Annotated in this window: 94 protein-coding genes, 3 tRNA genes and 6 pseudogenes (1 of these 103 running past the window's edge); 35 read left to right on the top strand and 68 right to left on the bottom strand. The window is 35.8% G+C overall.

Annotated elements, in window-relative coordinates:
* The 3 genes from accC to ACFINU_RS04095 all read right to left on the bottom strand — a co-directional run.
* On the bottom strand, positions 1-1,257 hold the 5' portion of the coding sequence (gene accC / locus ACFINU_RS04105) for an acetyl-CoA carboxylase biotin carboxylase subunit (protein ID WP_375613402.1). 102 nt of this gene lie to the left of the window's left edge; the window shows 1,257 of its 1,359 coding nt (coding positions 1-1,257); it begins with the start codon at positions 1,255-1,257; the stop codon falls past the left edge of the window.
* 14 nt (positions 1,258-1,271) lie between these two features.
* Complete coding sequence (accB, locus tag ACFINU_RS04100) at positions 1,272-1,769, bottom strand: acetyl-CoA carboxylase biotin carboxyl carrier protein (protein WP_375613403.1); 498 nt, start codon at positions 1,767-1,769, stop codon at positions 1,272-1,274.
* A gap of 242 nt (positions 1,770-2,011) precedes the next feature.
* The gene (locus tag ACFINU_RS04095; RefSeq protein ID WP_375618106.1) at positions 2,012-2,884 is read right to left on the bottom strand and encodes a DsbA family protein; all 873 of its coding nucleotides are present in this window, start codon (positions 2,882-2,884) and stop codon (positions 2,012-2,014) included.
* Between the two features lie 342 nt (positions 2,885-3,226).
* Between ACFINU_RS04095 and glpD the strand changes: the two genes are divergently transcribed.
* From glpD to cobT, 3 genes are all read left to right on the top strand, one after another.
* Positions 3,227-4,759: a glycerol-3-phosphate dehydrogenase gene (gene glpD, locus ACFINU_RS04090; RefSeq protein WP_375618182.1), complete on the top strand. Its 1,533-nt coding sequence runs from the start codon at positions 3,227-3,229 to the stop codon at positions 4,757-4,759.
* Positions 4,760-5,450: 691 nt separating this feature from the next.
* Positions 5,451-6,431, top strand: a complete 981-nt coding sequence (dusA, locus tag ACFINU_RS04085) for a tRNA dihydrouridine(20/20a) synthase DusA (protein WP_375618107.1) — start codon at positions 5,451-5,453, stop codon at positions 6,429-6,431.
* 391 nt (positions 6,432-6,822) lie between these two features.
* On the top strand, positions 6,823-7,809 hold the full coding sequence (gene cobT / locus ACFINU_RS04080; RefSeq protein WP_375618108.1) for a nicotinate-nucleotide--dimethylbenzimidazole phosphoribosyltransferase: 987 nt from the start codon (positions 6,823-6,825) through the stop codon (positions 7,807-7,809).
* 48 nt (positions 7,810-7,857) lie between these two features.
* Here the strand turns inward: cobT and ACFINU_RS04075 are convergent, their stop codons facing one another.
* The 7 genes from ACFINU_RS04075 to topA all read right to left on the bottom strand — a co-directional run bounded on the left by ACFINU_RS04075 (position 7,858) and on the right by topA (position 16,493).
* Entirely contained in the window at positions 7,858-8,349 is a 492-nt protein-coding gene (locus ACFINU_RS04075) for an Lrp/AsnC family transcriptional regulator (protein ID WP_375608344.1), read from the bottom strand.
* Positions 8,350-8,370: 21 nt separating this feature from the next.
* A complete protein-coding gene (locus ACFINU_RS04070) occupies positions 8,371-9,000 on the bottom strand; it encodes a uracil-DNA glycosylase family protein (protein ID WP_375618109.1) in 630 nt (209 codons plus the stop codon).
* A gap of 28 nt (positions 9,001-9,028) precedes the next feature.
* A complete protein-coding gene (locus ACFINU_RS04065; RefSeq protein ID WP_375618110.1) occupies positions 9,029-9,592 on the bottom strand; it encodes a thermonuclease family protein in 564 nt (187 codons plus the stop codon).
* A 328-nt stretch (positions 9,593-9,920) separates the two neighbouring features.
* Positions 9,921-10,088, bottom strand: a complete 168-nt coding sequence (gene rpmG, locus ACFINU_RS04060) for a 50S ribosomal protein L33 (RefSeq protein ID WP_004864083.1) — start codon at positions 10,086-10,088, stop codon at positions 9,921-9,923.
* Between the two features lie 102 nt (positions 10,089-10,190).
* Positions 10,191-11,363 (bottom strand): MFS transporter, encoded by a 1,173-nt coding sequence (locus ACFINU_RS04055; protein ID WP_375618111.1) that lies wholly within the window; start codon positions 11,361-11,363, stop codon positions 10,191-10,193.
* 276 nt (positions 11,364-11,639) lie between these two features.
* Positions 11,640-13,916 (bottom strand): ribonuclease R, encoded by a 2,277-nt coding sequence (gene rnr / locus ACFINU_RS04050; protein WP_375618112.1) that lies wholly within the window; start codon positions 13,914-13,916, stop codon positions 11,640-11,642.
* 3 nt (positions 13,917-13,919) lie between these two features.
* Entirely contained in the window at positions 13,920-16,493 is a 2,574-nt protein-coding gene (topA, locus tag ACFINU_RS04045) for a type I DNA topoisomerase (RefSeq protein WP_375618113.1), read from the bottom strand.
* A 264-nt stretch (positions 16,494-16,757) separates the two neighbouring features.
* Between topA and ACFINU_RS04040 the strand changes: the two genes are divergently transcribed.
* Entirely contained in the window at positions 16,758-16,964 is a 207-nt protein-coding gene (locus ACFINU_RS04040; protein ID WP_375618114.1) for a hypothetical protein, read from the top strand.
* Here ACFINU_RS04040 and dprA read toward each other — a convergent pair.
* From dprA to ACFINU_RS04020, 4 genes are read right to left on the bottom strand one after another with little or no spacing between them, the layout of a single operon-like run.
* On the bottom strand, positions 16,894-18,126 hold the full coding sequence (gene dprA / locus ACFINU_RS04035) for a DNA-processing protein DprA (protein WP_375618115.1): 1,233 nt from the start codon (positions 18,124-18,126) through the stop codon (positions 16,894-16,896). The genes ACFINU_RS04040 and dprA overlap by 71 nt on opposite strands.
* Positions 18,083-18,715, bottom strand: coding sequence for a glycerol-3-phosphate 1-O-acyltransferase PlsY (plsY, locus tag ACFINU_RS04030; protein WP_375618116.1), 633 nt, complete (start codon positions 18,713-18,715; stop codon positions 18,083-18,085). Before plsY ends, dprA begins: the two co-directional genes overlap by 44 nt.
* A gap of 11 nt (positions 18,716-18,726) precedes the next feature.
* Positions 18,727-20,028, bottom strand: a complete 1,302-nt coding sequence (locus ACFINU_RS04025; RefSeq protein WP_375618117.1) for a dihydroorotase — start codon at positions 20,026-20,028, stop codon at positions 18,727-18,729.
* Positions 20,025-20,990 carry an aspartate carbamoyltransferase catalytic subunit gene (locus ACFINU_RS04020; RefSeq protein ID WP_375618118.1) on the bottom strand — a complete coding sequence of 322 codons (966 nt, stop codon included), beginning with the start codon at positions 20,988-20,990 and terminating at the stop codon, positions 20,025-20,027. The genes ACFINU_RS04025 and ACFINU_RS04020 overlap by 4 nt, the downstream gene beginning before the upstream one ends.
* A gap of 125 nt (positions 20,991-21,115) precedes the next feature.
* Here ACFINU_RS04020 and ACFINU_RS04015 point away from each other — a divergent pair, with 125 nt between their 5' ends.
* A complete protein-coding gene (locus tag ACFINU_RS04015; protein WP_375618119.1) occupies positions 21,116-22,735 on the top strand; it encodes an acyl-CoA dehydrogenase family protein in 1,620 nt (539 codons plus the stop codon).
* On the opposite strand, the gene ruvX is transcribed toward ACFINU_RS04015, so the two are convergent.
* Positions 22,720-23,199, bottom strand: coding sequence for a Holliday junction resolvase RuvX (gene ruvX / locus ACFINU_RS04010; protein ID WP_375618120.1), 480 nt, complete (start codon positions 23,197-23,199; stop codon positions 22,720-22,722). The two genes, ACFINU_RS04015 and ruvX, sit on opposite strands and share 16 nt — an antisense overlap.
* A gap of 147 nt (positions 23,200-23,346) precedes the next feature.
* On the opposite strand from ruvX, the gene gatC reads away from it, so the two are divergent.
* Both gatC and gatA read left to right on the top strand, forming a co-directional pair.
* Positions 23,347-23,634, top strand: a complete 288-nt coding sequence (gene gatC / locus ACFINU_RS04005; protein WP_375618121.1) for an Asp-tRNA(Asn)/Glu-tRNA(Gln) amidotransferase subunit GatC — start codon at positions 23,347-23,349, stop codon at positions 23,632-23,634.
* Between the two features lie 31 nt (positions 23,635-23,665).
* Entirely contained in the window at positions 23,666-25,150 is a 1,485-nt protein-coding gene (gatA, locus tag ACFINU_RS04000) for an Asp-tRNA(Asn)/Glu-tRNA(Gln) amidotransferase subunit GatA (protein ID WP_375618122.1), read from the top strand.
* 94 nt (positions 25,151-25,244) lie between these two features.
* Here the strand turns inward: gatA and ACFINU_RS03995 are convergent, their stop codons facing one another.
* From ACFINU_RS03995 to ACFINU_RS03975, 5 genes are all read right to left on the bottom strand, one after another.
* Positions 25,245-25,955, bottom strand: a complete 711-nt coding sequence (locus ACFINU_RS03995) for an ABC transporter ATP-binding protein (RefSeq protein WP_273791026.1) — start codon at positions 25,953-25,955, stop codon at positions 25,245-25,247.
* Entirely contained in the window at positions 25,942-26,724 is a 783-nt protein-coding gene (locus ACFINU_RS03990) for an ABC transporter ATP-binding protein (protein WP_375618123.1), read from the bottom strand. Before ACFINU_RS03990 ends, ACFINU_RS03995 begins: the two co-directional genes overlap by 14 nt.
* Positions 26,721-27,779 (bottom strand): branched-chain amino acid ABC transporter permease, encoded by a 1,059-nt coding sequence (locus tag ACFINU_RS03985; protein ID WP_375618124.1) that lies wholly within the window; start codon positions 27,777-27,779, stop codon positions 26,721-26,723. The genes ACFINU_RS03990 and ACFINU_RS03985 overlap by 4 nt, the downstream gene beginning before the upstream one ends.
* On the bottom strand, positions 27,779-28,855 hold the full coding sequence (locus ACFINU_RS03980; RefSeq protein ID WP_375618125.1) for a branched-chain amino acid ABC transporter permease: 1,077 nt from the start codon (positions 28,853-28,855) through the stop codon (positions 27,779-27,781). The genes ACFINU_RS03985 and ACFINU_RS03980 overlap by 1 nt, the downstream gene beginning before the upstream one ends.
* A 114-nt stretch (positions 28,856-28,969) precedes the next feature.
* A complete protein-coding gene (locus tag ACFINU_RS03975; RefSeq protein ID WP_375618126.1) occupies positions 28,970-30,103 on the bottom strand; it encodes an ABC transporter substrate-binding protein in 1,134 nt (377 codons plus the stop codon).
* A gap of 323 nt (positions 30,104-30,426) precedes the next feature.
* On the opposite strand from ACFINU_RS03975, the gene ACFINU_RS03970 reads away from it, so the two are divergent.
* The 4 genes from ACFINU_RS03970 (at position 30,427) to ACFINU_RS03955 (ending at position 33,363) form a co-directional block, all read left to right on the top strand.
* On the top strand, positions 30,427-31,002 hold the full coding sequence (locus ACFINU_RS03970; RefSeq protein WP_375618127.1) for a cold-shock protein: 576 nt from the start codon (positions 30,427-30,429) through the stop codon (positions 31,000-31,002).
* Between the two features lie 249 nt (positions 31,003-31,251).
* Complete coding sequence (locus tag ACFINU_RS03965; protein WP_375618128.1) at positions 31,252-31,764, top strand: DUF192 domain-containing protein; 513 nt, start codon at positions 31,252-31,254, stop codon at positions 31,762-31,764.
* A complete protein-coding gene (locus ACFINU_RS03960; RefSeq protein WP_375618129.1) occupies positions 31,761-32,534 on the top strand; it encodes an alpha/beta fold hydrolase in 774 nt (257 codons plus the stop codon). The genes ACFINU_RS03965 and ACFINU_RS03960 overlap by 4 nt, the downstream gene beginning before the upstream one ends.
* 616 nt (positions 32,535-33,150) lie before the next feature.
* Positions 33,151-33,363 carry a DUF3126 family protein gene (locus ACFINU_RS03955; protein WP_375618130.1) on the top strand — a complete coding sequence of 71 codons (213 nt, stop codon included), beginning with the start codon at positions 33,151-33,153 and terminating at the stop codon, positions 33,361-33,363.
* Positions 33,364-33,407: 44 nt separating this feature from the next.
* On the opposite strand, the gene radC is transcribed toward ACFINU_RS03955, so the two are convergent.
* From radC to sfsA, 3 genes are read right to left on the bottom strand one after another with little or no spacing between them, the layout of a single operon-like run.
* Entirely contained in the window at positions 33,408-34,202 is a 795-nt protein-coding gene (gene radC, locus ACFINU_RS03950; protein WP_375618131.1) for a DNA repair protein RadC, read from the bottom strand.
* Between the two features lie 17 nt (positions 34,203-34,219).
* Complete coding sequence (map, locus tag ACFINU_RS03945; protein ID WP_375618132.1) at positions 34,220-35,050, bottom strand: type I methionyl aminopeptidase; 831 nt, start codon at positions 35,048-35,050, stop codon at positions 34,220-34,222.
* Positions 35,043-35,759 (bottom strand): DNA/RNA nuclease SfsA, encoded by a 717-nt coding sequence (gene sfsA, locus ACFINU_RS03940; protein WP_375611922.1) that lies wholly within the window; start codon positions 35,757-35,759, stop codon positions 35,043-35,045. Before sfsA ends, map begins: the two co-directional genes overlap by 8 nt.
* Positions 35,760-36,061: 302 nt before the next feature.
* On the opposite strand from sfsA, the pseudogene ACFINU_RS03935 reads away from it, so the two are divergent.
* From ACFINU_RS03935 to ttcA, 4 genes and pseudogenes are all read left to right on the top strand, one after another.
* Positions 36,062-36,899, top strand: a pseudogene (locus tag ACFINU_RS03935) (RNA methyltransferase).
* Positions 36,892-37,719: a glutamate racemase gene (gene murI / locus ACFINU_RS03930; RefSeq protein WP_375618133.1), complete on the top strand. Its 828-nt coding sequence runs from the start codon at positions 36,892-36,894 to the stop codon at positions 37,717-37,719. The pseudogene ACFINU_RS03935 and the gene murI overlap by 8 nt, the downstream one beginning before the upstream one ends.
* A 170-nt stretch (positions 37,720-37,889) precedes the next feature.
* Positions 37,890-38,507: a 30S ribosomal protein S4 gene (gene rpsD / locus ACFINU_RS03925; RefSeq protein ID WP_273722651.1), complete on the top strand. Its 618-nt coding sequence runs from the start codon at positions 37,890-37,892 to the stop codon at positions 38,505-38,507.
* Between the two features lie 264 nt (positions 38,508-38,771).
* A complete protein-coding gene (gene ttcA, locus ACFINU_RS03920) occupies positions 38,772-39,647 on the top strand; it encodes a tRNA 2-thiocytidine(32) synthetase TtcA (protein ID WP_375618134.1) in 876 nt (291 codons plus the stop codon).
* A gap of 538 nt (positions 39,648-40,185) precedes the next feature.
* Here the strand turns inward: ttcA and rimO are convergent.
* Complete coding sequence (gene rimO / locus ACFINU_RS03915; RefSeq protein ID WP_375618135.1) at positions 40,186-41,499, bottom strand: 30S ribosomal protein S12 methylthiotransferase RimO; 1,314 nt, start codon at positions 41,497-41,499, stop codon at positions 40,186-40,188.
* A gap of 459 nt (positions 41,500-41,958) precedes the next feature.
* A complete protein-coding gene (lexA, locus tag ACFINU_RS03910; protein WP_375618136.1) occupies positions 41,959-42,663 on the bottom strand; it encodes a transcriptional repressor LexA in 705 nt (234 codons plus the stop codon).
* 1,199 nt (positions 42,664-43,862) lie between these two features.
* On the opposite strand from lexA, the gene ACFINU_RS03905 reads away from it, so the two are divergent.
* Positions 43,863-43,938 (top strand) — tRNA-Lys (locus ACFINU_RS03905).
* 87 nt (positions 43,939-44,025) lie between these two features.
* On the opposite strand, the pseudogene ACFINU_RS03900 reads toward ACFINU_RS03905, so the two are convergent.
* Positions 44,026-44,204: pseudogene (locus ACFINU_RS03900) on the bottom strand (integrase); the annotation flags it as partial.
* Between the two features lie 284 nt (positions 44,205-44,488).
* Here ACFINU_RS03900 and ACFINU_RS03895 point away from each other — a divergent pair.
* From ACFINU_RS03895 to ACFINU_RS03850, 10 genes and pseudogenes are all read left to right on the top strand, one after another.
* Entirely contained in the window at positions 44,489-45,388 is a 900-nt protein-coding gene (locus ACFINU_RS03895) for a septal ring lytic transglycosylase RlpA family protein (protein ID WP_375618137.1), read from the top strand.
* Between the two features lie 1,088 nt (positions 45,389-46,476).
* Positions 46,477-47,640: a D-alanyl-D-alanine carboxypeptidase family protein gene (locus ACFINU_RS03890; protein ID WP_375618138.1), complete on the top strand. Its 1,164-nt coding sequence runs from the start codon at positions 46,477-46,479 to the stop codon at positions 47,638-47,640.
* Positions 47,641-47,668: 28 nt separating this feature from the next.
* A complete protein-coding gene (tmk, locus tag ACFINU_RS03885) occupies positions 47,669-48,313 on the top strand; it encodes a dTMP kinase (protein WP_375618139.1) in 645 nt (214 codons plus the stop codon).
* Positions 48,310-49,353 carry a DNA polymerase III subunit delta' gene (locus ACFINU_RS03880; protein ID WP_375618140.1) on the top strand — a complete coding sequence of 348 codons (1,044 nt, stop codon included), beginning with the start codon at positions 48,310-48,312 and terminating at the stop codon, positions 49,351-49,353. Before tmk ends, ACFINU_RS03880 begins: the two co-directional genes overlap by 4 nt.
* A gap of 76 nt (positions 49,354-49,429) precedes the next feature.
* Positions 49,430-50,989, top strand: a complete 1,560-nt coding sequence (gene metG / locus ACFINU_RS03875) for a methionine--tRNA ligase (protein ID WP_375667370.1) — start codon at positions 49,430-49,432, stop codon at positions 50,987-50,989.
* Complete coding sequence (locus ACFINU_RS03870; protein WP_375618142.1) at positions 50,979-51,752, top strand: TatD family hydrolase; 774 nt, start codon at positions 50,979-50,981, stop codon at positions 51,750-51,752. The genes metG and ACFINU_RS03870 overlap by 11 nt, the downstream gene beginning before the upstream one ends.
* Positions 51,753-51,762: 10 nt before the next feature.
* On the top strand, positions 51,763-52,572 hold the full coding sequence (locus ACFINU_RS03865; protein WP_375618143.1) for an MBL fold metallo-hydrolase: 810 nt from the start codon (positions 51,763-51,765) through the stop codon (positions 52,570-52,572).
* Between the two features lie 109 nt (positions 52,573-52,681).
* A pseudogene (locus ACFINU_RS03860) lies at positions 52,682-52,994 on the top strand (hypothetical protein).
* 74 nt (positions 52,995-53,068) lie between these two features.
* Positions 53,069-53,320: pseudogene (locus ACFINU_RS03855) on the top strand (MBL fold metallo-hydrolase); the annotation flags it as partial.
* A gap of 123 nt (positions 53,321-53,443) precedes the next feature.
* Positions 53,444-53,806: a hypothetical protein gene (locus ACFINU_RS03850; RefSeq protein WP_375618144.1), complete on the top strand. Its 363-nt coding sequence runs from the start codon at positions 53,444-53,446 to the stop codon at positions 53,804-53,806.
* Between the two features lie 319 nt (positions 53,807-54,125).
* Here ACFINU_RS03850 and ACFINU_RS03845 read toward each other — a convergent pair whose 3' ends face one another.
* Genes ACFINU_RS03845 through pcsA form a run of 3 tightly spaced genes read right to left on the bottom strand, consistent with a single transcriptional unit; the run spans position 54,126 to position 56,409 of the window.
* Entirely contained in the window at positions 54,126-54,527 is a 402-nt protein-coding gene (locus tag ACFINU_RS03845) for a DUF6163 family protein (protein ID WP_375618145.1), read from the bottom strand.
* Complete coding sequence (locus ACFINU_RS03840) at positions 54,524-55,570, bottom strand: enoyl-CoA hydratase/isomerase family protein (RefSeq protein WP_375618146.1); 1,047 nt, start codon at positions 55,568-55,570, stop codon at positions 54,524-54,526. Before ACFINU_RS03840 ends, ACFINU_RS03845 begins: the two co-directional genes overlap by 4 nt.
* A 26-nt stretch (positions 55,571-55,596) precedes the next feature.
* Positions 55,597-56,409, bottom strand: coding sequence for a phosphatidylcholine synthase (gene pcsA, locus ACFINU_RS03835; RefSeq protein WP_375618147.1), 813 nt, complete (start codon positions 56,407-56,409; stop codon positions 55,597-55,599).
* 185 nt (positions 56,410-56,594) lie between these two features.
* Between pcsA and ACFINU_RS03830 the strand changes: the two genes are divergently transcribed.
* From ACFINU_RS03830 to sodC, 4 genes are all read left to right on the top strand, one after another.
* Positions 56,595-57,821: a UbiH/UbiF family hydroxylase gene (locus ACFINU_RS03830; protein ID WP_375618148.1), complete on the top strand. Its 1,227-nt coding sequence runs from the start codon at positions 56,595-56,597 to the stop codon at positions 57,819-57,821.
* Positions 57,822-58,253: 432 nt separating this feature from the next.
* Positions 58,254-58,598 (top strand): hypothetical protein, encoded by a 345-nt coding sequence (locus ACFINU_RS03825; RefSeq protein WP_375611907.1) that lies wholly within the window; start codon positions 58,254-58,256, stop codon positions 58,596-58,598.
* Positions 58,576-58,899, top strand: coding sequence for a hypothetical protein (locus ACFINU_RS03820; protein WP_375618149.1), 324 nt, complete (start codon positions 58,576-58,578; stop codon positions 58,897-58,899). Before ACFINU_RS03825 ends, ACFINU_RS03820 begins: the two co-directional genes overlap by 23 nt.
* 453 nt (positions 58,900-59,352) lie before the next feature.
* Complete coding sequence (gene sodC / locus ACFINU_RS03815) at positions 59,353-59,877, top strand: superoxide dismutase [Cu-Zn] SodC (protein WP_375618150.1); 525 nt, start codon at positions 59,353-59,355, stop codon at positions 59,875-59,877.
* Positions 59,878-60,415: 538 nt separating this feature from the next.
* Here sodC and ACFINU_RS03810 read toward each other — a convergent pair.
* From ACFINU_RS03810 to ACFINU_RS03770, 9 genes are all read right to left on the bottom strand, one after another.
* Positions 60,416-61,354, bottom strand: coding sequence for a COG2958 family protein (locus ACFINU_RS03810; RefSeq protein ID WP_375618151.1), 939 nt, complete (start codon positions 61,352-61,354; stop codon positions 60,416-60,418).
* 377 nt (positions 61,355-61,731) lie between these two features.
* Positions 61,732-64,485, bottom strand: coding sequence for a DEAD/DEAH box helicase (locus ACFINU_RS03805; protein WP_375618152.1), 2,754 nt, complete (start codon positions 64,483-64,485; stop codon positions 61,732-61,734).
* A gap of 22 nt (positions 64,486-64,507) precedes the next feature.
* Positions 64,508-66,148 (bottom strand): site-specific DNA-methyltransferase, encoded by a 1,641-nt coding sequence (locus ACFINU_RS03800; RefSeq protein ID WP_375618153.1) that lies wholly within the window; start codon positions 66,146-66,148, stop codon positions 64,508-64,510.
* Between the two features lie 83 nt (positions 66,149-66,231).
* Positions 66,232-66,633 carry an SUF system Fe-S cluster assembly protein gene (locus tag ACFINU_RS03795; RefSeq protein ID WP_273787976.1) on the bottom strand — a complete coding sequence of 134 codons (402 nt, stop codon included), beginning with the start codon at positions 66,631-66,633 and terminating at the stop codon, positions 66,232-66,234.
* Positions 66,626-67,870: a cysteine desulfurase gene (locus ACFINU_RS03790; RefSeq protein WP_375618154.1), complete on the bottom strand. Its 1,245-nt coding sequence runs from the start codon at positions 67,868-67,870 to the stop codon at positions 66,626-66,628. The genes ACFINU_RS03795 and ACFINU_RS03790 overlap by 8 nt, the downstream gene beginning before the upstream one ends.
* A gap of 10 nt (positions 67,871-67,880) precedes the next feature.
* Positions 67,881-69,143 carry a Fe-S cluster assembly protein SufD gene (sufD, locus tag ACFINU_RS03785; protein WP_375618155.1) on the bottom strand — a complete coding sequence of 421 codons (1,263 nt, stop codon included), beginning with the start codon at positions 69,141-69,143 and terminating at the stop codon, positions 67,881-67,883.
* Between the two features lie 11 nt (positions 69,144-69,154).
* Positions 69,155-69,910: a Fe-S cluster assembly ATPase SufC gene (sufC, locus tag ACFINU_RS03780; RefSeq protein WP_375618156.1), complete on the bottom strand. Its 756-nt coding sequence runs from the start codon at positions 69,908-69,910 to the stop codon at positions 69,155-69,157.
* Between the two features lie 159 nt (positions 69,911-70,069).
* The gene (gene sufB, locus ACFINU_RS03775; RefSeq protein ID WP_375613439.1) at positions 70,070-71,581 is read right to left on the bottom strand and encodes a Fe-S cluster assembly protein SufB; all 1,512 of its coding nucleotides are present in this window, start codon (positions 71,579-71,581) and stop codon (positions 70,070-70,072) included.
* A 139-nt stretch (positions 71,582-71,720) separates the two neighbouring features.
* Positions 71,721-72,896: a cysteine desulfurase family protein gene (locus ACFINU_RS03770; protein ID WP_375618157.1), complete on the bottom strand. Its 1,176-nt coding sequence runs from the start codon at positions 72,894-72,896 to the stop codon at positions 71,721-71,723.
* 160 nt (positions 72,897-73,056) lie between these two features.
* Between ACFINU_RS03770 and ACFINU_RS03765 the strand changes: the two genes are divergently transcribed.
* From ACFINU_RS03765 to ACFINU_RS03755, 3 genes are all read left to right on the top strand, one after another.
* Entirely contained in the window at positions 73,057-73,737 is a 681-nt protein-coding gene (locus ACFINU_RS03765; RefSeq protein WP_375613441.1) for an alpha/beta hydrolase, read from the top strand.
* Positions 73,738-74,057: 320 nt separating this feature from the next.
* Positions 74,058-75,311, top strand: a complete 1,254-nt coding sequence (tyrS, locus tag ACFINU_RS03760) for a tyrosine--tRNA ligase (protein WP_375618158.1) — start codon at positions 74,058-74,060, stop codon at positions 75,309-75,311.
* Positions 75,312-75,502: 191 nt separating this feature from the next.
* The gene (locus tag ACFINU_RS03755; protein WP_375618159.1) at positions 75,503-75,988 is read left to right on the top strand and encodes a peroxiredoxin; all 486 of its coding nucleotides are present in this window, start codon (positions 75,503-75,505) and stop codon (positions 75,986-75,988) included.
* Positions 75,989-76,326: 338 nt separating this feature from the next.
* Here the strand turns inward: ACFINU_RS03755 and prfB are convergent.
* From prfB to ACFINU_RS03740, 3 genes are all read right to left on the bottom strand, one after another.
* Positions 76,327-77,455 (bottom strand): peptide chain release factor 2 gene (gene prfB / locus ACFINU_RS03750; RefSeq protein ID WP_375618160.1). Its coding sequence is split into 2 segments (ribosomal slippage): positions 76,327-77,385 and positions 77,387-77,455, totalling 1,128 coding nucleotides; the frame shifts between segments, so codons are not numbered across the junction.
* Between the two features lie 169 nt (positions 77,456-77,624).
* Complete coding sequence (locus tag ACFINU_RS03745; protein WP_375618161.1) at positions 77,625-80,090, bottom strand: penicillin-binding protein 1A; 2,466 nt, start codon at positions 80,088-80,090, stop codon at positions 77,625-77,627.
* Positions 80,091-80,259: 169 nt separating this feature from the next.
* Complete coding sequence (locus ACFINU_RS03740) at positions 80,260-81,489, bottom strand: N-acetylmuramoyl-L-alanine amidase (RefSeq protein ID WP_375618162.1); 1,230 nt, start codon at positions 81,487-81,489, stop codon at positions 80,260-80,262.
* A 586-nt stretch (positions 81,490-82,075) separates the two neighbouring features.
* Here ACFINU_RS03740 and ACFINU_RS03735 point away from each other — a divergent pair.
* Positions 82,076-84,706, top strand: coding sequence for an Rne/Rng family ribonuclease (locus ACFINU_RS03735; RefSeq protein WP_375618163.1), 2,631 nt, complete (start codon positions 82,076-82,078; stop codon positions 84,704-84,706).
* 88 nt (positions 84,707-84,794) lie between these two features.
* Here the strand turns inward: ACFINU_RS03735 and ACFINU_RS03730 are convergent, their stop codons facing one another.
* The 24 genes from ACFINU_RS03730 to ACFINU_RS03615 form a co-directional block, all read right to left on the bottom strand.
* Entirely contained in the window at positions 84,795-85,406 is a 612-nt protein-coding gene (locus tag ACFINU_RS03730) for an invasion associated locus B family protein (RefSeq protein WP_375618164.1), read from the bottom strand.
* Between the two features lie 1,517 nt (positions 85,407-86,923).
* Positions 86,924-87,586, bottom strand: coding sequence for a hypothetical protein (locus tag ACFINU_RS03725; RefSeq protein ID WP_375618165.1), 663 nt, complete (start codon positions 87,584-87,586; stop codon positions 86,924-86,926).
* A gap of 429 nt (positions 87,587-88,015) precedes the next feature.
* Positions 88,016-91,516, bottom strand: coding sequence for a transcription-repair coupling factor (gene mfd, locus ACFINU_RS03720; protein ID WP_375618166.1), 3,501 nt, complete (start codon positions 91,514-91,516; stop codon positions 88,016-88,018).
* 5 nt (positions 91,517-91,521) lie between these two features.
* Complete coding sequence (locus tag ACFINU_RS03715) at positions 91,522-91,809, bottom strand: succinate dehydrogenase assembly factor 2 (protein WP_375618167.1); 288 nt, start codon at positions 91,807-91,809, stop codon at positions 91,522-91,524.
* Positions 91,810-91,874: 65 nt separating this feature from the next.
* Positions 91,875-92,555 (bottom strand): ABC transporter ATP-binding protein, encoded by a 681-nt coding sequence (locus ACFINU_RS03710; RefSeq protein WP_273791269.1) that lies wholly within the window; start codon positions 92,553-92,555, stop codon positions 91,875-91,877.
* Entirely contained in the window at positions 92,555-93,823 is a 1,269-nt protein-coding gene (locus ACFINU_RS03705) for a lipoprotein-releasing ABC transporter permease subunit (protein WP_375618168.1), read from the bottom strand. The genes ACFINU_RS03710 and ACFINU_RS03705 overlap by 1 nt, the downstream gene beginning before the upstream one ends.
* Positions 93,824-93,834: 11 nt before the next feature.
* Entirely contained in the window at positions 93,835-95,160 is a 1,326-nt protein-coding gene (gene proS, locus ACFINU_RS03700) for a proline--tRNA ligase (protein WP_375618169.1), read from the bottom strand.
* A gap of 202 nt (positions 95,161-95,362) precedes the next feature.
* Complete coding sequence (locus ACFINU_RS03695) at positions 95,363-97,039, bottom strand: ribonuclease J (protein WP_375618170.1); 1,677 nt, start codon at positions 97,037-97,039, stop codon at positions 95,363-95,365.
* A gap of 45 nt (positions 97,040-97,084) precedes the next feature.
* Positions 97,085-97,894 carry a biotin--[acetyl-CoA-carboxylase] ligase gene (locus ACFINU_RS03690; RefSeq protein WP_375618171.1) on the bottom strand — a complete coding sequence of 270 codons (810 nt, stop codon included), beginning with the start codon at positions 97,892-97,894 and terminating at the stop codon, positions 97,085-97,087.
* Positions 97,894-99,348 carry an NADH-quinone oxidoreductase subunit NuoN gene (gene nuoN / locus ACFINU_RS03685; protein ID WP_375618172.1) on the bottom strand — a complete coding sequence of 485 codons (1,455 nt, stop codon included), beginning with the start codon at positions 99,346-99,348 and terminating at the stop codon, positions 97,894-97,896. The genes ACFINU_RS03690 and nuoN overlap by 1 nt, the downstream gene beginning before the upstream one ends.
* A 17-nt stretch (positions 99,349-99,365) precedes the next feature.
* A complete protein-coding gene (locus ACFINU_RS03680; RefSeq protein WP_375618183.1) occupies positions 99,366-100,835 on the bottom strand; it encodes an NADH-quinone oxidoreductase subunit M in 1,470 nt (489 codons plus the stop codon).
* Positions 100,835-102,799, bottom strand: a complete 1,965-nt coding sequence (gene nuoL, locus ACFINU_RS03675; RefSeq protein ID WP_375618173.1) for an NADH-quinone oxidoreductase subunit L — start codon at positions 102,797-102,799, stop codon at positions 100,835-100,837. Before nuoL ends, ACFINU_RS03680 begins: the two co-directional genes overlap by 1 nt.
* Positions 102,800-102,805: 6 nt before the next feature.
* Positions 102,806-103,114, bottom strand: a complete 309-nt coding sequence (gene nuoK / locus ACFINU_RS03670) for an NADH-quinone oxidoreductase subunit NuoK (RefSeq protein ID WP_273791275.1) — start codon at positions 103,112-103,114, stop codon at positions 102,806-102,808.
* 14 nt (positions 103,115-103,128) lie between these two features.
* Positions 103,129-103,749, bottom strand: a complete 621-nt coding sequence (locus tag ACFINU_RS03665) for an NADH-quinone oxidoreductase subunit J (RefSeq protein ID WP_375618174.1) — start codon at positions 103,747-103,749, stop codon at positions 103,129-103,131.
* A gap of 94 nt (positions 103,750-103,843) precedes the next feature.
* Positions 103,844-104,335, bottom strand: a complete 492-nt coding sequence (gene nuoI / locus ACFINU_RS03660; protein WP_375618175.1) for an NADH-quinone oxidoreductase subunit NuoI — start codon at positions 104,333-104,335, stop codon at positions 103,844-103,846.
* Positions 104,336-104,349: 14 nt separating this feature from the next.
* Positions 104,350-105,396 carry an NADH-quinone oxidoreductase subunit NuoH gene (gene nuoH, locus ACFINU_RS03655; protein WP_375618184.1) on the bottom strand — a complete coding sequence of 349 codons (1,047 nt, stop codon included), beginning with the start codon at positions 105,394-105,396 and terminating at the stop codon, positions 104,350-104,352.
* A gap of 22 nt (positions 105,397-105,418) precedes the next feature.
* Positions 105,419-107,488 (bottom strand): NADH-quinone oxidoreductase subunit NuoG, encoded by a 2,070-nt coding sequence (gene nuoG, locus ACFINU_RS03650; protein ID WP_375618176.1) that lies wholly within the window; start codon positions 107,486-107,488, stop codon positions 105,419-105,421.
* Between the two features lie 68 nt (positions 107,489-107,556).
* Positions 107,557-108,861 carry an NADH-quinone oxidoreductase subunit NuoF gene (gene nuoF, locus ACFINU_RS03645; protein WP_375618177.1) on the bottom strand — a complete coding sequence of 435 codons (1,305 nt, stop codon included), beginning with the start codon at positions 108,859-108,861 and terminating at the stop codon, positions 107,557-107,559.
* A gap of 166 nt (positions 108,862-109,027) precedes the next feature.
* The gene (gene nuoE, locus ACFINU_RS03640; protein WP_375618178.1) at positions 109,028-109,681 is read right to left on the bottom strand and encodes an NADH-quinone oxidoreductase subunit NuoE; all 654 of its coding nucleotides are present in this window, start codon (positions 109,679-109,681) and stop codon (positions 109,028-109,030) included.
* Positions 109,681-110,871: an NADH-quinone oxidoreductase subunit D gene (locus ACFINU_RS03635; RefSeq protein WP_375613457.1), complete on the bottom strand. Its 1,191-nt coding sequence runs from the start codon at positions 110,869-110,871 to the stop codon at positions 109,681-109,683. Before ACFINU_RS03635 ends, nuoE begins: the two co-directional genes overlap by 1 nt.
* Before the next feature lie 120 nt (positions 110,872-110,991).
* On the bottom strand, positions 110,992-111,603 hold the full coding sequence (locus ACFINU_RS03630) for an NADH-quinone oxidoreductase subunit C (protein ID WP_375618179.1): 612 nt from the start codon (positions 111,601-111,603) through the stop codon (positions 110,992-110,994).
* Between the two features lie 14 nt (positions 111,604-111,617).
* A complete protein-coding gene (locus tag ACFINU_RS03625; RefSeq protein WP_375606831.1) occupies positions 111,618-112,199 on the bottom strand; it encodes a NuoB/complex I 20 kDa subunit family protein in 582 nt (193 codons plus the stop codon).
* Entirely contained in the window at positions 112,190-112,555 is a 366-nt protein-coding gene (locus ACFINU_RS03620; protein WP_005773599.1) for an NADH-quinone oxidoreductase subunit A, read from the bottom strand. The genes ACFINU_RS03625 and ACFINU_RS03620 overlap by 10 nt, the downstream gene beginning before the upstream one ends.
* Positions 112,556-112,853: 298 nt before the next feature.
* Positions 112,854-112,930, bottom strand: a tRNA-Asp gene (locus tag ACFINU_RS03615).
* Positions 112,931-113,103: 173 nt separating this feature from the next.
* Here ACFINU_RS03615 and ACFINU_RS03610 point away from each other — a divergent pair.
* Positions 113,104-113,176: transfer RNA gene (locus tag ACFINU_RS03610), tRNA-Val, on the top strand.
* A 29-nt stretch (positions 113,177-113,205) separates the two neighbouring features.
* Here the strand turns inward: ACFINU_RS03610 and ACFINU_RS03605 are convergent.
* From ACFINU_RS03605 to ACFINU_RS03595, 3 genes and pseudogenes are all read right to left on the bottom strand, one after another.
* A pseudogene (locus ACFINU_RS03605) lies at positions 113,206-113,648 on the bottom strand (XRE family transcriptional regulator).
* A gap of 49 nt (positions 113,649-113,697) precedes the next feature.
* Positions 113,698-114,087: a hypothetical protein gene (locus ACFINU_RS03600; RefSeq protein ID WP_375618180.1), complete on the bottom strand. Its 390-nt coding sequence runs from the start codon at positions 114,085-114,087 to the stop codon at positions 113,698-113,700.
* Between the two features lie 251 nt (positions 114,088-114,338).
* A pseudogene (locus tag ACFINU_RS03595) lies at positions 114,339-115,343 on the bottom strand (filamentous hemagglutinin); the annotation flags it as partial.

Below are 115,343 nucleotides of genomic sequence, written 5' to 3'. Positions count from 1 at the left end.
AAGAGGTAGTGTAGTTTTTATCCCATCGACGACAAATTCATCTAAAGCACGCCGTAAACGCATCATACATTCTAAACGGGTACGTCCATGAACAATCAGCTTTCCAATCATGCTATCATAGTAAGGAGGAATACGGTAACCTGAATAAGCGCCTGAATCAACACGAATCCCTAAACCTCCAGGTGTATGAAAATGTGTAATGGTTCCAGGTGATGGCGTAAAGTTAATAGGATCTTCTGCATTAATACGGCATTCAATGGCATGACCAGAAAAACAGACTTCATCTTGTGTCACTGAAAGTTTACAGCCTGATGCAATATGGATTTGTTCGTGAACTAAATCTATACCTGTAATTGCTTCAGTTACAGGATGCTCGACTTGTAAACGTGTATTCATTTCAATAAAATAAAATTCGCCATTTTCATAAAGAAATTCAATAGTACCAGCTCCACGATATCCAAGTTGGGCACAAGCATTTGCAACAATATTTCCAATTTTTTTCCGTTCAGTTTCATTAAGTGCAGGTGACGTAGCTTCTTCCCATACTTTTTGATGCCGTCGTTGAAGTGAACAATCGCGTTCTCCTAAATGAATAGCATTTCCCGCACCATCACCTATGACTTGAATTTCAATATGACGGGGTTTTTCTAAATATTTTTCTATGTAAACAGCGTCATCACCAAAAGCAGCTTTCGCTTCTGAACGCGTTGTTTTGAGAGCTATAGAAAATTCTTGTTCAGAATGAACGACTTTCATACCACGTCCACCACCACCGGCAGAAGCTTTTATAATAACTGGATAACCAATTTCACGAGCAGTGCGTAAAGCATCTGATTCTTCAGTGACTGCTCCATCTGAACCTGGAACTACAGGAATACCAAGTTTTTTGGCGGTTTTCTTTGCTTCGATTTTATCGCCCATGATTCGGATATGAGTAGCTGTTGGACCGATGAATGTAATATCATGGGCTTCTAAAACATCTGCAAATTTTGCATTTTCAGAAAGAAAGCCATAACCTGGATGAACAGCATCCGCTCCTGTAATTTCACAAGCAGCAATAATTTGCTGAATACTCAAATAAGAATCACGAGCGGGAGGAGGGCCAATACAAACACTTTCGTCAGCAAGACGAACATGCATTGCATCTGCATCAGCGGTAGAGTGAACAGCCACGGTTTTTATGCCAAGTTCTTTACATGCACGTAAAACGCGAAGAGCAATTTCTCCTCGATTAGCAATGAGGATTTTTCGAATCATGGTTGCCCCTCGCTTTATTCAACAATAATAAGTGGTTCACCAAATTCAACAGGTTGACCATCTTTGACAAGAACAGTGGTTACCGTGCCTGAGCGTGGTGATGAAATTTGATTCATTGTTTTCATGGCTTCAATAATAAGTAATGTCTCCCCTTCAGAAACATTTTGTCCTACTTCTACAAAAGGTTGTGCGCCTGGTGAAGGTGCAAGATAGGCTGTTCCAACCATTGGAGAGGTTATTGTGTTTTTTGATTTATCTTCTTGGATAGATTGTATAGGAGATTCAGCTGTTGGAACTGGAGAAGATGTTACAGAAAAAGTAGGAGTAGAAACAGGAGCATAGATTGCTTGCTCAGAAGAAGTTAAGGTATTCTGGCGTGAGACACAAATACGAAGCTCCCCTTGTTCAACTTCAATGTTCGTTAAATTTGTATCATTCAAAATTTCAGCAAGATCACGAATAATTTTCGTATCAATTGCGGTTTTTGCCGAATCCATTTTTTTTGTTGCCATTTTATTTCTAACTCCTTGATCAATGAAGATCGTCATTATCTCATTTTATGACCGAATATCTCTAGATTAGGGATGACATCTTTTGAGGCTTTAAAGATTTTTATTTCCTTTAAATCATTATACTTTGCAATTTAAAACTTGTATCTGCTTTACGTAAAATTGCACTTATAAGCCTGTTATCAAAAAAGAGAAAGCATAAAATTACCTCATTTACAGTATTCTTCCTAAAACGGATCAGGTATTCACTGTGCATTATCTATCGCTTGTTTTAGAATATCTTGTCTGGCTGCGCCGATGAATATTTTATCACCAATGATGTAAGAAGGTGTTCCCGTAATATGAAGTGCAGAGGCAATTTGAATGTTTTCTTTAAAAGCGTTTTGCAGAGTGGGATCTTTTATTGCATTATGTAGTTTTTTTTCATCTGCTCCTAATGAAACAGCTACTTTAATAGCTTTAGCTTCATTTGCACGACCCTGATACATTAAAAGCGTTTTGTGAAACTGAGGATATTTCTCTGGAAATTGTTTTCGAAATGCGTAGGCAACAGTATGGGCTGCCATAGAATCAGAGCTTAAAATTGGTAAGTCCTTGATAATAACCTTTAAATCTGGATATTCTTTTATTAAGTCTTCTATATTTGAATAGGAAATTTTACAATATCCACAGTTGTAATCAAAAAAATTGACAAGCACTCTTTTACCATTTGGGTTTCCCAAAACAGCGTCATGAGGAGAATGAAAAATCTCTTTTTCTAATGAATGAATGACAGAAGTTTGTTTTTGGTTTTCGTATTCATTCTGTTTTTCCAGCTTATCTTGAAGAATAAGCTGCATTTCAATCATAATTTCTGGATGAGTAAGAAGATACTCTTTGACGATTTGTTGAATATGATGAGAATCAGTATGTGGTATCATTTTTTCTTTAAGCTTAGATAAAAAGCTAGAATCTTCTAAAAGTTGTGATTTAAGCTTTTCTAAGCTTAAATCATTTGCTGTTTTTGAGTGTGATGTTGCGTTTGATAAAGAAGGTAAAAAGATTAAAATACTCGACATAACTATGACTAAAATTTTTGAAAAAAGTGTTATTTTTGAGTTTTGAGAGTGATAATTCATTTGTATACCTTCACATTTTTTAGGGTGTCATTGAGTGAACTATATGAAAAGCGCTATCTATGTTCAATGAAGCATTTAGTTATAGTGTATCTTTAAGAATGAGAAAAAACATCAATTTTTCTCTAAAAAGATTTCATATGATAAAACTTGGCTTGGTAAGGATTATGTTTTGTAAAGGATAAAAAAAATCTCTTTAATTTGTCAAATGTTGTTTTGATGTATAAGGGTATCAAAAGCTTTTTGTGCGTGTTTATTTTAGGAAAAAGTACGTTGATAATACAAAGAAGAACACTTGTATTATTTTTTCCTGTTGCTTTATTGAGTACTGAGAAACAAAATTAAATAATAAAAAGTGAAATTATGAAAACCATAACACATTATGAACTGTTTATTATTGGAGGAGGGATAAACGGCTGTGGATTGGCAAGAGATGCAGCAGGACGCGGTTTTAAAGTGGGATTGGCTGAAATGAACGATCTTGCATCTGGGACCTCAAGTGCGTCAACAAAGCTTATTCATGGTGGGCTTCGTTATCTTGAACACTATGAGTTCAAACTTGTTCGTGAAGCATTGAAAGAACGCGAGATCATTTTACGTATGGCTCCACATATTGTGCGTCCTTTGCGTTTTCTCCTTCCTTATCATAAAGAATTGCGCCCTGCTTGGATGTTGCGTTTTGGACTTTTTATTTATGATTATTTAGGGAATTGGAATCAGAAGTTGTGGCGCAGTAAAACGATTAATTTTTCACAAAAATTTTGCTCTACACTGAAGAAAGAATATCAGAGAGGTTTTGAATATTCTGATGCAAGAGTAGATGATGCGCGTTTAGTTATTGGCAATGCTCGTGATGCAGAAAAGTGGGGAGCTGATATAAAAGTACGAACAGAAGTTCTCTCTTTAAAAAAAGAAGACAATAAATGGCGTATATTTCTTCAAGACAAGTTAAGTAGCAAAGAATATAGTGTCACAGCTTCTTATGTCGCGAATATGACAGGACCTTGGATTGATCATGTTTTGGCAAGCATATTAGATTGTAAAAAACATCCACCAGTACGGCTTGTTAGAGGTTCTCATATTTTGGTTCCCAAGCTTTATACTCATGATCGTGCTTATATTTTTCAAAATGGTGATGGGCGTATTATATTTGCTATTCCGTATCAAGAAGAGTTTACCTTACTTGGAACAACAGATTGTAATTATCAAGGAGATCCGGCTGACGTTCATATTACTGATACAGAAATTGATTATATTTGTGCAGCAGCCAGTGAATATTTCATACAACCAGTGTTGCCTGAAACGATTGTCTGGTCTTACTCTGGAGTTCGTCCACTCTATGATGATGGAGCTTCAAAAGCACAAGAAATTACGCGCGATTATGTTTTAAAAGAAATGGGAACAGGAACGACACCAAAGATACTTAATCTTTATGGTGGAAAGATTACAACTTATCGTAAGTTGGCTGAAGATGCGATGAAATTTGTTGAAAAAGAGCTTGGTAAAAAGGGAGCATCATGGACGGCTAAGGCAGTACTTCCAGGGGGTGATTTTCCCTATAACAAATTAGATACAATCGAAAATAGGATTGCTCTTTTAATGCCAGATTTAGATGCTTTTACACATCGCAGGCTTGCACGCTCCTACGGTACGGAAGCGTTGGTGATCTTTGCACATGGTAAGGCAAATAAAGGAAAAAATTTTGGACATGGGCTTTATGAAGTAGAAGTAAAATGGTTGATGGAAAAAGAATGGGCTAAAGTATGTGAAGATGTGTTATGGCGTCGTTCAAAACTGGGACTCCTATTTAATGAACAAGAGGTTGATACTCTTTCTTCCTATATGCAAAGCCAACAAGAGATTGAACAACGTTTATGATCATTTCATTTTACAGATTGTATCTGCAATATTGTAAAATATTTTCCTTCGAGAGATACCGATATTAGTTATAGATATTAAAAAGGCAATGGTTGTCTATACCCTGATTTTAGTTTTTTTTTGCAAGAATCATAAAATGGCAAAATTAGATAGAATATTTAAGATGAAATTTGTCTATCTTATAAAGTGAAATCTAAGAATATCACCAAAAAGAACTCATTGATAAAAAGTAATTTATAATTAGATTCGTGTGAAATAAGGTTTTTTTCTTCTTTAGGAGAAGATAAAGCTACTTTCTGTATCGTTTATTTGTACAATGAGTTAAAAAAATCTAAAGAAAATTAAATCGATCATGAAAAATTGTATAATGTGTTAGTTTAGCATTTATTATCTTAAACGCTGTACTAAATCATGTAAGGGGAGAGGCTTGAAGAGCGTAAGAAGAACTTATAAATGAGTTTTTTATATTATAGTAAAAATCTTCTTTTTTCATGTTTATATACCTGAACACTAATCTATGAGAAATGCGATATTGTGTTTTGGCATGATTGATTGTAGTAAACCTTGATATCAATAATGAGCTGTTATTATACTCATGATAGTATAAGAGAATAAAATTTTCCGTAAACTAAAAGTAAGTATTTTTTTATGTATAAAGAGAGAGCTATAGAGACTTGAGAGTAATACCCTCATGATATTTTACAACCTTCCATCCCCTATAAAATTTGCAGTAGCACCAATGTTGGACTGGACAGACCGACATTGCAGGTTTTTTTATCGTCTTTTAACGAAAAAAGCTCTCCTTTATACGGAAATGATGGTAGCAGATGCTGTCATTCATGGTGTTCGTGAACAATTGTTGGCTTTTAGCGACAAAGAACGTCCAGTTGCATTACAATTAGGGGGGGCAGATCCGAAAAAGTTAGCAGAAGCTGCACGAATTGCTGAGGATTTTGGCTACAACGAAATAAATCTCAATGTTGGTTGCCCATCAAATCGTGTTCAAGCAGGGGTCTTTGGAGCTTGTTTGATGCTACATCCAGACATTGTAGCAAATGCCGTAGAAGCAATGAAACGAGAGGTTACTATACCTGTAACTGTCAAATGTCGGATTGGAGTGGACGAACAAGATGAAGAGTTAGCGTTAGATCTTTTGGCTAATCAGGTTTGGAATGCTGGATGTGATGCGCTCTGGATACATGCACGCAAGGCATGGCTACAAGGATTGAGTCCGAAAGAAAATCGCAATATTCCGCCCCTTAATTATGAAAGGGTTTACAAATTAAAACGTCAATATCCTCATAAATTCATTGGGATAAATGGTGGAATTAAATCGATTGATGAGATCAAAGAACACTTAACTTTCTGTGATGCTGTCATGGTTGGTCGCCAAGTTTATCATGATCCAACTTTGTTAAAACATATTGATTTTGAACTCTATGGTGAGTCGCAGAATAGTCTAAGTGAGAGTGATCTTATTGAGGTTATGTGTGATTATGCGGCTCGACATATTGCATCGGGGGGACGGCTTTCTCATGTGACGCGTCACATGATTGGTTTATTTCATGGGCGGGGTGGGGCACGTCGATGGCGGCAAATACTATCAAATGATGCGACAAAACCAAACGCAGATATATGTACTTTAAAAGAAGCTTTTTATGCTCTCATTTAATAACAGTCAGACAATTAACATATATTAAAGTTGAGATCCTTTGCGTTTTGATTTCTTTGCGATAATTTTGATCTCTTCAATTTTATAAGTTTTTGAAAGTTTATAACTTTTATTATGAATAAGAATGTTAGAATTTATATATTAAACGGCATGCTGATTATGCCTATTAAATAAAAAATAGCTTAAGGGTATCACTGTAAAGGTAGTCATAAGATATTAATAACATTTTGAATCTTGCACGTTTGTTATTGGGTAGAAAATAGAATGTAGAAATTATTGCTTTCATAGTATTTAACATTTTTAAAGCACTGTTAAAAAAACAATAAATTATTCATATCCTGTATATATGACGTGATTTTCATAAACATTGTAGATTTTAAAAGGTATCCTTATGATCGCTAGTCCATTTGATGATTTTCGTGCTTTGCTTACAAATTTACCTGTTGCTGATGAGTTTTCTATAATTTTGGCAAAAAAACGGCAAAAAAACTTAACAAAAGAGCAAGGAACATTGGGAAAACTAGGAGATATTGCTGTTTGGTATGCGGGGTGGAGGGGTACAGAAAAACCTATCGTAACCCGACCTTTGGTTGCTATTTTTTCTGGAAACCATGGTATTGTAGAGGAGAATATTACACCATTTCCACAATCTATGACACAAAAAATGGTAGAAAATTTTGCCTCTGGTGGAGCTGCTATCAATCAAATTTGTATTGCTTATGATCTTGGATTAAAAATTTTTGATTTAGCATTGGAATATCCAACAATGAATATTACGAAGAATGCCGCAATGGATGAGCGGAGTGCGGCTGCTACAATGGCATTTGGAATGGAATCCATTGCGGGTGGTACAGATCTTTTATGTATTGGAGAAATGGGAATTGGAAACACAACAATAGCTTCAGCTTTATGCTTAGCATTGTTTGGAGGGGAAGTGGAAGAATGGACAGGAAATGGTATGGAATCAGAAGGTGATTTTTATCAGCGTAAAATTGCAGCGGTTAAGACAGCCATTTCTTTGCATAAGGATTATTTTAATGATCCTTTTGAGATAATGCGTCGCTTAGGAGGACGTGAGATTGCTGCTATGGTTGGTGCTATTTTAGCAGCAAGAATAGAAAAAATACCCGTTATTTTAGATGGTTTTGTGGCAACAGCAGCTGCAGCGGTTCTTTATAAAATGCATCCAAAAGCTCTTGATCATACCCTTGTTGGACATGTTTCTTCTGAGACAGCTCATCGTAAACTTTTAAAAAAAATTGGCAAAGAACCACTTCTAGATTTGGGGATGCGTCTTGGTGAAGGGACAGGAGCAGCTATGGCAGCTGGTATTGTCAAAGCTGCTGTTTTAACACATGCACAAATGGTGGTTTTTTAACAAGAAAGTTTGAATGCCTAAAAGATCATAAGACGGATATAAAAAATCTTAAGAGCTTTGTTCATGCGTCTTGTCGTGTAATTTAATATAATTAAGTGGAAGTTCTGTTGTATATTTAATCTGTTCCATTGCGAAAGAAGAAGAGACATCACGGATGTCAATTTTAGAAATTAATTTTTTATAAAAAAGATCATAAGCTTCAATGTTGGGCACAACAACACGCAATAAATAGTCAATATCTCCACTCATTCGATAAAATTCAATGACTTCACGGAATTCTTGCACAATTTTTGAAAAACGCTTAAACCATTCATGACTATGTGTATTTGTGCGAATAGACACAAAAACAGTGACGTGTGCGTTTACTTTTTCTGGAGAAAGAACAGCAACACGACGCTGAATGACGCCATCTTCTTCAAGTTTTTGAATTCTACGCCAGCAAGGAGTGGTCGAAAGCCCCACTTTTTTAGCAATATCAGCAACAGAAAGTGTCGCATTTTCTTGCAAAAGATGTAAAATTTTTCGGTCAAGACGATCCATATTTTTTCTCAATATTTTAATTTATAAAAATTTACGCACTAAACGACGCAGATATACAATAAGCTCATCGTTAAACCATGGGTTTTTCTGTAACCAAGAAGTATTTCGCCATGACGGATGAGGCAAAGGCATAACATTATAGCCTCGAGGTTGAGGAATGGAAAGAATATTTCTCCAATCACCAACAGTTGCAGAAACGGTTTTATGTTTTAATTCTGTAATGTGCCACTTTTGCGCATAACTGCCAATAGCAAGAACAAGCTTTATTTGAGGCATTGCCTGAAATATCTTTTCATGCCATATTTCTCGACATTCACGTCTTGGTGGTAAATCAGCTTTATTTTTGTCATAACCTGGAAAACAAAATCCCATAGGAACAATAGCAAAAAGAGATTTATTATAAAATTCTTCTTTCGTGACACCCAACCAATTACGCAATTTTTCACCAGAGCGATCATTAAAAGGGATAGAAGTTTTATGGACACGCAACCCTGGTGCTTGGCCTGCAATTGCAATCGAAGCAGTATCGGATAAATAAACGACAGGGTTTGGTTGATGAGGAAGAGGAGGAAAATAATGGGGTTGTTGGACGCAAAAACGACAGGAATAGATCTCTTTTTCAAGTTTGATAATTGGGCTACATTGTTTCATTAGTAAATAAAATTAAAAAATATTTTTCTTATTCTGTGCGAGGATTTGCTTTGCGCCATTCTTTTGGTCGTTGAAAACTTGATGCCCATATTCCTTTCTTTTTCTTTCTAGCTTCTTGCTCTTCTTTGGGGTATTCATAATAATTTACAGCCCAACCATTATGTACAAGTGTTGCGTTGATATTGCTAACTTGTTTTGTTTTACATGTTGCAAGAATACGGCGATATTTATCTGTTTTTTGCCAGTGACATGTAACAATTTTATTTTTTAATAATTGTTCTAAATATTTCTTTGCTTCAAGCCCACAAGGGTAGCGTGCTTTCTTTTTTCCACAAAATTGGTGGAGTTCAGGAGCATCAATTCCAGCTAGTCGAATCTTAATTGAAGAAATCATAATGGTATCACCATCAATGATTAATGCATTTCCTTCAACAGAGTTTTGAGAAGAAAATTTTTCTTTTTGAGGCAACCGCTGAATTTTCTTAAAATAAGTTGACATAATGATAAGAATGCTAGCAGCGACAAAAATACTGAAACCGATTACTTTTAGATTAAAGCCTCTTAGATTAAAATGAGAAAAAGATTTTTTCATGAAATAAAGAAACTGCTAACATTATTATAACTCTATTTTAGTATTGTTTATAATTCACCCGAGAAACTTTATTCATATGACGAAACAATGTCTCGTTTTAATGACAAAGTTTTCGTTAGATATCACAATAATCAAATACTCATGCAGAATATATGTAAGCAACTTAAATAATAATTCAACTTATCTAAATCCGTACAAAAACAAATTTTAAAGTAAACTTTTTAAACTTAAGGAAATAAAAAAAACACCCCTCAAAAATAACGTTGAAGAGCAATACTCCCACATTTCTTTTGGAGTATAAAATCTATCAATTCAATGATAATTCTATTTATTTAATTTTTGTTTCTTTAAATTCAACGTGTTTTTTTACAACTGGATCATATTTACGCTTGCTCATTTTATCTGTCATTGTACGGCTGTTTTTCTTTGTTACATAGAAAAAACCAGTATCTGCAGTTGATAAAAGCTTGATCTTAATGGTTGCTGCTTTAGCCATAATGTAAACACCCTATTTATACTGAAAAAATATTATTGCTGTCAAAACTTATTTCCAACATCATCAGATTTTCCGGCAACACTACGGATGTTCTCAAAAAAGTCAAGAGCTGATTAATTTTCTCATAAGTTGGACAAACACCAAAATGACATATAAACCGAAAAAAACAGCCATGGCTATTGAAAAACCGAAAGGTTTAAAGATATCCATGGATTTTCCGATAAAGATCGGTCCGATGAGCATACCAATTCCATAACAAAAAATAAAAGCAGAATTAGCAGCAGCAAGTTCTTGCCCCTTGAGACGGGCTCCTAAATGTGCAAGACTAATTGTATAAAGGCTCGCTGATACACCACCCAGAAAAAACAAATCAAGCATCAGAATCCATGGATATTGAAGAATCCATGGTACTATAAAAGTTCCTATAAAACCTAGAATAGCGCAACTCATCAGTGGGTAGCGTCGATCTTTGGCGTAGTCGCTTATAATGCTGATAGGAATTAAGAGAAAAATATTCCCAAGTGCAAGGGTTGCCATAAAATGTGCTGCTTCATTCTCATTATAACCAATGGATAAACTAAAGGGTATTATAAGAGTTAATACGCCCATTTGAATGGCCCCGTAAACAAGGACCGCCATCATTGCACTTGGAACGTGAAAAAGATAACGAAACAATGGCATATATTGATTTTTTTGAAATTCTGGACTTAATTTCCAAGCGGTAAAAATTGGTATAGTAGCAAGCATAATAAGGCTATATCCAACAGCAAAAGGAATAAATCCTTGTGTTCCCACTTTTGCTAGCAGCGTTAGACCTATTATAAACCCTAATCCTAAGACAATAGCATAAATAGAAAGGATCAAACCGCGTTTTTTGGGGGGAGCATAACTGTTGATCCAAAACTCTGACAGGATAAACATAACTGTCATGCTGAAATGTAATATAAACTTTAAAATAAACCAAACCCATATGGGATCAAAAAAATAGAATCCTAAAAAACTTAAAGATCCTATCGCCATCATAAGCAATATTGTTTGAGCGATTCCTAAGCATAAGGCGATTCGAGACGTAAAAATAGCTGCAATAATTGTGGCGATTCCACCAACTGTTCCACTATAGCCGATTGTACTGTTGGAAAGTCCTTTCTCTGCCATAAGAAGAGAAACAAGTTGTGTTCCCATTGCCAAAGCTGTTCCAACAGTGCCAATGGTTGCAATAGCGGCAATAATTGCACGCAAAGAATTATTTTGAGAGTCAAAAGGTTTTTTTTTCATGAGAATGGCTTAAGGTACTCTTGTTTATTTAAACAATGAAAAGATGAGCTGAAATGAAAGGAAGCCAAAACTATCCTTTGCAGTTTCTCTCATTTTCTAAGTATAAAAAACTGCAAGATTTCTATATGGTTATTATAGAATTAATAATAAAATTTATCCTCTTGTATACTAGAGAAAGAAGATTGTATATATAAAATAATATAAATATTATATAATATAAGTCATTTCTTAAATTGAATTTATTATTCATATTCTATTTAATTGAGGGAAAGAAGCTTAATTTTTTCTTTTCCCATAAAGAGTATAATTTTGTTTTTTTAATTTGTTTTTATGGTAGGATGTCGGTAAAAATTTTATTGGACGAGGTTTTGTTAACAGTTCAAAGCATAAAGCGCCAGCAAAAGGTTGTACCGTTATAAGTTTTACTTCTACAACATCACTGAGCTGATAGCCTTTATGGCTACGCTGTCCTACAAGAACATGTTGTGCTTCATCAAAATGATAATAATCATTTTTAAGTGTAGAAATATGGACAAAACCATCTGTATTGAGTTTATCAAGTGAGATAAAAAGACCTGCTTTTGTAACTCCGGAAATGCGGCCTGTAAAAATACGACCGATTTTATTCGTTAAATAGTGAGCAACAAGCCGATCTATCGTTTCTTTTTCAGCCATCATTGCACGGCGTTCGTATAAAGAAACTTGCGTAGCAATTTCTGCAAGATTTTGTTCTTGTGTATCTGTTAATTGATCATTTCCTAATTTGAGAGCTTTAATGAGTGCTCGATGAATAATGAGATCAGCATAACGACGGATTGGTGATGTAAAATGTGTATAGTTCTGCAAATTCAAACCAAAATGGCCACTATTTTTAGGGTTGTACTCTGCTTGTGATTGTGAACGCAAAATAACTTGATTGACTAGTTCTTGTTGTTGAGTATGAGCGACCTTTTCTAAAATTCTATTAAGGCGCGCTGAGGTAAGTTCGCTTCCGCGGGAGAGTGGTATCCCCAAACTTTGAAGAAAGCTCCGAAGTATTTCTTGCTTAGCAAGAGAAGGTTTTTCATGAATACGATAAATGAGCGGCTGGTGATGTTGTTTTAATGTTTCAGAAGCTGCAATATTGGCTTGTATCATAAACTCTTCAATTAAACGATGCGCTTCTAATTGTGTTTCACTCACAACATCTTTTATGCATCCATTTTGATCAAGAATAATCTTTTTTTCTGCAATTTCTAATTCTAGTGGTTGGCGACGATTTCGCGCAGCTTTAAGGCATGCATAGGCTTCCCATAAGGGGTGCAAAATGCTCTCAAAAAGAGGGGCTATTTTTTCATTTATATTACCTTCAATTGCCAATTGTACTTCTTGATAAGAAAGTTTGGCTCTTACACGAATCATAGTACGATGAAAACTATGTTTTCGTTTATTACCGTTTGCATCAAAAATCATGCGAACGGCTAAAGCTGGTCTTTCTTTTCCTTCACGCAGAGAACATAAATCATGAGAAAGGCGTTCAGGTAACATTGGCACAACGGTATCGGGAAAATAAACAGAATTTCCACGTTTCAATGCTTCTTTATCTAAGGCGCTTCCTGTTTTGATATAATAAGAAACATCTGCAATGGCTACAATAATAATCCAACCATCATTATTTGCTGGATCCTTATCCTTGGTTGCATAAACTGCATCATCATGGTCTTTTGCATCTGGTGGATCAATTGTAATAAAGGGTAATTGTTGCCAATCTTCACGATTATCCATATTGGCAGCTTTGATATGTTTGGCTTGCTCAAGAACACTTTCAGGAAAAATATAAGGAATTCCTTTCGAAAGAAGCGCTATCATTGAGAGTGTTTTCTCACTCTTAATGTGCCCTAAAACATTCTTTATTTTTGCGCTCTTTAATCCGTAACCAGTATTTTTTTTTATTTCGACTTCAACGAGATCACCAATTTGAATCTTCATTTCTGGAGACATTTCAACAATGAGTTCATTGGTTTTGCGGTCTATAGGATCAAGGCGCCATTGATTATTTTCCAATTTTCGTACAATAGCAAATGCGCTTTTGGGAGATACGTCAATTTTACGAATAATTCGTCCCGTATAAGGATGGCTTGAGCTTTCAGAATTTTTATTTCGAAAAACTTTTACAAGAATATGATCTCCAACACCAATATTACTTCCTTTTATGTGATGAAAAGAGTGTATTTCAATATTGGGCTTTGGAGAATCTTCCCATTCAAGAGGTTGTGCAATAAAACTTCCATCTTTATCACGTCCGCTAATTTTTACTAAAGAAACAGGGGGTAATTTTCCTTTGCTTATTGCTCTTTTGTGGTGTTTAGATATGAGATTTTGATCCTTTAACTCACGTAACATATCTCTAAGCCAGATACGAGAATCGCCTTTTAAGTTAAAAGCTTTAGCGATTTCTCGTTTACTTGAGTGGTTAGGATTCTCAATTATAAAGGAAAGGATTGCTTCCTTATTGGGAAAAGTTTTCCCCTTGAATGAAGAGAGATATTTTATGTTTTTTTCACCTTTAGCCAAAATTTATGTCTCTTTTATTTTTGCTTTTGTTTTAGAAGAAGCTCTTTTTGAAGTTGTTTTTTTACTCGATGCTTTAGCCGATATAAGTTCTAGTGCCTCTGGAAGAGTTACACTAATGGGATCTTTATCTTTTGGCAATGTTGCATTAATTTTACCCCAATTGACATAAGGACCATAACGCCCGTTGCGCACAGTAATGGTTCCTCCTTCGGGATGCTCTCCTAATGTTGCCAATGCTTCAGGTGTTGTTCTGCTTTGCCTGGTTTTGTTTTCTTGTTGTTCTGCTAATACTGTAACAGCGCGATTGATACCAATATCAAAAACTTCATCTGCATGAAGAAGGCGCGCAGATTTTCCGTTATGGCTAAGATAGGGACCATATCGTCCAATCGTAGCCGTGATTGTTTTTCCAGTTTCAGGATGAATGCCAATTTCACGGGGAAGGGATAGTAAAGCCAAGGCTTTATCAAGGGTTACATTTTCTGCCTGCCATTCTTTTGGTAATCCTGCACGCTTAACTTCTTTGCTTTCACCAAGTTGAATATAGGGACCAAACCGGCCATTACGAAGAGAGATCTCTTTTCCTGTTTCAGGTTCAATACCAAGTATAACAGGTTCATCATTGCGTACAGCTTCATTCTCTTCTCCAGTATCTGTACCAAGTTGGCGTGTGTATTTACATTCGGGATAATTGGAACAGCCAACAAAAGCACCATAACGCCCAAGTTTTAATGATAATTGACCATTTTTACAAAGAGGACAGGAACGTACATCACTTCCATCTTCGCGTTCAGGAAAGGCGAGAGGTGCTAATGTTACATTTAAAGCATCAAGAACATTAGTTATACGGAGTTCTTGGATATTGATAATAGATGCATTAAATCCATCCCAAAAATCTCGCAATACGTCTTTCCAAGAAAGTTTGCCATCAGAGATAAGATCCAGCTTTTCTTCAAGATCTGCTGTGAAACCATATTCTACATAGCGATTAAAAAAATTTTCAAGAAAGGCTGTAACAATACGTCCCTTGGCATCGGGAATAAGCTTTCGTTTATCAATGACAATATATCCACGGTCACACAATGTCGCCAATGTGGATGCATAAGTTGAAGGACGACCAATTCCTAACTCCTCAAGCTTTTTAATTAATGAAGCTTCAGAATAACGAGCAGGGGGCTCTGTGGTATGTTGTACAGATTCAACTTTTTCTTTTGTAAGTGCTTCACCAGTGTTTATTTGTGGTAAACGTGTTGTTTCATTTTCTTCATTATTTTCTTCGTCTCGTTGATCCGTGTAGACGGAAATAAAGCCATCAAAGCGAGTAACAGATCCTGTTGCCCGTAGATTTGCACAGTTTTCTCCTGTCTGTGCTTCAATTTCAACAGTTGTACGTTCAATTTCAGCAGAGCGCATTTGGCTGGCAATAGCACGCTTCCATATCAGCTCATAGAGCTTTGCTTGATCGCTATCGAGAAAATTACGGACTTGACTAGGATTGCGTTGAAAATCTGTTGGACGGATCGCTTCGTGTGCTTCCTGTGCATTTTTTGCCTTTGTTGAATAAAAACGTGGCTTTTCAGGAATATAGTCTTTTCCGAAAGTTTCATGAATAACTTTTCTTGCTGAATCAATAGCCTCAGGTGCTATCTGCACACCATCGGTACGCATATAAGTAATAAGCCCTGCCGTTTCACCATTAATTTCAATGCCTTCATAAAGTTTTTGGGCAATTTGCATAGTGCGAGAAGCTGAAAATCCTAATTTTGAAGAAGCTGCTTGTTGTAGTGTGGAGGTTGTAAATGGAGGAAAAGGATTTCTCTTTGTAGGTTTTGCTTCAACACTGAGTGTATGGTATTGGGCTTGCTCCAACATAAAGCGAATTTGGTCTGCTTGTTCTTGAGATTGAATATCAAGCTTGCCTATTTTTCTTTGATTAAACATTGTCAATCTTGCTTGGAAACTATCATTTCGGATGGTTTTTAACTGTGTTGTAATGGACCAATAATCTTCTTTGATAAAATGTTCTATTTCTGATTCACGATCACAAATAATACGCAAAGCAACCGATTGAACGCGTCCTGCTGAACGCGCACCAGGGAGTTTACGCCATAAAACAGGTGAAAGTGTAAAACCAACGAGATAATCAAGAGCGCGACGTGCAAGATAAGCATCTACAAGTGATGTATCAATATCACGTGGATTGTTCATAGCATCAAGCACAGACTTTTTGGTGATGGCATTGAAGACAACTCTTTTAATAGGTTTATCTTTTAAAACTTTTTTTTGACGGAGAACATCCAGAATATGCCATGAAATAGCTTCCCCTTCACGATCAGGGTCTGTTGCTAATATAAGACTATCGGCTTCTTTAACGGCTTTTGCTATTTCATTTAAACGTTTAGCGGCACCAGAATCTATATCCCATTTCATAGAAAAATCTTGATCCGGTAAAACAGAACCATCTTTTGCAGGCAAATCACGAACATGTCCAAATGATGCGACAACTTTGTATTGAGACCCAAGATATTTATTAATTGTTTTTGCTTTTGCTGGAGATTCAACGATAACGATATTCATAATTTTACCCAAATATTGAAATAAAAATTTTTTTATAAACGCCTTTTACGCGAATAGCTAATGCCAATTGCTTAAGAGCACATAAAAAAATATTAGCCATATAAAAAACATGAATATTGTACAACTTATGATTGTCATTATTAGAGTACACCCTATATAGAATTACACAATTTATTTTCCACTGTTATTACAAAAACATACGGCGAAATACTAAGATAACGTCTATTGAGAGGTAGGAGGGGAAATGCTCAAGGATAGAGGATTATGTTTATAAATCATTTAAAAGTTATCCAATATATTACAGACATGTCAAAGCAAATGAATCAAATGGCGCGTCAGGCGCACAGTCCGCTTTTAGCATTGCTTTTGGATATGGTTGCCAAAGAAGGGCAAAGCATTATTAATAGTGCTGAGGCTCTTGGGGAAGATCAAGATTCGACAATGACACACAACCACCAGAGTGCCGAATAAGCTTTCCAGCAAGGTCGAGTTCTACCAACAAGAGGTAGAGAGCTGGGAGTGAAACACCTGAGTGGATACTGAGTGTGTCTAAATCGATTGGCGTTGTTGAAAGAGCGGAGAGAACTGCTGCACGTGCTGCATCATCATCTGCTAAAGAGAGATCACTGTTTTTTTCATCTGCTAAATTAAAATTCTCCTTTTCAAGTTGTAAAGAGGATGGTTCCTCAAAAAAATTGAGTTGCGAATTTGGAAGCGGTGAAATTAATGGCGTAAGTGTTTCTATAATGTCAGAAGGATGTGTGGTGAGTAGAGCACCATCTTTGATAAGATTGTTTGTACCAACAGATCTTGGATCAAGTGGAGAACCGGGAATGGCAAAAATCAACCGTCCCATTTCAGCTGCTTGACGTGCGGTAATTAAGGACCCTGAGCGCAGGGCTGCCTCTACAACCAAGAGACCAAGTGATAGAGCTGCAATAATACGGTTTCTTCTTGGAAAATCGATAGCACGCGGCTTCCAAGAAATGGGCATTTCGCTGATGATGGCTCCACCGTTGGCAATAATATCTTCATGCAACTTTTTATTTTCAGGAGGATAGATATGATCAATTCCTCCCGCCATGACTGCAACAGTTCCTGTTTTTAAACTTGCTTGATGCGCAACGCTATCAATTCCACGAGCGAGCCCAGAAATTGTTACAAAGTCTGCTTCTCCGAGAAAACGCGCAAATTGAGCCGTAAGCTTTTTTCCCGCAGCTGAAGCATTTCGAGAACCTATAATTCCAATAGAAGTTTTTTGAAAAATTGAAACATTACCTTTGATAGCAATAAGCGGCGGAGGGGCTTCTGTAACCTTAAGAAAAGCTGGATAATCTGGTTCTCCCATACCGATAAACCGGACACCTAATCTTTCAGCTTCTTGCATTTCTTTTTCTGCATCTTTTAAGCTTGCTATTTTAATAGATGCAGAACCACCACCTTTTCTACTAAGCTCTGGCAGTGCTGCCAGAGCATTTTCTGCTGTTTTATAATGATCAATGAGATTGCAAAAACTAACAGCTCCAATATTTTCACTGCGCAATAACCGTAACCAGCTTAGACGTTGACGATCAGTAAGCAGGATTCCTTTATTTATCTCCGTGTTGCGTACCAATCTTACTTTCTTCCCCAATTAATAATCTACCGATATTTGCAGAATGTTTTATAAACACAAATACGCTCATCACAATCAGCATACAATAGAAATAAGAAGCGGAAAAATAAAAAACAAATATCGGTGTGATCGTAACAGCAATAAGCGCAGATAATGAGGAATAACGCATGAGGAGAAAAATCGTTATCCATACAATAATAAAAATAATTGCTGCAGGCCAATAGATTCCTAAGCAGACTCCTAGATAGGTAGCAACACCTTTGCCACCTTTAAATTTAAGCCATACGGGGAAAAGATGTCCTAAGAAAACAAAAAATCCTGCTAGAGAAACAAGGATACTATTGTTTAGCGGATCACTAAAAAACTTTATAACGAAAACAACGATAGTTCCTTTCAACATATCACAAAGAAGTGTTAGAGCAGCAAGCTTTTTATTTCCTGTTCGTAAAACATTTGTTGCTCCAATATTGCCGGAACCGATTGTTCTTATATCACCAATTTTGAACAATTTCGTTAAAAGAAGACCAAATGGAATCGAGCCAATGAGATAAGATATGAGGAAAATAAACCATGGAGTGGATTGAAAAAATATTTCTGCTTCATTCATTAAGAATCTCATTAAATTTGTTGATCAAGTTTAAAAACGTTTTTCCCTTTCACAAAGGTCTGGAGCACGCGTCCTTGAAAACGCGCATTCTCAAAAGGGGTATTTTTTGAACGTGAATAGAGCTTCTCTTTCGAAACAACCCATGGTTCTTCAAGATTAACCACAATAAGGTCTGCATGAGCCCCTTTTTTGAGTGTTCCTGCATTGAGTCCAAAGAGCTTTGCAGGCGCCGTTGACAAAAGTTCCGTTATCCGTAGAAGAGATAGGCTCTCATTATGATAAAGGCGTAAGGCTGCGCTCAATAAGGTCTCCATACCAATAGCGCCAACTGCCGCGTCATTAAATGGTAAATGTTTTGTGTCGATACTCTGAGGATCATGAGAAGAGACAATAACATCTATAATCCCATCCTTTATTGCTTCAATCATTGCTACACGGTCTTCTTCTGTACGCAATGGGGGCATTAAGCGAAAAGAAGTGCGATATTCACCAATGTCATTTTCATTGAAAGATAAATGATTAATAGATACACCCGCTGAAATTTTCTCACTGCGTTTTTTACCTAAACGAAGTGCATCAGCAGAGAGTGCTGTCGATATTTGAGCGGCATGATAGCGTGTTTGCGTTAATGCTGCTAAACGTAGATCTCTTTCAAGTGGGATAACTTCTGCTTCGCGAGGGATGCCAGAAAGACCAAGCCAACTGGCAAGCAGTCCTTCATTCATCACACCTTGCCCTGTAAGATCTTTATCTTGCGTTTCATGCATCAATGGAACATCAAAATCGCGTGCATAAGTCATTGCACGCCGCATAACAGATGAATTTTGAAGTGTTGTTTTTCCTTCACTAAAGGCAACGGCTCCTGCATCTTTGAGCAAACCAAATTCGGTTATTTCTTGTCCGTTGAAACCTTGTGTGATTGAAGCAACGGGATAAATATTGACCAATGACATTTCCTGTGCTGTATGCGTAATAAATTTAACGAGTGCTACATTATCGATAACTGGATGCGTGTTTGGCATCATAAGAAAGGAAGTAATACCACCTGCTGCGGCCGCGTAACTTGCTGATGTAATTGTTTCACAATGTTCGTTCTCTAATTCTTCAACAAAAACGCGCGCATCAACAAGTCCAGGGAGAATTGCTTTGTTTTGTGCGTTAATAACTTCTGCTTCTTCAGGAAACCCCTGATTCAGAGCTTCTTTTCCAGCGGCTATAATTCGTCCATTTTCAACAATAACTGTACCAATTTCATCGATTGCGCGCGAAGGATCAATAATACGAGCATTTTGAAAAACAACTGGTTTTATCATTTTTTTTCTCCACTGATCTTTGCTCGTGAATCTAATAGAGCCTCCATGACAGCCATACGCACTGCAATTCCCATTTCTACTTGTGTATGAATCATACTTTGTGGTCCATCTGCTATGTCGGATGCAATCTCTACACCACGGTTTAATGGGCCAGGGTGCAGAATAATAGAATCATTTTTGGCATAGGCTAAATTTTCTTTATGTAAGCCAAAATAATGGAAATATTCACGCGTAGAGGGAATAAAAGAGCCTGTCATTCGTTCATGCTGTAAGCGCAACATCATGATAACGTCAGCATTTTTAAGACCGTCTTTCATCGTGTTAAAAACCTCAACACTCATATGAGCAATTTCTGCGGGTAAGAGTGTTGAAGGAGCAACAGCACGAACACGAGCACCCAAAGCATTGAGACACAAGATATTAGAACGGGCAACACGTGAGTGTAAGATATCTCCGCAAATCGCAACAGTTAATCCTTCAATACGACCTTTTGCCTTTTTAATGGTTAGAGCATCTAATAAAGCTTGGGTTGGATGTTCGTGGGCACCATCACCTGCATTAATAACACAACAATCAACTTTTTGCGCTAATAAAGCTGCCGCTCCTGCACTGTTATGGCGAAAAACCAGTATATCTGGCTTCATCGCATTGAGAGTTGTAGCTGTATCAAGTAATGTTTCTCCCTTTTTTACAGATGAGTTGCCGATCGCAAGATTCATCACGTGTGCACCTAGCCTTTTACCCGCTAATTCAAAAGAAGATTGTGTTCGCGTAGAGGCTTCAAAAAAGAGATTAATTTGAGTCCGTCCATGCAAAGTAGATTTTATTTTATCAATTTTGTTAGAAAGGATAACATTTGCTTCTGCACGATCAAGCAATGTATTAAGATCTTGTACACTCAGATCTTTAATAGCTAAAAGATGTTGATGAGGGAAAAGTGGAAAAAAATTATCTTGCATCATAGCATTCTTCTTTATCTCTCTCTAAACAGGTTAAACAAGCATTTGTTTGAATATGATAAATGTTTTTTAACTCTAAAAAGACAAATAGTCTATGATATGAATGATTTGAATGTAGGAATATACCTATGAGTGCTGTATCTGCGCAAAATACTCGTCGAAAAAATACATTTCTTAGCGATACGCTTATGTTTCGTATTGCTTCTACTTTGCCTAAGTTTTTGTTAACAAGTTTTGAAGAAATAGGGGATTTTGCCGCGAGTCGAGAAGCATGGAAACTTTCTTGCTTAGCGAATCATTATAAGCCTTTACTATGCTATAATGATGAATGGGGGCAACCAACAGAAAGATTAGAGATCCATTCTTCCTATCAAGCTCTTCAACAATATTCTAGACAAGCAGGTTTGGTTACCTCGCTTTGGGAAAATACGAGCTCAGAAAATGGAGTACGCTATCAAGCGCGTGCGATTCGTTTAGCTTTATCTGCTGGTTTAGAAACAGGACACTTGAATGAAGTTATCATAACGAGTGCAGCTATTGCTGTTTTAATTAGTGATATTGAGCTCTTCAAAAAATGGCAAAATGTACTTTTATCACGCCAATATGATTCCTCATCAAAGCCTATTCATCATAAAAAGGCGGCTTCTCTAACTTGTGCATTTGACGATATTGAAAAATACGCTTTCAATTTTCCAAGTGTTAAGAAAATTTCTTTCGATGAAAGTATGGAACGTGATCTATATCGTTTAAATGTTGTAAAAACCAACGTTATTAATCCTACCGCTGACGGATATCTTGTTAGTGCAGATTTAGATGGTCATTTAAGTTGTTTTTTTATTCCACGCATACAAGAAAATGGCGCATTAAATGGATCTATATCGATTCGTCATTTAATTCAGCGTTCTGGAGAACTTCTAACACCAGAGGGGGTTGTCGACTTCCAAGGCAGTTATGGCTGGCTTTTGGGAAATGCTGGAGAAGGGCTTAAAGTTATTAAAGATATCGAGACGATGATGCGTTTCGATCAATCTGTCATATCGGCAGGTGTTTTACGAGCGGCTCTTCAATTTGGTATGGATTTTTTCCGGAAAAAAATGCCCAATCAGCCTTTACCACCACTGACAGAACGTATTTTTGCAGATATTGCATTAGATATAGCTGCCTCACAAGCATTGGTTTTGCGTTTAGCAAGAGCATTTGACAATGCAGCAAATGACCGTTCTGAAGCAGCTTTTGCCCGCATTATGACACCTATTATTGCTTATCATGTAAGTCAATTGGTTGTACCTATTATTGGTGAAATTATTGCACAACTTGGTATTGAAAGTTTTATAGAGAATAATCCATTATCACAAATGTTGCATAATGGGCCTGCGCGAATTGTGAGAAATAGTTCTGCTAATCAATTGGTAAAGGATGCCATTCTTATTGCTGAAAAAGCACCGGGATTGTTTCAGAAATTGTTGGAAAAAATTGCTCTTGATATTGGAGCAGCGGGACCCCGAGCAATTGAAATTATTAAGTCAGCAGGTGATATGGCATTAGCAAATGAAGGTGCAGGAAGATTTTTTGTTGAACAGGTGGCCTATGCAGCAGCAGCAGCAGCATTACGTTCTACAGACATAGAACATGTTGCGAATGCCTATATGGAAAGCCGCCTTGGGGGACAATGGAGATCTTCTTACGGGATGCTCATTGCACGATATAATGCAGGGCATTTGCTCAATGTCCTCTATCCTTCCATATGATGAAAGTTTTGAATTCTATTGAGAGCACCTTGCAATATAAAAGCGGCGGCTGCCGAATCAATACGGCTTGCTCGTTTAGCGCGCGATACATTCATTTCTAAAAGAGACCGTTCCGCAGCAATTGTTGATAAACGTTCGTCCCAAAAAACAAATGGAATTTTTGTATAAGCTTTCATATTGCTCACAAAAGCTCTGGTTGCTTGAACACGAGAGCCACTGCTTCCATTCATGTTAAGAGGTAAGCCAATGATAATAACGCCTACATTTTCACGGTCAAAAATTTTAATAAGTGTGTAAGCATCTTCTGTAAATTTTTTTCGCTGTAGTACAGGACGCGGATTTGAGACAATCAGCCCCCTATCAGAAATCGCAATTCCGATAGTTTTTGTCCCTAAATCTAAGCCTGCTATTGTTTGTCTAGGCAAAAGATGTGTTATAACTTCATCTATATTAATAACAGTCATAAAAGTATAATACGTTTTTTAATGTTTCAGATCTATAGTTATATTCTTTATTCATGTTATCTAATATTCTTGCACTTACAAGTGCAGCCTTGTATAGCCAGAATAAAGATCAATAAATAAACAAAAAAGCAGAAAGGCGTAAAGAGTATGTCTGTTGATCAAGAGACAGTCAAGCGGATAGCACATTTAGCAAGGATTGCCCTCCACGATGATGAGATAGAACCTGTGACAAAAAAATTCAATGCTATTTTAGGTTTTGTAGAGCAATTGAATGAAGTTGATGTCAGTGGAGTTGAGCCATTAACATCTGTGATGCCGATGACACTACGAATGCGTGAAGATAGTGTTACAGATGGCGATAAAGCAGCAGATATTGTAGCCAATGCCCCTGTTACAGAAGAAAAATTTTTTCTTGTCTCAAAAATTGTTGAGTAACTTTTTATATTTTTGAAATTTGAGAACCAATATGACTGATTTAACAACTCTCACAATTGCGCAAGCTCGTGATGCTCTAACAAAGAAAAATCTCAAAGCAATAGAATTAACGGAAGCTTATTTACAAGCAATAGAGTTGGCAAATCCAACTTTAAATGCTTATGTAACAATAACAGCAGAACAGGCAATGAAAATGGCTGCTGAATCAGACAGTCGCTTAGCGAAAGGGCAGGAAGGGCTTTTGGAAGGAATTCCCTTAGGGATTAAAGATCTTTTTGCAACCTATGGTATTCATACTCAAGCCTGTTCAAATATCCTTGATGGTTTTAAACCGCACTATGAATCAACTGTCACGGCTAATTTATGGCAAGATGGTGCTGTGATGTTAGGAAAACTTAATATGGATGAGTTTGCTATGGGCTCATCCAACGAAACATCATATTATGGTCCCGTTATTAGTCCATGGAGAAAAAAAGGCTCAAATGAAAAACTCGTACCCGGTGGTTCTTCGGGGGGATCCGCAGCCGCTGTTGCTGCACAAATTTGTGCTGGTGCAACTGCAACCGATACAGGTGGCTCAATACGTCAACCCGCAGCTTTTACTGGAACTGTAGGAATAAAGCCAACTTATGGACGTTGTTCGCGATGGGGCGTTGTCGCGTTTGCTTCATCTCTTGATCAAGCTGGACCTGTTGCTAGAGATGTTCGTGATTGTGCTATCTTACTCAGATCAATGGCCTCTTTTGATGAAAAAGATTCTACTTCCGTCAATTTACCAGTTCCTGATTATGAAAGTTATCTTGGTCAATCAATCAAAGGAATGAAAATCGGTATTCCAAAAGAATATCATGTGGATGGAATGTCTCCAGAAATTATTGAGCTTTGGCAAAAAGGAATAAATTGGTTAAAAGAAGCAGGTGCTGAGATTAAAGATATTTCTTTACCCCATACAAAATATGCTCTACCTTCTTATTACATTATAGCTCCTGCAGAAGCCTCTTCTAATTTAGCGCGTTATGATGGTGTGCGTTTTGGTTTGCGTATGCCTGGAAAAGACATCATTGAGATGTATGAAAATACGCGTTCTGTTGGTTTTGGTGATGAAGTCAAACGGCGCATTCTGGTTGGAACTTATGTTCTTTCATCAGGTTATTATGATGCCTGTTATTTAAGAGCTCAAAAAGTAAGAACACTCGTAAAACGTGATTTTGACCAATGTTTTGCTTCAGGCATTGATGCTATTTTGACACCAACAACACCAACACCTGCTTTTGGTATTGCTGATGAAAAAATAAAAAATGATGCTGTAGCAATGTATCTTAATGATATTTTTACGGTACCAGTTAATATGGCTGGTTTACCAGGAATTTCTGTTCCTGCTGGTCTGTCATCAAATGGTTTACCTCTAGGATTGCAATTGATTGGTAAACCTTTTTCTGAAGAAGTCATTTTTCAGATAGCGCACATTATTGAACAAGAAGCAGGAATATTCAGTGCAGAAAAATGGTGGATGTAATAGTCAAAATTCACAAAGGAGCATTTCTCATCCTTAATGAGAAATGCTTTTTTAAATGGTGGAGGGATGAGCTCTATTTCCTTAATTCGTAGTCTTACCCACCAAGATAGGCTTCTTTAACACGCGAATCAGATAGCATAGTTTTTCCTTCACCGTGAAATAAAATATGTCCTACCTCTAAAATATAAGCATAGTCAGCTATGGAAAGTGCAGCAAATGCATTTTGTTCAATAAGAAGAACAGTTTTTCCCATATCATTAATTTTTCGAATAATCGAAAAAATTTCTCGAACGAGAAGTGGTGCTAACCCCAAGGAGGGTTCATCTAATATGACCATATCAGGATTGCTCATGAGTGCACGGCCCACAGCAACCATCTGTTGTTCACCCCCTGACATTGTTCCTCCCAACTGTTTTGCTCTTTCACGTAGGCGCGGAAAAAGGTCAAATATCCATTCAATATCACGGGAAATTCCCTGCTTATCGTGACGAATATAAGCGCCTAGATGAAGATTCTCTAAAACAGTAAGATGGGGCATGATACGTCGTCCTTCAGGGCTTAGAGCAATCCCTAATCGCAAAATCTCTTCTGGTGATTTTTTAATAATAGATTTGCCATTATAGGTAATTTCTCCATAAACAGAGCGATTAAGCCCTGTAATAGAACGTACAATACTGCTTTTTCCTGCACCATTGGCTCCAATTAAAGTGACAATACTGCCCCGCTTTATGGACATAGAAAGATTTTGGACAGCTTTAATGGCGCCATAATGAACGTAAAGATTTTTTATTTTAAGAATATCCATAAACATCTCCGCCAAGATAAGCTTCAATAACTTTAGGGTTATTACGAATTTCATCTGGTGTACCACTGGCAATGCAACAACCATATTCCATAACCAAAATATGTTGGCAAAGCCCCATAACCACTTTCATATCGTGCTCAATAAGAAGAATTGTAAGATCAAAGTCTTTTTGCACTTTTGCTATGAATTTTCTAAGATCTTCACTTTCTTGTGGATTCATGCCAGCAACAGGTTCATCAAGAAGAAGCAATTTGGGCTTTGTGGCTAACGCACGTGCAATTTCTAGACGTCGTTGCACACCATAAGGTAAAGCTGTTGCCGATTGATTGGCAAGGTGATCAAGTTGTAGCTGTTCAAGGAGCTCCAAGGAATTTTTATAAATTTCCTTCTTTTCTTTTATTGCTTTTGAAAAAAATAGAGCTGAAGAAAACCAAGGATATTTTTGTCGAACATGCGCTCCTACCATAACATTCTGCAAAACCGTTAACCCTGAGAAAAGACGAATATTTTGAAATGTTCTGGCAATATGGCTTCTACAGATAATATAAGGAGAGGCTCCAGAAATTTTTTTCTCATCAAAAAGAATGATGCCGCTTGTAGGAGCATAAAATCCAGAAATCATATTGAAAACTGTTGTTTTTCCAGCACCATTGGGACCAATTAATCCAGTAATACTTCCTCGTTTAATTGCCATATTAACATTATTTACAGCAACTAATCCGCCAAAACGCATTACAATATTATTGAGTGAAAGGATATTGTCGTTCATAGCTTTCCCTCAGTATTAGAAAGCTTTTTGCGTATCAAAAAGCTATAAATTCCATTCCATGAAAATTCTCGTTGTCCCATTAACCCTTTTCTCCAAAACAAGATAATTACCAGCAATAAAAGAGAAAAAACAACCATACGAAGCCCTGGGGTTTCTGGAATATGTATAAAACCTAAGTCAAATGGACTTTCAATAATACGAAGCCATTCAAGCATAACTGTAATAATAATGCTGCCAATAATGCTCCCTGTAATTGAACCGAGACCACCAGCAACAACAATCATTAAAATATTAAAAGTCAGAAGAAAATTAAACATTTTTGGATCAATGGTTGAAATAAGAGCCGCCATTAATGCGCCACCTATACCTGCAAAAAACGCTCCAACAGTAAAGGAAAAACTACGGTAGAAAAAAGCATTAATTCCCATAGTTTTTGCAGCTATTTCATCATCACGAATGGCACGTAATACGTTACCAGTATTACTTTGCAGTAAGAGAACAATAAAGAGAACTGTAAATGCTAGCCAACCATAGTTCCACCATAATGTTGCATTTTGAGGTATTCCTTTGATTCCCAAAGAGCCATTTGTGAGCGATGTTGCGTTCGTAATGACAATGCGAATAATTTCCGCAAAACCTAATGTTGCAATTCCAAGATAATCGCCACCAAGACGCAATATTGGTAAAGCAATTAATAAACCTACAACAGCAGCACACAAACCACTTATAACAACAGCGATAAAAAAAGGTAACTGCAAATGATATAATGGTTCAGCAATAGGCTCAAGAATCCACATCATTTCTTTTTGTTCAGGGGAAAGAAGTAAAATTGCGCAAACATAAGCACCAATAGCCATAAATCCAGCATGTCCAAGAGAAAACATACCTGTGAAACCGTAAATCAAATTAAGCGAAATTGCCAATATCGCATTAATAGCAATCAGATTGATGATACGAAGCGTATAGTCATTAAAATGGCTATCAGCATAAAATAAAAAAACTATGAGAACTAAAACACTTATACACGATAAAACAGTTGTCGCTGACTTTGCCATTAGATTTTCTCCTGATTTCTTTTACCCATTAATCCTGTGGGCAATATCAATAGAATCAGAATCAATAAAATGAAAGCGAAGGCATCTCGATATCCAGATAGCGCAGGGAAAAATGCGATAATCATAATTTCAATAAACCCTAATAATAATCCTCCCAACATTGCTCCTGGTATCGAACCAATACCTCCGATAACAGCAGCAATAAATGCTTTGAGACCAGGAAGAACACCCATATAAGGCTGAATTTGAGGATAACGTAAAGACCACATAATGCCTGCTATGGCGGCAAGAGCTGAGCCTATTCCAAATGTAAACGCAATAACTTTATTGACAGACACACCCATCAAACGTGTTGTTTCAATATCATGGGAGATTGCGCGCATAGCAAGACCCGGTTTTGTTTTATGGATAATCCATAACAGTAATAAAATAAGAATTAATGACACAACGGGAACGATCAGAGACATGGGAGCAATTCTGATGATACCATCTGCTCCTGATCCTAGATGCCATAAAAATGGTGTTACAAGAAAATCTGGCTGTTGTACACCTTTCGGAACACCACTAAAGAGTACAGTAGCAAGATTTTCAATAAAAAAAGAAACACCAATTGCACCGATAAGTGCCGAAATACGCGGAGCATGGCGTAGAGGTTTATAAGCAAATTGATCAACAGCAACACCCACAGCACTTGTAATAAAAATGGAAAAACAAAGAGCTAAAACCCAAATCGGTGTAAAGTCTTGTGGGGAAATTTTAAAATAATAAACAAATCCTAGCACAAGAATTAAAAAAGCAGCAATCCAATAAATTGGAGGACGCCTTTTAAAGCCTATAAAGACCGAATAATAAACAAGAGCAGCAAGAAACAAAAGAAGAAAAGCTGCCCAAGCAGGCATAAAGCCAATTGTGGAAAAGAAAACAAAATATGCTCCCAGCATAAAGATATCACCGTGAGCAAAATTAATGAGTCTCAGTATACCGTAGACCATGGTGTAACCAATAGCAATAAGCCCATAAAGAGATCCCAATGCCAGTGCATTAAAAAAGTACTGGATGAACATTTCAGTGCTCATCTCTCATCCTTCCACATTTGTTAATTTACATAGGACAATAAGAAATTTCTAAACTTTTGGTTGAGAAAAAAATCCTCAACCAATTCTTGCATTTTAATAAGTAAAACTTTTTAATTAAAAAGCAGGTTTAACTTCTTCTAAATAAACACGTTTTCCATCCTGTATTTTAATGATACCAATAGGAATTTTAGGGTTATGATTTTCATCCATTGACATATCCCCAAAGGGGGTAGGAAAATCTTTTAATTTGCTAAGTGCGATAGTAATTTTTTCACGATCAGTGCTACCAGCATTTTCAATAGCCTTCATGAACATCATATAACTCGTGTATCCCAAAACAGAATTGATATTTGGCTCTTTGTCCGGGTAAGATTTTTTCCATTCTTTTGTGAATTCTTGCGCAGCTACTGACATATTTGGCATATCCTCACTATAGGGAAGTGTCGTATGTAAGAAACCTTCTGCAGCTTTTCCTGCAATCGTAATGGTTTCTGGATTATCCATAGCATCTCCACCCATAATTTGAAACTTCGCCCCTAATTCTCGTGCTTGTTTCATGATGATAGCACCTTCAGAAAAGTAAGATGGAATGAATAAGATATCAGGTTTCTGGGCGATAATTTGCGTGAGAACAGCTGAAAAGTCCTGATCTCCAGAATTATAATTTAAATTTGAGATAACTTCACCACCTAATTTTTTGAAAGCACGCGTAAAATAACTTGCAAGACCAATAGCATAATCGCTTGAAATATCTTTAAGGATAGCAGCCTTTTTTGCGTGTAAAGTTTGGCTTACATAAGTTGCGATTCCTACTCCTTGATAGGAATCAATAAAGCAAGCACGAAAGTAATATTTTTTACCCTGTGTAACAAGGGGACTTGTTGAGGACGTTGCAATGGTTGGAGTCTTTGCCTTTTCAGATATTTCACCACCTGCTAACGAGAGTGAAGAACCATAGCTACCAATGATTCCACTCACTTTTTCACTTGCTGTTAAACGCATAACAGCATTAGCCGCTTCTACTTTATCAGATTTGTTATCAATAATAACAAGTTCCACTTTACGTCCTAAAATTTCTGGAACTTTTTTATGGGCTAATTCTATACCTCTAATTTCAAGCTGACCTCCAAATGCATTTTGACCACTTAATGGAAGATAAACACCAATCTTAATAGGTTCACTCGCATAAACATTTGTTGTAAATGCTATAAATGCTGCGATTATCGTAAGGATTTTCTTCAATTGCATTGCGCATTTTCCTTAATTGAATTGTCGTTTTTTCACCTTATATTGAACTTCTTCATCATGCAAGTTACACATTAATCAAAATATCATTATGTAAAAAAACTTTTATATGACCTCTTTTGTAGGGCACCCCTTGTAAGGTATGTAAAGTGTACAATCAAATAGTTTTATAAATATTCATGTTGATATTCTCTGACACTAACATAGAAGATACGACAATGTGGGGAAATCTTATCTTGGGGCTTGCGTGTTGATACAAGAGCAATGTTTACTTAAACTTAGAGAATCAATATCGTACAATTTATAAGCTACAGGATCACGTTATTATGACGAGTAAGGATGCATTAAAGGATTGTTCCCCATCTAAGGATAGTATAGGTACTTGTGGGGAGATTATCGAAATCAGTGGTGTCATTAAGTGGTTTGATGGTAGTAAGGGGTATGGATTTATTGTACCTGATTTACCTCATTTTCCCGATATATTATTGCATGTTACGGTAATGCGAAGGGATGGTTTTCAAACAGCTTTAGAAGGAGCTAAAGTCATTTGTGCTGTGGAAAAAACTGAACGAGGGTTAAAGTGCGTTCAGGTGAAATCCATAGATTGTTCTTCAGCAATTCATCCATCAGAAGTTCCTGCCCGTACCCATGTTGTTGTTACTCCAGAAAGTGGACTAGAACGAGCAATTGTTAAATGGTTTAATCGTGACAAAGGATACGGTTTTCTTAGCCGTGGGCAAGGAACAGAAGATATTTTTATTCATATGGAAACATTGCGCCGTTTTGGTTTAGCAGAGCTTCGTTCCGGCCAAGTTGTTCTTGTACGTTTTGGTAAAGGAGAAAAAGGTTTAATGACAGCAGAGATTTATCCGGACATAGGCATTCCTTTAGCTACGCATTGAATTTCACGAGTGAAATCAGTATGTTTTCTATATTTTTAAAGATGATTATTCCGTAAATTGCTATAGAGGTAGATTTTTAAAGAAAATATGGCTCTAGTGAATCCATAAACCAAATGAAGAAAATTTCGCATATTACGTTGAAAGAAACTAGAAAATAACAAGGAAGCAATCCTCTTTTTTTTGACTTTTAAACTCTGGTACTTTTATTTTAGAAACAAAATTTAAAATTTTTCTGTGGTGGAGACAAGAATGTTAAAGCCTTTTAAAAAGGAGCATATTGTTTTATTGGTGATATTTTTTATGTTAGATATGCGTGTTGTTGTAGCAAAGGAGCCCATAGAGATTCCTGTGCATCCAATTCCTTTAGAAATACATACAAAGCAAGGTCCGGTTTTTTATAAGGTAGAGATTGCTTTTACGCCATCTCAAGCAGCAGCTGGTTTAATGTATCGAACTGATTTTCCACGCGATCGTGCAATGCTCTTTAAGCAGCTAAAAAGTTCTCGATCGGGAGATGAGCAGAAAATTTTTATGTGGATGGCAAATACGCCTTTACCTTTAGATATGATTTTCTTAAACTCTGAGGGAATTATTGTATCGATTATTGAAAATACTTCTCCACTTTCAACAAATACCATTTCATCAGAAGTTCCTGCAGCTTTTGCACTTGAAATTAACGCTGGTGAAGTTTCTAAAAAAAAGATACAAAAAGGACAACGTGTTATTCATCCTGTACTTTGTGGAAAGTGCAATAAAAAATGACCGCTGAAGATATTCGTTTTTTTGAATATAATGGTTTGCGATTTGCTTATCGAGAAGAAGGGCAGGGCGCGCCTATTTTGTTGATCCATGGTTTTGGATCTTCTGCACGGGTGAATTGGTATGCAACGGGTTGGTTTCGTATTCTCACTGAAGCAGGATATCGTGTTATTGCTCTTGATAATCGCGGTCACGGAGATTCAGTTAAAAGTTATGATCCTGTCTTTTATACACCTCAAGCTATGGCTGGCGACGCAGTAAAGTTACTGCAGCATTTAGAGTTATCTAAAGCCCATGTTATGGGATATTCTATGGGGGCTCGTATTAGTGCTTTCATGGCTCTTTTGCATCCAACATATGTACACAGTGTTATTTTTGGTGGTTTAGGTATTGGTATGGTGACGGGAGCAGGAAATTGGGAGCCTGTTGCTGAGGCCCTTTTAGCAGAAGATATTTCCACTATTACCAATACGCGCGGTTTAATGTTCCGTAAATTTGCAGATCAAACGAAAAGCGATAGGCGTGCTCTTGCTGCTTGTATCATTACATCAAAACAGGAGTTAACGGTATCTGAAGTTTACAAAATCAAACAACCAGCACTTGTTGCCGTTGGTTCATTAGATGAAATTGGCGGTGATGCAGAGCCATTGGCAGCCTTGTTGCCTTGTGGTGAAGCTTTATCAATTCCTGATCGAGATCATATGCTTGCTGTAGGCGATAAAGTTTATAAAAAAGGCGTTATCGATTTTCTTTCTCGTTATCCTATAAAATAAGAACTTTTCATAGCTTTTAGAATTTACAGAAATACTCAATATTTTTATTTCGTATAAATTGAAAAAAGCTTATTAAAAAATCTTTCTGTTGTGACATAAGTTTTTATAAAAAATGAAAAGAAAAATAAACTCTTATTAGCTTATTTTGTATATTTTTTAGAGACGTAATTCTTCTAAGATTAGATAATTATACTTTAAAGGTTATTAAAAAGAATTATTTTCGAATGATGTAATAAATATTTTTTGCTAAAAAATGTAGTTTTAAATAAAAAAATATTTTTATTTATTTTTTATAAAATAAACAAAATTATAAATTATTGATCAATTTATTCTTACGAATATGCATTTTAAATATAGATGCTAAAATTGGAGATAAAGTAAAATTATTAAAAATATACAGTTTTTTTGCCATTTTTTAATCTATACGGGTATATTTAATAATGATAGACTCCTTTTGTAACCGTTCTTTATGAATGTATAAAGAACGTTGTGAATATATGTAATATTAAGTAAATATTCAGATTATGCTTTTTTACTGACTTTACAGAATCATAAGAGTGTCTTATTTGCACGACACGCAATTATTTTAATCGTTTCAAAAAAACAGGAGAGCATAGTGAATGCTGATGAAATAAAAAAACTTGATAATTATTTTAAAAATATATTCCAAAACTCAGCATTGCAAGTCAGAGCACGTCCTAAAAAGAGTGATTCTTATGAGGTTTATATGGGAGATGAGTTTTTAGGCATTATCTATCGAGATGAAGATGAAGATGAGCTCTCCTATAATTTCTCAATGGCTATATTAGATATTGATTTAGAAAATTGATTCGTTATTCATAGTTGAATGAAGTCTTTTTTATCCCATAAGATTTATATAAGTTTTAACGCTTTAAAACTCGTATGGTTATTTCGTGCAATAATAAGATGGTCATGGATAATAATGCCTAATGCATTTGCTGCATCTTTTAATCTATATGTCATTGTTATATCTGCATTAGAGGGTGTGGAATCGCCAGAAGGGTGATTGTGGACTAAGATAAGTCCTGATGCGGATAACTCTAAAGCTCGAGAAATAACTTCACGAGGATAAACAGGGGTATGATCAATGGTTCCAGTTTGTTGCACCTCATCAGCAAGTAAGCCGTTTTTCTTATCAAGAAACAAAATACGAAATTGTTCACGTGTTTCATGAGCCATAACAGCTTTACAATACGCTAACACTTTATCCCATGATGAAAAAATATCGCGCTTAAACAATTGCGCACGAGCAAGACGTCCAGCAACATCTGAAATAATTTTTAAATCAACTGCAGTAGCGGGACCACATCCTGGAATTTCTTGAAGTCGGTGAATATCCGCTCCCAACACATCAGCTAATGAACCAAAACGTGCTATCAAATTTTTAGCTATGGGTTTTGTGTTTGCACGGGGTATTGTGCGAAAAAGCAATAATTCAAGATATTCATAATCTTCAATTGCATTTCCTTTTGACTTTAAATAACGCTTCCGAAGACGTTCACGATGTCCTTGATAATGTTTATGAAACTGTGCGTTTTTCTGAGGCTCTTCACTTTTTCTTTCTGATACTGGGGTGAGTGGAGAACTCAATGTTAATGCAAAGTGATTACTTTGAGTATCTTCCTTTTGATTTAATTTTTTAGCCATAACATCTCTACATTGCGTTAGGTATGCGAATTTGGAATATAAAAAATATTTTTAGGAGATTGTGTAAATATTTCATACCCTTCATTTGTAACACCAATTGTATGTTCATATTGTGCTGTCAGAGAGCGGTCACGGGTAACAACAGTCCAACCGTCAGATAAAATCTTAACTTGTGGTTTACCAAAGTTAATCATAGGCTCAATTGTAAACATCATACCTTGTTTTAATTCAGCTCCTTCTCCAGGATTTCCATAATGGAGGATATTGGGAGCATCATGAAAAAGCTGGCCGATACCATGTCCGCAAAAATCTCTCACAATTGAACAGCGTTCAGATTCTGCATACTGTTGAATAGCTGCCCCAATATCACCTGTCGTTGCTCCAGGCTTAACGACAGCGATTCCTTGCATAAGACTTTCATAGGTTATTTTTAGCAAGCGTTCTGCTGCACGCCTAATTTTTCCAACAGGATACATTCGGCTTGAATCCCCATGCCAACCATCAAGGATAAAGGTTACATCAACATTTACAATATCACCTTCTTGCAAAGGTCTTTTATTGGGAATGCCATGGCAGACAACGTGATTGATAGATGTACAGCATGAATGGCTGTATCCATGATAATTTAGATCAGCAGGAAGTGCTCCTCGCTTAGCTCCAAAAATAAATACAAAATCATCTATTTCTTGCGTAGTAACGCCTGGCTTAATGATATCTGTAAGCGCATCAAGGCATTCTGCAGCAATACGACCAACTTCACGCATTTTAGCAAAAGCATAATCATCGAAAATGCGGATTTTTCCATTAAATTTTAAAGGGATTTTATTATATTCGATATACTCAGTCATTGTTTCTTCTATTTTCTATTTTTACTCTCTGAATCGGAAAAATGCCTTCTACACTTACATGACACTTTACAGCATAACATTCTACTCCTGATTTTAATGCTAAATCAAACTTACGTCCATAGAGTGGATCAAGATCATGACAAATTGTAAAAGCTGAGCAATCTTCTCGTTGAATAATATAAAGCATAGCAGCTCGTTTTCCTTGTTGTACAACTCCTATGAGCTCATCAAGGTGACGTGCACCACGTTTTGTTTCGCTATCAGGAAATTCTGCTAATCCTTTCTGACGAATAAAATGAACATTTTTGACTTCTAGGTAACAATCAGGAAGAATGTCATCACGTAAAAGAAAGTCAATTCGTGATTGTGTCCCATAGCGTTGTTCTTTTAAAATTGTTTTATATCCATTTAATTCTGGTAGTAATCCGTTTTGAATTGCTTCTAACGCAAGTTTATTGGGTAAAGAAGTATTAATGCCAACCAAAGTATTATCGGCTTCAATAATTTCTAATTGATAGGCATATTTTCGTTTGATGTTGTTATGATAAGAAAGCCAAATATTGGTGTTGAAAGCTGTTAATCCAAGCATTGATCCTGTATTAGGTACAGACACGGTGAGGACATGCTGATCATCTTGTTGAACATCCGCAAGAAAACGTTTATAACGACGGATAAGCTTTGCAGGAAAAAGTTTGGGAATAAAGTGCATATCCCTTTTTTAGGATTTATGATTTCATAATTCAACTGAGATTATGATTTATAGGGGCTGTTCCCTATTAAAAAAGATAAAATTGATGTAAAAAACGCTACGATATCTTATATAAATTGTTATAAATTCCATCGTTCACTTTAATGGCTTTTAAAATTTATTATTAGGTTTAGAAACTATTATCTTTGAATGAAAAGATAGATTATCTATAATTTATTATTAAACAGCATTAGAGTATTGTGAAAAAGGTTTCGTAAAAATAGTGGAGAGGGAGATAGTTTAAGTGAAACTAGGTAAAATTGATGGCAGGAACGAATAGGAATCGTGAAAATTTAACAAATGGTCCCATTATTATTTTAGTTGAACCGCAGCTTCCTGAAAACATTGGTATGGTCGCAAGGGCAATGGCAAATTTTGGGCTTTCTAAGCTTCGATTAGTCAAACCTCGAGAAATGTTTCCAAATGAAAAAGCTAGAGCTGCTGCAAGTAAAGCTGATCATGTCATTAACAATGCTGTAATTTTTAACACATTGCGTGATTCAATTGCAGATTTACACTATGTTTTTGCCACAACAGCACGTGAAAGATGTGGATTTAAAACTGTAAAAAGTGCTGTCGAAGCAGCAAGCGTATTACGTCAGCGTGAAAGTATCGGACATAAGACCGGGATTGTCTTTGGAAGAGAGAGATGGGGACTAGAAAATAATGAAATCAGCCTTGTTGATGAAATTATTACTTTTCCAGTTAATCCTGCTTTTGCGTCACTTAATATTGCGCAAGCGGTTCTTTTAATGTCTTACGAATGGATGAAAACTGGTTTAGAGAATGTCAGCGATACGGCATTTCGTGCAGCAGAGATGGAACCTGCAAATAAAACAATATTCCATGGTTTTTTATCTCAGTTAGAAGAGGCTTTGAATATCCGTGGGTATTTTAGACCACCAGAACGTAAAGAAGTAATGCTTGCAAATTTGCGCTCTGTTTTTACGCGCGCTAACTTTAGTGAACCTGAGGTTCGTTTATTGCGAGGCATTATATCTTCTTTGGATCATTTTTCGCCACAATATCCACGGGGGAGTAGAGCACCGGAAGAGCGTGATCGTAAAAAAATTAAAAATAAGTGTGAAAACTAATGGATGAACGAGCTGTTCTTTTTTTTGATAGCGGTATTGGTGGTTTAACAGTGTTCAGGGAAGCGCGTATTCTTATCCCTGACATGCAATTTATCTATGTTGCTGATGATGCAGGATTTCCTTATGGAAATTGGAAAGAAAATATTTTAAAAGAGCGTATTTTGAAGATTTTTACAAATCTTTTAACACGTTACAATCCAGCTTTATGTGTGATTGCTTGCAACACTGTTTCTACACTGATGATAGCAGATTTACGACAGAATTTTCCTCATGTCCCTTTTGTAGGAACGGTTCCTGCAATTAAATCAGCTGCTGAACAAACAAAATCTGGTTTTATTTCCGTATTAGCGACTCCTGGAACAGTTAAACGTGCTTATACAAATGAATTAATTAACTCTTTTGCTGGACAGTGTCATGTTCAGCTTGTGGGAAGTAAAAAGCTGGCTGGACTTGCTGAAGATTATTTACGGGGAAAATCTATCGATTCAGAAGAGTTAAGAAAAGAAATCCTGCCATGTTTTGTGGAAAAAAATGGACAATATACGGATGTTATTGTTTTAGCCTGCACACATTATCCTTTTTTGATTAATTTCTTTCGTGAACATGCTTTATGGTCCGTTGAGTGGATTGATCCGGCGAAAGCGATCGCCAAACATATCAGATCTTTATTACCATTGTCGGAAAAGATACACCATCAATATATAAAAAAATATCAAGATTTTGCGTTGTTGACATCGAAAAATATCACTTCTTTAACGGAAAATTTGTTTAAAGGATTTGACTTAAAACTCATGAAAGGAGTTGACTTTGGGTTACGAGACCAATAATGATGATCTAGTTATTTTTTCAAGAAAATAGCATTAATTGACGTGTCCCGTGAATAACTTTGCATATTGATATGTTAAGGTATTCTGTCAGTCTTTAGTATTTAAAGGCAGAGGAGGGCGCGTTTCCTTGGGATCTTAAGATCTCGTATTTTATTTTATAAGGAAATGCGATGAGTAAACGCGAAACAACAAAGTATAAAATTGACCGTCGTATGGGAGAAAATATTTGGGGGCGTCCAAAATCTCCTGTCAATCGTCGTGATTATGGTCCAGGTCAGCATGGACAGCGTCGTAAAGGAAAACTTTCTGACTATGGGGTGCAGTTACGTGCTAAACAGAAATTGAAAGGGTTTTATGGAGATATTTCAGAAAAACAATTTCATAAAACCTATGAAGAGGCTGCTCGTCGACGGGGAGATACTGGTGAAAACCTTATCGGTCTGTTAGAATCACGTTTGGATGCTGTTGTTTATCGTGCAAAATTCGTACCTACGATTTTTGCTTCTCGCCAATTTATCAATCACGGTCATGTTAATGTCAATGGGCGGCGCACAAATATTCAATCTTATCGTTGTAAACCAGGTGATGTTATTGAGGTTCGGGAAAAATCGAAACAACTTGTTTTAGTGTTAGAATCAGTGCAATTGGCAGAACGTGATGTCCCTGATTATATTGAAGCAGATCATAAACAGATGAAAGCAACCTTTACACGTATTCCTGCTTTTGCAGATGTTCCTTATGCTGTGCAAATGGAACCTAATCTGGTTGTTGAATTTTATTCTCGATAATTTTCTGTAAGAGAAATTGTTTCTCTCTTCTATTATGATAATTTCAAAGTATTGTGTTATTTTTACAATATTTGAAATTAATAAGTTATTTTTGTAAATGGTTCTATATTAAGTTTATCACTATGTTTTATAGTCATAAATTTGTATAGTTCCATTTCTTTTTTTGTGTATCTAATTTATAAATTCAAAAAACATAAATGTAAGCTTGCTTTAATATTTTTTTATCTTTGCAAAATGAGCGTTACTTATGCAGGATATGATATTATGAATGATGTTTCAGTTGAATATCAGGCAATAGAAGAAAACCAAGGGAGAGATGATCCTTTAATAAGCGAAGCAGATAATTGTCATCCAATGTTTCGTGTTGCTCCTTCAAGCGTAGAATTTAATAAATTACGCAAACGACTTTTACGTCATATGCGACAAGCTTTGGATGATTTTTCTATGCTCTCTACAGGAAAAAAATGGCTTGTTGCTTTATCGGGTGGAAAAGACTCTTATGGTTTATTAGCGCTTCTTTTAGACTTAAAGTGGCGAGGTCTTTTATCCGTTGAAATTCTTGCCTGTAATCTTGATCAAGGGCAACCAGGATTTCCTAAACATATTCTTCCAGATTTTTTAAGTTCTTATAAAATTCCATATCGTATTGAATATCAGGATACTTATTCCATTGTTACAGATAAATTGGCAGAGTCGCAGACATATTGTTCACTTTGTTCTCGATTACGACGCGGTAATCTCTATCGTATTGCACGTGAAGAGGGATGTTCGGCATTAGTTTTAGGTCATCATCGTGATGATGTTTTAGAAACATTTTTTATGAATTTGTTTCACGGTGGACGATTAGCTGCCATGCCTGGAAAACTTAAAAATGATGAAGGAGATCTTTTTGTATTACGTCCTCTTGTTTATGCTGCTGAGGAAGATATGGAAAAGTTTTCTCAAGAAATGCAATTTCCAATTATTCCTTGTAATCTTTGCGGTAGTCAAGATGGATTACAACGTAATGCAATGAAAGAAATGCTGAAAAATATAGAAAGACAAATGCCAGGACGTAAAGATACGATGATTCGTTCTTTAACAAATGTACGCCCAAGTCATTTGCTTGATAAGAAATTCTTTGATTTTAAAACGTGTTAATAAAAATTAGATATTTAAAAAAATAAGTTCAAATAATTTACGATAAGATACTTATTTATAATGATAATTTATTGTTTTTAATTTAAATACCGTCAGATTGTTTTGTTTCAAATTCTCTTATATTGCATCTATAAAAAACATCTGCCTGCATATCACAAAGGAAATTCTTGTGTGCATAAAACACTCTTGAAAAAAGTTTCCTTTCACTAACCAATGACTGTCGTAATATGAAAAATGGGAAAATAGTACGGTTGTCGATTTGCTCTTTTGTTAATTAAAAATGGTGAACCTTGTGGATTTTATTCTTTTGCGCCGCCGTCACCGCCATTTAAAGCTCATTTAAGGCATTAAATTAAGAGAATATATAACTGCTTGGTATTTTGGGAGTGTATAGCAAACATTCAGAGCAAGGATTGCTCGTAAATTCTCATGAAGTAAGCTATATAAGTGATCAAGTTCGATTGTGAGTAGCTGATCTTTTTATAAACCGATGCTAATAGAAATCTTCATCATTGAGGACAGGGAAGGAGTTAAATTTTTAAACTGCTATACCATAAAGGTCATAGGCATCCGATTGTTCGATTTTAACGGTGACAAATTCACCAACACGCAGTGGGCGTCGTGATGATATATGGACAACACCATCTATTTCTGGAGCATCGTACTGACTACGTCCTTTGGCAACTTTTCCTTGACTTTCATCGATAAGCACTCGGAGTCTTTTTCCAATTTTTTTCTTTAAAAGATGTGTAGAAATTTGTTGTTGTCTTGCCATAAAACGATGCCAGCGGTTTTCTTTCACCTCTTCAGGAATATTTTCTAATCCCAAATCATTTGCGGCAGCTCCTTTTACTTCTTCATATTTAAAGCACCCCGCGCGTTCAATTTTTGCTTCTTCTAGCCATTCTAGAAGTATATTAAAATCTTCATTCGTTTCACCAGGAAAACCAACGATAAATGTTGATCGCAAAGTAAGATCTGGACATATTTTCCGCCATTTTTCAATTCTACGGTTTGTTTTTTCCATAAGTGCGGGACGCTTCATGTGATGCAAAACAGTCGGTGATGCATGCTGAAAAGGTATATCCAGATAAGGAAGAATTTTTTTTGCAGCCATAAGTTCGATAACTTCATCAACATGGGGATAAGGATAAACGTAATGCATACGTACCCAAATACCCATATCGCCTAGTTCACGACAAAGATCAAAGAATTTCGTTTTGATTGTACGATCTTTCCAAGAATTTTCGAGATATTTAAGATCAACACCATAAGCACTCGTATCTTGTGAAATAACCAAAAGTTCTTTTACACCCGCTTGCACGAGTTTTTCAGCTTCACGAAGAACATCGCTGATGGGACGTGAAGTGAGATCACCACGCAAAGTAGGGATGATACAAAAACTACACCGATTAGAGCATCCTTCAGAAATCTTTAAGTAGGCGTAATGGCGAGGTGTTAAACGAATACCTTGGGGAGGAACTAAATCAAGAAAAGGATCATGAACAGGAGGAATTGCTGTATGAACAGCTTCTATAACGCTTTCATAAGCTTGCGGTTTTGTAATAGCCAATACATTAGGATATGTTTGGCGAATAGCATCAGGATCAGCACCAAGACACCCTGTTACAATAACTTTTCCATTTTTTTTAAGAGCTTCATCAATATTGGCTAATGATTCTCTTCTTGCCGAATCAAGAAAACCACAGGTATTCACAATAACGACATCAGCTCCTTGATGTTGACGTGAAATATCATACCCTTCAGAGCGAAGGCGTGTAATAATTCGCTCAGAATCTACGAGTGCTTTTGGGCATCCGAGGGAGACAAAACTAATACGAGGTGCTACCATGATGATCCTACAATTACTATGAATGATTGAGTTACGCTTTTATTAACTTAAAAATAATGTTCTTTATTTTTATACCTATGCAATACAATCTGTTACAAAGTTATTTGATTTTTTTCTACAAAATTTTATATGTTTTTATGCATGCATACAATTTTGTCTTATTATATCGTAAAATTCCGTCATTGAGGATGATGATATAAGGCTGCTTCCTTCAAAGCATTTAAGTTCTTTTCAAAGTACGTGGTGAAATTTTAAAACTTACTTGTCAAGCCTTGCGTAAGAGAAGGGCATGAGGGGAAGGTGAAAGTGAAACCCGCTCGATAAGGATCTGGATTGTTTATAAACCTAATTGGGGGCATCCTTTGGCTGTGGAGAAGAAGTCAATTGCGTGTGGCACAATAAAAAAATACTCAACAGCTTCTTACTGCGATATCTATCGCGTACTATAAGGTTTATTTTTTAATATTTGCGAATAAGACCGGTAAGTTTGCCTTGTATTTCTACACGCTCGGATTCGTATGTCCGTACTTCATAATGAGGATTTGCGGCTTCTAATGCAATAGAAGCTCCTTTGCGTCGATAACGTTTTAATGTGGCTTCTTTTTTATCAATAAACGCAACAATAATTTCACCTGTTATTGCTGTATTTTGACGTTTCACAATGATCGTATCTTTATCAAGGATACCAGCCTCCATCATAGAATCATCTTTAACTTCTAATGCGTAGTGCTCACCTGTATTAACCATATCGAGTGGAAGAGAAAGGCTGTTTATTTGTTGCAGTATAGCAGAGGCGGGTACGCTTGCAGAAATACGTCCCATAATAGGAATGGTGATATTTTTTTCTTCTTCTTCATCAAAGGCACTCAAGCTTTTTGATATTTCTCTTTTCTTTCTTTCTATCATACTGGGAGAAATTTTACGTGCTAAAGAAAGGTTAAATGTTATTTTTTCAGGGAGTCGAATCACCTCCACAGCACGAGCACGATTGGGCAAGCGACGTATAAAACCTCGTTGTTCTAAGGCTATAATGAGCTTATGAATACCAGACTTTGAAGAAAGTTCTAATGCATTTTTCATTTCTTCAAAAGAAGGAGGAATACCAGTTTCTTTTATATGGTTATGAATAAACAAGAGTAGCTCATATTGTTTACATGTTAACATTCAATATTCCAATCAAAATAATAAAAATTAGTAAATTAAAAATACATGTATATATAGCACTTTTACAATTTCTATCGCCAAATCAAATTTATTTTCTTTGTTTTTGATCTTATCATTTAATAAATCAATATTTTTATTTATAGATATATTTAAATTATTATTTATATACTGTATATATACATTAATATTAAATAATGTATAAATATACTTTATAGTTCTGACTGAATTATACAACACTAAATTTTGTGACTAGTATTATCCTTTTCTTCTAAAAATATATCTACGTATTTTGTAAATTTTGATATAAAAAAGTTAACTAGAGGGCATTCTATATATTCAGAACACTTAAAATCATTTTGCATACTGCATATTATTTCTGCTTTTTTATTCTTAGTAAAATTATCTACAGCTCTAATAGTGAGCATAATTTGTAGTCATTCGGGATATTTTCAATGAGACTAAATTTTGCTTCATATCTACTTTATTCTATAGGATAAATTGGCTTTTGTTATTATTCATTATACATGAACAAAAATCATACTCTCAAAGCCATTGTTGCTCATTGTTCCATTTTCAAGTCTAACGTGTCAACCGCTATATACTATTTTCATGCCCCCTAATATTGCAATAATTTTTGGTTATTGAAAGGAGGCATAAAAGGTATTTTCATTTCTTTTTTATAGTTTTATTCTCTCACTTATATCGGTCAAGAAAATGCTTTTTATTGTTTCAATATAAAAAAGATTTGAAATGAAAAAAACTTACAATATTTGAGACTTTTCACTCAAGTGAAAAATGATAAATTATTATATTATCTTATAAAGCTGTATTCATATTTGAAAATTGAACATTAAAATATAAAGATATAAAAATAATATTATAATAAAAGGTATTTTTTCTTCTCTACCCATTATGCTCAACAACCCATGTGAGGGGAAGGGGGGGCTTTCTCATAATTTTAACGCTTCGAATCTATGCAATATTTTGCAGTAAAATTTTTCCTTTATTGAAACTTCAAAAAGAAGATTAAAGAGTACTTATACAATGATGAAGTAAAGGGGCGAAAACGGAAAATTATTGATAACTGAAGAAAATAATAATATTTTTTTCCAAAAGGTGTTGACCAAATGGAAAGTCAACCGTATGTTCCCTTCACTTTCTGCAAACTAGATAGTATGCAAACTAGATAGCTTGTGAGAGAGCGCGTAGCTCAGCTGGTAGAGCAACTGACTTTTAATCAGTAGGTCCAGGGTTCGAATCCCTGCGCGCTCACCAAATTTAAGTAATATCAATAGGCTATAAAAAATTTAAGAATCTTTTTGTTTTGATTCTTTTTGAAGTTTTTATTGATTCTATAGTCTGTCATTTTCTATCAGCTGTTTTGGAATAGAGCGATGCTATACTGTCTCCTTTCCAACAAAAAAGAGCTTTAAGCTTACGGATAGGGTTGTACCTGCGTTGGCAGCACATGTGGTTTCTAATTTTCTCAATCCATAGGTGTTTTTTTTAATACCCACTGCATTACATGATTCGCAAAACAGTTGCTAAAATCACCACTTATTCACACTTATATTATGAAATGAATTTTCTATAAGATATTGATTTGTTTAACTTTTAATCTTTTTAATATCTACTAGACTACATTTATTTCGTATGAAAACCATAAAAAGGTTAACAATACGTTAATTTCTTGGTAAAAGGGGCCAATTCAAGAGTGGTATATACGCGAGGGGAATCATTTAAAAACGTAAATTCTTCCGTTGCGTACAAAAAGCGTGACGTGGTTTTTACAGTAGTACTTAACAGAAATAAGTGGACTGAATAGATGCCTTCAAATAGAAAAAAGAAAATTATTTTTATGATTAAACCAACATTTCAATTGTTTTCTATGATTATCATTTCTCAGTCACTGGTATCTTGTTGCGCAAGCCAAACTATGAATTTTTCAATAAAAGATTCCTATCACAATAAACCAATTAACGTAAACACTTCTGTACTACCTCAACAAGTCTCCAATAAGAGGAATCAATCGGAAGAAAAAAAGCGTGGACGAGTGATTGTTGGTAAACCTTATCAAATAAAAGGAAAGTGGTATTATCCTCAAAGTGATCCAACTTATAAACGTGTTGGCGAAGCATCTTGGTATGGTTCAGATTTTCATGGACGTTTAACTGCCAATGGTGAAATTTATGACATGAATCTTTTGACTGCTGCTCATCCTACAATGCCTTTACCTAGCTATGCTCGTGTTACTAATTTGAAAAATGGATCTTCAATCGTTGTTAGAGTGAATGATCGCGGACCTTTTATGAAAGACAGAATCATTGATTTATCAAGGCAAGCTGCGACAATACTGGGGTATGTAGATAGGGGGGTCGCAGATGTTAAAGTAGAATATATTGCTGAAGCACCTGTTGGCTATTATGATGGTGCATATTTAATGTCCTCTTATACTCCTGGAAATGCTGCCCCATATTCATTAGCGTCGGAAAATGTTGCGAAAAAAAGAGAAACTGTTTTGTTAAAAGAGCAGCGCAATACAGGGAACAAAAAAGAATTAGCTAAAGCAGCTGCTGTTAAACAAGAACAACGTAATAAAACTGTTGCAGTTAAATTGCCAGAAATTGGTCCTATCATGGTTGATAAGCCGATACCATTCGATCAAGTTGCTTCTATAAATAAGCTAAACAAAAAAACAAAGGTTAATTGGCTACAACTGTTTTAAGAAAAAATGCATTGATTTTTTATCTATATAATTTTCTAGTAAAAAAGGTAAGAAATTACGGATTTAGTGTAGGATTTTTATCTTAAAGCGCGTTGTCCTTTTCAAAAAGCGTGGTTGGGTGCTATTATTATAAATTCAGTACGGACTTTCCACCCCATTGCTGGTCTATTCGTCGTTTTATGATATTGCTTGCTTAATAAAGCGTGTACTTTTCTTGCTGTAATAGCTTTTGCTAGACGAAGGTAAATTATTGTGTCAAGTCTGTTTGTGTAATCTCTAAAACAACTGTACAATCGATTTTAGAGGAATAAAAATCTTAACAAGTAAAAAATATTTTCTTTTGATTCGTCCTTGCATCTTTCTAAAGTATCTACGGTAATATCTTATGAAAAGATTATGCATTATCTCATGCTTTTGTTTATCATGTTCTTTAATGGAGTAAGTTCCCTCACGAAAAACAGAGCGTCTCAAACAAAATACACTTACATTGCCAATTCATGGACTTATTTAAAAGAGACATACTTTAACACGCTACAAGTCTATTTTACGACAGCGCCTGTGAATGGTATAACTGTTAACGCCTTTAGACATCAGCATCTTTACACTTATGAAGATATAAATCGACACCATCATACACTTTGCAAGTCCCCAATGTTTTGTGCGATAATTCTTAACACTTGAGAGGTTGATAAGAAGTATTTTTACTCTCTTTTTTAATAATTTTTATCCATATACGAACCCTACTTATGACCCGTAAGTAAGCGATTTTTAATGAATTCAATATGAGAAGAGGGGATGAGAGAATCTTGTAGTATTTTGAGTTAGCTTCAATTTTAAAATGATAATTTATCATAACAAATCAAAATACTATCAATAAAAATAGGAAAAAATCTTTTGTCTCTCATACATTTAAAATATTAAACTGAACCTACATAGAAGATAAAAAACGTGTCATATTATTTTTTCTAAAGTTAAATGAAAATAAAATCTTTTTATGAGTTGTAAATAATTCCTCAATTTTCAGAAATCAAAAAGTTTTTTCCTATATAAGATTCTTTATGTTGATCTTTGGGATGGGAGGAGCAGCTATGTATACAGCATTAAGGATCTTATTGATATTATGGGGAGTATTGGCATTTGATACGTGGGGGAGAGCACAAGATTTTCAAATTCCCGCATCCCAATTATTATTACTCGATGATGATACAGAGACAGTACTCTATGAAAAACAAAGTGCTATTCCTTTTTTTCCTGCTTCATTAGTAAAATTGATGACAGCAGAAGTTGTATTTCATCAATTAAAAAAAGGATTATTAAAAAGTACGCAGAAATTTAAGGTCAGTGAAAATGCTTGGCGCAAGGGTGGAGCACCTTCTGGTACAACCACTATGTTTGCAAAGATAAAAACAGAAATCAGTGTTTCTGATCTGTTGCGTGGTTTAATTATTGTCAATGGAAATGATGCTGCTATTATTCTTGCTGAAGGAATATCAGGACATGAAGATCATTTTGTAAAACTGATGAATCAGCGCGCAAAAATGATTGGATTATCTCAGAGTCATTTTGTTAATGCAACAGGGCTACCCGAAGAGGGACAATTTGTAACTGTGCGTGATATGATTATATTAGCACGTCATATTGTTCAGGAATATCCGGATTATTATGCACTTTATTGTGAGTCTCATTTTACATGGAATAATATTTTTCAACGTAACAAAAACCCTCTTATTTCTAAGGAAATTGGTGTAGAAGGATTTGGTTTTGGTTACAGTGAAAAAGAAGGTTTTTCAATGGTTGCCACTATTTCTAAAAATCATCGACGTCTTTTTTTAGCAATCAATGGTTTGCAAGATGGTAAAAAATATACAAAAGAAATAGAACGCATTCTTCAATGGGGAATGACGGCTTTTGATCTCAAAACGATTTTCACAAAAGAAGAAATAGTTGGTCGTGCTGCTGTTTATGGTGGTAAGAAAAATTTTGTTCCACTCATTGTTAAAACACCAATAAGTTTTATGCTTTCGAATGAAAAAAAAGTAAATGTTAAAGCAAAAATTAAATATCATGGTCCATTGAAAGCTCCCATCGTTTCTGGGCAATCAGTTGGCGTTATTCAAATTTTAGAAGATAAAAAGGTTCTTCTGGAAAAACCAGTTTTTGCCGGAATGAATATTCAGGAAGGAAGTTTCTTTGCAAAAGTAAAAAATGCATTCTATGAAATAACAATTGGATGGTTACGGAAATATTTATAGTTACGCGCTAATAAGGTTAAGGTCATACGTGTCAGGTTATTTTATTACATTCGAAGGAGGGGACGGGGTAGGGAAAACGGTGCAGATTTCTTTACTTGCTGAGTCTCTCTCTCACCAAGGTTATGATGTTGTCACAACACGAGAACCAGGAGGAACGCCAGGAGCAGAAGCAATCCGGCATATTTTGTTGTCGGGGCAGGCGCGACAGTATGGACCGTTGATTGAAGCTGTTTTGTTTACAGCTGCACGTATCGACCATGTTACTGAGGTTATCGCACCTTCTTTGCAAAAAGGTAAAATCGTTTTATGTGACCGCTTTATTGATTCTACACGCGTTTATCAAGGACTCAATAATAGAGTCAGTTCTTCTTTTCTTTCTGTTTTAGAGTGTATTGCGCTCAATGGTATTTTGCCTCATTTAACATTTTTATTAGATATGCCAGCAATGTGTGGTATGAAGCGTGCAAATTTGCGAAGAAAAAAAACAGAAGAAATTGATTATTTTGAAAAAGATCAGTTGGAAATTCAAGAACAAAGGCGTCAGGCTTTTCTTCAATTGGCCAAACAAGAACCCCATAGATTTCGAGTCATTGATGCTACTAGCTCAGTAGAAGCTATTGCTCATCAAATAAAAAATATTTGTCATCAGGTATTGTTGGATCAGCTTTCATGAGTAATTTCAATACCTTATGCCAATATGATGATATTGATACAATTTTATCACCATCTCAGAACAATGTTATCTTTGGTCATGAGGATGTGCGTCATTTTTTGACACAAATGCTTAAAGAAGAGCGTTTGCATCATGCATTATTATTTGAAGGAGAATATGGGATTGGAAAGGCTACATTAGCCTTTCATCTTGCTTGGAACATTTTAAGTTTTCAACAGAGTGCTTTCTTGAAACCTGATCCTTATTCCACCCCATGGCGCCAAATTACACAAGGAAGTCACCCTGGTCTTTTGTATATTTCACGTCGATTTGATGTGAAAACGCAAAAGTTTAAAACAAGAATACTCGTTGATGATATCCGTGATATTATGCATTTTTTAAGCCGAACATCACAAGATAATGGATGGCGTATTGTTATTATTGATTCTGCAGATGATATGAATAGAAATGCAGCGAATGCAATTCTCAAAATACTTGAAGAACCACCTACAAAAACGTTATTTGTTATTATCGCACATTCTTCAGGAAAATTACTTCCAACAATCCATTCACGGTGTCAAAAAATTTCTTTTCGTCCGTTGAATAACGATGAAATGAAAAAAGTTATTACACATATTTTCGCCCATCAGGATTTACCTGATGAAAAAACAATTGAAATGATTATTAAAAAATCTAAAGGAAGCCCTCGAAAAGCCGCTTTACTTATTTCCCATGGCGGTCTTGAAATTATTAAAACAATTGATGTTCTCCTAGAGAAACCTGTTTGTAACGCAACAATTGTACATACTCTTGCACAAACATTTTCATCTGCTTCCTCTACATTTCAATTTCAACAATTTTGTGATGAAATTCTTAATAAAATTCAAAAAAAAGCTATCATGCTCGTTGAAAAGGGAGACTTATTTCTCTCAAAAAAATATGCGGAAAAATGGCAGGAGATTCATCAAGAAATAGAGGAAATACAACTGTTTAATCTCGATAAAAAGCAGTTTGTTATTAACTTACTTTTTAAAGTTCATAAGATCATTCATGAGAATTAGTTTTTCCGTGACAATGCGATGAACAAACGTTATGTCATAATATCTTCTATTTATAGCGTTTTACAACGAGTATGACATGCGTGACACATATTACATAACAACTCCCATTTTTTATCCTAATGGTGCTCCACATATTGGACATGCTTATAGTGCCATTGCAAGCGATGTTTTAGCCCGCTTTCAACGGTTAAACGGAAAAAATGTATTTTTTCTTTCTGGTACAGATGAGCATGGTCTCAAGATGCAACAAACCGCAGCAGCATTAGGCATATCACCTCAGCAACTTGCAGATCGTAATAGTGCGGTATTTCAAAAAATGCTTGCGGTATTAAATTGTTCTAACGATGATTTTATCCGTACGACAGAAGAACGCCATTATCAAGCTTGTCAAGAAATTTGGAAAAAGATGGAAGCAAATGGCGATATTTATCTCGGTCGTTATACGGGGTGGTATTCGATTCGCCAAGAAGCCTATTATGAAGAAAAAGATACGGAAATTGGAACAGACAACATCCGTCGTGAAAAAGAATTAGGCTCTCCAGTTGAATGGAATGAAGAAGAAAGTTATTTTTTTAGACTTTCTCATTATGAAAAGGCTCTTCTTGAATATTATGAAAAACATCCTGATTTTATTGCTCCATTTGAGCGGCGTAATGAAATTATAAGTTTTATCAAATCAGGTTTAAAAGATATCTCTATTTCACGCGCAAGTTTTAACTGGGGAATTGCTGTTCCTGAGAATCCAAAGCACGTGATGTATGTCTGGGTTGATGCGCTTACAAATTATCTATCAGCAATAGGTTTTTTCAATGAAAATTCAAAAAAACGTGATTTTTGGCCTGCAAATACGCATATTATTGGTAAGGATATTATTCGTTTTCATGCAGTCTATTGGCCGGCATTTTTAATGTCTGCTGGAATTGAATTGCCTAAAAATATTTTTGCACATGGTTTTTTACTTAATCGTGGCGCAAAAATGTCAAAATCTATTGGAAATGTCGTTGATCCTTTTGAAATGGTTGATCACTATGGTCTTGATCAGGTCCGTTATTTCCTTCTCCGTGAAGTGCCATTCGGACAAGATGGTAGTTATAGTCATGAAAGCCTTGTGAACCGTATTAATGCTGATCTTGCTAACGATCTTGGTAATTTAGCACAGCGCTGTTTGTCTATGATTGCCAAAAATTGTAATGCACAAGTCCCGAAACCAGCTTCATTTTTAGCTCAAGATAAACAGCTTTTAGAACAATCTCTTCAAGTACTTGAAACTGTACACCAAGCTATGTCTTCTTATAGTATGCATTTAGCACTTTCAGCTATTTTTTCAATTGTAGCAGATGCCAATCGCTATTTTGCCAACGAACAACCTTGGAGTTTACGTAAAAACGATCGAGAGCGATTTTCTACAGTTCTTTATATAACTGTAGAAATCTTGCGGAGAATAGGAATTATGCTTTTGCCTTTCATCCCCCAATCAGCAGCGAAACTTCTTGATAGCCTTGCGGTTGCTGAAGATAATCGGTTATTGTATCATATAAGTCATTCAAAAATTCAAGAAGGGCTTGATCTTCCACCACCAGAACCAATTTTTCCTCGTTATATCTTGAAGAAAGAAGATACTCATCATGTTGATTGATACACATTGTCATCTTGATTTTGAAGACTTTTCACAAGATTTGGATAATGTTATCCAACGGGCTTTAGATGCTGACGTTAAACGTATGATAACAATTTCAACCCATGTTCATAAGTTAGATAAACTGTTAGCCATTGCGCAAAGCTATGATCAAGTCTTTTGTTCCGTTGGAACACACCCCAATCACGCGCATGAAGAACAAAATATTACAGCGGAAGAGCTTATACAGCTCTCGAATCACCCTAAAATTGTTGCGTTTGGGGAAGGAGGCCTTGATTATCATTATGATTACTCTACACCAGAAGAGCAAAAGAAAGTTTTTCAAGAACATATCATTGCTTCTCGAGAAACACAGATTCCTCTTGTTATACATTCACGCAATGCCGATATCGATATGGAGAAAATATTACGTGAACAGATAAAAGAAGGAGCTTTTCCCTTTATCCTTCATTGTTATTCGTCTGGAATGCAACTTGCTCGTGCTGGAATTGAACTTGGTGGTTATATTTCTTTTTCGGGTATTCTTACTTTTAAAAACGCACTTGAAATCCGTGAAATAGCAAAAATTGTGCCCCATGAGCATTTGTTAGTGGAAACAGATGCTCCATTCTTAGCACCTAGTCCCCATCGGGGCAAAACAAATGAACCATCTTTTGTATGTTATACAGCAGCTGTTTTGGCTGAAACAATTGGCTTAAGCATTGAAGAAATAGCTCAAATAACAACGCGTAATGCTTTTCGTTTATTTAGCAAAATGAAATAAGGCAAAAGATATGTGTGATCAATACCGATTTACAATATTAGGTTGTGGTCCTTCTCCAGGAGTGCCAAGACCTAATGGTGATTGGGGAACATGTGATCCGAATAACCCTAAAAATAAACGCTACAGAAGTTCTTTATTAGTTGAACGTATTAAACCTTCTGGAGACAAAACAACGATCGTTATTGATACAGGTCCAGATTTTCGCTCACAAATGATCGATGCGCGTGTAAGCCATCTTGATGCTGCTCTTTACACGCATTCTCATGCAGACCATATCCACGGTATTGATGATTTACGCAGCTATGCACTTGCACAAAAATGTTTAATAGATATCTATGCCGACAGATTTACACTAGAGCATCTCAAAAGTGCTTTTGGATATTGTTTTCAAACTCTAAAAGATTCATCTTATTCTCCCATTTTAAAAGAACATCTTATCAATGAAGATAGCCAATTTATTATTCAGGGGAAGGGCGGAGAAATAAGTGTCAATACACATTTACAACACCACGGAAACATTAATTCCTTAGGTTTTCGGATTGGGAATGTTGCCTATTGTACGGATGTTAGTAAATTTCCTGAAAAAACTTTATCCAAATTAATGGATTTAGATGTTCTCATCATTGAAGCTCTTCAATTTAAATCCCATCCGAGTCATTTTTCTGTTGATCAAGCATTACAGTGGATAGAATATTTAAAGCCAAAACAAGCAATACTCACACATATGGACAGATCGCTGGATTACAATAAGGTAATAAATTACGTTCCATCTTATGTAAAACCTGCATATCAAGGTCTTACTTTTGAAACAGATGCGTAAGCTTATTATGCGCAATATTTTAAGTTAAATAAAACACTTTTAAATTTATCCTTTATTTTACTTCATTTTTGACATATTTAGTGTTTTTTATGTTAAAAATGAGGCTTTTATGTATAAGAATTTTAAGCGGGGTGTATGTATTGTGGCTTTAGCGGTTTCCTTGACAGCATGTGGGGGCGTTTAGAAAAAAATATTGCAACGACAACATTACATGACGGATCAATGAGTTGTGCCGATATTCAACGGGAGTTTTTTGCTAATAAACGTCAGATTAATGATACAATTGCAGAGCGTTCTAAAGCAAGAAATAAAAACGTAGCTTTAGCAGCGGCAAGTGTTGTATTTGTACCTGCTTTGTTTTTTATGGATACTAAATTTTAAGTGATCTTGCACGTATGAAACGTTGTAAAATAATGCAATAATTTTCCTTATTTTATTATACGTAATTTCACTATCACTATTTTTGGTCTTTAAGGAATGTACTTTAAAGACCAATTGCACAGATGTTAGTGAGTTTCCTGAAAAAACGTTATCCAAATTAATGGGTTTGGATGTTCTCATCATTGAAGCTCTTCAATTTAAATCTCACCCAAGTCATTTTTCTGTTGATCAAGCATTACAATGGATAGAATATTTAAAGCCAAAACAAGCAATACTCACACATATGGATAGATCGCTGGATTACAATGTGGTCGCAAATTACGTCCCATCCTATGTAAAACCTGCATATCAAGGTCTTACTTTTTAAACAGATGCGTGAACTTATTAACGAAATATATTTTTGTTGATAGTATATTTGTTAAAATTTTAATCTTACTTTTGCTCTATTTAAATCTCATTAAAAACATTTTGTGTTAAAAGTGAGGTTTTTATGTATAAAGAAAATTTTAAATGGGGTGTATGTATTGTCGTTTTAGCGTTTTTTTTGACAGCATGTGGGGGGCGTTTAGAAAAAAATATTCCAGTTACCACATTACATGATGGAACAATGAGTTGTTCTGATATTCAACGGGAATTTTTTGCTAATAAGCGCCAAATCGATGCTACAATTAGAGAGCGTTATAAAGCAAGAAATAAAAATGCGGCTTTAGCAGCAACAAGTCTTGTATTTCTTCCTGCTTTGTTTTTTATAGATCCTAAATCCAGTGAAAGTAATGAAATTTCAGCTTTAAATAACCGTAATGCTGTTTTGAGTGATCTTGCACGTACGAAACGTTGTCAAATAGCACAATAATTTTTCTTAGTTTTATTATACGTAATTTCATTATCACTATCACTATTTTTGGTCTTTAAGGAATGTACCTTAAAGACCAAATTTTATTTTAAAAGTAAATTGTATGATATAAATATGATGATGTTTTAAAGGAGGGTTTTCTTTTGGGATAAAGGATTTATCTTCTGTATCATGTTATCGCATAATATATATTATGGAACTTTATAGAAAAGTGAAGTATAGCTAGCATCAGCGTTTTGAGGAACGAAGCTTTAAAATGAGCTACTTAAGTTAACTAAGATCGAAAATCGAGCCTGTTATTCTGGCTCGAAAATTTTAATCACAATGTTTTTTTATTTTTTACTCTTTTAAAAAAAATAATTACAATTTGTAGTACTATAAAAGCTAAAAACAATATTCCATGAAATAATGGTACAAATGGCTGATAAATAAAAATTGTTATTGCTTCAATCAACGCTGCAATACACCACACAATGATACCCCATAGTGAATACATCCAAAGTCCAACTAAGGCAATAGGATAGAGAATAGCCAATATAGCTGATGCAAATTGCCACTGCCAAGGCATAAGATCAAAACGCCATAGAATACCTGGAAAAACCCCAATAAGGCGTATCCAATAACAAATACCTAGAACTAAGCAAATAAGTGCCAAAAACCGTAAGTAACAGTTATAGATTAAATTGATTTTTGAAATCTCTTTGTGAGAATTATTTTTCACAATAATAACTCTTGTTCAACAGATTGGAAGTAAGAATCTACCATTTCATCTGTCACATTTGAAAGTTTATCTGGTTGCCATTGAGGTCTTTTATCCTTATCGATTAACATAGCACGTATACCTTCATAAAAATCATGTGAATGAATCATATGATACGCTATGCGGTTTTCAATTTTCATACAATCTTCCAACGTTTGAGATGAATTTTGTTTCATTTGTTTCCAGATAACTTTTAAACTTGTCGGAGAACGTGACTGCAAAATATCATAACATTCTTTAGCAAATAAAACATCTTCATTGCTTTTTTTATGTAGCAACTCAAGACATTCTTCTAAGGTATGGGCACTAAAACAAGTGTTAATAATACAACGTATTTCATGACTTGTTTCATAATCTTTTGTAATTGCTCGCTCGTTTAAAGCTAAAGTAGGATCTCCTTGCTCAATAACAGCTTTTCTAATCATATCGAATTCAGTTTCAGCAACGGCGTGTGTTGCTAATCCTAAATTTAAGCAATCTCCCCACTTTATACGTGCGCCCGTTAATGCAAGATAGATACCAAAATGATTGGGAAGAGATGGTAAGAAAAAACTTGCACCTACATCTGGAAAAAATCCAATCGCACCTTCTGGCATAGCAAAAACTGTATTTTCTGTAACAATTCGATGCGAGCCATAGAGAGAAATACCTACCCCTCCTCCCATCCAAATACCGTTTAAGAAAGAAATGTAGGGCTTTGAAAAATGTTTGATATAAGCATTTAAACTATATTCATTCCTAAAGTATTGACAAGAAGCAGCACTTTTCCCCATATGATAGATTTCTACAACATCTCCACCAGCACAAAAAGCACGCCCCTCCCCTTCAATTAAGACACAAAAAACATTATCATCTATTTCCCATGTTCTGAGAGCTTTTTTTAAAGCTGAAACCATTCGTTGATTAAGAGCGTTTAATGCTGAAGGACGTGTGAGCTTTATAATACCAGCACGCCCTTCTTTCGTAAAAGAAATATCATCATCTGCTCCAAAATTAATTTGCATCTCACACCCTTCTTAAAACAATTATTTCATTGTTTTTTTATACTTTTTGCCCCAAGTTTAGGAAATGTTTGCATGATTGCGCCAATAGAATATATATAAATTCCTGTTACCGAAATTCCTATTTTAACCCAATAGGGAGCCTCTAGTTGATAAAAGAAGGCAGAAACACCAAAAAAACACCACAAGAGAAAAATGGGAAAATTAATTCTACGTAAACGAAGGACTCTTACTGGATGAATAAAATAAATTGGCAAAAAAGATATAATCGCCGATAAAACAATAATGATAAAAGTAATCCACTCTCCTGGTCTGACGACAAAAAGCGTAAAAATCATCATATTCCAAACAACAGGAAATCCTTTAAAAAAGTTTTCTTTGGTTTTCATACTAGTATCTGCATAATAAATAGCAGATGAAATAACAATAATTGCACTCAATGAAAATGATAACCCTACACCCATGAAACCACTTTGATAGAGTGCAAAGGCAGGAATTAAGACATAAGTCACGTAATCAATAATATTATCTAACAGCTCTCCAGACCATGTTGGAAGAACGTACTTAACATCAAGTTTGCGTGCAATTGGTCCATCTATACCATCAACGAGAAGAGCAAGCCCAAGCCAACAGAACATAGCTGTCCATTCTTTTTGAGAGGCTGATATAAGAGAAAGAAACGCTAAAAATGATCCCGAAGCTGTTAGTAAATGAACGGAAAAGGCCTTTGCTTGTGGCATTGTTACTTTTTTATGGCGTAATAATTTAGCATTTGTTTTGATTTTCTTTGTTAATTTACGTTTCAAGGTTTTCTTATCCTCGTTTTTAAAGTCTTCAACCATCTATCAATACGCCATTTTTTAACGATGATATAACTCAGCATTTAAAAAAATCATAAAAAGGTTACTTTTTTATATCGCATTATTTATTACATACTATAATAATAGAAGAGCTTCATATAATAAAAAGAGAGAGATCATTTGGAAATGTTAAAATATTTTCTCAATGAATAAAGGTTCAAATCGTTGTGATATTTGAAAAGGAAGAGCATAAAGATATTGCTGTTATTGGTGCAGGTCCTGTCGGAATGTTAGCCGCGCTGAGTCTTGCACAGAAGGGGCTTTCTGTTTTTCTTGTTGGGCCCCCTGCTCATACAGATGAGTTACGGACAACGGCTCTTATGATGCCTGCAATACGCATGCTTCAAAAACTCAATATTTGGGATAATCTTCAAAAACATGCAGCTGCTTTATCGTCCATGAGAATTATAGATATAACTTCTAGAATTGTGCATGCTCCTACGGTGCATTTTTTTTCTACTGAAATTGGCGAAAAAGCTTTTGGCTATAATATACCTAATGTAAAATTGAACAGTGCTTTAGTCGACGCTGTTACACATACGCCCAATATTACAAGATTTGTTTCTGCAGCCAAATCTGTTCATCACACAAAAAACCATGTATGCATTACTCTTGCTGATCATAGAATCATTCAAGCACCACTTGTTGTTGCAGCTGATGGACGTCACTCTCTTACACGTGCCGCAGCAGGGATAAGTGTCAAACAGTGGAATTATCCACAAAAAGCACTTGTTCTCAACTTTTCTCATGAATTTTCTCATCAAAATACATCAACTGAATTTCATACAGAACACGGTCCATTTACACAGGTTCCACTACCAGGACGAAGATCTAGTCTTGTATGGGTTGTTCATCCTTCCCGCGCTGAGGAATTATTAAATATAGAACCAAAAACAATTGCAAAAATGATCGAAAACCAAATGCAATCAATGCTTGGAAAGCTAAACTTAGAAACATCAATTCAAGCATGGCCGCTTTTCGGACTTCTTTCTCATCATTTTGCTGCTAATCGAACAATTTTAGTGGGTGAAGCCGCTCATGTTTTTCCCCCTATTGGGGCACAGGGATTGAATTTAGGATTCCGTGATGTCCAAACTTTAATTGATATTTTACCCAATAAAATATCCAATTCTAACTCTGAAATGATTGTTGCACATTATAACAAATGCCGCAAACCAGATATATTAATCCGAAGTGGAGCTGTTCATACACTGAACTCTGCTCTACTTTCTCATATGTTGCCTGTTCATATCATACGAAGCATTGGGCTTGGTTTGTTGCATAGTTTCCCACCATTACGTAATTTATTTATGCGCGAAGGAATCTATCCCGGTTATGGATTTAAGGAAATTATGCAAATATTTCCAACAAAATCATCAAAACAGCTCTACTAAGCAATAATGGATAATAACGTAAAATAAAAAATAATAAATTGCATTTTGAATCATATCTATTACTGATATGAAAAAATATTCTTGTTCTTTCTAATAGTAACAAATTATATTAAAATAATTAATTATATTTATTAGTATATTGATATGAAATAAGAGAAAAGTGAATTATAGAATGCAAATTAAATAATAAAGATATCTTGATAAATCATAGCTGTTAAATTTAGCACTATAAAAAAAATAATACCGTTTTGAAAAAGTTATTTTATAATAATTAATTTTAATAAGAAGATAAATAATAAAAAACAGTTTTATTTAATCAATATATTTTCAAAAATTTTTATTGTTAAGTATAATATTAAAAATAAAATCATCTTTGGAACCTGTTAGTAACACAAAGGTTAATGAAGTGTTGTTTCAACAAATGGTAATAAGATGACACTAAATAATTTTTTGAAATTAAGTACTTTTTTTATAATGATTGCATGTGTCTCGTTGATAGTCACGACTTCAATAAGTGAAGTTTTTCACCTTCCTTATTGTCAAACCTTTACCTATAGCTCTACTCAAAAGGTCACTAAAATAGGTCAGAACTCATTTACTGCTTCACAAGTTAAAAATTGTCTTATGCAAAATGGTTTTGAGAATATTAAACGATTGCGCTTAGATGACAATGGTATCTGGCGTGCTTTAGTAAAATTTAAAAAGTCCCATTTTTTCGTATCCGTTGACTATTCAGGAACAGTTAGCATTCAAAATGAAAGAAAAGAATATGATTGATTTAAAAACTTACAGCAACGTTTCTTTTCACAGCTGTAAGAAAAAAAAAATAAAAAAGTACTGCCATTCTATTAAAGAATTTGCTTTCATTGGCGGTTTAAATGGTAGCATATCAGGAGCTATCGCGGCAACTCTTGCAGCTTATGGTTATATTGCTCTTCCAGGATTTGGTCCAGTTATCGCAATGGGTATAGGAGTAGCACTTTCTTCCGGAATAATAATAGGAGCACTGATAGGATCAGGAATGGGAGGGAGTGTCGGTATATGCTGTATTTTATTGGAAAATTTATATGAATCATAATAATTTTTTCTCTTATAAATTACATAATGAATAGAAATTTCTCGTCATTTTTTCTATGAAAAACAATTAAATCATCAACAAATTATATGTTCTTTTTTTGATGAAACGATTATCATATTATAAATGAAATAACATCTAACTTACTAAAATTCCTTATTTAATTTCTTATTATACCTCAAAAAGTAGATTTTTAAAAAACATCTCTTGAAGAAATGTAAGTGAGATATAATTATCCATTCATAAAAGCTGTATTTTTTATAGATCAAAAAATAAAAGTTATGTTCAGAAATATATATAAACATACTTTAATTTATTTGCTCTTTCTAAAAACTAATATTTCTATGTAAATTATTTTTCTTAAAGTTAAATTTAAGACACTTATATAACATATAATTAGTATAGATTATTATCTATAGATAATAATCTATTTAAAGATAAGTATAAAGGTATTTCATGAAAAAAATATTATTATTATTGTTTTTTATGGCATTTTTAATTCATAAAAATTCTGCATTAGCACTATCAAAACAAGTAAATATTTATAAATTAGAATATAACAATTCCAAAAAGGCTATTGGTAGCATTAAAATTGAAGAAACCACATACGGTTTGATTTTCATCCCTAATTTATCTACTTTATCAGAAGGAATGCATGGTTTTCATGTACATGTAAATCCTTCATGTGATACAAAAGATGGTATAATTGGTGGAAGCGCAGGTGGACATTATGATCCGGAACATACCGGAAAACATTTAGGACCTTATAATGTCAATGGTCATCTTGGTGATTTACCAGCACTTTATGTTGATAAGCAGGGATATGCCATAATGAGCGTTCTTGCTCCACGATTAAAAAAAATCTCTGAAATTAAAGGGCGCTCTTTAGTCATTCATTTAGGGGCTGATAATCAATCAGATAAACCATTACCGCTTGGCGGAGGTGGAGCACGTTTAGCGTGCGGTATTATTGAAAAATAAAGAGAGTATTGTGGCAGACTCCGACAGTACACACTCCCTTTACCATAAGGTGTGAGAGAAATTTATTTTTTAAATCTATTTCAAGAAATTGAGTAAACTATGTGAATATTTTATAAAATTAATGTTTTTTTGAATGTTTACTTCGGATAACAAAAAGCTTAATAATCATCAAAATGAACAGTAATAGAAATTAAAGAAATAGTAGTGTAAATTCTCCGTAAGAAGACTTCAATATGAGGAAGTAATATTTTTCATGCTTGATGTAAACAAAGCAAAAAAGTCGAATTTAACCCTCTATAATAGCAAATTTATAATAAATTATAATCATTAAGTCTAGTATCTAATGGAATCACGCTCAATGCACAAAATAGAACAGGCATAAAACAGAATTTTTACTCTTCCCCTACTCATGAGGTACGTGAGAAAAATTTTAATTGATACAATATCAATATAATAAGTCAAACAAAATAGTTAGAGTAATTTTTCATCACTCTGAAAAAAAGTCTTTTAAACAATAGAGTCTTTTTAAAAATACCCCTCATAGATACATATGATCCCAATCTAGTGGACGCATCTCACCAGTTTGATAAAATTGACGAATGAGCTTAATATAATCAAGAAAATCTTTGTTTTCCTCCACTAATCTATTAGCAGTATCCCAATCAATATCACTACGTTCTTTGGCAGGAATTAAGATCTCACTCTCGGAAGAGTTTTCCTTATTAAGTCTTATAAACCCAATTCCATGCAAACTTGAAAGCATCCGAAGCTCTTTTAATGTATCAACTCCTTCAATTTCACTAGCAACTAAATAACTCAAATTAGCCCATGAAGAATTACTAACTGTTTGAAAAAATGCTTTTCGTAAATTTGAACGATTGATGAGAATTTTTACTTCAAAAGACCAAAGCTTTGTCTTTTTATCAAAATATTGCAAAACACAGTCTTTGATTTCACGATTCCATTCCTTGCTTAAATCTTGCATCCCTACGAGATCTGGATAAAGCCATTTATTTCCGCCTGCACCATGTTTATTACGAGAACATTTCTCATTAATGCGTTTGCTATAAACTGCAAGTTCTGACCATAAAAATTTAGATAATAACCGATAAAGATCATGCTCTTTAACAGAGCCATCTTCTGTTCTACTCTTTGCTTTGTCCTCTATTGCATCAATTTCAGCACTATCTGTTTGTTTAGTAAAATAATATTGTCGCGGTCGTCCTTCAGTGGTTTTAATTTCTGGATAACGCTTTTGTAATTGAGGGCGCTGCGATCCTACTTCAGCAACAATTTGCTGAATAAGAGCTGCATCACTATTAAGGGGATTGATTATCGCCGTTGAATGCTTTTGTTTTTGACGGCATTTTTCTGGGTAATTTTCAAATATCCATTGAGCAATTTCTCGAGCTGTAAACTTTTTTGTCGGGTTTTTCTTTAAAAAATTAAAAACAGTGTTTGTTAAATTTAAAGTCATATGAAAAACTCCCCCTTTTATCCTCTGGGTATTTCATTATATTCAGGCGTTTTAAATGAAAGAACAATAAACTGTTTAAGTTTTTTAAAAAAAGAACATTTATCAAATTACTCAATAAAATTAAAATATTTTTTTAATTTATGACTATAACTCAAAGATCTTTTCACATAACGAAAATAAGATTGTACTTTTATAAAAAATTGTAAATGTACTACAAATCACCATAAAAAAGCATAATCTTGTATAACTTTTCTATACATTTTTCCTTTTATTTTAACGTCGTTAGAAAAAAGTTAAAAATAATTATTCAAACATTTGATTAAACCTCACACCCGTCAATTAAAAAAACTTATGTGTTTTATTTTTGAAGCAAAAAGTTATAAGCTCTCAAGTATAGATTCTGAAATGGTAAACTCTGCACACAAACCTTCAAAACTACTATTTGCTTTAATAGCATCATGGGGAATAAGAACATAATACCATTTTTTACCGCCATAAGCCGCCGCATAGCGCGTTGCATGACAACACCATTGAACTGCAGCTTCTCTCTTTTTTAAAACAATAGGATTTTGCATTTCAGAGGCTTTTTTAGGCTCACAAAGATATTTGGCATCCTTTGTTTCTGCAACAAAGTCTGGTTCATAGATTGATCCTTTATCATATTCTATCTTGAAAAAACCTCGAGCAGGTTTCATCCATTTCAAGACTTGTTCATCATCCTCTAATATTTGAGCAAATCGTAATTCCCCTTCTACTGAATCAAACTTTTGTAAAGGATAACAGCATTTTCTAAAGCCGCTGAATACAAGTTTTTTAATATCGCTTTTAATGGCAGGAATATTACGAAAATCAAGAGGAGACGTCCCTTGCGGCAACACATAATGGATAGGTTGTAAAGTTGTAAAACCTCGTGTAACTTTAACCGCATAATCTTTTTGCGTTTCCCATTGATGTTCTCTTAATTGCGCAACAATAAAACTAGTAAGCTTGTGCTGATAGTGAATTAATACGTTCTCAACAGCTGTATCATTGGGTAAATAAGATCGGAAATGTTCTACTATCTGACTAGCTAATTTTCGTAATAAGAGCGTATGATTATCATAATCGACAAAGTCATTATCAATCAAACCACGAATGATGTAGTTTTCAAGATAAGGCTCTTTGACATATTCATTCTTAGATGTGAGAAAAATGCTTTTATGGGTACGCAATTCTCGAATTAAAAGTTCTTTACTAACAGGTTGAAAATTTAAGCTTTCTAGATTTTTTAAATCAAAGTCATAAAAACCATAAGTAACATCACGCGAAGGTATGAGTATAATATTTGGAATATCTATTATCAGTTTTGTTAATTGTTTTGTCAGAATTGTCACCACTTTTGATACAAGAGACTTTTGTGATGAAGGCTTAATATTCATAACTTTATTAGCAATTTTTTCTTGTATCTGTGCAGAACAAAGCATTTGAGAACTTGGCAATTTATCATTCTCTTTGATAAGATCCCACGCGATCGCTGCAATATCTTGCTCTTCAGGTGTTAATGTAGGGGAATCTGTATGACGTAATATGATACCTTGTAAATCAGAAGATGCTCCATTTATATCGGAATTACGTATTACCATCGTTTGCATCAATAAAGCTTCTACTTGACTTGGAACTGTCACTATATCGGTCTTTTCAAAGGGGATATTCCCTCCTGTTCCAATCTCAATATGCTTTTTTATAATTGAGTTTGGATCGTTTGCACGATCAATAATATCTTGAAAACGATCATGCGCAATAATTGTTAAACGATCAATAGCTTCCACGCCTGTTCTATACCCATAAGGCAAACGCAATCCACGCCCAATTGTTTGCTCTGTTAAAATTTCTGAAGCCGATGCACGCAACGGTACAATAGTATAGAGATTCGTAACATCCCACCCCTCCTTTAATTTATTAACGTGAATAACAATTTCTGTTGGGTCATGAGAATCTTCAATTGCAATCAGCTTTTGAATATTTTGATCTTCTTCTATATTCGACTGTTTTGTATGAATCTCTATAACTTTTCTCTTATAAGCTCCTGCAAAAAAATCATCTGATTCCAATAAATCACGCAATTTCTGTGCATGATTTGTATCTTGAGCGACAACTAAAATAAAAGGCTTAACGAACTTTTTGTTATAATCTTTTGCATAGACAATTAAATCTGCTTTCACGTTTTCATGGGCATGAATTGCATCTTGTAATTTGATATGTTCTAATTGTTCAGATGTATAATTTTGAGGTTGAAAATCTTTACGTGTAGCAACAGCAGGCTCTTTTACAAAACCATCTCTCATAGCCTCTGCAAGTGAATAACTATAGATAACATTTTTAAAATCTACGGGTTTTGCACCTATTGTTTTTGGTGTCGCAGTAAGCTCTATTCCTAAAACAGGTTTTAACTCATTAATTGCTGCCGCACCAGCAGAAGCTCGATAACGATGTGCTTCATCCATTAACAAAACTAAATCAGGAAGATTTGCGAGATAATCAAAATAACTTTCACCAATCGTTTCTTGTAAGCGTTTAATTCGCGGAATACTAGATTTTAGTGCGCCTTTTTTATTATCCGTTGTATTAATTTTAGAAATATTAAAAATATTGATAAAGGCCGTATCTCTATTCTCAAACAAACGCTTTTGTCCTTGAATATGGTGTTCATCAACGCGAATACCTTTACCACTTTCATAATCTTCACCTGTAATAATAACGGGTCTATTGGCAATAAATTCACTCATTCCACTGAAAACATACTTCGGACTTTGGGGACTAAAATCCTGTTTTAACTTTTCATAAATAGTCAAATTTGGCGCTAAAACAAAAAAATGGCGACTACGACCTGTTAAATAAAGATAGCTGATAAAAGCCCCCATAAGTCGCGTTTTCCCAACACCCGTTGCTAAGGCAAAACAAAAAGAGGGAAAGTTTCGTTCAAAATCTTGTACAGAAGGATAAAGATTTTTTATCACTTCTAACTCTGCAACCAAATCAGCATTTTTAGAAAGCTCTATATTTTCTAAGATTTTTACCAAAATATTTAAAGATTCACGTTGAGGATCACGCAACGATAAGCGAGCAGAAATCCTTTTTTCAACAGTGTTCATGAAAAACTCCGCTTTTTATATATTATTCAAATAGATCTAATTCTGCTTGCGCAATATCTTTATTTTTGCTGTTTTCTTTTACCACAATCACTGGTTCAAGATTGGCTACATTTAAACTGTAATCGTCCCTTCCCCATTCGCATTTTTCTAATATTGCACGGGGGATTTTAGTGAGTGTCAGATTTTCAAAGGATGCTGATTTTGTATCAAAGGCTGTACCACAAATCAGCAACGTGCGATGAGAGCCTACCTCTTCACTCATTATACAGAGTTGTTCATGGGTCATAGCGCTCGTTGTGACATAAATATAATCTGTTTCGGTTGAATACCCTTGCATCCAATAATGATTTTCATCCGGTGCATAGGTAAATCCCATATGTTTGCACATGGCTTCTGATAGCATGGCAGCATTATATTCGCGACGAATAATCCATTGTCCCCATGGATCTTTTTGCAACAGAGAAGGTGCAAGGCGATAATAACGGAATCCACCGCCACCTTGCCAATTGACACTTTTGGAAATTCCCCCTTGATCAGTTCCATCAATGACTTGTTTTAAACGAGGGATAATGTGGGTGTGACAATGCTCACCAAGTTCAATCATAATCCACTTCCTTCCCATTTTATGGGCAACAGCACCGGTTGTGCCAGAACCAGCAAAAGAATCCAGTACAAGATCACCGGGATTAGTGGCAAGTTGAATAATGCGTTCCATTAAACGTTCCGGTTTAGGAGTTGTAAAGACACTATCAGAATTGAAGACTTTGGCTTCTTTTTTTGCATCTTGATTATGGCCAACTTCCTGATAAGGCCAAATGGTCATTGAAACCATACCATTTTTTACCTCTGATAAAAAACGTTTCATAGAAGGAACATTACTTCCTGTTGGACCAAACCAAACACGATTATCTTCTAATAGCTTAGCAAATTTTTGTTTACTAACGCGCCAACTCGTTCCAGCAGGAGGCATCACACTGCGCCCAGAAGGCGTAATAATTTCATAAACATCTTTTAAATTCATAGTCTTAACTGAAAGATTATCTGATTTCCAAGGACCGCGAGGATCATTATCAGGATTTTTATAGCGCGCATCCATATCGCTTGAACGAGGAAGCAATTGAGGGCGCCAAATCGTTTTATCTTTAGCATAAACCATTATAAAATCATGATTATCAGAAAGCCATTTTGTATCATTTTGTGGAGCATATTTCTTTTGCCAAATAATATTGTTGATGAAATTTTGGCGACCAAAAATTTCATCCATCATCACTTTAAGATAGGCTTGTTCATCATCATCAATTGATATCCAGATACTTCCATCATCCGCCAGTAAATGATGTAACAATTCTAGCCTGTCTCTCATAAGGCTGAGCCATATGGAATGCTCTAAACCATCTTCATAATGTTCAAAGGCATTGCCTGTATTATAAGGCGGATCGATATAGATACATTTTACCTTCCCCATATATTCTTGTTCAAGCGCTTTGAGTGCGAGCAAATTGTCACCAAAAATAAGTTTATTATCAAAAATATCTTGGGATGATATTCGATGCGAAGCGTGATAAGATTTTTCAAGATCTTCTAATAAGATACGAGGCTCTAGTTTTGGGCGTTTTTCTTTTCCAATCCAAGTGAGTTCTAGTTTTTGTTTATTATAACTCATGCGATCGTCCTTAAATTCAAATGCTTGTGAAAAGTAAACAGCTTATTCATGAATGGCTGAATTAGAGTCTCTTAACAATACTTTTAGTACCATCCGACAGCAATTTGAGCTTCTTCTGACATACAATCAGGTGTCCATGGTGGATCAAAAGTCATAGTGACTTCAACATACGAAACCCCTTCAACTGCACTGACTGCATTTTCTACCCACCCTGGCATTTCACCCGCAACAGGACATCCCGGTGCTGTAAGAGTCATTTCAATTTTTACTGAACGATCATCTTCAATATCAATACGATAAATCAGTCCTAGCTCATAAATATCAGCAGGAATCTCTGGGTCATAAACTGTTTTGAGAGCAGCAATAATATCATTTGTCATACGATCAATTTCGTCTGCTGGAATTGCTGATATGTAAGATTTTTTATTTTCGCTTACAGTTTCAACGGATTCTGTAGAATGACGCTCTTCAATTGATTCAGCCATTAAAAAATGTCCTTGTTTCTTGCAATGCTTCTACTAATTGATCTATATCCTCTTGAGTGTTATACATGGCTAACGATGCGCGGCAAATAGATGTTAGACCAAAGCGCTGTAATAAAGGCTGTGCACAATGAGTTCCCGCACGTATCGCAACCCCTTTTCTATCAATAAACATAGCGATATCATGGGCGTGAATCCCTTCAATTGTAAATGATATAATAGCTCCTTTATTGGGAGAATGACCATAAATACGCAATGACTCAACCATTTTAAGTTTTTCCTGCGCATAAGCTAAAAGGGACCTCTCATGGGCATGAATCGTGCTACGACCTTTCTCTTGTATATAATCAATAGCCGCAGTTAATCCAATAGCTTCAACGATAGGAGGAGTGCCTGCTTCAAAACGGTAAGGAGGAGCATTATAAAAAACCTTATCGGTTGTTACCTCCTCGATCATTTCCCCTCCCCCTTGAAAAGGACGCATTTCTTCTAATCTATCTTCTTTACCATACAAAACACCAATACCAGTGGGACCATAAAGCTTATGACCTGTAAAGACATACCAATCACAATCGAGATCTTGTACATCAACGGTTAAATGTACTGCTCCTTGAGAACCATCAACAAGAACAGGAATAGAATTTTGATGTGCTAGCTTAATAATCTCTTTAACAGGAGGCACAGTTCCTAATATATTGGACATATGCGTTATAGCAACAAGCCGCGTTTTTTCGCTTAAAGCCTTTTGGAAATCTTCAATGTGCAGAACACCATTTTCATCGACAGGAACAAAAATAAGTTTAACCCCTTTTTGTTCACGGAGAAAATGCCAAGGAATAATATTTGAATGATGTTCCATGATCGTTAGAACAATCTCATCACCTTCTTTGAGTTTTGGCATCGCCCAACCATAAGCAACAGTATTAATAGCTTCTGTTGCATTTTTCGTAAAAACAATTTCTTCAGCTTTTTGAGCATTTAGAAAAACACGAACGGTTTCACGAGAATTTTCATATGATTGTGTTGCTATATTGGCTAAAAAATACATTCCCCTATGCACATTAGCATAACTATAGTGATAATAATTATTCATTGCATTGAGTACTGACATTGGTTTTTGGGCAGAAGCACTACTATCAAGATATGCTAATCGCTTTCCATAAACTTGATGGTGCAAAATAGGAAAATCACGCCGAATTTCTTCGACATTATAAGTAAATGTTTGTACGTTATTTTCCATTTTTTCTACCTTAAACATTTTTTTCAAGCCATTTACTAATGATATTCTCCAAAACGATTTGAATATTATCTTGCTTGATGTCATCAATGAGCTCAGAGATAAATCCTTTAATCAAAAGCGCACGAGCCGTTTTAAAAGGGATACCACGTGTCATAAGATAAAAAAGATAATCATGATTAATATTAGCAACTGTTGCACCATGACCACATGCAACATCATCAGCAAAAATCTCCAGTTCAGGCTTTGCATTAAATTCTGCATCATCTGAAAGAATAAGGCTATTACAAGCCATGCGTGCATCTGTTTTTTGCGCTTTTTGAGAAACACGTATTATTCCTTGGAAAACACCAACAGCCTTATCTGTAACCACATTGCGTATAATTTCGGTTGATGTTGATTTTTCTTCCACGTGACGAACAGTCATTGTAAGATCACTATGTGTTTGTCCTGATAATAAATTTATGACGCGTAATTGAAAATCAGATTCTTCTCCCTGTAATTCAATATCGATTTCTTGGCGATTTAATTGACTCCCTATATTAATGACATAAAGCGATAACTTCGCTCTTTGAGCAAGAACAGCACAAAATCGACCAAATTGTGTAGAATTAAAATCACGATTGCGAATGAGAATCCACGTAACATCACTATCAGCAGCAACATTTAATGAAAATATTGAACTGACAAAGGTATCTTTATCATTGCCAACCTGATGTTCAATAAACATAACTTGACTATTTTTATCAACTTTTATATCCGAAAAAATATGAGATTGTCCCCCCATTTGTATATTTTGTAATTCAATGGGGATATTTAACTTTGTATTTTCAGGGATGTGAAAAAGCCAACCATCTGTAACAAAAGCTGTATTTAACTGTCCAATAAAATCTTCATCAGAAATGTTTTGATTTATCTGTACAGAATTATCTTCTAATGCGTCTGAAAGGCGTTTTACTGCAATGTTGTCTACCTTTGACTCTATCGATGTTTTTCCATTGTTTATGGAGAAAACAGCACTTTCTGAAAGCAATGCATCAACCAATTGATTGTCTTGAACTTTTGAAAAATTGCTAATAGACTTCAGTAAGGTACGCAGATTGGTATAATGCCAACTTTCGATTTTACGGGAAGGAAGCCGTGTCGTTTGAAACTGCTCAATAGTTTTCTTGCGGATTTCCTGTACAGCTTTATCACCAGGTAAGTGGTTTACATACTGATTAAAATTACTGAGTATATTTTCTTCAACCGTTAACAAGTTTTGCTGTGCATTCATATTTAATAACCTCAAACCGCTTCTCTAATAAGATCAGCATACCCATTTTGCTCTAAATAAAGCGCTAAGGATTTATCACCGCTTTTGATAATTTGTCCTTTATAAAGAACATGTACCGTATCAGGAATAATATAATTAAGCAGCCGTTGATAATGGGTAATCACCAAAAATGAACGTTTTGAATCCCGAAGTTTATTAACACCATCTGCAACAATTTTTAGTGCATCAATATCTAAACCAGAATCCGTTTCATCTAAAATGCAAAGTGTAGGTTCAAGAAGTGCCATTTGTAAAATTTCAGCGCGTTTTTTTTCTCCACCTGAAAAACCTACATTTAATGGACGCTTTAGCATATCCATATCTATTTCAAGTTTGGCTGAAACTTCTTTAACACATTTTATAAATTCAGGAATTTTAAGTTCTTCGTCACCTCGCGCTTTGCGTTGAGAATTCATCGCAACTTTTAAAAATTCCATTGTTGCTACCCCTGGTATTTCCATTGGATATTGAAATGCAAGAAAAACACCATATGCAGCACGTTCTGCTGGATCCATTTCTAAAAGTGATTGTCCATTATAGAGAATATCTCCTTCTGTTATTTCATAATCATCACGACCAGCAAGCAAATAAGATAAAGTTGATTTTCCGGCTCCATTTTGTCCCATGATAGCGGCAACTTCTCCATCTTGAACTGTCAAGTTTAAACCACGAATAATTTCTGTATCGGTTTCAGCAATACGGGCGTGCAAATTTTTGATCTCTAACATAATTTAATCCTGTTTTGGCTGTTTTTCAGATATCAATGCGTATTATTTTACCTTAGCATCCATCTACTTTTGTAATTACCATAGAGGTTATTTTTAGCATTATGTGCTACCGTTACAGCCTTTTTACATAAAGTCTTCTATTTATCTAATTAAATAAAATTATCCAACACTACCTTCAAGGCTAATACTAATAAGCTTTTGTGCTTCGACAGCAAATTCCATGGGAAGTTTTTGAATGACTTCTTTTACAAAACCATTTACAATTAATGCGATAGCTTCTTCTTCAGGAATTCCTCTTTGCATAACATAAAAAAGTTGGTCATCAGAAATTTTTGATGTTGTGGCTTCATGTTCAAACTGAGCTGTTGCATTTTTTGCTTCAATATAAGGAACTGTATGCGCACCACAATCATTTCCGATTAACAAACTATCACATTGCGTAAAGTTACGCGCATTTTGTGCTTTTCGATGAGCTGTGACTTGTCCCCGATAAGTGTTATTTGAAAAACCTGCAGAAATACCTTTGGAAATAATGCGACTGGATGTATTCTTTCCCAAATGAATCATTTTTGTACCAGAATCAATTTGTTGATAACCGTTTGCAACAGCAATAGAATAAAATTCTCCACGCGCATTATTACCACGGAGTAAGCAGGATGGATATTTCCAAGTAATCGCAGAACCGGTCTCAACTTGTGTCCATGAAATTTTAGAGCTATCACCTCGACAATCTCCACGCTTCGTCACAAAATTATAAATACCGCCCTTTCCATCTTTATCGCCAGGATACCAGTTTTGTACTGTAGAATATTTAATCTCTGCATTTTCAAGGGCAATAAGCTCAACAACAGCAGCATGAAGTTGGTTTTCATCACGTTGGGGTGCTGTACACCCTTCAAGATAAGAAACATAGGAATCTTCAGCGGCGATAATCAATGTTCGTTCAAATTGGCCAGTGTTGCGTTCATTAATCCTAAAATAAGTTGAAAGCTCCATAGGACAACGAACCCCTTTGGGAATATAAACAAATGAACCATCTGTAAAGACAGCTGCATTTAAGGCCGCATAATAATTATCACTTATAGGTACAACTGTTCCTAAATATTCTTTAATAAGCTCAGAATGTTCAATAATCGCCTCTGAAATAGAACAAAAAATCACACCAGCACGTGCCAGCTCTTTTTTGAATGTTGTTACAACAGAAACAGAATCAAAGACTGCATCAACAGCCACCTGCCCCGATACAGACATACTGTCATCAAAAGTGGAGGGATCAGACTGTTTTCTTACTCCTGCCAAAATCTCTTGTTCTTTAAGAGGAATGCCAAGTTTTTCGTACGTTGCTAATAACTCAGGATCCACTTCATCCAAAGATTTTGGTCCTGTATGATTTTTTGGAGCAGCATAATAATAAAGCTCCTGAAAATCAATTTTAGGATATTCAAGACGCGCCCAATGAGGCTCTTGCATTGTCAGCCAACGGCGGTAAGCTTTTAAGCGCCATGTTAGCATCCATTCAGGCTCATTTTTTTTAGCGGAAATAAATTTGATAATATCCTCATTTAAGCCTTTTGGAGCTTTATCGGTTTCAATATTGGTTTCAAAACCATATTTATATTGGTCAACATCTATTTCACGTACTTGACGTATCGTTTCTTGTACTGCCGGCATAAATTTTCTCCATTTTTTGGCGTCAAAAACCGGTAACTAAAGTCTTGTTTTTTACAAGATTAAAGTAAGCAAGTTATCTCCTAGGCTATAGGTAAAGCGCAAAAATTTCAATCAAACTTATTTTATTTTTAAAATAATTCTAATTTTTATAACTTTCTGATGATAAATCTTCCCCTTTTTTCCTGCTTATAATTTGAGAAAAAAACGACAGAAAATCATCAATATCTTCAGAAGTTGTGCCACGCCCTAGCGAAATGCGAATGGCACCATTTGGAACATGATACCCCATTGCCTCCAACACTTTGCTTTGTTTTACTTTTCCCGAAGAACAGGCAGAGCCGGATGATAAAGAAAACCCTTCTAAATCAAAAGCAATTTGCATCGTTTCAGCTTTTATATTTTTCACGGTAAAGTAAGTTGTATTTGGCAAACGTTGAACTCTTTTGCCAAAAATCTCAACATTTTTACTTATTTTTTGTAGTCCAGCTTCTAATTTATTGCGTAAATATATTAACTGTTTTATTTCCTCCTGTGTGAAGCAATCAGTCATTGCTGCCCCAAAAGCAGCAATAAGGGGCAATGCTTCTGTTCCTCCACGGAGACCTTTTTCTTGTCCTCCTCCAATAATAAGAGGGTGTGGCATGAGAAGATTACCACATGAAACAAAAGCACCGATTCCTTTAGGACCGCCAACTTTATGTGCAGACAGTATAAAAAAGTCTCCTCCTAACTGATGAATATCCACAAAATTTTTATCTACATATTGTGTCAAATCAACTATAAGAGTGCCTCCTAAATCCCGAACAATAGCGGCGATTTCTGTTAACGGTTGAATAACACCCGTTTCACTATTTGCAGCTTGAATAGCAACAAGAGGTAAACCTTTTGTTTTATCGTGAACCGTTAAGAGTGATGTTAATTTATCTTGTTGTATGAGCCCATCTTGATCAACATCAATGACGCTTATCAATTCTTTAGAAAAACGTCCTCCCTCTGCAACAGAGGGATGTTCAGTCGCTCCAAGGTAAAGATGAGAAAATTTAACTTTTGCTTTCCCCATATTGTAAAAAGGTGTTAACAAAGTCATTGCGGCTTCACTCGCACCAGAGGTAAATACCACGTGATCTGGATCTGTTTTAAGATTTTCAGCGATTTGCCGACGGGACTTTTGCAACAAAGTTTTAGCGGCACGCCCTTCCTTATGAACCGATGATGGATTACCAAATATCTCTAAAGATTCCAGTAACGCTATCCGTGCCACTTTTTTGAGCGGTGTTGTTGCGTTATGATCAAAATATCGGCGTTTTATAACCATTTTACATCGCAATCATTAATCTTATAAATTGATTGAAAAAATAGCGCATTTTTCTTGAAAAGTGCACTAAAAAAAGAATATCTAGTAATTATTTAAGAGATTCTATGGTAAAAGTCGACCAGGGTCAAAGAGAGCCTTTTATTGCATTAAGGAGCATTTTATGCCAGAAATTATTTTTAACGGTCCCGCGGGTCGGCTCGAAGGGCGTTATCAACCTTCACAACAAAAAAATGCACCCATTGCGATCATTTTGCATCCTCATCCCCAATTTGGTGGAACTATGAATCATAAAATTGTCTATGACCTCTTTTATATGTTCCAACAACGTGGCTTTACAACTTTACGTTTTAACTTTCGTGGTATTGGTCGTAGTCAGGGTGAATTTGATTATGGAATAGGAGAACTTTCAGATGCTGCTGCTGCTCTCGATTGGGTGCAAACACAACATCCAGACTCTAAAAATTGTTGGGTAGCAGGATACTCATTTGGAGCATGGATTGGTATGCAGCTTTTAATGCGCCGACCGGAAATTGAGGGATTTATCTCAGTTGCCCCTCAGCCTAATGTTTATGACTTTTCATTTCTTGCACCTTGTCCCTCTTCTGGACTTATCATTCATGGCGGTATCGATAAAGTTGCCCCTCCAAAAGATGTTCAAATACTTGTCGATAAATTAAAAACACAAAAAGGTATCATTATTACACAAGAAATATTGGAAGAGGCTAATCACTTTTTCAGTGGATGTCATGAAAAACTTATTGAACGATGTGCCCACTATTTGGATAACCATATCTCCAATGAACTTCTCGCTCCTCCTCCTGAAATACTTTCACTAACTTAGGAAAATACGATAGATTTATAAAAAATTAGCAAAAATCGTCTCTGATCATAACAAAGTAATTTTTTTAGTCTGCATTTAAAACTTTTCTAAATTTTATTCAGGATAGAAATGAGAATAACAGAACACCTTTTTTCTATTACTAAGAAGTTTCTTTTTTAGCGTAAAAAGGAAATAATATCTGTATTATTATCTTTATACTACCAATATGTCTCTTTCTCTTGTGAGGTGTGCGTCAGTTATGATAGATAACACATTAATAATTCATTATATAATCGCCTATTATATAAAATAATGCACTCTTAAATTAGGAAATTAAATCTGTGTTTGCCTTTAAATCTGATTTTTTACACATTATGAGCGAACGTGGTTTTATCCACCAAATTTCAGATGAAAAAGGCTTAGATGATCTTTTTTCCAAAGAAACTGTAAGCGCTTATACTGGATTTGACCCAACAGCATCGAGTTTACATGCTGGAAGTCTTCTTCAGATTATGATGCTTTATTGGTTACAAAAAACGGGTCATCGCCCCATTGCTTTAATGGGCGGAGGGACCGGATTGATTGGTGATCCTTCCTTCAAAGACGAAGCGCGACGCCTTCTGACACAAGATGATATTGCTGCAAATATTGATGGTATTAAAAAGGTATTTGCTAACTATTTGACATTCGGTGTCCGAGAAACCGATGCTTGTATTGTGAATAATGCTGAATGGTTATGCAATTTAAACTACTTAGAATTTTTGCGTGATGTAGGAAAGCATTTTTCTGTCAACCGTATGTTGTCATTTGATTCTGTCAGACTCAGACTTGAGCGTGAGCACTCTTTGTCATTCTTAGAGTTTAATTATATGATTCTGCAAGCTTATGACTTTGTTGAACTTTATAAACGTTATGGTTTGCGTATGCAAATGGGGGGCTCTGATCAGTGGGGCAACATTATTAACGGAATCGAATTAGGACATCGTTTAGGAACACCGCAATTATATGCGTTAACATCACCATTACTGACAACCTCTTCCGGTGCCAAAATGGGTAAATCATTGAATGGGGCTGTATGGCTGAATGCGGATAAGCTTTCACCTTATCAATTTTGGCAATATTGGCGCAATACAGAAGATGCTGATGTAACACGATTTCTAAAGCTCTATACTCCATTGCCGATGGATGAGATTCTTAAACTTTCTCTATTACAAGGAACTGAAATTAACGAAGCAAAAAAAATTCTTGCAACAGAAATTACAGCAATGTTGCATGGACGTGTTCTTGCTGATGCAGCAGCAGAAACGGCTCGCAAGACGTTTGAAGAAAAAACTCTGGGAGAAAATCTTCCAACTGTTGAAATTAATGCCTCAGAATTAAAAAAAGGTGTTGGATTGCTCACTCTTTTAGTACAAGCAGGACTCGCTAGATCTAATAGTGAGGCACGCCGACACGTTCAAGGTGGAGGTGTCCGTGTAAATGATCAAATTATTGAGGATGAAACACATCTTATTATTGAAGGGGATGTCAGTGCAGAAGGAACCATTAAACTTTCTTTTGGTAAGAAAAAACATGTTGTGATGAAACCAGTATAATCTTTTGCTGTTTTGTTTATGTTGTTCACGTCGAGCTTGTTCTTTCAATTCAATCGTTGTGATAGGGCGAGTTTTGTTAGGAAAATAAAGGTCTCTTCAAAACAATAATATTTCTAGAGAGTTGAATAGTTCTTTTCTTCTGTGTACTCTGATATCTTATACCTGTTACACAAAAAAGAAAGATGAAAACAATGACAAGACCAATGAAAGGTGCTTTTGCTCCTGATTTTACTTTGCCGCGCGATGGAGGAGAGACAGTGTGTCTTTCTGACTTTAAAGGAAAGCCTGTTGTTTTATATTTTTATCCAAAAGATGACACCAGTGGTTGCACAAGTGAAGCACTTGATTTCACAAAATTAAAGATGAAATTTGATGAAATCGGTGTTGCTGTTATTGGAATCTCTCCAGATAATGTAAAAAAACATGATAAATTTAAAATAAAACATGAACTTGATGTCATCTTGGTTTCTGATGAAGAAAAAACGACCCTCGAAGCTTATGGTGTTTGGGTTGAGAAAAGCATGTATGGACGCAAATATATGGGAGTTGAACGGAGCACTTTTTTAATTGATGCAAATGGAATAATAGTAGAAGAATGGCGCAAAGTAAGCGTATCTGGGCATGCTGAAAATGTTTTAGCTACTGCAACACTTTTATATCATAATGGTAACTTGTAAATTGAGTGTTTGATTTACCTTCAAAAGCAAAAGTTATTTCCCCTAATTGATTTTAGTTTTTCAATGGATTCAATTTTTACAATATATTGATTTATAAGGATAATGAATTGTTTTACATTTATATTAGTCCCCTGAATATCGCAAATTTTTCTTATTTCAGATTCTTCCTATCACTTGCAATATCATAAGCAGAATTAGCGTGTGAGAAAAAATTGAAGAAAGAAACAAGAAAATCCTCCTTTAAACCTTTAAAGTATCAAAGGCTATATAACATCACAGCATCAATAAAACGAACAGCTTAAGAAAAAATCTATATGGCTTGAAGGAAGGATATATAATTAACGAATATCCTCAATTTTTTTGTCTTGTCCATAAATGCGCCGTGCGAGTGCTGCCTCTATAAATGCATCTAAATTACCATTAAGTACGGATTGTGGATCCGTATTTTCAATTCCTGTACGCAAATCTTTGACAAGCTGATAGGGTTGAAGAACATAAGATCTAATTTGATGTCCCCATCCGATTTCTGTTTTAGAAGATTCAGCAGCATTGGTTTCTTCTTCTCTTTTTTTAAGCTCTTCTTCATAAAGCCGTGCACGCAACATCGACCAAGCCGTAGCGCGATTTTTATGTTGAGAACGTTCTGTTTGACATTGAACAACAATACCCGTTTTTATATGTGTGATGCGAACAGCAGAATCTGTCGTGTTAACATGTTGTCCTCCTGCTCCAGATGCACGATATGTATCAATACGCACATCTGCCTCTGAAACATCAACTTCAATATTGTCATCAATAACTGGATAAACCCAAATGCTCGCAAAAGAAGTATGGCGCTTTGCATTCGAATCAAATGGAGAAATCCGCACTAAGCGATGAACGCCTGATTCTGTTTTTAACATTCCATAAGCATTATGCCCTTTTACAAGAATAGTCGCTGACTTTATTCCTGCTTCTTCTCCATCATGAATTTCTAAAATTTCAACCTTCATTTCATGCTGTTCAGCCCATCGCATATACATACGTAAGAGCATAGAAGCCCAATCTTGGCTTTCTGTTCCCCCTGCTCCAGCATGAACTTCTAAATAGGTATCATTCGGATCTGCCTCTCCTGAAAGAAGTACGTCAATTTGCCTTTTATCTATCTCATTTTTAAGATTACGTATTGATCTTTCTGCATCAGCGATAATTTCAATATCACTTTCTTCTTCGCCCATCGCAATAAGCTCAATGCATTCTTCAAGTATTTTTGTAAATGATAAAAGACCATTGATTGAATCATCGAGACGTTGACGCTCACGCATCATATCCTGTGCTCGTTGTGCATCATCCCATAATGATGGATCTTCCGCTTTTTGATTAAGATATTCAAGACGCTTTAGTGATTGATCCCAGTCAAAGATGCCCCCTTAGCAATTGTATTGCTTTCTGGATTTCATCAACTAATGTTTCTATTTCTGCTCGCATAATTTAACACCGTATTTTAAAAAACTCTTTTGGTTGTGTCTCTTAGCATTTTATACAAATTTAATAGCTGCTATCAGAAAATGGTACAATTCTATCACTCTATTTACAGAACCGACATTGTAAAAAAGAGATAAAAACCATGACTCATGGCAAAAGGAGATTTTGTCGATTAATACAGCCCACCTGTCCCACTTTCAAGTGCTTTGTTGACTTGTGGAGAAGTCGTTACTGCAGGAACACCTTCTTGAAAAGAATTTGTACTCCCAATAACTTGATATATATCAGCAGGACCAGTCCCTGGTTTAAATGCTTCTATAATGACATCTTGATCTCCTCTTTCAGCAAGCATTCCTGTTTTTCGATTAATTGGCATTAAAATCATACCCTTTGGCATCTTAAAGGGAACATCTGGCTTCCCTTTAAGAGCATCTGCCATAAAATCACCAAAAATAGGTGCAGCTAATGAACTTCCTGTTCCATTATATCCTAACGGAGCTGGTTGATCATAACCGACAAAAATACCAACGACAATGTCAGGAGTAAATCCCATAAACCAGACATCCTTAGAGTCATTGGTTGTTCCTGTTTTAGCGGCAATATGTCGATTAAGATAACGTAAACGTGCCGCAGTACCACGCTGAACAACCCCTTCCATCATCGAGGTAATTTGATAAGCCGTCATAGGGTCAAGAACTTGATCTCGCTCATCAATCAATGTGGGTTCACTTTGATTATTCCATGAATTCGTATTGCAATTTTCGCAAATACGATCATCATGACGATAAATTGTCTTCCCATAACGATCTTGAATTCTGTCTATCAGAGAAGGTTTAATAGAGCGTCCGCCATTGGCAATAACGGAATAAGCTGTAACCATTCGTAATACTGTTGTTTCGCCAGCCCCTAAAGCCATGGGAAGATAAGGCTGCAATTTATCTACGATCCCAAAGCGTTCTGCATATTCAGCGACAAGAGGCATTCCCATATCATTGGCAAGCCGTATTGTCATAAGATTACGAGAACGCTCAATACCATAACGCAACGTTGAAGGTCCTGCAAAGGTACCTCCATAATTTTTGGGTTGCCAAACTTCACCATTATATTGACGAACTTCAATGGGGCCATCTAAAACAACGGATGCTGGTGTATATCCGTTATCAAGAGCTGCTGCATAAACAAAAGGCTTAAAAGCAGACCCCGGTTGGCGATAAGCTTGGGTTGCACGATTGAATTCAGATGCGGCAAAAGAAAATCCTCCCACCATAGCAAGAACGCGCCCTGTATGAGGTTCCATAGCAACAATTGCACCTTCAACCTTTGGAATTTGTTGTAAACGATAAGTGTTGTTTGTATTGGATAGTTTTTCAACAAAAATAACATCCCCAACTTGCAGAACATGAGATAAGCTCTGAACAGTTTTTCGATAACCATTTTCTTTTACAACATGGAGTGCCCATTTTGAATCAGATTCAGATAAAACAGCAATTTCCCGTTTTTTTGATAATATACCTGAAGCTTCGCGCTGTGGCTGTAAACCAATCTCTACTTTGTTGGGATTAGTAGAAAGAACAACAGCTAAACGCCATTCAGGAACATCACTTAGCCCTGTGATATCTGCAAGTTCTGTCCCCCAATCACCTTTCTCATCAATATGCGCATAAGCTCCACGCCATCCTTGCGCATGATCAAATCTAATTAATCCATCGTGTAAAGCACGTCGCGCAATAAGTTGTAAATGCGGATCAAGCGTTGTACGAATGGAAAGCCCACCTTCATAAAGTGTTTTAGCCCCATAGCGATGTATTAAACGACGCCGCACTTCTTCAGTAAAATAATCAGCTGCAAAAACATAGCTATCACTCCCACGCATTGTCGCTCCTAAAGGTTTAGCTTTCGCTTTTTCACCTTGTTCACGCGTTACATATCCATTTGCAATCATCCGGTCTATAACCCAATTACGCCGATCAATAGCACGTTGTGTATTCTTAAATGGATCATAATTTGCTGGCCCTTTTGGAAGAGCAGCCAAATAAGCACATTGTTCTAGCGTCAGATCATTGACGGATTTATTGAAATAGGTCAAAGAAGCAGCTGCTATACCATAAGTGCCACGACCCAGATAAATTTCATTGAGATAAAGCTCGAGAATATGATCTTTTGAATAAGTTTTCTCAATACGCATTGCTAAAATAGCTTCCTTAAATTTACGTTCTAACGTTGTTTCTGAACTTAAAAGGAAGTTTTTAGCGACTTGTTGCGTTATAGTTGATGCACCCTCTGGACGTCTTCCAGAACCAATATTACGAATATTATTGATCAAAGCTCGAGAAAGTCCTTCAGGATCTAAACCAAAATGATGATAAAAGTTTTTGTCTTCAGCCGAAATGAAAGCATTTATAACAAGCTTTGGTATTGATTGAATCGGTAAATAGAGGCGATGTTTTGTTGCAAACTCTGCCATAAGACGGCCATCAGAAGCATGGACACGGGTCATTACCGGCGGCTCATAAAGTGAAAGAACTTCATAATCAGGGAGTGCATTTGCTTGACCACTGGTCATAACACCCCACGTTATTGCACCATAAAGTCCAATAACAATAAAAAAACGAAGAAGATATCTTAAAAAAATCATCATAAAAACAGCTATCGCTTTCTTAAGAATTAATTAAAGAAAAAAATACGTTACTTCAAACACACCACGCGGATATCACCACAAGATTGAGATCAAGAGAAATTGTTTTCTATCTTTTATTTATACCAGAGTACACTAGAAGCCCATATTGATACTCTATTTTCTCATAAATTTAAAGAGGCTGTACCATTTTCTGCCTATAATCAGCAAATTGACGAATAGAATGAGCAATAGAGGCTGCCATTTGTTTTCTCCAATGAGGATCCTTTAATAACTTTTCATCCTCTTTATTGGATAAATAACCTATCTCTATCAAGACTGAGGGTATATCTGAAGCTCTTAAAACTTGAAAATTAGCATACCGATGTGGGTTATTAATCAAGTTAATATGATTCTTTGATAAACTTGAAATAACACTATTTGCAAAATTAACCGAAAATGTATGTGTCTCACGTCGTGTAAGATCCATCAAAATATCTGTAACTTCGAGCGTTTCATCTGCAGGCAAACCATCAAGCAAATCAACTTTATTTTCATTTTCAGCTAAAGATTTTGCAATGGCATCAGAGGCTTTATCTGATATGGTATACACTGTGGCACCGCGAAGAGAATGTAGATCAATCGTATCCGCGTGAATAGATATAAAAAGATCAGCATCAAACTCTTGCGCTTTTTTAACTCTTTCACTTAGTCTTAAAAAAATATTGGAATCTCGTGTTAAAGCAACGGTAATATGAGAATCCTTTTGTAATTCGTCTCGCAATGCACGCGCAAAGTCTAAAGTCACATCTTTTTCTAAAATTCCAGTACCCCCCCGCGCACCACCATCAATACCACCATGACCAGGATCAAGAACAACACGGAAATTATATGCTGGCATTAACTGTGTTTTTGTATCAAAATTGATCCTTTGCTGTTTTTTTAATATCTCATCAAATTTTTCTTGTGTACTTTTACGAATATCAATCAGCAACTGCCATAAACCATTATTTAATTTTTTTACGACATTTTTTTCAACTACAAAAGCCGTTTTACTTGTCAAAACAATGCGTGAAGTCTGTATGTCAGAGAAAGCATAACGCACATCTGAAAGCATAACGGATAATGTATTCCTTTTCTTTAAAGGCGTATTTTGCATCGAAAAGTCAATTGTAGGTAAATTGATAACCAAACGTGCTGGCCTGTCCAAAATCTGTAAACGAACATTTGGTTTTGAATTAAAAACCGCAATAATACGCGTATGAACACTATCACCAATGGTTCGAAAATTAATAAGTCTCAGAGGATCTGCGGCTTGAAGACTGGTTTGGAGTAGCAAAAAAGATAATAAAAAGTATGTGACGAGCACAATAACATCCCCATAAGCTGTTTTCAGCTTTTTGGTAAAAAAAACTCTTATCATAAGCAAAATACTCTACATTACCTTTGTAATAATTTATCTTGGTTACATAAAACGATACACCAATTTATTATCTATTTTTCAATAAAAGCTAAATAAACACCTCAAAACGAAATTAAGGTCATAAAGATATTATAATTATACATGATTTACATTGTTACTTGCCAAACGCATGATATCAACATAAAAGAATATTTATGCTTCCTAACTGATAATAGTCATCTAAATTATCTGTAACTCATATTAAGTTGTCTTTAGAGGTTTTTTGTCTATTATGCGTTGAGACTTTTTTATGGATGAAAAATTTCTATGTTATAACATTAGGATTGCATTACTTAAGATTCGCTGGTTCGGATATCCGAACTGTTTTAAAGATTATTTTACCGGAGACTTTTAAGAAATATGAGTCATAAAAAACAGATGGAAATAATGATGAGAAATGGTGTAAATGCAGTCATGCCTTTGCACGTGGTGTTCCGTCCTGTTTTTCTGGTACCTCCCTTTTATGGCAGACAGCCTTTTATGTTTACGAATAGTTATGGCATTCGTTTGAATAAAATTGTGCATGTCGCCTTCAGGATATTAACTTATGTCAAACAAAATGCTTATAGATGCCTCCCATCCGGAGGAAACACGTGTTGTTGTTGTTCACGGCAACAAAATTGAAGAACTTGATTTTGAATCAGAACATAGAAAACAGCTCAAGGGGAATATTTATCTCGCACGTATTACGCGTGTAGAACCGTCTCTCCAAGCGGCTTTTGTTGAATATGGTGGAAACCGACATGGTTTTTTAACATTTTCTGAAATTCATCCTGATTATTATCAAATTCCTATTGCTGATCGCCTTGCTCTTCTTGAAGAAGAAGAAAAAGAAGCTGTAGGAGAAAATTCTGTAGATACCTTTACGGAAGAAGCAACTAAAAATAAAAAACGCTCCAGAAGAACAAAAAAAAGTGAAAAAAACAATGTTATAGCAGCCGATATTGAAAATGATATCACATCTGAAGCGATAATAATTGATAATACAGAAGAAGCATTAAATGCCAATATCTCTTATGATGAGATTGAAATGGTCGGTGCTGAGGACATCCGTGAAGAGCTCCCGATTTATCAAAGAAAACAAGGGCGCCAGTATAAAATTCAAGAAGTCATTAAACGACGTCAAATTTTGTTGGTACAAGTTATCAAAGAAGAGCGTGGTAATAAAGGTGCTGCCCTTACAACATATCTATCTCTAGCTGGTCGTTACTCTGTTCTAATGCCCAACACAGCACGTGGTGGTGGTATTTCACGAAAAATTACGAACGTACAAGACCGTAAGCGTCTTAAAGAAATCGTAAAAGAATTAGCCGTTCCAAAAGGTATGGGCGTTATCTTACGAACCGCTGGTGCCAATAGAACAAAAGCTGAAATTAAACGTGATTATGAATATCTTATGCGGTTATGGGATACTATTCGCACTTTGACACTCGAGTCAACGGCGCCATGCCTTGTCCATGAAGAAAGCAATCTGATCAAGCGTTCTATACGAGATCTTTATAATAAGAACATTAGTGAAATTCTTGTCTCTGGAGACCAAGGATATCGTGAAGCGAAAGACTTTATGCGTATGCTCATGCCAAGTCATGCAAAAGTTGTGCAACCTTACCGTGATCCTACGCCCATTTTCGCAAGAAATAATATTGAAATTCAACTTGATAAAATGTTGCAACCACAGGTTTCTTTAAAATCTGGTGGTTATCTTGTTATTAATCAAACAGAAGCACTTGTTGCTATTGACGTAAATTCTGGCCGCTCTACGAAAGAATTCTCTGTCGAAAAGACAGCCTTACAAACCAACCTTGAAGCTGCTGAAGAAGTAGCGCGTCAATTACGCTTGCGTGACCTTGCTGGTTTAATTGTGATTGATTTTATTGATATGCTTGAAGAACGCAATGTGAAGCTGGTCGAAAAAAAATTAAAAGATTGTTTAAAAAATGATCGTGCTCGTATTCAAGTAGGTCATATTTCACACTTCGGCCTTTTAGAAATGAGTCGTCAACGTATTCGCATATCGGTTTTAGAAAGTACGACACAGCCCTGCCCACATTGCGCAGGAACAGGAAATATACGTTCTGAATCATCAATTGCGTTACATGTCATGCGCTCAATTGAAGAATATCTTCTTCATAATTCGCAACATAATATTATCGTGCGCACCCCCGTAGCAACAGCGCTTTATGTATTAAATCATAAACGCAATATTCTTGTTAATTTAGAAGCTCGCTTTAAACTTAATATTAGTATTGAAGCAGATGATAGTATTGGAACACAACATCTTGTTATTTCTAAAGGCTCAATAGCAGAGAGAATTTCTCAATCTTCATTGGAAGATGACAATAAGCAAGAAATTGAAGATTCTGTTTTCATAAAAAGTGAATCTATTGAAAATCCTTCTCCCATTGAAACAAACCAAAAGCGTCGGCGTAAAAATCGTCACGTTGAAATTACTGATCATTCTCTCTCCAACGTTCATAAAAAAGAAGATACCTTGAATGATGATTCTTATCGTCGAGGACGTCGTCGAGGACGTCGTGGTGGTCGACGCAATCAAGATAATAGTTTTCATCAGATTCGCGTTCCTTATGCAGAACCAGTGGGAGATTTTGCTAAGCAAGCTTTAGCAGAAATTAAAGCAGCGCATCGCAAGCGTCGTGTTTCACCTGCTAAATCTTTTGAACTTGAAGAAACAAAGAATAATATACAAGCTCTAGATATACAACAACAGAGTGAATCTGAAAAAAATGATACAAATATTAAACCTAAAAAACGTAAAACACGTTCTTCAAAAGTAGTAGAAAATAAACTTTCTTTAGAAAATGATCAAAATATTGCAGAACAAAAATCTCTTGAAGAAAAATCTATAACCAGTTCGATGCGTAAAACTAAAACAAAAAAAGCAGACAAATCTATTCATGAGGTAGAAGATAAAGCTCTTGAAAAGAGTAAAAAATCAACACGTGGAACACGTAAAAAATCATCTTCTAAAGAGACAACGCAAATACAAAAAATATTAGAGCAAGAAACTGTAATCGAGATGGAGAAAGTTATCGAAACCTCTCCTTCCCAAATTGAAGAAACAATTAATCAACCCGTTGTTATTTCATCAACGCCTAATGATTCTTCCAAAACTGAACGTATTGGTTGGTGGAAACGCAGAATTCTTTCGAAAAATTAAGGATTAAAAAAACCGCCACAGAAAATTGTGGCGGTTCAAATAAACAATTATAGAAGACGTTTTGACCAACTTCTATGGTGTGGGTTTATTACTTTTGTTTTGCTTTTTCTTGCTCAGCCCGCATGCGCTCTTCAATTTCTTTTTGCTTTGATTGAATGGCTTGCTGCAGCTTTATTTGTTCTTGTTGGAAATCTTTTTCTTCCATACCAGGACCGGTATAGGCTGCTGTAAACCCATTAAGAGAAAATTCAATAGGATTAGCTGAACCACGGAAATTAACTGTGGTTACAACCATTTTTGTACCACTTTTCATAGCTGCTATAAGCTTATCATCTAAGACATCATTAGCAATACAACTTGGTCCATTACAAATAATATAAGGAATTTTTTTAGAGAACTCTTCACCAATTTTAATGTGAACACCTTCTGGCAAAAAACGACCTGTAGGTACTTGAATACCTATACGTTTCTCATTTTGCTTCCCTTTTATTTCAACAAGATTAAAAGCCGTTAAAGGTTGTCCCGTATTCGATAATACAGTATTCATTGTATTACAAATATCAACATCATGCTGCTTACTGCAAACTTTGTACCAACCTTGTGATAAAGTTTGCGCATTTGCAGAAATACCAGCTATAAGAAAAAGGGCAGCGGCTCCAACTAATACTGAAACAGCAGAATAAACATTTTTATGCGACATGATTAAGTTAATCCTTTCAACGCGCTCTTAAGTAACTTCAAAAAAATATTAAATATAATTCCAACTTAACTTATTAAATTATAATGAAATAACAATTAATTTTACTATTTTTAATTCAATATAAAAAAAAAAGTCAAATTTAGAGAAAAAATACGACGAGCCATTCTAATTTTTATACACTCATATCATTTCCCCTCTTCATCACATTGGTATTTGATGCAATCTATCCATAAAACACCTCTGTGCATTTAAACTAAGATTACACAAACGAATCAATATTGCAATGTTAATTAAAATAAACTCTGATACTACTCTAAAAAACTTACTAATTAAAATTTTTACATTTATTACTCTTCATGTTAAGCTTATAGAACATTAGCAACAAGTGTTGCAATGCATTAAGCTCCAAAATATCAGATAAGTTTTACAGTTTTCCTTATGTGCCTCGTGTGATACACAAAAACAAAATCATCTACGGTATTATTGAAACATTTGATGAATTAAAACCACTGATTGTCTAAAATTTCTGCCCTTGTTTATAAAACAATGGTGATACGCTTTGTAATAAAAATTTTATTTCTATAGCGTTTAACTAAATAGTTTAGTTTAAAAATACGCTACTAAAGAAGTGCTTTTTTCTTAATTAAACAACACATTTTCTTAGAGCAAAAATCTATAACTGCTAAAAATATTTTATTTATAATAAACTTTCTTAAAATATAATAACATATTAATTTATAATAATAATTTATCTTTTTTCTATTTCTATATTGTATGAAAGATCCTAATAGCGCAAACCTCTCTTATATTGAATCAATAAAATTTATCCACTTGTACATCACAAGCAGAGTTAGTTTTATAGATAAAACTACTGAACAAAGGGTTTCCCCCTATGAATCATCTCACGTGCCTAAAGCCATAATAAATTTATGCTTATATATTATACATCTATTATTGCACTTCTGTACAAATATCATCTCTCAGCTTTATAACGTGAATAAAAAATATAGCTTTTATCAATTTATTTTAAGTTATTTCTCAAATAAAATAATTTACTAAAATGATAAATTCTTTTCATCTTTTACAACATCAAAGATATAAATCGTTAATGATTTAAGTTTTGAGAAAAAATGAATTTAAAATATCATTTTGTTTTCCTATATAACACAACTTAGAGCTATAAAACATCTCTCTTATCGTATTAATAAAACAAGATTTAAGATATGAAATGTATCGTCATTAAAATAATTAAACAGATAAAAATAAAAAACTACAAGCACAAACAATCATGCATAAAAAGAAAACATAAAAAAGATATATGAGTTTATTATTTAATATATATATTAAAGCTTATATGATAAGAATAATAGATAATATCTTATGTGTATAAATTACTTTATTATAAATAATGATAAAAACAAAAAATTAAAATATATTTTACTAACATATTTAAACTATTATTTAGTATATTATCTTAATTTCTCTGTATTTGTATAATTAATTTTTTAATTGAATAATTATTCAACATGAGAACGCATACGATCTATAATATTCTTTTTCTTGTTTGGCAGCATTATATTATGTACTTCTTTAATGGTTCTACAAAGCTCAGGTGCATTTTTAACAAACCAATTATCTCCTGTAAGACTATTTTTTATATCGTCAAATATTTGTTTTTCATAACTATAAGAGCCATCTGTTAGTAATTCTTTAATATCCCTGACTAAACTAGGACTTATTGAATTATTTGCGCCTTTAGCCCAACTAAAATCTTTATCTTTCCAATCAAAATCTTTGCGCAAAATAGCACCTATATCACTCTGCAATATATCCGCTAACGTGTTGCAAGCAATAATAAACATGAGATAATTTTTCATTATCTCATTATCACCTCCACTTTTCTCATTCATTCCCCATTCATTAAACATTTGAGTTTTTTTTAAATAATCTTTTGTTTTAATCAACTTTTCTTCATACTCCCCTACTTCGTACTCTCTCGCTATATGTATTCTAAAGATAATTTTTTGTTTTTTTTCAGCTAGATCCTGTAATTTCGAACCAAGATTATAATATTCATTCTTCAGAGTTTTCAGTTTTTTGTATAGCTTATTCCGTTCCTGCAAACGCTCATAGTACTCTGCTTTAGAAATATTTTTTTCCCAAATGTTCAAATGAGACATACTTTCTTCAATAAATTGTATGCTCTCTTTAATATTCTTTCTTTTGTTTTTTTAATGTTGGTATTGTTCATCAGAAGATAACTCAGCGTGAGCGTTTTTTACGCCATATATCAAAGTGAGTAATAAAAAAACGATAATTAGACACTTTTGTAATGAAGAAAGCATGCTATCTTTACCTAAATTTTTTCTTTCTAAAAAATTTACAGGAGCTTATTAGCTTATTATATGCAAGTGCTATTTAATGCGGTTAAACCATCTAATCTATTTTCTTCATTATATCAATACGTATATAATAAAAACCAAATAAATATATAAAGGGTTCTTTATTATAAACTTAAATTTTATTCTTATACAAAATCAATAACTTTTTGTTTTTATAGAATAATTTTATAAAAATAAGTAATAGTTCTGAAATAATAAAGATATTTTTTAAACAGAATGTTGTCCTGCCATTTCGACAAGCTGTGTCATAATATTCGCTGCTCCAACAAGCCTTTCATCCGCTGTGGACCAATTACGAATAAGAGCGATACTTTGATCTGGACGAATTTTTGCCATCGAACCTTGTTTTCCAACCCACTGAACAAGAGCAAGACTATTTGCGAAATAGTTATTACGAAACTGTATAACAATCCCCTTTGGTCCTGTATCTAATTTCTCTACATGCGCTTTTCGACATAATGTTTTGATATAAAAGACTTTAAGAAGGTGTTGAACCTCAAGGGGTAAAGGACCAAAGCGATCAATTAACTCCGCTGCAAATTCATCAATTTGTTCTAAATCATCAAGTTCTGTTAAACGATGATAAAGTCCCATACGTAATGATAAGTCAGGCACGAAACTTTCTGGTATCATCACTGTTGTACCAAGTGAAATTTGAGGAGACCATTGATTATCTTCATTTAGCTCTCCATCTTTTAATTCAGCAACAGCTTCTTCAAGCATTTTTTGATAGAGTTCAAATCCAACTTCTTTGATATGCCCCGATTGCTGTTCACCTAAAAAATTGCCTGAACCGCGGATATCCATGTCATGGCTTGCCAATTGAAACCCGGCCCCTAAGGTATCAAGAGATTGTAAAACTTTAAGACGACGATCGGCAGCAGCTGTTAAGACTTTACCAGCAGGAAATGTAAAGAGAGCATAAGCACGTTGTTTTGAACGCCCTACCCTACCACGTAACTGATAAAGGGCAGAAAGGCCAAACATATCAGCACGATGCACAATTAGGGTATTGGCTGTTGGAATATCAAGCCCCGATTCAATAATGGTTGTTGAGAGCAGCACATCATATTGTCCATCATAAAATGCATTCATGATATCATCAAGTTGTCCAGCCGGCATTTGTCCATGAGCCACAACGAATTTCAGTTCTGGCACATGTGTTTTGAGATATTCTTCTACAAAAGCCAGATCAGAAATACGAGGACAAACATAGAAACTTTGTCCACCACGATAATATTCTCGAAGCAGGGTCTCTCGTATAACAAGTGCATCAAAGGGTGAAATAAAAGTACGAACCGCCATTCTATCAATGGGGGGTGTTGTTATCAATGAAAGTTCACGTACACCCGATAAAGCTAACCCTAAAGTGCGTGGTATGGGAGTTGCTGAAAGTGTGAGAACATGAATATCACTTTTAAGCTCTTTTAAACGCTCTTTATGTTTGACACCAAAATGTTGTTCCTCATCAATGATAAGAAGGCCTAATCGTAAAAAATTAACTGCACCACTTAATAATGCATGGGTTCCAATGACAATATCGATTGTACCATCTGAAACACCTTTTTTTACTCGTGCAAGTTCTTTCGCTTTTACAAGCCTTGAAGCATGTCCAATTTTAACCGGTAATCCTTGAAAACGCGAAATAAATGTTTTGTAATGTTGACGTGAAAGCAAAGTTGTTGGTACAACAACCGCAACCTGATATCCATTTAATGCTGCAACAAAAGCACTTCGAATGGCTACTTCAGTTTTTCCAAAACCAACATCACCGCATATCAAGCGATCCATCGGCTTGCCTGAGGCTAGATCATCCAAAACAGCATCAATTGCATTCATTTGATCTTCCGTTTCTTCATAGGGAAAGCAAGCAACGAACTCATCAAATGGTCCAATTGGTGGAAGTAAAGCAGGCGCAGCACGAGTCATACGCTCTGCAGCTATACGGATTAATTGCCCTGCCATTTCCAATAAATGTTTTTTAAGCCGAGCTTTACGTGCTTGCCAAGCAACACCTCCTAATTTATCTAACGTTACCTCTGTTCCTTCTGAGCCATAACGTGAGAGAAGCTCAATATTTTCAACAGGTAAAAAGAGGAGATCACCTCCAGCATATTTAATTTCAAGGCAATCTCGTAAAATTCCAGTGGTTGTGATGGTTTTAAGACCAACAAATTGGCCAATACCGTGGTCGATATGCACAACAATATCACCAGAATTTAAAGCAGAAACTTCAGAAATAAAATTTGTATTATTCTTACGCCGCTTTGGTGATCTGATGAAGCGATCACCTAGGATATCCTGCTCTGCTATAATAGCTAAATCTTCAGCCTCAAAACCATGTTCTATCATGATAACGGCTGCTAATATATGATCTCGTGGTGTTGCTTTGACAGTTTGCAAAGATTTTACAACATCTATTTTTTTTAATCCATGCTCGTCGAGAACTTGTACTAAACGATTCAGAGATCCTTCACTCCAACACGCTAAAAGCACTTTTTTGCCCGCAGAGCGTAAAGATGCGATGTGATCAATAACACTTGAAAAAACGTTTTTTTCCTGCGCATTACGCTCTTTTACAAAATCATATCCTTGTTGAACATTGGTGTGAATAACAGTTTGTTCCAAACTTTGTGGAATATTAAAAGGCGAAAAATCAATACGCTGTGAAGATTGTTGCACACATTCCAAAACACGCTCTGGCGTTAAATAGAGAAGACTAGGGTCTATTGGATGATAAGAAGTAGAATTTTCTTTATCATTTTCGCACTCTTTGCGCGCATTATAATAGTCTTCAATAAGACGATAGCGCTCAATGAAGACTTCTTCTATGAGATACTCAAAAACTATCGGTAAGTTGCCACAATGGTCAAAAAAGCTATCAAGGTTTTCATAAAAAAATGGAAGCCAATGTTCCATACCAACAAAACGCCGACCTTGAGAAATTGCTTCATAAAGCATGTTATTTTTTTGTGATACACCAAATGTACGGGTATAATTGCTTTTAAAACGGCTGATGCGTTCTGGTGTAAGAACAATCTCACTCATTGCCTGTAATAAAAGTTCAGTTTTTTGGCCTGTTGTCCTTTGACTTTCTGGATCAAATACGCGGATACTTTCTAGGGTATCTCCAAAAAAATCAAGGCGTAAAGGTTCAACATCCATCGGAGAAAAGATATCAAGTATTCCTCCTCTTACAGCAAACTCACCAACATCTCGGACAACCGTAACGCGTTCAAAACCATTAGTTTCTAGAAATTGAATAAGATTTCCCATGTTATTGCGCTGGCCAACACGTGCGTGAATAAGCTGAGCTTCTATCATTTCACGAGGAGGCAACTTTTGCATAATTGCATTTGCTGTTGTTAATATAATTGCAGAATATGGATCTTTCCGTAAATTTGCTATATGTGCCAATGTTGATAGTCGACGTGCCATAACAGCAATTCCTGGTGATACGCGATCATAAGGCAAACAATCCCATGCAGGAAATTGAAGTACGGGTAAATTGGGTTCAATAAAATTTAAAACTTGTTGTAAATGCGCAATTTTTGTTCCGTCACGGACAACATAGATGAGCGGTTTATCTTGTGCAATTTCTGAACTTAATTTAGCAAGCGCAAAGGCTTCAAATCCATCAGTAACGCCATCTAAAATCATACGAACAGAATTATTTTTGGGAATAACAATTTTTTTAAATATAGGCATCGGGATTAATAACTTAAGCAAGTACGATAATTGGCAATATCACGGAAAAGTGGACTATCAACTTCAGAGGGGGGCAAAATTTCTCCAGTAATCCATGTGAGTAAATCACGATCATCAAAAGACATAATATACTCAAGCTCAGAGAGCGTTTTATCATTCATCTTAGTGATATGAGCATCAACATAATGTCCAAAAATGAGATCCATTTCACGAATACCGCGATGCCATGCACGAAAAATCAATCGACGACGACGAGCATCTAATTGATTTTTGTCAACGACAAAAACTGTCATAAAAAATCTCCTTGAATAAAGTAATATAAACTATTCAATTAGTCGTATAAAGTTTTTACCTTGCTTTAAGGAAGTTCTATAATCTTTTGTTCTTTAAGTGTAATTCGACGATGCATTTGCTTAGCCAAAGCGTAATTATGTGTTGCAATAAGAGCAGAAAGACCAGACTGACGAACAAGGATAGATAAAGCTTGAAAGACATAAGCTGAAGTTACTGGATCAAGATTTCCTGTAGGTTCATCAGCCAAAAGAACCGAAGGGCCATTTGCTACTGCACGTGCAATAGCAACACGTTGTTGTTCTCCTCCCGATAACTCTGAGGGACGATGGTTCGCACGATGAGAAACACGCAGATACGTTAATAATTTGCGCGCACGATCTTCTGCTATGGATTTTTTTAATCCTGCTATCATTTGCGGTATCATGACATTTTCTAACGCTGTAAACTCTGGAAGTAAATGATGAAATTGATAAACAAAACCAATATCATTTCGTCTTATAGCTGTTCGCTCACTATCAGAACGCTTTGCACAAGAAACACCCCGTAACATCACATCACCAGCGGTTGGTTTTTCTAATAATCCAGCAATATGAAGAAGTGTTGATTTTCCAGCACCAGATGGTGCAACAAGTGCGACAAGCTCTCCACGATTAAGAATAAAATTCGCTTTATCTAAAACAATGAGAGGCTTATGACTCTCGAAAAAGTGTCTTTCAATCTCTACAAGCTCTAAAATAGCTGTCATTATTCATACCTCAAAGCTTGTACCGGATCTAGCTTAGCAGCACGCCATGCCGGAATGAGAGCAGCAAGAAACGACAAGAATAAAGCCATCATAGCAACCAAGATGGTCTGTTTCCACTCAATTTGTGCAGGCAATTTTGTTAAAAAATAAAGTTGAGGATTAAAAACGTCGACATTAAATAACCAAGATATAAAATCTTGGATATGATTAATATTCGCGGTCGCGATAACACCTAAAACTAACCCCAATATAGTTCCAATAAAACCAATCATCATTCCTGTAATGATAAATATACGCAAAATCGTACTCTGTTGAGCCCCCATCGTGCGTAAAATTGCAATATCATGACTTTTATCTTTTACAAGCATAATCAGCCCTGAAATAATATTTAAAGCAGCAACAAGAACGATCAGAGAAAGAATGAAAAACATAACATTTCGTTCAATCTGTAAGGCTGAAAAAAAAGCCTGATTGCGTGTACGCCAATCAATTAAATAGACCTGTTGATCAACAGCTTTTTCTACAACAGGTTTTATTTGATCAACAGCATCAGGATCATTTAGAAATAATTCTAAAGACTGAACCTTATCTCCCAAATTAAAAAACATTTGTGCTTCATGGAGAGGCATAAAGATAAATATTGAATCATATTCAGACATACCAACTTCAAAAATAGCAACGACTTTATAAGCTTTCACACGTGGGGTAACGCCAAAAGGAGTCTCATCACCATCTGGAGTAATAATACGAATATCTCTTCCAACTGTCAGTCCTAATTTTTCTGCTAAGCCACTTCCAATTGCAACACCTTCTTCTTGATCAAACCGAGAAATCGATCCTAATTTAATATTTTGAGAGACTGTTTTAAGCTTTTCTAGATCTTGTTTGCGCATACCACGAACTAACGCGCCAGAGCCACCTTGAACTTCACCTTGAACAAGCGCTTGACCTTCAATAACAGGTAAAGCAAACTTCACACCATTTGTAGTTTCTAAAGAAGAAATAAGAGTCTTATAATCAGAAAAACCAGAATCAACTGTTTGAATAATAAGATGCCCATTCATACCAAGAATACGATTGAGAAGTTCTGTACGAAAGCCATTCATCACCGCCATAACAACAACCAGAGCAAATACGCCCAACATAATCCCAATAAGAGAAATAATTGAAATAACAGATGCAACGACATGTTTTTTATTGGGAATCATATAACGAAAAGCGATCATCCACTCATAAGATGAAAAGCATTTGTTTTTCAGCCTCTTCATAATATTTCCTATTAAATTATAGAAAGTTGGCTGAGCACATCTTCAACCTTTAGAGATTTTTTTATTCCTGTTTTTCGATCTTTAATTTCAACTTCATTTTGTGCAATGCTGTTAGGACCAACAATGATTTGCGTTGGCAAACCAATCAAATCCATTGTTGCAAATTTTGATCCAGGACGTTCATTTCTATCATCTAATAACGGATCAAAACCGACCTTCTTTAATCCCTGATAGAGAAACTCACATACCTGTGTGCATTTTTCATCATCGGGCTTCATATTGATAATCCCAAAATCAAACGGTGCCATCGACTTTGGCCAAATAATACCATTTTCATCATGAGAAGCCTCAATAGCGGCCGCAACAAGACGCGAAGGTCCAATACCATAAGATCCCATAGAGACCACATGCTCTTTTCCATCTTGTCCCATAACTTTTGCTCCCATTGGAGCGGAATATTTAGTACCAAAGTGGAAAATATGCCCTACTTCAATACCACGCGCTGAAAGACGATTATGATCAGAAACTTTAGCCCACTCCTCTTCATTATGCATTTCTTCCGTTGCTGCATAAAAAGATGTCCATTGCTTAACAATATCATCTAAAACAGCTTTATCACTAAAATCGATTGAACTATCTGGAACGGTAAGTTCAAGAAATTGTTTATCACAGAAGATAGCACTCTCTCCTGTTTCAGCCAAAATGATAAATTCATGACTGAGTTCCCCCCCTATTGGACCTGTATCTGCACGCATAGGAATTGCTTTTAAGCCAAGGCGAGAAAAAGTGCGTAAATAAGCAACAAACATACGATTATAAGATGTTTCAGAGCCTTCATAATCAAGATCAAAAGAATAAGCATCTTTCATTAAAAATTCTCGTGCTCGCATCACACCAAAACGTGGACGAATTTCATCACGAAATTTCCATTGAATATGATATAAATTAAGCGGAAGATCTTTATAAGAACGAACATAAGAGCGAAAAATATCTGTTACCATCTCTTCATTGGTTGGACCATAAAGTAAATCACGCTTTTGACGATCTTTAATGCGGAGCATTTCCAAACCATAATCATCATAACGACCGCTTTCACGCCAAAGATCAGCAGACTGAATTGTAGGCATCAATATTTCTATTGCACCCGCACGTTCTTGCTCTTCACGAATAATTTTACAAACTTTATCAAGCACTTTTTTTCCCAAAGGAAGCCAAGAATAAATCCCTGATGTTTGTTGTCGAATCATTCCAGCGCGCAACATGAAGCGATGAGAAACAATTTCTGCTTCTTTAGGATTCTCTTTTAAAAGTGGAAGGAAATATTGAGAAAGACGCATTGAAATAATTAACTCCTAATCAGATCTATCATATCGGACAATTTATCACACCCTCTATTCATCTATAGCCGCATTCTGAATACTTGCAAATATAACGATCTTATCATTTAAAAATTTATTGTGCTTTATTCTCTATTTTTCTTATTTAGCAATAAAATAAAAATGCTCTTCTCTTTTTAAATAACGTAATAGGAAAGTTCTTTTATTTTGACCGATGTAAAAAAACTGTACAGATAGGTTTTTTTTGCCAAATTTCATGAACAGCCGCTCTTACTGCACGTCGTGTTGCCTCTCGAATAAGTTCATTATCTTTCTGTTTCATGCGTGGGATATTATAAACTGTATTTTCTACGATATCTAAAAGAATATCTTTTAAACTTTCCCCCTTTCCATTACTTTCAGGTAACCCGAATGTTGTTAGACCTATATCCCCTAATAATTCATGCTTACTATTTATATGGAGAGAAATAGTAACATGACCAGCATAACTTAGTTTTCGGCGTTCACGAATCCCTAATTCATCTTCATCTCCAATTAGGCAACCATCCTTATAGATGCGTCCAACAGGAACTTGATCAACAACCTTCACAGGCTCTGGTGCAAGACGTAACATATGGCCATTTCTGATATCCATAACAGTTTTAATACCTGCTTGACGTGCTAAAGTTGCCTGAGCCTTAAGATGCATTGCTTCCCCATGTACAGGGACAAGTATTTGTGGCTTTATCCAATCATACATCTGTAAAAGTTCTGAACGACGGGGATGACCTGAAACATGAACAAGTGCATCTTCATTCGTAATAATTTTAATACCCAAATCAATGAAACGATTTTGTACCTCAATAATCGCTTTTTCGTTTCCTGGAATACTTCGTGATGAATAAATAACGGTATCACCAGCGGAAAGTGCAATATTTTTCATTCCATCACGTGACAGTTTAGCTAAAGCAGCACATGGCTCACCTTGGCTCCCTGTGACAATTAAAACAAGATCTTTTCGCGAGATGTAGCCATAATCATCTTCCGTTACAAATGGTGCTAAACCATTCATATAACCAAGCTCTTGTGCAACCATAATACTTCGCTTAAGGGAACGCCCAATGACAAGCACTTTACGTCCAGCAGCTTCAGCTGCAAGAGCAATAGAACGTATCCGACCAATATTAGAAGAAAAAGTTGCTATCGCAACGCGCCCTTCAGCTTTGGAAATAATCTCTGAAAGACTGGCTTGAACTTGCTGTTCTGAAGGAGAGATACCATCCCGACATGCATTTGTAGAATCACAAAGTAATGCTAAAACACCTTTTTTGCCTAAAGCACGAAATCTTTTTTCATCGGTTACAGCCCCGAGTGGAGGAGTATGATCAATTTTCCAATCACCAGTATGAATCACGGTCCCCAAAGAAGTTGTAATTGTTAAAGATACAGATTCTGGTATTGAATGGTTAACGGCTATAGCCTCTATAGCAAAGGAACCTACCTGAAAACAATCACCAGCTTGAAAAATATTGAGTAAAATTTTTTGAGATTCAAAATCTAATTGTTTTTTAGTTTCCAATAATCCTGCCGTAAAAGGCGTACAGTAAATTGGCACTTGTAACTTTGGACATAAATCAAGAACGGCCCCATAATGATCTTCATGTGCATGTGTTAAAACAAGACCCCGTATATTATGTTTTTCACTTTCTAGAAAACGAATATCAGGAAAAACAAGATCGACACCTGGTAATTCAGAACCAGCAAAACTAATCCCCATATCAACTAGCAGCCATTCACGAAGATTTTGGGGACCAAATCCGTAAGCAGCTAAATTCATCCCTATTTCACCTACACCTCCCAGAGGTAAAAAAACAAATTCACATCTATTGGCTGCAACCATAAACATCTCCCAAATCATTAAGGTATCTGATGATAAAATAATTTTTTAATAACGACCTGCATTAACAGAAGCAGCCGAACCAAAATGAACATCTCCAGCTGTTATAATGGCTGTCTGACCATTTTTTTGCTTTATGATGCAGTTAAAATCACTATCAAGACCATCAAAAACACCCTCAATGACTTTTTCATCATTCACCACTTTGACATATTTTCCAAGATGAGCGGAATATAAAAGCCATTTTTTTCGGATTATTTCACATCCTTTTGGTTGTTTCCAAAGAAGGTAATTTTTAGAAAAACACTCCGTCAGAACCGTAAATAATTGTTCTGCATCAATACGCAAACCGATATTCTTTAAGCTTGAAGTGGAATAGGGTGCATCTTCATAATTATATTTCACATTTATTCCAATACCAATAACCAAGGCATATTGTTGTGATGACAATTTTAAAATCTCAAGCAAAACTCCAGAGCTTTTTTCTCCTCTGAGCAAAATATCGTTTGGCCATTTTAAGCTCACAATATTGTTTGTCTGTTTTTCCTCTTTTATCAATTCTTTTATTGCCTCTGCCACACTTACTCCAGCAACAAAACCAAGTTGAGCCGCAGTTTGATGAACAATATCATCAATTAATAAAAGACTAGAATAAAGGTTCCCTTTTGGACTAGACCAAGTCCTCCCTCTTCTTGCTCTTCCCTGTGATTGTTCTTGTGCAACAATCCAAAGATTACCTTGATGACCAGTTTGCGCTTTTCGTTGCGCAATGAGATTTGTTGAATCAACACTATCGTACGCTTCAATAGTGTATCCCTGTTTTTGTGCAAAATCTGATAAAGTATAAACCATATTCATTAAAACAATACTGTTGCTGCTTTTTCTGCTAGCTCAGCGAACCAAACTCCAAAAAGCGCGTAAAATAAAATAAAGAATACAGAAAGACCAAGACAAAATTGAAGCTCTTTAGATAAAGCAACAAAATGCGCTTTTGCATCATCAAACCACATAATTTTAATGACTCTCAAATAGTAAAAAGCCCCAACGACAGACGCTATCATCCCAACGACAGCAAGTGGCGTAAGTCCAGCGTGGACAGCAGCAGAAAATGTATACCACTTTCCAAAAAAACCAGCCATAGGAGGTATGCTTGCTAAAGAAAAAAGCTGTATTGTCATCACAACAGCCATAAACGGATTCGTCTTTGCTAACCCTGAAAGATCATAAATATTTTCAACATTTCCATTCTGAGAGCGCATTCCAAGAATAAAGGCAAATGAACCAATCGTCATTCCAAGATAAATAGTCATATAAAGGATAACGCTTTTTATCCCAAGCATATCTCCAGCAGATAAACCAACAAGTGCATAACCCATATGACTGATCGACGAATAAGCCATTAAGCGCTTAATATTATTCTGACCGATTGCAGCAAAAGCACCCAGTATCATTGATGCAATCGCCATGAACACCAAAATTTGTTGCCATGCAGGCATCACGTTATCAACACGCCCTATGGGAATAAAGGTCACCACAATAATACGGATGATTAAAGCCATTGCAGCAACTTTAGGGGCACTAGCAAAAAATGCTGTAATCGGTGTGGGCGCTCCTTCATAAACATCAGGTGTCCACATATGAAACGGAACAGCAGAAATTTTGAAAGCCAAACCAGCTAAAATAAAGACAATTCCAAAAATAACCCCCAATTGTACATTTTTATCTTTTAAAGCAAGAGCAATTTCGTGAAAACCAATTTGACCGGTAAAACCATAAAGCAAAGAAATACCATAAAGAAGCAACCCTGAAGATAATGCTCCTAAAACAAAGTATTTTATACCGGCTTCAGAAGATTTTACATTATTACGATTAATCGCTGCTAAAACATATAAAGCTAAAGATTGCAGCTCTAACCCCATATAAAGCGACAGCATATTACCCGCTGAAATCATAAACATCATTCCAAGGGTTGCTAAAAGAACAAGTACCGGAAACTCAAATATATTAAACTTTTGTGCATTGGCAAAACCAACAGACATGATAAGAGAAAAGAGTGCACCAATAAGCATTAAAATTTTCATATAACGACTAAAGGAATCGATAACGAGCGCATTGGTTTGAAATGAACCATTTTTCGGAAAAATTATAAGAATAATAATGGTTGCCACAAGAAGTGCTATGGCTAAACCTGTCACTGTTAAAGAAGCACGTGTATTGGAATAAACACCAATCATAAGCAGCACGACAGCTCCTAATGCAATTAAAAGCTCTGGAAGAATTAAGACTAATTGCGCTATTATTTCAGTTTGCATGTGCATTCTTCCCTTATCTAGTGCAGTTTATTGATGAGGGTTTCTACAGAAAACGCCGTTGCCTTAAGAATAGGCGTTGGATAGATACCAAAGAATATTGTAAGAATAATCATTGGATAAAGGAGAAATTTTTCTCTTAAAGAAAGATCTATTAATACTTTTAAATTCTCTTTATCCAAGGAACCAAAAACCACACGCCGATAAAGATAAAGGGCATAGGCTGCCGATAAGATAACACCTGTTGTTGCTAAAACAACAACCAATTTATTTACTTGAAAAACACCTATTAAGGTTAAAAATTCACCCAAAAATCCTGAGCTTCCAGGCAAACCAACATTTGCCATAGTGAAAATTAAGAAAACAACAGCATATTTAGGCATATTATTCACTAAACCACCAAACGCTGAAATTTCACGTGTATGCAAGCGATCATAGATAACCCCAACACAAAGAAACAACGCTGCTGAAACAATTCCATGGGACAGCATCTGATAAATAGCCCCTTGTATCCCCTGTTCATTCGCAGCAAAAATACCCATCGTTACATATCCCATATGCGCTATTGAGGAATATGCAATAAGTTTTTTGATGTCACTTTGAACAAGTGCAACCAGTGATGTATAAATAATAGCAATAAGCGATAATGTGAAAACAAAAGGCGCAAAATCTGCTGAAGCGATAGGAAACATCGGCAAAGAAAAACGAAGAAAACCATACCCACCTAATTTGAGCAAGACACCAGCTAAAATAACGGAACCCGCTGTCGGTGCTTCTACGTGAGCATCAGGGAGCCATGTATGAACTGGCCACATTGGCATTTTAACTGCGAAAGAAGCAAAAAATGCAAGCCATAACCATATTTGCATATGAGCAGGAAACTGATAATTGAGTAAAGTTGGTATATCAAGTGTCCCAGCCTCCCAATACATAACCATAAGAGCAACCAGCATAAGCACTGAACCAAGTAAAGTATATAAGAAAAACTTTATACTTGCATAAACACGACGTACTCCTCCCCATACACCTATAATGATAAACATTGGAATGAGGCTGCCTTCAAAAAAAACATAGAATAGCATTGCATCAAGAGCACAAAAAACACCAATAATCGCAACTTCTAGAAGAAGAAACGCAATCATATAGGCTTTTAATCTCTCTTTAACATTCTCCCAACTTGCTAAAATACAGAAAGGCAAAAGAAAAGCCGAGAGAACAACAAAAAGAATAGAAATACCATCGACCCCCATATGATAGCTAATACCACCCCCTAACCAACTAGATTTTTCAACCATTTGAAAATTTTGGTTGCTAGGATCAAATCCTATCCAAATAATTAAAGAAATAATAAAAACAAATAGAGTCGTAAAAAATGCGACATTACGTATATTATGGCGTGCTACTTCACTATCATCTTTGATAAACAAAATCAGAAGAACACCAACAAGCGGCAAAAATGTAACCGTAGAAAGAATAGGCCAATCGGTCATTAGTTTACGCCCCCGATCATCATCCATGTAATGAGCAATGCAACGCCGATAAGCATTGCAAATGCATAGTGGTAAAGATAGCCTGTTTGCATTCGAACAACTCTATTTGTAATATCAACAACACGCGCTGCAATACCATTGGGACCTAGACCATCAATAATCTTACCGTCTCCCACTTTCCAAAGAAAAGAACCAATTCTAAAGGTAGGACGAACAAATAAAAAGTTATATAATTGATCGAAATACCACTTTTGGTAAAGAAAATGATACACTCCTGGCATAATACGCGCCATTTTCTTGGGAAGAGAGGGAGCCGCAATATAAAATAAATAAGCCAACATAAATCCAAGAATCATTGCTATAAAAGGCGACCATTTTACCCAATTAAAAACATGGTGGGCATCATGAAGAATGTGATTATGGCTGCTTGTAAATAATGCTCCCTTCCAAAAAGCATTATACAAATCACCAAAAAAGTAAGGTTGGAAAACGACACCAGAAAATATTGCTCCAATAGATAAAAGAAAGAGTGGAATCAACATAACTGGAGGCGATTCATGAACATGATGCATCACATCAACTGTTGCCCGTGGTTTACCATGGAATGTCATAAAGATAAGTCGCCATGAATAGAAACTTGTTAAAAAGGCAGCAAAAACAAGAAGATAAAAAGCATATCCTGAAGCAATATTATGAGATGCAAAAGCAGACTCTATAATCGCATCTTTTGAGAAAAAACCTGCAGTCCCGAAAAGTGTTCCTGGAATTCCAACACCAGTCAAGGCAATGGTCCCGACCATCATCATCCAATAGGTGACCTTTATATGTTTGCGTAACCCACCCATTTTTCGCATATCTTGTTCATCAGATACAGCATGAATCACAGAACCTGCACCAAGAAACAATAAGGCTTTAAAAAAAGCATGCGTAAAAAGATGAAAGACAGCAGCGCCATAAGCTCCAACACCTAATGCCACAAACATATAACCAAGTTGAGAGCATGTAGAATAAGCAATAACACGCTTAATATCATTCTGCACCAACCCCACAGTTGCTGCAAAAAACGCTGTTGTTGCACCAACAACAATAATCACGGTCAAAGTAGTCGAAGAAAGTTCAAAAATTGGCGACATACGTGCAACCATAAAAACACCAGCCGTTACCATTGTAGCGGCATGAATAAGCGCTGATACAGGAGTTGGACCTTCCATTGCATCAGGCAGCCAAGTATGTAAAAGAAATTGTGCGGATTTTCCCATCGCACCAATAAATAATAAAAGACATGTAATGGTAATTGCCGTCTGCCCATCAAATTGCCAATCTAAAAATGTCATATTTTGTATAAAGCTCTTGTCGGCAGCTTTTGCAAAAATAGAGGTAAAATCAACCGATTGGAACAAAACAAAAATACTAAAGATTCCTAAGAGAAAACCAAAGTCTCCAACACGGTTAACTACAAAAGCTTTCATTGCGGCCTTATTAGCAGAATCGCGCTGAAACCAAAAACCAATGAGTAAATAAGAAGCAAGTCCGACACCTTCCCATCCAAAAAACATCTGAATCAAATTATTGGATGTGACCAACATAAGCATCATAAATGTAAACAAAGAAAGATAAGAAAAAAAACGAGACCTTGAAGGATCATGATGCATATAACCAATTGAATAAATATGCACCAATGCCGAAACACTGTTTACAACAATAAGCATGACAGCTGTTAATGCATCAACATGTAAAGCCCAATTAAAGCTTAAGTCACCAACAGTCATCCAATGTAATACCAATACATCAATCGCTGGAATATGACCAAGTGCAATACTGAAAAATGCTATCCACGATAATATGGCAACAACAACCATAAAGCTACATGTTATCAATTCACTCGCACGATCTCCTATCATTTTTCCACCTAGTGCAGCAATTAAAAAACCCAAAAGCGGAAGAAAGACAATCGTATAATACATCACTGGTTAGCCTTTCATTACATTAACATCTTCAACCGCAATGGAACCACGATTACGGAAAAAAACGACCAGAATTGCTAAACCAATGGCAGCTTCAGCAGCTGCTACGGTTAAGACAAATAAAGCGAATACCTGACCAACGAGATCATGAAGAAATGCTGAAAATGCAACAAAATTGAGATTAACTGAAAGCAATATAAGCTCAATGGACATCAAGATAATAATCACATTTTTTCTGTTGAGAAAAATTCCAGCAATACCAATTGTAAACATTAAAGCAGAAACAGTGAGATAATGTGTAATATCAATATACATCTGCATAGCCCCCCTTACATACCTTTGCCTGATTCAACTTGTTTGATTTCAATGGCACTTTCTACCGTTCTAGAAACTTGCTCGGCAATAGATTGCCGCTTTACTCCTAATTTATGACGAAGTGTTAAAACAATAGCTCCAATCATTGCAACCAATAAAATCATTCCAGCAATTTGAAAATAGAAAACATAATCCGTATAGAGAATATCACCTAATGCTTGTGTATTTGTTTGCTGCGCTAAATCTGGCATTGGTTGCGTAACATGCGTTCTCAAGACTGGAGAAAAATAGCTACTCATAAAAACAACAATCAATTCTACAGCGATAATAACACCAATAAGAGCTCCAATAGGAGCATACCGAAGAGTTCCACTCTTTAACTCAGCAAAATCAACGTCAAGCATCATAACGACAAATAAAAATAAAACAGCGACAGCTCCAACATACACAACAAGCAGAATAAGCCCTAAAAACTCTGCTCCTGCAAGTAAAAACAAAGCTGCTGCATTAAAAAATGCGAGGATTAAAAACAAAACAGAATGCACTGGATTGCGTGCTGTAATAACAATAACTGCACTTGTTAGCATAATAAAAGCAAACAAATAGAAAAATGCCGCCGCTAGATCTGTTAGCATAGGCTTCTCCTTAATTATTCAAACAATTGGTATAAACTTCATACCAGATTACAATTTATCGGAAAAATATCCGACACCTCATTTAACGATACACTTAACGATAAGGCGCATCCATCAATATATTTCGAGCAATTTCTCGCTCCCAGCGATCTCCATTCAATAAAAGTTTTTCTTTATCATAATAAAGTTCTTCACGTGTTTCCGTCGCAAACTCAAAATTTGGACCTTCGACAATAGCCTCAACCGGACAGGCTTCTTGACAAAAACCACAGTAAATACATTTAACCATGTCTATATCATAACGGACAGTTCTACGTGTACCATCATTGCGCCGTGGCCCAGCTTCAATTGTAATCGCTTGAGCAGGACAAATCGCTTCACATAATTTACAAGCAATACACCGTTCTTCACCATTTGGATAGCGACGCAATGCATGCTCACCGCGAAAACGCTGAGATACAAAACCTTTTTCATAAGGATAATTAATCGTAGGTTTTGGTGAAAAAAATTGACGCATAGCTAAGAAAAAAGCACTCATAAATTCCAATAGAAGAAGTGACTTTGCCGCCTGAATAAAACCTGACATCGTAAAATCTCCTCTTAAACGAAATCCGTAAACTTTAAAAAAGCAGCAGTTATCACAACCATTGCTAGTGAGAGAGGAAGAAAAACCTTCCAACCAAGCCGCATAAGCTGATCATAGCGATAACGTGGAACAAATGCTTTGACCATAGCAAACCAAAAAAATACAAAACAGACTTTTAAAACAAACCAAATGATACCAGGAACCCAATTAAGCCACCAAACATCTAAAGGAGGCAGCCAACCGCCTAAAAATAGAATAGTTGTTAATGCGCACATTAAAACAATCGCAACATATTCACCAAGAAAAAAGAGCATGTAAGGCGTTGAAGAATATTCAACCATATGACCAGCAACAAGTTCAGATTCTGCTTCCACCAAATCGAATGGAGGACGGTTTGTCTCTGCGAGCGCAGAAATAAAAAATATAATAAACATTGGAAAAAGGACCAACCAATTCCAATCGAGAAAGCTGTTAAAAGGAAGACCAAGAGTTGTACCAATTCCAGAACTTTGTTTATGAACAATTGTTGTGAGATCCAACGAACCACTTATTAAAATGACAGTCACAAGCACAAAACCAATGGAAACTTCATAAGAAACCATTTGTGCCGCCGAACGAAGAGCTCCTAAGAAAGGATATTTTGAATTTGATGCCCATCCCCCCATAATAACACCATAAACTTCAAGAGATGAAATGGCTAAAATATAAAGCAAACCAACATTAATCTTTGCAACCTCCCAACCCTCATTGACAGGAATAACAGCCCAAGTTGATAAAGCAAGTGTCGCTGAAACAAAAGGAGCCAAAAGAAAAACACCCTTATTTGCACCTGCAGGGATAATAGGCTCCTTAACAACAAATTTAATTAAATCTGCAAAAGACTGTAACAAACCCCATGGTCCAACAACGTTTGGTCCACGACGCAATTGTACCGCTGCCCAAATTTTTCTATCTGCATAAAGAAGATAAGCAACTAAGACCAAAAGAACGACCAAAAGAAGAAGTGTTTTTCCGATTATAATGAGTAATGGCAACAGCCAAGTCATAAAGAAATCATACATCATTATTCCTTTTCCTTTGCCCTTACTTTACTGTTTGTGTAGCATGGTTTTTTGCAAGAGATGAACATTCAGCCATAACAGCAGAAGCACGTGCTATCGGATTTGTTAAATAAAAATCTTTAACCATAGAAGTAAATGCTTGACTCTCGAGAGAAACCATTTTTGAACCAAGCGCCTTAAGACCACTTATATCAGAAGGCACTATACCATCAACAGCACAAAGGTGTGGATAATCGTTAAACAAGCATTGCCTTAATTGAGAGAGAGAATCAAAAGGGAGCTTTTGTCCTAAAATATCCGATAAAGCACGCAAAATAGCCCAATCTTCTTTTGCTTCACCTGGAGCAAAACCAGCCCGATTTGTCATTTGAACACGTCCTTCTGTATTCACATAAAGCCCTGATTTTTCAGTGTAAGCAGATGCAGGCAAAATAACGTCAGCAGCATGTGCACCATTATCACCATGGCTCCCAATATAAACTGTAAAAGCTTTTGTATTGGCTAATTCTACTTCATCAGCACCAAGCAAAAATAGAACTTCACAGGTTTTAAGTATATTTGCAACCCCAAACTTAGAAGTAAAGCCTATGTCCAACCCTCCAACAATCGATGCTGCATTATGAAGAACCCCAAACCCATTCCATGTCTCACTAAGAGCACCAATATTATCAGCTAATTTAGCAAGACTTTTTAAAACAGATAAACCTTCATTTCCTGAAACCGCTCCCTCTCCGATAAGAATAAGGGGCCTCTTCGCTTCTTTTAAGACATTAAAAAAAACATTCTCACCACGAATAAGTGTCGTTAATGTATCACTCCCAGATCCAAGGTAAGAATAAGGATAACGTAAATCGACTTTCTCTCCAATTAATGCAATAGGAAAATTACCCATCCGTTGGCGCTTTAAAATACGCGCATTTAAAACAGCTGCTTCATGACGTGGATTAGATCCCACAATAAGCAGTGCATCAGCCTGTTCAATACCTACAATTGTAGGATTAAAAATATAACTCGAGCGCCCAAACTCTGGCGATAAAGCCCCCCCTCTTTGACGACAATCAAAAAGCGTTGAGCCCAAAGAACTCAATAATGCTTTAAGGGCATACATTTCTTCAACAGAAGCAAGATCTCCCGCAATAGCTCCAATTTTTTCTGGAAAAATTTTAGAGATTACCATTTTTATTTTTGCAAAAGCTTCTGTCCAACTGACAGGTTGAAGCTTTCCATCTTTGCGTACATATGGCTTATCAAGCCGCTGAGTCCGTAATCCATCCCAAATAAAACGCGTTTTATCAGAGATCCATTCCTCATTTACATCTTCATTTGTACGCGGCATAATCCGCATAACTTCACGGCCGCGGCTATCAATACGGATAGCACTACCAAGCGCATCCATCACATCAATCGATTCCGTTTTTACCAATTCCCACGGACGGGCATGAAACGCATAAGGTTTTGAAGTTAAAGCTCCCACTGGACAAAGATCAATAACATTTCCCTGTAATTCAGATGTCATAGCTTTTTCAAGATACGTCGTAATTTCAGCATCTTCACCACGACCGATCAAACCAAGCTCAGAAATACCTGCAACTTCCGTTGTAAAACGAACACACCGTGTACAATGAATACATCGTGTCATAACAGTTTTGACAAGAGGTCCAATATATTTATCTTCTACAGCACGTTTATTTTCTGTATAACGAGAACAATCTCGTCCATAAAGCATTGCTTGATCTTGAAGATCACACTCTCCCCCTTGATCACACACTGGACAATCCAAAGGATGATTAATGAGAAGAAATTCCATAACACCTTCACGTGCTTTTTTTACCATCGCCGTATTGGTAAAAATCTCAGGTACCTCACCGTTAGGCCCTAATCGTAAATCACGAACCCCCATAGCACAAGAAGCCTGAGGTTTTGGAGGACCACCCTTAACCTCAACTAAACACATACGACAATTTCCAGCAATTGACAAAGATTCATGAAAACAAAAACGTGGAATTTCTACCCCAGCCGCCTCAGCGGCCTGAAGCAACGTGTAGTAATCAGGAACTTCAATCTCTTTGCCATCAACTTTGATATTTATCATCACCCATCCAACCTGCGGATAACCCACTTAAAATTTGCATTCGGTTGCTCTTAAAACAAAATCCTTTATTAAACCGCTTCTAAAGCAATATTTTTGCTTTGGACTACATTTCGCGTGTATTCATCAATTCTACGCTCGATTTCCGGACGAAAATTACGTATCAACCCCTGTACAGGCCATGCGGCAGCATCACCAAGCGCACAAATAGTGTGTCCTTCAACCTGTTTAGACACTTCAAACAAAAGATCAATCTCACGTTTTTGCGCTCTTCCCTCAACCATACGCCCTAAAAGACGCATCATCCATCCCGTCCCCTCACGACACGGTGTACACTGACCACAACTCTCGTGCTTGAAAAAAGCAGCTATACGCCAAATTGCCTTGATAATATCGGTTGATTTATCCATAACAATCATTCCCCCTGTGCCAAAAGAAGACCCGACATCTCGCATTCCATCAAAATCCATGATCGCATCGATCATATCCTCACCACGAACGACTGGACAAGAAGCCCCCCCTGGAATAACTGCTAAAAGATTATTCCATCCACCACGAACACCACCCGTATGTTTTTCAATTAATTCACGGAATGAAACACCAAGAGCATCTTCAAATGTACAAGGTGCATTAACATGCCCTGAAACCATAAATAATTTCGTTCCAACATTATTTGCTCGTCCGATTGATGAAAACCACGAAGCCCCCCGCCGCAAAATCGTTGGAACAACGGCAATAGACTCTACATTATTTACTGTTGTTGGACAGCCATAAATCCCCATATTGGCAGGAAATGGTGGTTTAAGCCGAGGTTGTCCCTTTTTTCCCTCAAGACTTTCAAGAAGAGCTGTTTCTTCACCACAAATATAAGCACCCGCTCCATGATGAATAACAATATCACAAGCATGCCCATATTTCGTTTTTTTGCCAAGTAAACCCGCATCATAGCATTCATCAACGGCAGCTTGAAGCGCTTCACGTTCACGAATATATTCACCACGAATATAAATAAAAGCAACATTGGCTCCCATAGCAAAAGTAGCGATTGCACATCCTTCAATCAAAGTATGGGGGTCATGACGTAAAATATCACGGTCTTTACAAGTTCCAGGTTCAGATTCATCGGCATTGACAACTAAATAATGAGGACGCCCATCATTCTGCTTTGGCATAAAGGACCACTTCATTCCAGTAGGAAAACCAGCACCACCACGACCGCGTAAACCCGATTCCTTCACTTCATCAATGATCCAATCACGACCTTTGTCAATCATTTCTTTCAGACCATTCCAATGCCCACGCAACATCGCAGCCTTTAATGATTTGTCTTTTAAACCATAAATATTGGTGAAGATACGATCTTTATCAGCTAGCATACCCCACCTTTTTTTCTATTACCCATAGCATTTTCCGCTTTTCCTCAAATGCAATTTTTAAATATCTTTTCAAGACTTCTTACTTTTCGTTAAATGTTGCCATCATGGGTAGAATAATAAAATATTTTCTCAAGAAAAATACTTAATTATGTTCCCCATTCTTTCCTTATCCTTTTTTGGTAAAAACTTGAGAGATCTTTTTTTCTTTCTCATCATCAATAAGAGAAGTTAAACCACTAATCGGTTCCGACGATTTACGACTATTTTGCGGACCAACCGCTATCTCAGAACCCTTCCCTGCTTCAAATGCATCAATAATTTCTTCAAGGCGTTCAGCTGTAAGATCTTCATAAGTATCTTTAAAAATCATAACCATCGGAGCATTCACACAAGCACCTAGACACTCTACCTCTTCCCATGATAAGGTTCCATCCTGATTGGTCGCAAAAGGTTCATGATGAATTTTTTTCTGACAAACTTTAATCAATTCATCAGAACCACGTAACATACAAGGCGTTGTACCACAAACTTGAATATGCGCTTTTGTTCCAACAGGCTTAAGCTGAAACTGAGTATAAAAAGTCGCAACTTCTAAGACACGGATATAAGCCATGGAAAGAATCTGAGCAATATGCTCAATCGCAGCACGTGTCACCCAACCATCTTGCTCTTGAGCACGCATTAATAATGGAATTACAGCAGACTGCTGACGCCCTGCAGGATATTTTTTTATGGTATTTTTTACCCATATCTGATTTTCTTTTGTAAAAGAAAACTCAGCAGGCTGATAAACATCATCTGCAAGACGGCGTACGGACATTAGCGATCAACCTCCCCAAAAACAATATCAATCGAACCCAAAATAGCTGTAGCATCTGCTAACATATGACCTCTGGTTAAAAAATCCATAGCTTGGAGATGAGCAAACCCAGGAGCACGCAACTTGACACGATAAGGCTTATTGGTTCCATCAGAAACAAGATAAACACCAAACTCACCCTTCGGAGCTTCCACAGCAACATATACTTCTCCAGGAGGTGTATGAAAACCTTCCGTATAGAGTTTAAAGTGATGAATCAGTGCTTCCATCGAGCTTTTCATTTCACTCCGCGTCGGTGGTACAATTTTGCGATCCAAGCTCGAAACCGGTCCATTTTTTTCAGTACTCAGTAAACGCTCCACACATTGGCGCATAATTTTCGCTGATTGACGCATTTCTTCCATACGAATAAGATAGCGATCATAACAATCGCTATTTTTACCTATAGGAATATCGAATTCCATTTCATCGTAACATTCATAAGGCTGACTTTTACGCAAATCCCATGGAACACCAGCTCCACGAATCATAACCCCAGAAAAACCACGTGCCCAAGCTTCATCAATACTTACAACACCAATATCCACATTACGCTGCTTAAAAATCCGATTTGGGGTCACAAGCGCATCAAGTTTTCCGAGAGAAACAAGAAATGGATCAATAAAATCACCAATATCCTCAACTAAAGATTCTGGTAAATCTTGATGCACGCCACCAGGACGAAAATAATTTGCATGAAGACGAGCACCACAGGCACGCTCATAAAAAATCATCAATCTTTCACGTTGCTCAAATCCCCAAAGCGGTGGTGTTAAAGCACCAACATCCATTGCCTGTGTCGTTACATTAAGCAAATGATTAAGAATACGCCCAATTTCAGAAAACAAAACACGTATTAATTGCCCTCTTTTAGGAACTTTTATATCTAATAACTTTTCAATAGCAAGAACAAAAGCATGTTCCTGATTCATAGGAGCAACATAATCCAAACGATCTAGATAAGGACCAGCTTGGAGATAAGTCTTTGTTTCCATTAATTTTTCAGTACCGCGATGCAACAACCCAATATGTGGATCTACACGCTCAACAACTTCACCGTCCAGCTCCAGAACCATGCGCAAAACCCCATGCGCGGCAGGGTGCTGCGGACCAAAATTGATATTAAAGTTTCGAACATTGACCTCAGCCACAATCAACCCCTTGCTTTTTAAAAAACTTCATATCAAATATCAAAAAATCTATCACGCTAAAAAATATTTAATTATTTAAGAAATACAGTACTTTAATATAATGCCTTATCAAAACCAATATTATTTTTTTTCATCTGCTTTCCCATCACATGGCAAAGTATACTGTCCTCCTTCCCAAGGAGAAAGAAAATCAAAATTACGCATCTCTTGGCGCAAAACAACAGGCTCATAAATCACCCTCTTTGCTTCATTATCATAACGGCATTCAACAAATCCTGTCACAGGAAAGTCTTTGCGTAAAGGATATCCTTCAAATCCATAATCTGTTAAAATCCGTCTCAAATCCGGATGTCCTGAAAATAAAATCCCATACATATCATACGTTTCACGTTCATACCACTCTGCGCCAGGATAAACCGTACAAGCTGAAGCAACAGGAGTATTTTCATCCGTACGAACTTTTACACGTAAGCGTAAATTCTCACGAGGAGATAACAATTGGTAAGAAACATCAAAGCGCTTATTGCGAAAAGGATAATCCACACCACTAATGTCTGTAAGATTAATAAATTGACAGCGAGAATCATCACGAACAAACATTAAAACATCAATAATTGCATCAAGACGTGCCACAATGGTCAATTCACCAAAAGCAAGAACAGTCTCTTCAAGCTTATTTTTTAATTTGTTTTCCAAATAAGCAGCAAGCTCAACCAATGTTTCATCCACCATGACAAGAAAACTCTCTATCGCTCTATGGATCCGGTACGACGGATTTTTTTCTGTAGCAACAATATGCCGTATAATAATGCCTCTGCTGTAGGTGGACACCCTGGGACATATATATCGACAGGCACGATACGATCACATCCCCGCACTACTGAATAGGAATAATGATAATATCCCCCACCGTTTGCACATGATCCCATAGAAATCACATAACGTGGCTCTGGCATCTGATCGTACACTTTTCTTAAAGCAGGAGCCATCTTATTTGTTAGAGTACCTGCCACCACCATCACATCTGACTGGCGGGGTGAAGCTCGTGGTGCATATCCAAAACGCTCATTATCATAATGAGGCATTGAACATTGCATCATTTCGATAGCACAACAAGCCAAACCAAAACTCATCCACATTAAAGAACCGGTACGTGCCCAAGTAATCAAAGCATCTGCCGAGGTAACTAAAAAACCCTTATCTGACAATTCAGCATTGATATCACGAAAAAACTTATCGTCAGATCCTATCAGCCCACCAGTATTTGGATCAATGATTCCTTTTGGTTTTGGAGCCTCAATCGTTGAATTATTAGATCTTAATTCCATTCAAGGGCTCCTTTTTTCCATTCATATATAAATCCAATAGTCAAAATCGCTAAAAACACAATCATCGACCAAAAGCCAAACATACCTATTGATTCGAATGAAACAGCCCAAGGAAAAAGAAATGCAACTTCAAGATCAAAAATAATAAATAAAATTGATACCAAATAGAAACGAATATCAAACTTCATGCGTGCATCACTAAATGAATTAAACCCACATTCATAAGCCGATAATTTTTCAGGATCGGGGGAACGATATGCTACAATGTAAGGTGTAATCAACAAAACTCCAGCAATAACCGCTGACACAATAATGAAAATCAAGACTGGCAAATAAGAGCTCAATAAATAAGCCATAACCCTCTTCCATCGTAACGAAATGCCTGATTTTAACACAATGATTCAATATTGCGTGACCAAACAGACAAATTTAACAATCGCTCTATTAACTCTATTCATACTGCTTCAAAGGCATACAGAGCGATACTTTTCTTATCGGCATAGGTAACGCAGAGCAAAGAAAGACGCAAGCCCTATTCTTATAAACCATATAAAAAGAAAGAAAAAACATATTTATTCCCCAATCAAACACTCCACCACATTACTCATAGCATATGGATATTTTAAAAAGGAAATTTTATAAGGAATCACGAAATGGCGCGAGTGACGGGGCTCGAACCCGCGACCTCCGGCGTGACAGGCCAGCACTCTAACCAACTGAGCTACACCCGCGCATTTTTTTCGAACCAATTTAATTTGGTACAAGCGGTCGTGTAAGGGGTTCATGCGTTTATGTCAAGAAGGATTATGCATTTTTAAAAAAAAATATCAAATCCTATCTTTATTCTTGCGTTTAGAAAAATTTTTCCTTAAAGAGTTTCCATTCAATTGCTGATCATTGCATTGGGCGATTAGCTCAGCTGGTAGAGCGCCTCGTTTACACCGAGGATGTCGGGAGTTCGAGTCTCTCATCGCCCACCGTATGGCTTTATATTCTTATTCAGTTATTAATTCTTCATATATTTTTTAAAGATTAAGGGATGCCTAAATAAAGTTAGGGGAATATGGTTTTTACTCTTTCCTTTACAAAGCGCATTCTTTTTGCCAGCTTTCTCTAACAATTTTTTAATAGTTCTAAATCTTCTTGTGAAATAATGTTTATCAGTCTAGCAAACATACCAACAGCTTCACATCTAAATGTATCAGAAGACTTTATAGTGAAACTTTTACAACAAGAATTCGATTCTCTTTTCAAAATTTCTGCTACCTCTTGATCTAAATCATAGAGTCCAATGATCTTTTCTTCCATGCCAATAGGTAGAGATTTTTTGCTAATCTCTACAGAAGATAAAAATGATACAGATATGTCTAATCTCTTAGCCATATCTAAGAAACGTTTGGAGTGATCAATACGAAGTTTGCGTAAAGTTTTACAAAAGGGTGTTAGCATTTAAATAAAACTCGTAAGAGTATAAGCTTTACGGCATAAACTGAGAAAATTATCCACCAATAATATGTTTCACGCAATCCGCAATGTGATTTACTTTCTTTGCATTAGCAGCAACTCCATTAAATTTTTTTATAATCCAATCAGCTCCTATTCCAAGGTGTGTAATCCATGTTTTTTGAACAATAGGCTCAACAGCCCTCACAGTTTCTTCAGAAGATGTAGTTAATTCCAGAAATCTTTTACAAACAATTCGAGACGCTTCAAAATCATTTGCTTCATTACGTACGGTAAACAAATTATCCAAATTATCATCGTTAATAAGATAAGGGGAATGCTTCGAATAAATTACTTTATTGCCCTTTATGCTCGATAAAGTTTGTAAGGAGCTTAATATTTTTCTCTGTGGATGAATATGTAAATTATTTGCTGACTCATCCAATAAAAAAATTATTCCATTTTTGCTTCTATACCTGCGAACTTCTGTAAGGACTTTAAAACAAAAAAATCAACTAACCCCTTTACTTCTCTCATGTAAATAAAAAAAGAGGTTATTTGCTTTAATTTGTAAACAATAATCTACAAAACTACTATTAGATTTTTCTATTATACAATCATCAAAAAAGCTCTTCCCTTCAGTAATATCCACCCAACCTTCCTTCACTACTGTCTTCAAATAACCATTGATCAATCCTATACGCTGCTTAACAGCATCGTTGTCATCACAATCAACAATATCTTCCTGAAAACCAATACCAAGATTTTTTTCTTATTTTGTACTCGATTGGATGAGCCATAAACATACCGACATGCTTGGCTCGCATCTCCAAGGCAAGTATGAGGATTGTAAGGATTTGTGAACATATTCCACCATTCTTTCCACATGTTACTGCCAGCAGGTATTGTCTCGTAGGTATAGCCATTACCGCCAATCCATCGGCTGACAAAGTCATATCTATTCCCATCAAAACCAACAATGGTTTGTTTGCTATCACTCACATACCCTAACAGACCGGATGCAACTAAAACATTAAAGGCTGGTCCATAGAGATTGATAGTCGTGTTTTCGTTGGCTATCCCATGCACACCTTCTTGTTTGAAAGAATTCAGCATATTCCCCAATGTCATTGTCCCGCGACTATGTCCATAAAGTTCTAACCCTGTAAGACCATAGCTATACATCAAATCTTTTGCTTCTTGTGTGGAATTGTTCAAACCCCAAAAGTTATTTTCCATAAACTTCTGATAGCCCGCGACTAGAAGTTCTGAGATAGCAGAATCAGCTTCTGGGAACACCACAAAATAAAGCGGTTTATTTTTATCCTTCGCATGTTGCTCTGCATAAACAGCAGCTTCATAGAGTGGTGTAAAGATGCCATTAAAGGACACATGCACTTTGCCATCAGAGCCTTCTTGCAAATGCTGCTTTTCTTCATCCGTTAAATAATGAAACTTAGGTATTTTTTGTCCACGAGCGTCTTCTATAGGCTCTCCATTTGCATCTATTTCATAGATTGTATTACCCTGTTCATCACGATCCACCACGGCGATGGGGTGCTCTTTGATAAACATGGTTTTATAGGAGTCATCGCTGTATTTAAACCCTTCTTCTAAAAGTTGGGTTGCCATTTCACGATTTTCATGGACGATTTGTTCCAGCTTGCCTGCATCGAGCTGTTGTACACCCTTATGGGCGGT

The sequence above is a fragment of the Bartonella sp. AC130YNZD genome, assembly GCF_042196865.1.
Classification (GTDB): domain Bacteria; phylum Pseudomonadota; class Alphaproteobacteria; order Rhizobiales; family Rhizobiaceae; genus Bartonella.
The sequence above is the reverse complement of the archived record's forward strand: the minus strand, read 5'-3'. Positions and strand labels throughout refer to the sequence as shown.

Coding starts and splice junctions, on each gene's coding strand:
- gatC (WP_375618121.1), top strand. CDS start 23,347: ATGTCTGTTGATCAAGAGACAGTCAAGCGGATAGCACATTTAGCAAGG.
- nuoF (WP_375618177.1), bottom strand. CDS start 108,861: ATGCTAGCTGATAAAGATCGTATCTTCACCAATATTTATGGTTTAAAA.
- ACFINU_RS03880 (WP_375618140.1), top strand. CDS start 48,310: ATGAGTAATTTCAATACCTTATGCCAATATGATGATATTGATACAATT.
- ACFINU_RS03960 (WP_375618129.1), top strand. CDS start 31,761: ATGACCGCTGAAGATATTCGTTTTTTTGAATATAATGGTTTGCGATTT.
- nuoE (WP_375618178.1), bottom strand. CDS start 109,681: ATGTCCGTACGCCGTCTTGCAGATGATGTTTATCAGCCTGCTGAGTTT.
- ACFINU_RS03825 (WP_375611907.1), top strand. CDS start 58,254: ATGACACTAAATAATTTTTTGAAATTAAGTACTTTTTTTATAATGATT.
- proS (WP_375618169.1), bottom strand. CDS start 95,160: ATGCGTCTTTCTCAATATTTCCTTCCACTTTTAAAAGAGAATCCTAAA.
- nuoI (WP_375618175.1), bottom strand. CDS start 104,335: ATGTCAGGTTTTATTCAGGCGGCAAAGTCACTTCTTCTATTGGAATTT.
- ACFINU_RS03665 (WP_375618174.1), bottom strand. CDS start 103,749: ATGCTAACAGATCTAGCGGCGGCATTTTTCTATTTGTTTGCTTTTATT.
- cobT (WP_375618108.1), top strand. CDS start 6,823: ATGATCGCTAGTCCATTTGATGATTTTCGTGCTTTGCTTACAAATTTA.
- ACFINU_RS03790 (WP_375618154.1), bottom strand. CDS start 67,870: ATGGAAAATAACGTACAAACATTTACTTATAATGTCGAAGAAATTCGG.
- ACFINU_RS03770 (WP_375618157.1), bottom strand. CDS start 72,896: ATGGTTATAAAACGCCGATATTTTGATCATAACGCAACAACACCGCTC.
- ACFINU_RS04015 (WP_375618119.1), top strand. CDS start 21,116: ATGAGTGCTGTATCTGCGCAAAATACTCGTCGAAAAAATACATTTCTT.
- radC (WP_375618131.1), bottom strand. CDS start 34,202: ATGGCTAAAAAATTAAATCAAAAGGAAGATACTCAAAGTAATCACTTT.
- ACFINU_RS03625 (WP_375606831.1), bottom strand. CDS start 112,199: ATGGAATTAAGATCTAATAATTCAACGATTGAGGCTCCAAAACCAAAA.
- sufD (WP_375618155.1), bottom strand. CDS start 69,143: ATGAATGCACAGCAAAACTTGTTAACGGTTGAAGAAAATATACTCAGT.
- ACFINU_RS04095 (WP_375618106.1), bottom strand. CDS start 2,884: ATGAATTATCACTCTCAAAACTCAAAAATAACACTTTTTTCAAAAATT.
- ACFINU_RS03995 (WP_273791026.1), bottom strand. CDS start 25,955: ATGGATATTCTTAAAATAAAAAATCTTTACGTTCATTATGGCGCCATT.
- ACFINU_RS03695 (WP_375618170.1), bottom strand. CDS start 97,039: ATGGTTGCAGCCAATAGATGTGAATTTGTTTTTTTACCTCTGGGAGGT.
- ACFINU_RS03820 (WP_375618149.1), top strand. CDS start 58,576: ATGAAAGAAAAGAATATGATTGATTTAAAAACTTACAGCAACGTTTCT.
- ACFINU_RS03805 (WP_375618152.1), bottom strand. CDS start 64,485: ATGAACACTGTTGAAAAAAGGATTTCTGCTCGCTTATCGTTGCGTGAT.
- ACFINU_RS03985 (WP_375618124.1), bottom strand. CDS start 27,779: ATGGCAAAGTCAGCGACAACTGTTTTATCGTGTATAAGTGTTTTAGTT.
- ACFINU_RS03680 (WP_375618183.1), bottom strand. CDS start 100,835: ATGACCGATTGGCCTATTCTTTCTACGGTTACATTTTTGCCGCTTGTT.
- nuoL (WP_375618173.1), bottom strand. CDS start 102,799: ATGTATTATACGATTGTCTTTCTTCCGCTTTTGGGTTTTTTAATTGCT.
- pcsA (WP_375618147.1), bottom strand. CDS start 56,409: ATGGTTGAAGACTTTAAAAACGAGGATAAGAAAACCTTGAAACGTAAA.
- murI (WP_375618133.1), top strand. CDS start 36,892: ATGGATGAACGAGCTGTTCTTTTTTTTGATAGCGGTATTGGTGGTTTA.
- ACFINU_RS03740 (WP_375618162.1), bottom strand. CDS start 81,489: ATGATAAGAGTTTTTTTTACCAAAAAGCTGAAAACAGCTTATGGGGAT.
- ACFINU_RS03730 (WP_375618164.1), bottom strand. CDS start 85,406: ATGTCGCATAAAAATGTTTATTCTGCTGTTTCAGTATTAGTTGGAGCC.
- ruvX (WP_375618120.1), bottom strand. CDS start 23,199: ATGACTGTTATTAATATAGATGAAGTTATAACACATCTTTTGCCTAGA.
- ACFINU_RS03840 (WP_375618146.1), bottom strand. CDS start 55,570: ATGCAAATTAATTTTGGAGCAGATGATGATATTTCTTTTACGAAAGAA.
- ACFINU_RS03755 (WP_375618159.1), top strand. CDS start 75,503: ATGACAAGACCAATGAAAGGTGCTTTTGCTCCTGATTTTACTTTGCCG.
- sufB (WP_375613439.1), bottom strand. CDS start 71,581: ATGCCGGCAGTACAAGAAACGATACGTCAAGTACGTGAAATAGATGTT.
- ACFINU_RS04055 (WP_375618111.1), bottom strand. CDS start 11,363: ATGAAAAAAAAACCTTTTGACTCTCAAAATAATTCTTTGCGTGCAATT.
- nuoG (WP_375618176.1), bottom strand. CDS start 107,488: ATGATAAATATCAAAGTTGATGGCAAAGAGATTGAAGTTCCTGATTAC.
- ACFINU_RS03810 (WP_375618151.1), bottom strand. CDS start 61,354: ATGACTTTAAATTTAACAAACACTGTTTTTAATTTTTTAAAGAAAAAC.
- nuoH (WP_375618184.1), bottom strand. CDS start 105,396: ATGTATGATTTCTTTATGACTTGGCTGTTGCCATTACTCATTATAATC.
- accB (WP_375613403.1), bottom strand. CDS start 1,769: ATGGCAACAAAAAAAATGGATTCGGCAAAAACCGCAATTGATACGAAA.
- ACFINU_RS04070 (WP_375618109.1), bottom strand. CDS start 9,000: ATGAAACAATGTAGCCCAATTATCAAACTTGAAAAAGAGATCTATTCC.
- ACFINU_RS04020 (WP_375618118.1), bottom strand. CDS start 20,990: ATGATGCAAGATAATTTTTTTCCACTTTTCCCTCATCAACATCTTTTA.
- ACFINU_RS03765 (WP_375613441.1), top strand. CDS start 73,057: ATGCCAGAAATTATTTTTAACGGTCCCGCGGGTCGGCTCGAAGGGCGT.
- ACFINU_RS03725 (WP_375618165.1), bottom strand. CDS start 87,586: ATGTCTCATTTGAACATTTGGGAAAAAAATATTTCTAAAGCAGAGTAC.
- ACFINU_RS04040 (WP_375618114.1), top strand. CDS start 16,758: ATGTTTATAAATCATTTAAAAGTTATCCAATATATTACAGACATGTCA.
- rpsD (WP_273722651.1), top strand. CDS start 37,890: ATGAGTAAACGCGAAACAACAAAGTATAAAATTGACCGTCGTATGGGA.
- rimO (WP_375618135.1), bottom strand. CDS start 41,499: ATGGTAGCACCTCGTATTAGTTTTGTCTCCCTCGGATGCCCAAAAGCA.
- map (WP_375618132.1), bottom strand. CDS start 35,050: ATGACTGAGTATATCGAATATAATAAAATCCCTTTAAAATTTAATGGA.
- lexA (WP_375618136.1), bottom strand. CDS start 42,663: ATGTTAACATGTAAACAATATGAGCTACTCTTGTTTATTCATAACCAT.
- ACFINU_RS03715 (WP_375618167.1), bottom strand. CDS start 91,809: ATGACAGTTTTTGTCGTTGACAAAAATCAATTAGATGCTCGTCGTCGT.
- ACFINU_RS03865 (WP_375618143.1), top strand. CDS start 51,763: ATGTGTGATCAATACCGATTTACAATATTAGGTTGTGGTCCTTCTCCA.
- ttcA (WP_375618134.1), top strand. CDS start 38,772: ATGAATGATGTTTCAGTTGAATATCAGGCAATAGAAGAAAACCAAGGG.
- ACFINU_RS03850 (WP_375618144.1), top strand. CDS start 53,444: ATGTATAAAGAAAATTTTAAATGGGGTGTATGTATTGTCGTTTTAGCG.
- ACFINU_RS03630 (WP_375618179.1), bottom strand. CDS start 111,603: ATGGTGGATGAAACATTGGTTGAGCTTGCTGCTTATTTGGAAAACAAA.
- plsY (WP_375618116.1), bottom strand. CDS start 18,715: ATGAATGAAGCAGAAATATTTTTTCAATCCACTCCATGGTTTATTTTC.
- sfsA (WP_375611922.1), bottom strand. CDS start 35,759: ATGCACTTTATTCCCAAACTTTTTCCTGCAAAGCTTATCCGTCGTTAT.
- ACFINU_RS03870 (WP_375618142.1), top strand. CDS start 50,979: ATGTTGATTGATACACATTGTCATCTTGATTTTGAAGACTTTTCACAA.
- ACFINU_RS03970 (WP_375618127.1), top strand. CDS start 30,427: ATGACGAGTAAGGATGCATTAAAGGATTGTTCCCCATCTAAGGATAGT.
- ACFINU_RS03735 (WP_375618163.1), top strand. CDS start 82,076: ATGTCAAACAAAATGCTTATAGATGCCTCCCATCCGGAGGAAACACGT.
- mfd (WP_375618166.1), bottom strand. CDS start 91,516: ATGCCTATATTTAAAAAAATTGTTATTCCCAAAAATAATTCTGTTCGT.
- ACFINU_RS03895 (WP_375618137.1), top strand. CDS start 44,489: ATGCCTTCAAATAGAAAAAAGAAAATTATTTTTATGATTAAACCAACA.
- ACFINU_RS03690 (WP_375618171.1), bottom strand. CDS start 97,894: ATGAATATGGTTTATACTTTATCAGATTTTGCACAAAAACAGGGATAC.
- metG (WP_375667370.1), top strand. CDS start 49,430: ATGCGTGACACATATTACATAACAACTCCCATTTTTTATCCTAATGGT.
- rpmG (WP_004864083.1), bottom strand. CDS start 10,088: ATGGCTAAAGCAGCAACCATTAAGATCAAGCTTTTATCAACTGCAGAT.
- ACFINU_RS03980 (WP_375618125.1), bottom strand. CDS start 28,855: ATGAGCACTGAAATGTTCATCCAGTACTTTTTTAATGCACTGGCATTG.
- ACFINU_RS03620 (WP_005773599.1), bottom strand. CDS start 112,555: ATGGCTTATTTATTGAGCTCTTATTTGCCAGTCTTGATTTTCATTATT.
- ACFINU_RS03965 (WP_375618128.1), top strand. CDS start 31,252: ATGTTAAAGCCTTTTAAAAAGGAGCATATTGTTTTATTGGTGATATTT.
- ACFINU_RS03890 (WP_375618138.1), top strand. CDS start 46,477: ATGTATACAGCATTAAGGATCTTATTGATATTATGGGGAGTATTGGCA.
- sufC (WP_375618156.1), bottom strand. CDS start 69,910: ATGTTAGAGATCAAAAATTTGCACGCCCGTATTGCTGAAACCGATACA.
- ACFINU_RS03990 (WP_375618123.1), bottom strand. CDS start 26,724: ATGAACGACAATATCCTTTCACTCAATAATATTGTAATGCGTTTTGGC.
- ACFINU_RS04065 (WP_375618110.1), bottom strand. CDS start 9,592: ATGAAAAAATCTTTTTCTCATTTTAATCTAAGAGGCTTTAATCTAAAA.
- ACFINU_RS03745 (WP_375618161.1), bottom strand. CDS start 80,090: ATGATGATTTTTTTAAGATATCTTCTTCGTTTTTTTATTGTTATTGGA.
- sodC (WP_375618150.1), top strand. CDS start 59,353: ATGAAAAAAATATTATTATTATTGTTTTTTATGGCATTTTTAATTCAT.
- gatA (WP_375618122.1), top strand. CDS start 23,666: ATGACTGATTTAACAACTCTCACAATTGCGCAAGCTCGTGATGCTCTA.
- ACFINU_RS03705 (WP_375618168.1), bottom strand. CDS start 93,823: ATGAAGAGGCTGAAAAACAAATGCTTTTCATCTTATGAGTGGATGATC.
- ACFINU_RS03710 (WP_273791269.1), bottom strand. CDS start 92,555: ATGACAGCTATTTTAGAGCTTGTAGAGATTGAAAGACACTTTTTCGAG.
- dusA (WP_375618107.1), top strand. CDS start 5,451: ATGATATTTTACAACCTTCCATCCCCTATAAAATTTGCAGTAGCACCA.
- ACFINU_RS03975 (WP_375618126.1), bottom strand. CDS start 30,103: ATGCAATTGAAGAAAATCCTTACGATAATCGCAGCATTTATAGCATTT.
- ACFINU_RS03795 (WP_273787976.1), bottom strand. CDS start 66,633: ATGGCTGAATCAATTGAAGAGCGTCATTCTACAGAATCCGTTGAAACT.
- ACFINU_RS03800 (WP_375618153.1), bottom strand. CDS start 66,148: ATGAGTTATAATAAACAAAAACTAGAACTCACTTGGATTGGAAAAGAA.
- ACFINU_RS04075 (WP_375608344.1), bottom strand. CDS start 8,349: ATGGATCGTCTTGACCGAAAAATTTTACATCTTTTGCAAGAAAATGCG.
- nuoK (WP_273791275.1), bottom strand. CDS start 103,114: ATGTATATTGATATTACACATTATCTCACTGTTTCTGCTTTAATGTTT.
- topA (WP_375618113.1), bottom strand. CDS start 16,493: ATGAATATCGTTATCGTTGAATCTCCAGCAAAAGCAAAAACAATTAAT.
- nuoN (WP_375618172.1), bottom strand. CDS start 99,348: ATGCAAACTGAAATAATAGCGCAATTAGTCTTAATTCTTCCAGAGCTT.
- ACFINU_RS04025 (WP_375618117.1), bottom strand. CDS start 20,028: ATGATAAAACCAGTTGTTTTTCAAAATGCTCGTATTATTGATCCTTCG.